This is a genomic window from Streptomyces sp. NPDC039430 (assembly GCF_055639435.1).
This window is the reverse complement of the sequence record NZ_JBVKAK010000001.1, coordinates 57,672-173,014: the sequence shown is the minus strand read 5'-3', so window position 1 is coordinate 173,014 and position 115,343 is coordinate 57,672. Positions and strand designations below refer to the sequence as shown.

Annotated in this window: 95 protein-coding genes, 1 tRNA gene and 2 pseudogenes (2 of these 98 cut by a window edge); 57 read left to right on the top strand and 41 right to left on the bottom strand. The window is 71.2% G+C overall.

Annotation, left to right across the window (positions count from 1 at the left end; all coding sequences use genetic code 11):
• A protein-coding gene (locus ACZ7LS_RS00715) for a DivIVA domain-containing protein (protein ID WP_382967957.1) crosses the window boundary here: on the top strand, positions 1–510 show its 3' portion. It extends 723 nt beyond the left edge of the window; the window shows 510 of its 1,233 coding nt (coding positions 724–1,233); its start codon lies off the left edge, out of view; the stop codon is at positions 508–510.
• Between the two features lie 762 nt (positions 511–1,272).
• Here ACZ7LS_RS00715 and ileS read toward each other — a convergent pair.
• Complete coding sequence (ileS, locus tag ACZ7LS_RS00710) at positions 1,273–4,422, bottom strand: isoleucine--tRNA ligase (protein WP_385132403.1); 3,150 nt, start codon at positions 4,420–4,422, stop codon at positions 1,273–1,275.
• A 582-nt stretch (positions 4,423–5,004) separates the two neighbouring features.
• Between ileS and ACZ7LS_RS00705 the strand changes: the two genes are divergently transcribed.
• The 5 genes from ACZ7LS_RS00705 (at position 5,005) to ACZ7LS_RS00685 (ending at position 9,693) form a co-directional block, all read left to right on the top strand.
• Positions 5,005–5,850: a TraR/DksA family transcriptional regulator gene (locus ACZ7LS_RS00705; protein ID WP_385132362.1), complete on the top strand. Its 846-nt coding sequence runs from the start codon at positions 5,005–5,007 to the stop codon at positions 5,848–5,850.
• A gap of 60 nt (positions 5,851–5,910) precedes the next feature.
• Positions 5,911–6,468, top strand: coding sequence for a signal peptidase II (gene lspA / locus ACZ7LS_RS00700; protein WP_382525531.1), 558 nt, complete (start codon positions 5,911–5,913; stop codon positions 6,466–6,468).
• A gap of 89 nt (positions 6,469–6,557) precedes the next feature.
• Entirely contained in the window at positions 6,558–7,499 is a 942-nt protein-coding gene (locus ACZ7LS_RS00695) for an RluA family pseudouridine synthase (protein ID WP_382525530.1), read from the top strand.
• The gene (locus tag ACZ7LS_RS00690) at positions 7,496–7,993 is read left to right on the top strand and encodes a GNAT family N-acetyltransferase (protein WP_382525528.1); all 498 of its coding nucleotides are present in this window, start codon (positions 7,496–7,498) and stop codon (positions 7,991–7,993) included. The genes ACZ7LS_RS00695 and ACZ7LS_RS00690 overlap by 4 nt, the downstream gene beginning before the upstream one ends.
• A gap of 113 nt (positions 7,994–8,106) precedes the next feature.
• On the top strand, positions 8,107–9,693 hold the full coding sequence (locus ACZ7LS_RS00685; RefSeq protein ID WP_382663889.1) for a Na+/H+ antiporter: 1,587 nt from the start codon (positions 8,107–8,109) through the stop codon (positions 9,691–9,693).
• Positions 9,694–9,707: 14 nt separating this feature from the next.
• Here ACZ7LS_RS00685 and ACZ7LS_RS00680 read toward each other — a convergent pair whose 3' ends face one another.
• The gene (locus ACZ7LS_RS00680; RefSeq protein WP_385132356.1) at positions 9,708–10,889 is read right to left on the bottom strand and encodes a mechanosensitive ion channel family protein; all 1,182 of its coding nucleotides are present in this window, start codon (positions 10,887–10,889) and stop codon (positions 9,708–9,710) included.
• A 43-nt stretch (positions 10,890–10,932) separates the two neighbouring features.
• Between ACZ7LS_RS00680 and ACZ7LS_RS00675 the strand changes: the two genes are divergently transcribed.
• A complete protein-coding gene (locus ACZ7LS_RS00675; RefSeq protein ID WP_382663885.1) occupies positions 10,933–11,502 on the top strand; it encodes a dienelactone hydrolase family protein in 570 nt (189 codons plus the stop codon).
• A gap of 89 nt (positions 11,503–11,591) precedes the next feature.
• On the opposite strand, the gene ACZ7LS_RS00670 is transcribed toward ACZ7LS_RS00675, so the two are convergent.
• The 4 genes from ACZ7LS_RS00670 to ACZ7LS_RS00655 form a co-directional block, all read right to left on the bottom strand.
• On the bottom strand, positions 11,592–13,247 hold the full coding sequence (locus ACZ7LS_RS00670) for an alkaline phosphatase D family protein (RefSeq protein WP_385132352.1): 1,656 nt from the start codon (positions 13,245–13,247) through the stop codon (positions 11,592–11,594).
• 132 nt (positions 13,248–13,379) lie between these two features.
• Entirely contained in the window at positions 13,380–14,195 is an 816-nt protein-coding gene (locus ACZ7LS_RS00665) for a DsbA family protein (protein ID WP_382525518.1), read from the bottom strand.
• A 51-nt stretch (positions 14,196–14,246) separates the two neighbouring features.
• Positions 14,247–14,930, bottom strand: coding sequence for a hypothetical protein (locus ACZ7LS_RS00660; protein ID WP_385132349.1), 684 nt, complete (start codon positions 14,928–14,930; stop codon positions 14,247–14,249).
• A 74-nt stretch (positions 14,931–15,004) separates the two neighbouring features.
• Positions 15,005–16,345 carry a DUF2252 domain-containing protein gene (locus ACZ7LS_RS00655; protein ID WP_382879253.1) on the bottom strand — a complete coding sequence of 447 codons (1,341 nt, stop codon included), beginning with the start codon at positions 16,343–16,345 and terminating at the stop codon, positions 15,005–15,007.
• Between the two features lie 232 nt (positions 16,346–16,577).
• Between ACZ7LS_RS00655 and dnaE the strand changes: the two genes are divergently transcribed.
• Positions 16,578–20,117, top strand: a complete 3,540-nt coding sequence (gene dnaE, locus ACZ7LS_RS00650; protein ID WP_382525512.1) for a DNA polymerase III subunit alpha — start codon at positions 16,578–16,580, stop codon at positions 20,115–20,117.
• 87 nt (positions 20,118–20,204) lie between these two features.
• On the opposite strand, the gene ACZ7LS_RS00645 is transcribed toward dnaE, so the two are convergent.
• A complete protein-coding gene (locus ACZ7LS_RS00645) occupies positions 20,205–20,384 on the bottom strand; it encodes a hypothetical protein (RefSeq protein WP_129766830.1) in 180 nt (59 codons plus the stop codon).
• A 244-nt stretch (positions 20,385–20,628) separates the two neighbouring features.
• Here ACZ7LS_RS00645 and ACZ7LS_RS00640 point away from each other — a divergent pair, with 244 nt between their 5' ends.
• From ACZ7LS_RS00640 to ACZ7LS_RS00625, 4 genes are all read left to right on the top strand, one after another.
• Entirely contained in the window at positions 20,629–21,933 is a 1,305-nt protein-coding gene (locus tag ACZ7LS_RS00640; protein ID WP_382880870.1) for an NYN domain-containing protein, read from the top strand.
• Positions 21,934–22,123: 190 nt separating this feature from the next.
• A complete protein-coding gene (locus tag ACZ7LS_RS00635) occupies positions 22,124–23,095 on the top strand; it encodes an ABC transporter ATP-binding protein (RefSeq protein WP_382664480.1) in 972 nt (323 codons plus the stop codon).
• 100 nt (positions 23,096–23,195) lie between these two features.
• Positions 23,196–24,026: an ABC transporter permease gene (locus ACZ7LS_RS00630; RefSeq protein WP_382525511.1), complete on the top strand. Its 831-nt coding sequence runs from the start codon at positions 23,196–23,198 to the stop codon at positions 24,024–24,026.
• A gap of 46 nt (positions 24,027–24,072) precedes the next feature.
• Positions 24,073–24,738, top strand: a complete 666-nt coding sequence (locus ACZ7LS_RS00625; RefSeq protein WP_382525562.1) for a DUF2567 domain-containing protein — start codon at positions 24,073–24,075, stop codon at positions 24,736–24,738.
• Between the two features lie 7 nt (positions 24,739–24,745).
• Here ACZ7LS_RS00625 and ybaK read toward each other — a convergent pair whose 3' ends face one another.
• The 4 genes from ybaK to ACZ7LS_RS00605 form a co-directional block, all read right to left on the bottom strand.
• Complete coding sequence (ybaK, locus tag ACZ7LS_RS00620; protein WP_382525509.1) at positions 24,746–25,246, bottom strand: Cys-tRNA(Pro) deacylase; 501 nt, start codon at positions 25,244–25,246, stop codon at positions 24,746–24,748.
• Between the two features lie 31 nt (positions 25,247–25,277).
• Positions 25,278–26,015: an LON peptidase substrate-binding domain-containing protein gene (locus ACZ7LS_RS00615; RefSeq protein ID WP_385132342.1), complete on the bottom strand. Its 738-nt coding sequence runs from the start codon at positions 26,013–26,015 to the stop codon at positions 25,278–25,280.
• Positions 26,016–26,020: 5 nt separating this feature from the next.
• A complete protein-coding gene (locus ACZ7LS_RS00610) occupies positions 26,021–27,049 on the bottom strand; it encodes a hypothetical protein (protein WP_382525505.1) in 1,029 nt (342 codons plus the stop codon).
• Between the two features lie 222 nt (positions 27,050–27,271).
• The gene (locus ACZ7LS_RS00605) at positions 27,272–28,873 is read right to left on the bottom strand and encodes an oxidoreductase (protein WP_382525503.1); all 1,602 of its coding nucleotides are present in this window, start codon (positions 28,871–28,873) and stop codon (positions 27,272–27,274) included.
• 207 nt (positions 28,874–29,080) lie between these two features.
• Here ACZ7LS_RS00605 and hisD point away from each other — a divergent pair, with 207 nt between their 5' ends.
• The 10 genes and pseudogenes from hisD to ACZ7LS_RS00555 form a co-directional block, all read left to right on the top strand.
• Complete coding sequence (hisD, locus tag ACZ7LS_RS00600; protein WP_385132339.1) at positions 29,081–30,430, top strand: histidinol dehydrogenase; 1,350 nt, start codon at positions 29,081–29,083, stop codon at positions 30,428–30,430.
• A complete protein-coding gene (locus tag ACZ7LS_RS00595; RefSeq protein ID WP_382525499.1) occupies positions 30,427–31,545 on the top strand; it encodes a histidinol-phosphate transaminase in 1,119 nt (372 codons plus the stop codon). The genes hisD and ACZ7LS_RS00595 overlap by 4 nt, the downstream gene beginning before the upstream one ends.
• Positions 31,542–32,135, top strand: coding sequence for an imidazoleglycerol-phosphate dehydratase HisB (gene hisB / locus ACZ7LS_RS00590; RefSeq protein WP_030353542.1), 594 nt, complete (start codon positions 31,542–31,544; stop codon positions 32,133–32,135). Before ACZ7LS_RS00595 ends, hisB begins: the two co-directional genes overlap by 4 nt.
• Positions 32,132–32,299: a hypothetical protein gene (locus ACZ7LS_RS00585; RefSeq protein ID WP_382525495.1), complete on the top strand. Its 168-nt coding sequence runs from the start codon at positions 32,132–32,134 to the stop codon at positions 32,297–32,299. Before hisB ends, ACZ7LS_RS00585 begins: the two co-directional genes overlap by 4 nt.
• Entirely contained in the window at positions 32,296–32,940 is a 645-nt protein-coding gene (gene hisH, locus ACZ7LS_RS00580; RefSeq protein WP_385132336.1) for an imidazole glycerol phosphate synthase subunit HisH, read from the top strand. The genes ACZ7LS_RS00585 and hisH overlap by 4 nt, the downstream gene beginning before the upstream one ends.
• Before the next feature lie 26 nt (positions 32,941–32,966).
• A complete protein-coding gene (gene priA / locus ACZ7LS_RS00575) occupies positions 32,967–33,692 on the top strand; it encodes a bifunctional 1-(5-phosphoribosyl)-5-((5-phosphoribosylamino)methylideneamino)imidazole-4-carboxamide isomerase/phosphoribosylanthranilate isomerase PriA (protein WP_382664478.1) in 726 nt (241 codons plus the stop codon).
• Positions 33,689–34,114: a RidA family protein gene (locus tag ACZ7LS_RS00570; RefSeq protein ID WP_382525491.1), complete on the top strand. Its 426-nt coding sequence runs from the start codon at positions 33,689–33,691 to the stop codon at positions 34,112–34,114. Before priA ends, ACZ7LS_RS00570 begins: the two co-directional genes overlap by 4 nt.
• The gene (gene hisF / locus ACZ7LS_RS00565) at positions 34,111–34,866 is read left to right on the top strand and encodes an imidazole glycerol phosphate synthase subunit HisF (protein ID WP_382663860.1); all 756 of its coding nucleotides are present in this window, start codon (positions 34,111–34,113) and stop codon (positions 34,864–34,866) included. Before ACZ7LS_RS00570 ends, hisF begins: the two co-directional genes overlap by 4 nt.
• A gap of 384 nt (positions 34,867–35,250) precedes the next feature.
• Positions 35,251–36,129 (top strand): annotated as a pseudogene (locus ACZ7LS_RS00560) (alpha/beta hydrolase family protein); the annotation flags it as partial.
• A gap of 65 nt (positions 36,130–36,194) precedes the next feature.
• Positions 36,195–36,785, top strand: a pseudogene (locus tag ACZ7LS_RS00555) (MFS transporter); the annotation flags it as partial.
• A gap of 83 nt (positions 36,786–36,868) precedes the next feature.
• Here the strand turns inward: ACZ7LS_RS00555 and ACZ7LS_RS00550 are convergent.
• Positions 36,869–37,501, bottom strand: a complete 633-nt coding sequence (locus tag ACZ7LS_RS00550) for a TIGR03085 family metal-binding protein (protein WP_382525485.1) — start codon at positions 37,499–37,501, stop codon at positions 36,869–36,871.
• 83 nt (positions 37,502–37,584) lie between these two features.
• Here ACZ7LS_RS00550 and hisI point away from each other — a divergent pair, with 83 nt between their 5' ends.
• The 11 genes from hisI (at position 37,585) to lgt (ending at position 46,763) form a co-directional block, all read left to right on the top strand.
• A complete protein-coding gene (gene hisI, locus ACZ7LS_RS00545; RefSeq protein ID WP_382525483.1) occupies positions 37,585–37,962 on the top strand; it encodes a phosphoribosyl-AMP cyclohydrolase in 378 nt (125 codons plus the stop codon).
• 144 nt (positions 37,963–38,106) lie between these two features.
• Positions 38,107–39,594: an anthranilate synthase component I gene (locus tag ACZ7LS_RS00540; protein ID WP_385132331.1), complete on the top strand. Its 1,488-nt coding sequence runs from the start codon at positions 38,107–38,109 to the stop codon at positions 39,592–39,594.
• A 37-nt stretch (positions 39,595–39,631) separates the two neighbouring features.
• Positions 39,632–40,336 carry a TIGR02234 family membrane protein gene (locus ACZ7LS_RS00535; protein ID WP_382525479.1) on the top strand — a complete coding sequence of 235 codons (705 nt, stop codon included), beginning with the start codon at positions 39,632–39,634 and terminating at the stop codon, positions 40,334–40,336.
• 118 nt (positions 40,337–40,454) lie between these two features.
• Complete coding sequence (locus ACZ7LS_RS00530; RefSeq protein ID WP_382664476.1) at positions 40,455–40,760, top strand: HGxxPAAW family protein; 306 nt, start codon at positions 40,455–40,457, stop codon at positions 40,758–40,760.
• Between the two features lie 159 nt (positions 40,761–40,919).
• Positions 40,920–41,414, top strand: coding sequence for a DUF2752 domain-containing protein (locus ACZ7LS_RS00525; protein ID WP_385132327.1), 495 nt, complete (start codon positions 40,920–40,922; stop codon positions 41,412–41,414).
• Positions 41,415–41,560: 146 nt separating this feature from the next.
• Entirely contained in the window at positions 41,561–42,370 is an 810-nt protein-coding gene (gene trpC / locus ACZ7LS_RS00520; protein ID WP_030353557.1) for an indole-3-glycerol phosphate synthase TrpC, read from the top strand.
• A gap of 7 nt (positions 42,371–42,377) precedes the next feature.
• A complete protein-coding gene (gene trpM, locus ACZ7LS_RS00515; protein WP_382525475.1) occupies positions 42,378–42,551 on the top strand; it encodes a tryptophan biosynthesis modulator TrpM in 174 nt (57 codons plus the stop codon).
• 195 nt (positions 42,552–42,746) lie between these two features.
• Positions 42,747–43,982, top strand: coding sequence for a tryptophan synthase subunit beta (gene trpB / locus ACZ7LS_RS00510; protein WP_382525473.1), 1,236 nt, complete (start codon positions 42,747–42,749; stop codon positions 43,980–43,982).
• A complete protein-coding gene (trpA, locus tag ACZ7LS_RS00505; protein ID WP_382876071.1) occupies positions 43,979–44,791 on the top strand; it encodes a tryptophan synthase subunit alpha in 813 nt (270 codons plus the stop codon). The genes trpB and trpA overlap by 4 nt, the downstream gene beginning before the upstream one ends.
• A gap of 76 nt (positions 44,792–44,867) precedes the next feature.
• Positions 44,868–45,734, top strand: a complete 867-nt coding sequence (locus ACZ7LS_RS00500) for a DsbA family protein (protein ID WP_382663836.1) — start codon at positions 44,868–44,870, stop codon at positions 45,732–45,734.
• A 69-nt stretch (positions 45,735–45,803) separates the two neighbouring features.
• Positions 45,804–46,763, top strand: a complete 960-nt coding sequence (lgt, locus tag ACZ7LS_RS00495; protein WP_382525467.1) for a prolipoprotein diacylglyceryl transferase — start codon at positions 45,804–45,806, stop codon at positions 46,761–46,763.
• 48 nt (positions 46,764–46,811) lie between these two features.
• Here lgt and ACZ7LS_RS00490 read toward each other — a convergent pair whose 3' ends face one another.
• From ACZ7LS_RS00490 to ACZ7LS_RS00460, 7 genes are read right to left on the bottom strand one after another with little or no spacing between them, the layout of a single operon-like run.
• Positions 46,812–47,621, bottom strand: a complete 810-nt coding sequence (locus tag ACZ7LS_RS00490; protein ID WP_382663832.1) for an HpcH/HpaI aldolase/citrate lyase family protein — start codon at positions 47,619–47,621, stop codon at positions 46,812–46,814.
• The gene (locus ACZ7LS_RS00485) at positions 47,618–48,904 is read right to left on the bottom strand and encodes a CaiB/BaiF CoA transferase family protein (RefSeq protein ID WP_382525463.1); all 1,287 of its coding nucleotides are present in this window, start codon (positions 48,902–48,904) and stop codon (positions 47,618–47,620) included. Before ACZ7LS_RS00485 ends, ACZ7LS_RS00490 begins: the two co-directional genes overlap by 4 nt.
• The gene (gene rbsK, locus ACZ7LS_RS00480; RefSeq protein WP_382525461.1) at positions 48,901–49,785 is read right to left on the bottom strand and encodes a ribokinase; all 885 of its coding nucleotides are present in this window, start codon (positions 49,783–49,785) and stop codon (positions 48,901–48,903) included. Before rbsK ends, ACZ7LS_RS00485 begins: the two co-directional genes overlap by 4 nt.
• Positions 49,782–51,185 carry an ADP-ribosylglycohydrolase family protein gene (locus tag ACZ7LS_RS00475; protein WP_385132318.1) on the bottom strand — a complete coding sequence of 468 codons (1,404 nt, stop codon included), beginning with the start codon at positions 51,183–51,185 and terminating at the stop codon, positions 49,782–49,784. The genes rbsK and ACZ7LS_RS00475 overlap by 4 nt, the downstream gene beginning before the upstream one ends.
• Positions 51,182–52,408: an ADP-ribosylglycohydrolase family protein gene (locus tag ACZ7LS_RS00470; protein WP_385132315.1), complete on the bottom strand. Its 1,227-nt coding sequence runs from the start codon at positions 52,406–52,408 to the stop codon at positions 51,182–51,184. Before ACZ7LS_RS00470 ends, ACZ7LS_RS00475 begins: the two co-directional genes overlap by 4 nt.
• Positions 52,317–53,915 (bottom strand): ADP-ribosylglycohydrolase family protein, encoded by a 1,599-nt coding sequence (locus ACZ7LS_RS00465; protein WP_385132312.1) that lies wholly within the window; start codon positions 53,913–53,915, stop codon positions 52,317–52,319. Before ACZ7LS_RS00465 ends, ACZ7LS_RS00470 begins: the two co-directional genes overlap by 92 nt.
• Positions 53,912–55,012 (bottom strand): ADP-ribosylglycohydrolase family protein, encoded by a 1,101-nt coding sequence (locus tag ACZ7LS_RS00460; RefSeq protein ID WP_385132309.1) that lies wholly within the window; start codon positions 55,010–55,012, stop codon positions 53,912–53,914. The genes ACZ7LS_RS00465 and ACZ7LS_RS00460 overlap by 4 nt, the downstream gene beginning before the upstream one ends.
• 300 nt (positions 55,013–55,312) lie before the next feature.
• On the opposite strand from ACZ7LS_RS00460, the gene ACZ7LS_RS00455 reads away from it, so the two are divergent.
• From ACZ7LS_RS00455 to ACZ7LS_RS00440, 4 genes are all read left to right on the top strand, one after another.
• Positions 55,313–56,041 carry a VIT1/CCC1 transporter family protein gene (locus tag ACZ7LS_RS00455; RefSeq protein ID WP_382525451.1) on the top strand — a complete coding sequence of 243 codons (729 nt, stop codon included), beginning with the start codon at positions 55,313–55,315 and terminating at the stop codon, positions 56,039–56,041.
• Positions 56,042–56,479: 438 nt separating this feature from the next.
• Positions 56,480–61,039: a glutamate synthase large subunit gene (gene gltB, locus ACZ7LS_RS00450; protein WP_382525449.1), complete on the top strand. Its 4,560-nt coding sequence runs from the start codon at positions 56,480–56,482 to the stop codon at positions 61,037–61,039.
• Positions 61,032–62,492: a glutamate synthase subunit beta gene (locus tag ACZ7LS_RS00445; protein ID WP_382525447.1), complete on the top strand. Its 1,461-nt coding sequence runs from the start codon at positions 61,032–61,034 to the stop codon at positions 62,490–62,492. The genes gltB and ACZ7LS_RS00445 overlap by 8 nt, the downstream gene beginning before the upstream one ends.
• Before the next feature lie 210 nt (positions 62,493–62,702).
• Positions 62,703–63,446, top strand: coding sequence for a vWA domain-containing protein (locus ACZ7LS_RS00440; RefSeq protein WP_385132304.1), 744 nt, complete (start codon positions 62,703–62,705; stop codon positions 63,444–63,446).
• A 35-nt stretch (positions 63,447–63,481) separates the two neighbouring features.
• Here ACZ7LS_RS00440 and ACZ7LS_RS00435 read toward each other — a convergent pair whose 3' ends face one another.
• Positions 63,482–64,213 (bottom strand): TetR/AcrR family transcriptional regulator, encoded by a 732-nt coding sequence (locus ACZ7LS_RS00435; RefSeq protein ID WP_385132301.1) that lies wholly within the window; start codon positions 64,211–64,213, stop codon positions 63,482–63,484.
• Between the two features lie 108 nt (positions 64,214–64,321).
• On the opposite strand from ACZ7LS_RS00435, the gene ACZ7LS_RS00430 reads away from it, so the two are divergent.
• Complete coding sequence (locus ACZ7LS_RS00430) at positions 64,322–65,257, top strand: SDR family NAD(P)-dependent oxidoreductase (RefSeq protein WP_382525442.1); 936 nt, start codon at positions 64,322–64,324, stop codon at positions 65,255–65,257.
• A gap of 687 nt (positions 65,258–65,944) precedes the next feature.
• Here the strand turns inward: ACZ7LS_RS00430 and ACZ7LS_RS00425 are convergent.
• Both ACZ7LS_RS00425 and ACZ7LS_RS00420 read right to left on the bottom strand, forming a co-directional pair.
• On the bottom strand, positions 65,945–66,166 hold the full coding sequence (locus ACZ7LS_RS00425; protein WP_382525440.1) for a DUF397 domain-containing protein: 222 nt from the start codon (positions 66,164–66,166) through the stop codon (positions 65,945–65,947).
• The gene (locus tag ACZ7LS_RS00420; RefSeq protein WP_382525438.1) at positions 66,144–66,983 is read right to left on the bottom strand and encodes a DUF5753 domain-containing protein; all 840 of its coding nucleotides are present in this window, start codon (positions 66,981–66,983) and stop codon (positions 66,144–66,146) included. Before ACZ7LS_RS00420 ends, ACZ7LS_RS00425 begins: the two co-directional genes overlap by 23 nt.
• A gap of 204 nt (positions 66,984–67,187) precedes the next feature.
• On the opposite strand from ACZ7LS_RS00420, the gene ACZ7LS_RS00415 reads away from it, so the two are divergent.
• The gene (locus ACZ7LS_RS00415) at positions 67,188–67,634 is read left to right on the top strand and encodes an ATP-binding protein (protein WP_382525436.1); all 447 of its coding nucleotides are present in this window, start codon (positions 67,188–67,190) and stop codon (positions 67,632–67,634) included.
• 17 nt (positions 67,635–67,651) lie between these two features.
• On the opposite strand, the gene ACZ7LS_RS00410 is transcribed toward ACZ7LS_RS00415, so the two are convergent.
• The 3 genes from ACZ7LS_RS00410 to ACZ7LS_RS00400 all read right to left on the bottom strand — a co-directional run bounded on the left by ACZ7LS_RS00410 (position 67,652) and on the right by ACZ7LS_RS00400 (position 71,158).
• Positions 67,652–68,305 carry a response regulator gene (locus ACZ7LS_RS00410; RefSeq protein ID WP_385132295.1) on the bottom strand — a complete coding sequence of 218 codons (654 nt, stop codon included), beginning with the start codon at positions 68,303–68,305 and terminating at the stop codon, positions 67,652–67,654.
• Between the two features lie 4 nt (positions 68,306–68,309).
• Positions 68,310–69,788, bottom strand: a complete 1,479-nt coding sequence (locus ACZ7LS_RS00405; RefSeq protein WP_385132292.1) for a sensor histidine kinase — start codon at positions 69,786–69,788, stop codon at positions 68,310–68,312.
• Positions 69,789–69,874: 86 nt separating this feature from the next.
• Positions 69,875–71,158 carry a hypothetical protein gene (locus ACZ7LS_RS00400; protein ID WP_385132289.1) on the bottom strand — a complete coding sequence of 428 codons (1,284 nt, stop codon included), beginning with the start codon at positions 71,156–71,158 and terminating at the stop codon, positions 69,875–69,877.
• Positions 71,159–71,373: 215 nt separating this feature from the next.
• Here ACZ7LS_RS00400 and ACZ7LS_RS00395 point away from each other — a divergent pair, with 215 nt between their 5' ends.
• Together ACZ7LS_RS00395 and ACZ7LS_RS00390 are read left to right on the top strand one after the other, a co-directional pair.
• Positions 71,374–71,817, top strand: a complete 444-nt coding sequence (locus ACZ7LS_RS00395) for a helix-turn-helix domain-containing protein (RefSeq protein ID WP_385132286.1) — start codon at positions 71,374–71,376, stop codon at positions 71,815–71,817.
• Positions 71,818–71,881: 64 nt separating this feature from the next.
• A complete protein-coding gene (locus tag ACZ7LS_RS00390) occupies positions 71,882–72,283 on the top strand; it encodes a DUF4180 domain-containing protein (RefSeq protein WP_382525427.1) in 402 nt (133 codons plus the stop codon).
• Between the two features lie 54 nt (positions 72,284–72,337).
• Here the strand turns inward: ACZ7LS_RS00390 and ACZ7LS_RS00385 are convergent, their stop codons facing one another.
• The gene (locus tag ACZ7LS_RS00385; RefSeq protein ID WP_385132283.1) at positions 72,338–73,000 is read right to left on the bottom strand and encodes a DUF1707 SHOCT-like domain-containing protein; all 663 of its coding nucleotides are present in this window, start codon (positions 72,998–73,000) and stop codon (positions 72,338–72,340) included.
• A gap of 290 nt (positions 73,001–73,290) precedes the next feature.
• Here ACZ7LS_RS00385 and ACZ7LS_RS00380 point away from each other — a divergent pair, with 290 nt between their 5' ends.
• From ACZ7LS_RS00380 to ACZ7LS_RS00360, 5 genes are all read left to right on the top strand, one after another.
• Entirely contained in the window at positions 73,291–73,794 is a 504-nt protein-coding gene (locus tag ACZ7LS_RS00380) for a pyridoxamine 5'-phosphate oxidase family protein (RefSeq protein WP_382525423.1), read from the top strand.
• A 208-nt stretch (positions 73,795–74,002) separates the two neighbouring features.
• A complete protein-coding gene (locus ACZ7LS_RS00375) occupies positions 74,003–74,206 on the top strand; it encodes a cold-shock protein (RefSeq protein ID WP_015607926.1) in 204 nt (67 codons plus the stop codon).
• Positions 74,207–74,299: 93 nt separating this feature from the next.
• Positions 74,300–75,898, top strand: coding sequence for a DEAD/DEAH box helicase (locus ACZ7LS_RS00370; RefSeq protein ID WP_385132280.1), 1,599 nt, complete (start codon positions 74,300–74,302; stop codon positions 75,896–75,898).
• 226 nt (positions 75,899–76,124) lie between these two features.
• Complete coding sequence (locus ACZ7LS_RS00365; protein ID WP_382525419.1) at positions 76,125–76,514, top strand: guanyl-specific ribonuclease; 390 nt, start codon at positions 76,125–76,127, stop codon at positions 76,512–76,514.
• 38 nt (positions 76,515–76,552) lie between these two features.
• Complete coding sequence (locus ACZ7LS_RS00360; RefSeq protein WP_385132277.1) at positions 76,553–76,939, top strand: barstar family protein; 387 nt, start codon at positions 76,553–76,555, stop codon at positions 76,937–76,939.
• A 96-nt stretch (positions 76,940–77,035) separates the two neighbouring features.
• On the opposite strand, the gene ACZ7LS_RS00355 is transcribed toward ACZ7LS_RS00360, so the two are convergent.
• The gene (locus ACZ7LS_RS00355) at positions 77,036–78,565 is read right to left on the bottom strand and encodes an ankyrin repeat domain-containing protein (protein WP_385132274.1); all 1,530 of its coding nucleotides are present in this window, start codon (positions 78,563–78,565) and stop codon (positions 77,036–77,038) included.
• Between the two features lie 110 nt (positions 78,566–78,675).
• Complete coding sequence (locus ACZ7LS_RS00350) at positions 78,676–79,578, bottom strand: hypothetical protein (protein ID WP_385132271.1); 903 nt, start codon at positions 79,576–79,578, stop codon at positions 78,676–78,678.
• A gap of 380 nt (positions 79,579–79,958) precedes the next feature.
• Between ACZ7LS_RS00350 and ACZ7LS_RS00345 the strand changes: the two genes are divergently transcribed.
• Together ACZ7LS_RS00345 and ACZ7LS_RS00340 are read left to right on the top strand one after the other, a co-directional pair.
• The gene (locus ACZ7LS_RS00345) at positions 79,959–80,786 is read left to right on the top strand and encodes a S1 family peptidase (RefSeq protein WP_382525412.1); all 828 of its coding nucleotides are present in this window, start codon (positions 79,959–79,961) and stop codon (positions 80,784–80,786) included.
• A 160-nt stretch (positions 80,787–80,946) separates the two neighbouring features.
• Positions 80,947–84,072 (top strand): endo-alpha-N-acetylgalactosaminidase family protein, encoded by a 3,126-nt coding sequence (locus ACZ7LS_RS00340; RefSeq protein WP_385132268.1) that lies wholly within the window; start codon positions 80,947–80,949, stop codon positions 84,070–84,072.
• 138 nt (positions 84,073–84,210) lie between these two features.
• Here ACZ7LS_RS00340 and ACZ7LS_RS00335 read toward each other — a convergent pair whose 3' ends face one another.
• Complete coding sequence (locus tag ACZ7LS_RS00335) at positions 84,211–85,983, bottom strand: glycoside hydrolase family 35 protein (RefSeq protein ID WP_385132398.1); 1,773 nt, start codon at positions 85,981–85,983, stop codon at positions 84,211–84,213.
• Between the two features lie 247 nt (positions 85,984–86,230).
• On the opposite strand from ACZ7LS_RS00335, the gene ACZ7LS_RS00330 reads away from it, so the two are divergent.
• From ACZ7LS_RS00330 to ACZ7LS_RS00315, 4 genes are all read left to right on the top strand, one after another.
• A complete protein-coding gene (locus ACZ7LS_RS00330) occupies positions 86,231–87,142 on the top strand; it encodes a helix-turn-helix transcriptional regulator (protein WP_382525408.1) in 912 nt (303 codons plus the stop codon).
• Positions 87,129–87,566: a chorismate mutase gene (locus tag ACZ7LS_RS00325; RefSeq protein ID WP_385132264.1), complete on the top strand. Its 438-nt coding sequence runs from the start codon at positions 87,129–87,131 to the stop codon at positions 87,564–87,566. The genes ACZ7LS_RS00330 and ACZ7LS_RS00325 overlap by 14 nt, the downstream gene beginning before the upstream one ends.
• A gap of 78 nt (positions 87,567–87,644) precedes the next feature.
• Entirely contained in the window at positions 87,645–90,137 is a 2,493-nt protein-coding gene (gene pepN / locus ACZ7LS_RS00320; protein ID WP_385132261.1) for an aminopeptidase N, read from the top strand.
• 304 nt (positions 90,138–90,441) lie between these two features.
• A complete protein-coding gene (locus ACZ7LS_RS00315) occupies positions 90,442–91,851 on the top strand; it encodes a lysine N(6)-hydroxylase/L-ornithine N(5)-oxygenase family protein (protein ID WP_385132258.1) in 1,410 nt (469 codons plus the stop codon).
• Between the two features lie 22 nt (positions 91,852–91,873).
• On the opposite strand, the gene ACZ7LS_RS00310 is transcribed toward ACZ7LS_RS00315, so the two are convergent.
• Positions 91,874–93,685 (bottom strand): 5'-nucleotidase C-terminal domain-containing protein, encoded by a 1,812-nt coding sequence (locus ACZ7LS_RS00310; RefSeq protein ID WP_382525401.1) that lies wholly within the window; start codon positions 93,683–93,685, stop codon positions 91,874–91,876.
• 249 nt (positions 93,686–93,934) lie between these two features.
• Between ACZ7LS_RS00310 and ACZ7LS_RS00305 the strand changes: the two genes are divergently transcribed.
• Entirely contained in the window at positions 93,935–94,663 is a 729-nt protein-coding gene (locus ACZ7LS_RS00305) for an SIMPL domain-containing protein (RefSeq protein WP_382525399.1), read from the top strand.
• Positions 94,664–94,791: 128 nt separating this feature from the next.
• Positions 94,792–96,225, top strand: a complete 1,434-nt coding sequence (gene pyk, locus ACZ7LS_RS00300; protein WP_382525397.1) for a pyruvate kinase — start codon at positions 94,792–94,794, stop codon at positions 96,223–96,225.
• Between the two features lie 14 nt (positions 96,226–96,239).
• Here pyk and ACZ7LS_RS00295 read toward each other — a convergent pair whose 3' ends face one another.
• Together ACZ7LS_RS00295 and ACZ7LS_RS00290 are read right to left on the bottom strand one after the other, a co-directional pair.
• Positions 96,240–96,881, bottom strand: a complete 642-nt coding sequence (locus ACZ7LS_RS00295; RefSeq protein ID WP_382875576.1) for a helix-turn-helix domain-containing protein — start codon at positions 96,879–96,881, stop codon at positions 96,240–96,242.
• Between the two features lie 161 nt (positions 96,882–97,042).
• A tRNA-Leu gene (locus ACZ7LS_RS00290) sits at positions 97,043–97,117 on the bottom strand.
• 100 nt (positions 97,118–97,217) lie between these two features.
• On the opposite strand from ACZ7LS_RS00290, the gene ACZ7LS_RS00285 reads away from it, so the two are divergent.
• On the top strand, positions 97,218–97,874 hold the full coding sequence (locus ACZ7LS_RS00285) for an ANTAR domain-containing response regulator (RefSeq protein ID WP_365907036.1): 657 nt from the start codon (positions 97,218–97,220) through the stop codon (positions 97,872–97,874).
• 112 nt (positions 97,875–97,986) lie between these two features.
• Here the strand turns inward: ACZ7LS_RS00285 and ACZ7LS_RS00280 are convergent, their stop codons facing one another.
• The 8 genes from ACZ7LS_RS00280 to ACZ7LS_RS00245 form a co-directional block, all read right to left on the bottom strand.
• The gene (locus ACZ7LS_RS00280; protein ID WP_129769507.1) at positions 97,987–98,703 is read right to left on the bottom strand and encodes an ABC transporter ATP-binding protein; all 717 of its coding nucleotides are present in this window, start codon (positions 98,701–98,703) and stop codon (positions 97,987–97,989) included.
• Positions 98,700–99,584, bottom strand: a complete 885-nt coding sequence (locus ACZ7LS_RS00275) for an ABC transporter ATP-binding protein (protein ID WP_382525554.1) — start codon at positions 99,582–99,584, stop codon at positions 98,700–98,702. Before ACZ7LS_RS00275 ends, ACZ7LS_RS00280 begins: the two co-directional genes overlap by 4 nt.
• Before the next feature lie 5 nt (positions 99,585–99,589).
• Positions 99,590–101,290, bottom strand: a complete 1,701-nt coding sequence (locus tag ACZ7LS_RS00270; RefSeq protein WP_382525393.1) for a branched-chain amino acid ABC transporter permease — start codon at positions 101,288–101,290, stop codon at positions 99,590–99,592.
• A gap of 5 nt (positions 101,291–101,295) precedes the next feature.
• Positions 101,296–102,228 carry a branched-chain amino acid ABC transporter permease gene (locus ACZ7LS_RS00265; RefSeq protein WP_129769511.1) on the bottom strand — a complete coding sequence of 311 codons (933 nt, stop codon included), beginning with the start codon at positions 102,226–102,228 and terminating at the stop codon, positions 101,296–101,298.
• A gap of 99 nt (positions 102,229–102,327) precedes the next feature.
• On the bottom strand, positions 102,328–103,557 hold the full coding sequence (locus tag ACZ7LS_RS00260) for a branched-chain amino acid ABC transporter substrate-binding protein (protein ID WP_382525390.1): 1,230 nt from the start codon (positions 103,555–103,557) through the stop codon (positions 102,328–102,330).
• Positions 103,558–103,946: 389 nt separating this feature from the next.
• Positions 103,947–104,429, bottom strand: coding sequence for a hypothetical protein (locus tag ACZ7LS_RS00255; RefSeq protein WP_382663761.1), 483 nt, complete (start codon positions 104,427–104,429; stop codon positions 103,947–103,949).
• A gap of 144 nt (positions 104,430–104,573) precedes the next feature.
• Entirely contained in the window at positions 104,574–105,077 is a 504-nt protein-coding gene (locus tag ACZ7LS_RS00250) for a PaaI family thioesterase (protein WP_385132252.1), read from the bottom strand.
• 236 nt (positions 105,078–105,313) lie between these two features.
• On the bottom strand, positions 105,314–107,578 hold the full coding sequence (locus tag ACZ7LS_RS00245) for an FdhF/YdeP family oxidoreductase (protein ID WP_382967900.1): 2,265 nt from the start codon (positions 107,576–107,578) through the stop codon (positions 105,314–105,316).
• Between the two features lie 295 nt (positions 107,579–107,873).
• On the opposite strand from ACZ7LS_RS00245, the gene polA reads away from it, so the two are divergent.
• The gene (gene polA, locus ACZ7LS_RS00240) at positions 107,874–110,582 is read left to right on the top strand and encodes a DNA polymerase I (protein ID WP_382525382.1); all 2,709 of its coding nucleotides are present in this window, start codon (positions 107,874–107,876) and stop codon (positions 110,580–110,582) included.
• Between the two features lie 265 nt (positions 110,583–110,847).
• Positions 110,848–112,569: a lytic transglycosylase domain-containing protein gene (locus ACZ7LS_RS00235; protein WP_385132248.1), complete on the top strand. Its 1,722-nt coding sequence runs from the start codon at positions 110,848–110,850 to the stop codon at positions 112,567–112,569.
• A 90-nt stretch (positions 112,570–112,659) separates the two neighbouring features.
• Here the strand turns inward: ACZ7LS_RS00235 and ACZ7LS_RS00230 are convergent, their stop codons facing one another.
• On the bottom strand, positions 112,660–115,343 hold the 3' portion of the coding sequence (locus ACZ7LS_RS00230; protein WP_385132245.1) for an ATP-dependent RNA helicase. The gene runs 70 nt beyond the window's last position; 2,684 of the gene's 2,754 nt are visible here — the last part of the coding sequence; its start codon lies beyond the right edge, outside the window; it ends in the stop codon at positions 112,660–112,662.

Sequence of the window (115,343 nt, the reverse complement as noted above, 5' to 3'; positions counted from 1 at the left end):
CGTGACGCGCGCGCCAAGGCGGACGCGCTGGAGCGGGACGCGCAGGAGAAGCACCGCGTGGCGATGGGCTCCCTGGAGTCCGCGCGCGCGACGCTGGAGCGCAAGGTCGAGGACCTGCGCGGCTTCGAGCGCGAGTACCGCACGCGGCTGAAGTCCTACCTGGAGAGCCAGCTGCGTCAGCTGGAGACCCAGGCCGACGACTCGCTGGCCCCGCCGCGGACCCCGGCGACCGCTTCGCTGCCGCCGTCGCCGTCCATGGCTCCGGCCGGTGCGGGCGCGATGGGACACAGCATGGGCGGCAACCCGTCCATGGGCGGTTCCATGGGCGGATCCATGGGTGGATCCATGGGTGGCCACACGCCTTCGCCGGGACCGTCGTACGGCGGTCAGCAGCAGATGTCGCCGGCGATGACGCAGCCGATGGCACCGGTGCGGCCGCAGGCGCCGCAGCCGATGCAGCAGGCGCCGTCGCCGATGCGGGGCTTCCTGATCGACGAGGACGACAACTGAGGGGCGGCGTGCGCGTGAGCAGCGCGTAGCCGTCGGCAGGCTGAGGGGCTGGGCCCGGGGTTTTCACCTCGGGCCCAGCCCCTTTTTGTGGGCGGGTGCGGGTGCGGGTGCGGTGGCGGGTGTGGGTGTGGGCCGCTGCGCGGGGCTCTCCCCTGACCCGCCCCTTCCCGAAACCGGGGCGAGCCCCGGACCCCGGCCTCCACCGTTCCGGTGGGGTACGGGCGGGGCGGGGGCCCCGGGCCCCAGGCGCCGGCTTCGCGGCGCTGGGCTCTTGTGCCCAGGAGCACACCGCTCGGGGGCGGGCACCGCGCCGCCGCCCCAGGGCGCCGGCTTCGTGGCGCTTGCCGGGGCGGCACCGTTCCGGGGTGCAGCTCCGCGCCCCCGGCGCCGGCTTCGCGGCGCTGGTGTGCCGCACGGCACCGTTCCGGGGCGCGTGGCTTCGCGCCCGGGGGCGCGGGCTCGCGGTACTGGGCTCCTGTGGCCGGGGCACGCCGCTCAGGGGCGCGTATGCGCCGCTGCCCCGGGGCGCCGGCTTCGTGGCGCTTGCTGGGGCGGCACCGTTCCGGGGTGCAGCTCCGGGCCCGGGTGTGCGGGTTCGTGCCAGGGCCGGGCACCGCGTTGCTGTGCGGGGTGTGGCGGGTTCGTGGCGCCGTTCCGTGTTCCCGCGGCGGCTTCGGGGCGTCTGGGCCGTGGTGTGGCGGGGCGTACCCCGGGCTACGCCAGAACGGCGCGGCCCGGAGTACGGACGGCCCGGACCGGGGGTCAGATCTTGCGGAGGCGGAACGTGAGCGACAGGCCCTCGTCCGTGAAGGGGGCGCCGTAGGCGTCGTCCGCTTCGCCCGTGGCGAAGTCCGTCGCGAGGACCTCCTCCGAGATCAGCGGGGCGTGGGCCGTCAGGGCTTCCGTGGTGGACGGGGACGACGCCGTCCAGCGGACCGCGATGCGGTCCGCCACGTCGAGGCCGCTGTTCTTGCGGGCCTCCTGGATGAGGCGGATCGCGTCGCGGGCCAGGCCCGCCAGGCGCAGTTCCGGGGTGATCTCCAGGTCCAGGGCGACCGTCGCGCCGGAGTCCGAGGCGACCGACCAGCCCTCGCGCGGGGTCTCCGTGATGATCACCTCGTCGGCGGCGAGGGAGATCGCCTCGCCGTCCACGGTCACCGTGGCCGTACCGTCGCGCAGGGCGGCGGACAGGGCCGCCGCGTCCGCTTCCGCGACCGCCTTGGCCACCGCCTGGACGCCCTTGCCGAAGCGCTTGCCCAGCGCGCGGAAGTTCGCCTTGGCCGTGGTGTCGACCAGCGAGCCGCCCACCTCGGCGAGCGTCGCCAGCGAGGAGACGTTCAGTTCCTCGGTGATCTGGGCGCGCAGTTCGGGGGAGAGGTCCTCGAAGCCCGTCGCCGCGATCAGCGCGCGGGACAGCGGCTGGCGGGTCTTCACGCCCGACTCGGCGCGCGTCGCGCGGCCCAGCTCGACCAGCCTGCGTACCAGCGTCATATGGCGCGAGAGCGCCGGATCGATCGCAGTGAGGTCGGCCTCCGGCCAGCCGGTCAGATGGACCGACTCCTCCGCCCCGGCCGTCACGGGCACGATCATGTCCTGCCAGACCCGCTCGGTGATGAACGGGGTCAGCGGGGCCATCAGCCGCGTGACCGTCTCGACCACCTCGTGCAGCGTGCGCAGCGCCGCCTTGTCGCCGCCCCAGAACCGGCGGCGCGAGCGGCGTACGTACCAGTTGGAGAGATCGTCGACGAAGGCCGAGAGCAGCTTGCCGGTGCGCTGGGTGTCGTACGCCTCCATGGCCTGCGTGGTCTGGTCGACCAGCGCGTGCAGCTCGCTCAGCAGCCAGCGGTCGAGCAGCGGGCGGTCGGCCGGCGCCGGATCGGCCTCGCTGGGCGCCCAGTTGGAGGTGCGCGCGTACAGGGCCTGGAAGGCGACGGTGTTCCAGTACGTGAGCAGTGTCTTGCGGACGACCTCCTGGATCGTGCCGTTGCCGACCCGGCGGGCCGCCCACGGGGAGCCGCCGGCCGCCATGAACCAGCGGACCGCGTCCGCGCCGTGCTGGTCCATCAGCGGGATCGGCTGGAGGATATTGCCCAGGTGCTTGGACATCTTGCGGCCGTCCTCGGCGAGGATATGGCCGAGGCAGACCACGTTCTCGTACGACGACTTGTCGAAGACGAGCGTGCCGACGGCCATCAGCGTGTAGAACCAGCCGCGCGTCTGGTCGATCGCCTCCGAGATGAACTGCGCCGGGTAGCGCTTCTCGAAGAGGTCCTTGTTCTTGTACGGGTAGCCCCACTGCGCGAACGGCATCGAACCCGAGTCGTACCAGGCGTCGATGACCTCCGGGACCCGGACGGCCTCCAGTGAACAGCCCTCGGTGGGGCAGCCGAACGTGACCTCGTCGATGAACGGGCGGTGCGGGTCCAGCGCCGACTGGTCGGTGCCCGTCAGCTCGCTCAGCTCCGCGCGCGAGCCCACGCATGTCAGATGGCCGTCCTCGCAGCGCCAGATGGGCAGCGGGGTGCCCCAGTAGCGGTTGCGGGACAGCGCCCAGTCGACGTTGTTGTTCAGCCAGTCCCCGTACCGGCCGTGCTTGACCGAGTCCGGGAACCAGTTGGTCTTCTCGTTCTCCTCCAGCAGCCGGTCCTTGATGGCCGTCGTGCGGATGTACCAGGACGGCTGCGCGTAGTAGAGGAGCGCGGTGTGGCAGCGCCAGCAGTGCGGATAGCTGTGCTCGTAGGGCACGTGGCGCAGCAGCAGCCCGCGCTCGCGCAGGTCTTCGGTGAGCGCTTCGTCCGCCTTCTTGAAGAAGACCCCGCCGACCAGCGGGACGCTCTCCTCGAACGTGCCGTCGGGGCGGACCGGGTTCACGACCGGAAGGCCGTACGAGCGGCAGACCTTGAGGTCGTCCTCGCCGAACGCCGGGGACTGGTGGACCAGTCCCGTACCGTCCTCGGTCGTGACGTACTCGGCGTTGACGACGTAGTGCGCCTCGGTCCCGTCCGGGAAGTCGATCAGCGTGAAGGGGCGGTCGTACGTCCAGCGCTCCATCTCGCGGCCGGTGAACGTCTCGCCGGTGGGCTCCCACCCCTCACCCAGCGCCTTCTCCAGCAGCGGCCGGGCGACGACGAGCTTCTCCTCGCCGTTCGTCGCGACGACGTACGTCACGTCGGGGTGCGCGGCGACGGCGGTGTTCGAGACCAGCGTCCAGGGGGTGGTCGTCCAGACCAGCAGCGCCGCCTCGCCCGCGAGCGGTCCCGAGGTGAGCGGGAAGCGGACGAAGACCGAGGGGTCGACGATCGTCTCGTACCCCTGTGCCAGCTCGTGGTCGGACAGGCCCGTCTGGTCGCGCGGACACCAGGGCGCGACGCGGTAGTCCTGGACCAGCAGGCCCTTGTTGAAGATCTCCTTCAGCGACCACCAGACGGACTCGACGTACTCCGGGTCCATCGTGCGGTACGCGTCGTCCAGATCGACCCAGTACCCCATGCGGGTCGTCAGCTCGGCGAAGGCGTCGGTGTGCCGGGTCACGGACTCACGGCACTTGGCGTTGAACTCGGCGATGCCGTACGCCTCGATGTCCTTCTTGCCGGTGAAGCCCAGCTCCTTCTCGACGGCCAGCTCCACGGGCAGGCCGTGGCAGTCCCAGCCGGCCTTGCGGGCGACGTGGTAGCCGCGCATGGTGCGGAAGCGCGGGAAGACGTCCTTGAAGACACGGGCCTCGATGTGGTGCGCGCCCGGCATGCCGTTGGCGGTGGGCGGGCCCTCGTAGAAGACCCACTCGGGGCGGCCCTCGGACTGTTCGAGGGTCTTGTCGAAGACCTTGCTCTCGCGCCAGAAGTCGAGCACGGCGTGTTCCAGCGCGGGCAGGTCGACCTGGGCGGGCACCTGGCGGTACTGGGGCGGGGTCACTGGTGTCATGGGGCGCTTCCTCCGGCGGAACTGCGGCATCTCCGTCGGAGGGACGAGAGCAGTGCTCCCGCGGTACCACCCTCCTTGGCCCCGGGCGTGCGTCGCCCGTGGCCCCCTCATTGGGGTCGCGCTGCCGGTTCTACTCGCTCCGGTGGGACCGGGGCTTTCTTCCGGCGGCTCCGGGGTGATGCTTCACGCCGCGCTCTGCCCCCGGGCTCTCACCGTCCCCGGGTCGCTCATGGCCGCGTACGACGCTACTCGTCCCCATCCACGCCTCTCGCTCGGCTCAGTGTACGGGGCCGGGCGCGGCGCGGCCGACCGGTTTTCGCCGGGAGCGCCGTACGGTCGAACGTATGACCCGAATGGTTATACCGGCCCTGGTGGGCTCGGCGGTGGCCCCGGCGGCGGCCCGTCGGCGGATTACCGGGCGGCGAGCTGGGCACAACGGAGGCAGGCTGGTCTTGTCGCCGACGTGGGGAGGGGTCGATCCGGCGGCGTGCCCCGTTGCCGCGGGGCTGGGGTCGATTTATCGTCCCAGCACGATTCGCGAGCAAGATCACCCTATGTGAAGGGGCCGCGGCCATGGTGGCGAAGAAGTCCGCCGCGAAGAAGACGACCGCGGCGAAACCGGCGACCGAGAGCACGGCCAGGACCACGGCGAAGAAGGCACTGGCCAAGAAAGCACCGGCGAAAAAGACACAGGCCAAGAAGTCACCGGCCAGGAAAGCACCGGCGAAGAAGTCCGCGGCGAAGAAGACGACCAAGAAGGCACCGACCAAGAAGGCACCGGCCGAGAAGACGGCCGCGAGGAAGTCCGCGGCGAAGAACGCGGCGCCCGGCCGGGCGGCCGCCGATGAGACCGCGAAGAAGGCCGCGTCCGCGGCCGAGGGGGCGGCCCAGGCCGCGGAAGAGACGGGAGCCAGCACGGTGGGAGCGAAGAAGACCGCGGGCGGCGGGGGTACGGCGGCCGGCCCGCGTGGAACGGGGGCCGCGACGGCGGTCCCGACCGCGCGCGCCACGGCCACACCCCCGGAGGAGCTGGCCGTACGGCCGGGCGAGGATCCCTGGACGCCGGAGGAGGTCGCGGAGGCCCGCGCCGTCCTGGAGAGCGAGGCGGCCAGACTGGGCGCCGAGATCACCTCGTCCGAGACCGCGCTGGCCGGGCTGATGCGGGACTCCGGCGACGGCGCGGGTGACGACGACGCGGACACCGGCACGAAGAACATCACGCGCGAGCACGAGATGTCGCTCGCGGCCAACGCCCGGGAGATGCTGGAGCAGACCGAGCGGGCGCTCCAGCGGCTCGACGCCGGTACGTACGGGCTCTGCGAGATCTGCGGAAAGCCGATCGGCAAGGCCAGGATGCAGGCGTTTCCACGGGCCACACTCTGTGTGGAGGACAAGCAGAAGCAGGAACGTCGAGGCTGAACGCGTACGCGTGTGCCGTACGCTCGTCCTCAGTCAGGTACCTAGGGTTGAGGGACTCACGTGGCAGAGGCGGAGCGCATCAGTACGCCGGAGGTTGACGACGAGGCTGCGGCTGCCGCCGGACAGCCCAGAGGGAAGCGCAGGATCGCCGCGCTCTTCGCCGTCGCCGTGGTGGCTTATCTGCTGGACCTCAGCAGCAAGATGCTCGTGGTGGCCAAGCTGGAGCACCACGAGCCGATCGAGGTGATCGGTGATCTGCTGAAGTTCGAGGCGATCAGGAACCCGGGCGCCGCGTTCGGTATCGGCGAGGCGTTCACGGTGATCTTCACGTGTATCGCGGCCGCCGTGATCGTGGTGATCGCCAGGCTGGCCCGCAAGCTCTACAGCCTGCCCTGGGCGATCGCGCTGGGGCTGCTGCTCGGTGGCGCGCTGGGCAATCTCACCGACCGGATCTTCCGTTCGCCCGGCGTCTTCCAGGGCGCGGTGGTCGACTTCATCGCGCCCGCGCACTTCGCGGTCTTCAACCTCGCCGACTCCGCGATCGTCTGCGGCGGCATCCTCATCGTGCTGCTGTCGTTCCGGGGCCTCGACCCCGACGGGACCGTCCACAAGGACTGAACCGTCCGCAAGGACTGAATCGTCCGCCAGGACCGAGGGGCCGAGGACGCGCGGTCCGGCGCCCTGTGGCCACAAGGCATACTCGACGGGTGAGCTTTCCCGAGATCAGAACGCTGCCCGTGCCCGATGGCCTGGAGGGTGAGCGCGTCGACGCCGCCATCGCCCGTATGTTCGGGTTTTCCCGTACGAAGGCGGCCGAGCTGGCCGCCTCCGGGAAGGTCCAGGTCGACGGCGCCGTCGTCGGGAAGTCCGAGCGTGTGAACGGCGGGGCCTGGCTGGAGGTCGAGATGCCGCCGGCCGCCGTCCCCGTACAGATCGTGGCCGAGCCCGTCGAGGGCATGGAGATCGTGCACGACGACGACGACATCGTGGTGATCGTCAAGCCGGTCGGCGTCGCCGCGCACCCCAGCCCGGGCTGGAGCGGTACGACCGTCATCGGCGGCCTGGCCGCCGCCGGCTACCGCATCTCCACCTCCGGGGCGGCCGAGCGGCAGGGCATCGTGCACCGGCTGGACGTCGGGACCTCCGGGCTGATGGTGGTGGCCAAGTCGGAGCGCGCGTACACCCTGCTCAAGGCGCAGTTCAAGGAGCGGGTCGTCGACAAGCGGTACCACGCGCTGGTGCAGGGCCACCCGGACCCGATGAGCGGGACCATCGACGCCCCCATCGGCCGCCATCCGAACCACGACTACAAGTGGGCGGTCACCGCCGAGGGCAAGCCGTCGGTGACGCACTACGACCTGATCGAGGCGTTCCGGTCGGCCTCGCTGCTGGACATCAAGCTGGAGACGGGCCGTACGCACCAGATCCGGGTGCACATGTCCGCCCACCGCCATCCCTGCGTGGGCGACCTGACCTACGGAGCCGATCCGACGCTGGCCAAGCGGCTGGGGCTGACGCGGCAGTGGCTGCACGCCGTACGGCTCGGCTTCGAGCACCCGTCGGACGGGCGGTGGGTGGAGTACTCCAGCGGCTACCCCGACGATCTCCAGGCCGCGCTGGACAAGGTCAGGGCGGAGAGCAACGGATGACCGCGCGAGCGGACGGCGCCGGCTCCGAGCCCGGCTTCCTGGTGCGGATCGCGGCGGGACCGGCGGACACCGAGGCGTGCTTCGCGGTCCGCAAGGAGGTCTTCGTCGTCGAACAGCGGGTCTCCGAGGACATCGAGTACGACGGCCGTGACGCGTGGGCGCTGCAACTGCTCGCGATCCGTGAGGACGGGGTGCCGCTGGGCACCGCCCGGCTGCTGTACGGGCCCGAGGCCGCCGACAGGACCGGCGGGGACCCGTCCGTCGGTTCGCTGGGACGGCTGGCGGTCGTCGCGGCGGCCCGTGGCCGCGGTATCGGCGTGGCGCTGGTACGGGCCGTCGAGGAGGTGGCCCGCGAGCGCGGTCTCACGGTGGTGGACCTGCACGCGCAGTCGCACGCGCTGGGCTTCTACGAGCGGCTGGGATACGCCGCGTACGGCCCCGAGTTCGAGGACGCGGGCATCGCGCACCGGTCGATGCGGCGGACGCTTCCTTAGCCCACCGGCGGTCCGACCTGCCCCCTGGGCAGGTTCCGGCAGCGTGCGTGACAGGCTGGAGCCCCTGATCACCGACGTCTGCCGCAAGGCTTTCGATCACCGGAGGGCCCACCGTGGACCAGTTGGCGCTGCTGCTCGTGCTGTTGCTCGGCGCGGTGGTCACGGTGCCGCTCGGGGAGCGGCTCGGGCTGCCCTCGCCGGTGCTGATGACCCTGGTGGGGATCGTCCTGGCGCTGCTGCCGTTCGTACCGAACGTGCAGGTGCCGCCGGACTTCATCCTTCCGCTTCTGCTGCCGCCCCTGCTGTACGCCGCCGTGCAGCGCACCTCCTGGCGGCAGTTCACGGCGAATGTGCGTCCCATCCTGCTGCTCGCGGTCGCGCTGGTCTTCGTGACGACGGCGGCCGTGGCGGCGGTGGCCAACTCCATCGTGCCCGGACTGCCGATCGCCGCCGCGGTCGCGCTCGGCGCGCTGGTCGCCCCGCCCGATCCGGTGGCCGCTACCGCCGTCGCGGGCTCCCTCGGACTGCCCCGGCGGCTGGTCTCGATCCTGGAGGGCGAGGGGCTCTTCAACGATGTCACCGCGATCGTGCTCTACCACGTGGCGATCGCCGCGGTGGTCAGCGGAACGTTCTCCTGGCCGAGCGCGGCCGGTTCGCTCGTCCTGTCCGCGGTGGTCGCCGTGGCGGTGGGGCTCGCGCTCGGCTGGATCTCCAACAAGGTGATGTCGCTGCTCGGTGACGCGACACTGCAGATCGGGCTCTCGCTGCTGGTGCCGTTCGTCAGCTATGTGCTGGCGGAGGAGCTGCACGGCTCGGGCGTGCTCGCCGTCCTGACCACCGCGCTCTTCCTGGCCACGCACACGGCGGACGCCGACGACGTGATGGGACGGCTGGCCGGCAACTCCTTCTGGCAGATCGTCGACACGCTGGTGACCGGCGTCGCCTTCGGTCTGATCGGGCTGGAGCTGCACAACGCCTTCGGCGCGGCGGGCGGCCACACGTCCGAGATGCTCGGCTGGGGCGCGGCGGTCATCGGGGTCGTCGTGTTCGTACGGCTGCTGTGGCTGCTGCCCGCCACCTGGCTGGCCAAGCGGATGCACAAGCTCCGCGACTACGACGAGGAGATCCCGACCAGCTGGCGCGAGACCGTGGTCATGTGGTGGGCCGGGATGCGCGGGGTGGCCTCGGTCGCCCTGGCGCTGGCGATCCCGCTGAAGACCGACAGCGGCGAGCCGTTCCCCGGCCGCGAGGAGATCATCTTCATCGCGTTCGCGGTCATCATGGCCACCCTGGTCATCCAGGGCCTGACCCTGCCCTGGCTGGTGCGGAAGCTCGGCGTACGGGCGGACACGGACGCGGAACGGGAGCTGGAGCACTCGCTCGCCATCCGCGCCGCCAAGGCGGCCAAGCGCCGGCTCAGGGAGATCGAGGAGGTCGAGGATCTGCCGGAGGAGATCAGCGAGCGGCTCCAGCGCGGCGCGGGCGACATCGGGGTGCGGATCAGCCCCGATCTGATCGACGACGAGCGGCGTGAGTGGTTCACCAAGCGGGTGGAGCGCGTCAAGACCGTCCAGCGCATCCAGCGCGAGATGATGTCGGCGGCCCGCCACGAGGTGCTCTCGGCCCGCAACGAGCCGGGCTCAAACCCCGAGATCGTGGACCGTGTCCTGCGCCATCTCGATGTACGCAGCATGCGCTGAGGGCGTGCGCGGCCTCAGCCGCGGCCCGTGCGGGGCCGGTCGGTGTCCTCGTGGCGCTCCTGCCGCTCGTGGTCCTCGCCGCGGCCGGGCGCCTCGTCCGTGGCGCGCTCGTCGCGTTCCGTCCGCTCGGCGGCCAGCGGGCTCCGGCCGCGCGGGAGAAGCCCGTGGGCGAGATCCGTCGAGATCCTCGGCAGCGCGTACGGATGGTTCTCCACCAGCCAGCCGATCAGCTGCTCCCGTACCGCGCAGCGCACCGTCCAGATGTCGTCCGCGTCCTTGGCCGTGACCACGGCGCGCACCTCCATCGTGGTGGTGGCGGTGTCGGTCACCGCCAGATTCCAGGCCCTGCCGTCCCAGGCCGGGCAGGCCAGCAGGATCTCGTGGAGCTTCTCGCGCATCGGCCCCATCGGCGCCGAGTGATCCAGCTGGAAGAAGACGGTGCCGGTCATCTGGACCCCGCCGCGCGACCAGTTCTCGAAGGGCTTGCTGGTGAAGTACGACACCGGCATCGTGATGCGCCGCTCGTCCCAGGTCCGTACGGCGAGGAAGGTGAGCGTGACCTCCTCGACCACGCCCCACTCGCCGTCCACGACCACCGTGTCACCGATCCGCACCATGTCGCCGAACGCGATCTGGAAGCCCGCGAAGAGATTGCCGAGCGTGGACTGCGCCGCGACACCGGCGACGATGCCGATGATGCCGGCGGAGGCCAGGATCGAGGTGCCGACGGCCCGCATGTCGGGGAAGGTGAGCAGGATCGCCGCCGCCGCGACCACCGCGACGACGGCCGTGACGATCCGCATGATCAGCGTCACCTGCGTACGGACCCTCCGCAGGCGGGCCGCGTCCCGGGTCGAGGCCGCGTACCGCGCGTACGTGGACTCCACCGCCGCCGAGACGACCCCCACCACCAGCCAGGCACCGGCGCCGATGAGCACCAGCGTGAGCGCCCGGCCGATCCCCTCGTGGTGGCTCTCGATGATCCGCCACCGGGTCTCCCGGAACGAACCGCGCAGCAGGGCCGCGAGCAGGACCACCTGGAGCGGCACCCGGCAGCGCCGCAGCAGCCCCCACAGCGGGGTCTCCGGGTGCCGTACGTCGGCGCGGCGCAGCACCAGGTCGACGACCCAGCCGAGCGCGAGCGTCAGCAGCACAGAGCCGCCGAGCACGAGTAGTGGGCGCAGTACGTTCTCCATGGCTCCCTCGTCGGGTTCCGATACGGGCTGGCAGGATGGCCGGATGGACATCATGCTCTTCCATTCCGTCCACGGTCTGCGCCCGGCCGTGCACACCGCGGCGGACCGGCTGCGTGCCGCCGGACACCAGGTGCGCGTGCCCGACCTCTTCGAGGGCCAAACCGCGACCTCTGTGGAGGAGGGTATGGCCTTGAAGGACAAGATCGGCAAGGACGAACTGCTGCGCCGCGCGGTGCTGGCCGCCGCGCCGTACTCGGAACGCGGTCTGGTGTACGCGGGCTTCTCGCTCGGCGGCTCGATCGCGCAGAACCTGGCGCTCGGCGACAGCAAGGCGCGCGGGCTGCTGCTGTTGCACGGTACGTCCGACATCGCGGAGGGCGCGTCCGTGGACGACCTGCCCGTACAGCTGCATGTCGCGGACCCGGACCCGTTCGAGACGCATGACTGGCTGACCGCCTGGTACCTGAAGATGCGGCAGGCCGGGGCCGATGTGGAGATCTACCGCTATCCGGGGGCAGGGCATCTCTACACCGACCCCGGTCTGCCGGACTACGACGAGGCTGCCGCCGAGGAGACCTGGCGGACCGGACTCGCCTTCATCGACTCGCTCTGAGGCGTGCCGGGCCGAGGTGGCGCCGGGCCGATGCGGCGCCGGGCCGATGCGGTGGCGGGGGTGTTCGGCGCACGGGCCGCCCGGGTGGTTCAGCGCACGGGCCGCTCGGCCCGCTCCACCCGCTGTGAGCCCGACGCGGTGCTGTAGGAGCGGGCCCAGGACGAGGTCGCGGCCGGATCGGTCCGGTCGGAGACCGTGTAGTAGTCCATCTGCGTCCGCTCGGCGGTGACATCGAGCACGCCGTAGCCGTGGTGGTCCATGTCCACCCACTTCACATGGCGGTTGGCGGCCCTGACCGCGGCGGACGCGACCACCGAGAGCGTCCCGGCCGGCACGTGCAGCAGGTCGTCGAGGTTGTCGGAGGTGACCGAGGTGACCACGAACTCCGTGGCGGCGGAGGGGGAGAGCGGATACGTGGCCGCTGTGACCGGCACCTCGTTGGCCCAGGCCATATGGATGTCACCGGTCAGGAACACCGTGTTCCGGATCCCCCGCCCCGTCAGATGCGCGAGCAGTTCCCTGCGGTCGTCCGTATAGCCGTCCCACTGGTCGACGTTGACGGCGAGGCCCTCCTTGGGCAGACCGAGCAACTCGGCTATCGGGCCCAGCAGATGGGCGGGCAGCGAGCCGAAGGCGACCGGCGAGATCATCACCGACGTGCCGACCAGCTTCCAGGCGGCGTCCGATCCCGCCAGGCCCGCCTTCAGCCAGTCGAGCTGGGCGCGGCCGGTGATCGTACGGTCCGGATCGTCCACCGCGCCGTCGCCGATCGACGTCTGCCGGGAGCGGAAGGACCGCAGATCCAGCAGATGGAGGTCGGCGAGCGCGCCGAAACGCAGCCTGCGGTAGACGGTGCCCTCGGTGGAGGCGCGGACGGGCATCCACTCGAAGTACGCCTGCCTGGCGGCCGCCGCCCGGTCGGCCCAGGTGCCCTCCGTACCGGGCGTGTGGTTCTCCGCGCCGCCCGACCAGGCGTCGTTGGCGAACTCGTGGTCGTCCCAGATGGCGATCACGGGATGGGCGGCGTGCAGCGCCCGCAGATCGTCGTCCGTCTTGTAACGGCCGTGGCGCGCCCGGTAGTCGGCGAGGCTGATGATCTCGTGCGTCGGTGCGTGCTGCCGTACGACACCGTCCGTCCCCGGGAAGCCGCCGGTCGCGTACTCGTAGAGGTAGTCGCCGAGATGGAGGACGGCGTCGAGGTCGGCGCGGGCGGCCAGATGCCGGTACGCGGAGAAGTAGCCGGCCTCCCAGTTGGCGCAGGAGACCACGCCGAAGCGCACCCCGGGGGTGGCGGCGCCGGGCGCGGGCGCCGTACGCGTACGGCCGACGGGGGAGACCGTGCCGCCCGCGGTGAACCGGAAGTAGTGGACGGCCGCCGAGCGCAGCCCCCTGACATCGGCCTTGACCGTATGGTCCGAGGCGGCCCGCGCGGTGGTGGTGCCCCGGGCGACGACGGACGCGAACCGCTGGTCCTCGGCGACCTCCCAGAACACCTCGGTGTCCGCGCCCTTGCCCGAGCCGGGCACGGCGTCGGCGGAGGGGGTGACGCGGGTCCACAACAGGACGCCGTCGGGGAGCGGATCGCCGGAGGCGACGCCGTGGAGGAAGGCGGGTGCCTCGGCGGCGGAGGCGGTGGCGGAGCCGCCGAGCACGACCGGGGCGGCGAGAGCGGTGGCGGCGGCGGTGGCGGCAGCGGCCTTGACGACCGTGCGGCGACGCGGCGAAGGAGCCGGGAGACTGGTCACGGACGATCAGGCTACTGACCGGTATGGCGACGGGGCAGGCGAACCGGGAATATTCGCCTGCCCGTCGGACACCGGTTGTCCGGCGGTCATGGCCCGGAGGGTTCCCGCTTCCGGACCGGGTGATTCTCCTCGTCAGCCCTTGAGGGCCTTGGTGACCGCCGCGTTGAACTCCGCCACCGTCATGGGCGGGTTCTCGGTGCCCTCGGCGGTGAGCTGCTTGCCGTCCAGCTTCAGTGTCGGAGTGCCCTTCACCCCGCTCTTGTCGAAGGCGGCGGACATCTTCATCGCCCAGGCGTCGTACGTACCGTCCGTGACGTCCTTCTGGAACGCCTTGTTGCCCTTGAGCGCGCTCACCGAGTCCGCCACCTCGATCAGATAACTGTCCTTGGCGAACGTGTCGCTGGTCTCCTCGGGGTGGAACTTCGCCGAGTAGAGCGCGGTCTTGTACTGGAGGAACGCCTCGGGGCTCACATTGAGCGCCGCGCCCAGCGCCGACAGGGCGTTCTTCGAGCCCGTGCCGTTGTCGGAGTTGTCGATGAAGGTCGCGCCGACGTACTTGATCTTGAACGTGCCGGAGTCGACGCCGTTCTGGACGGTCTCGCCGACCGTCTGCTCGAAGGTCGCGCAGACCGGGCAGCGGGAGTCCTCGTACAGTTCCAGCGTGTTCTTGGCGTCCGCCTTGCCGATGACGACGGTCGTACCGTCCGTGCCCTCGGTGTTCTTCGGGGCGACGACGGACGTCTCGTCCTTCATCGCCTCCCAGTGCGAGGGCTTGTTGGCCTGGACGACGGCGAAGCCCACGCCGCCGGCTATCGCGAGGACCACGACGGCCGAGCCGAGGACGACGAACTGGCGGCGGATCCTGTCCTTCTTCGCCTGCCGCTCGCGCTCCTCGCGCAGCCGCTCGCGGGCTGCCGCCTTGTTGGTCTTGTTGTTCCGTGCGCTCATGATGGTTTCACTCCGTGTGATGACGTAACTGCTGCGGGGACGGGGCTCGGCTCAGACAGCGCTGAGCGCGAGGCGCGGCGGTCCCCGCCGTCCTACGGAGTGCACGAGAAGGCGGGTACGGGACGGCCGCGGGCGGTCCGCCGGGCGCGGCCCGCGCCGTACGGCCCCGCGGACCGTGCCCACCGCCGTGACGGCGATCAGCAGCGGCCGGAAGGCGCGCGCGCCCGCGGCCCGGACCAGCCGGGACAGCGCGGACTCGCCGTGCCGCAGCCAGAACGCGGCGAGCAGCCCGATCGAGACGTGGGCGGCCAGCAGCAGCCAGGGAAGGGCCGGGTCGGGAGAGTTCAGCAGGGAGGCCGTGGCGGCCTCGGGAGAGGCCACACCGGGCAGCGGCGTACCGAAGGCGCCCCCGCACAGGACGTCGAGACCGAACGAGCGCAGCGGCCCCGCTATGGGGCCGCCGGCCGGGCCGTAACAGACGTTCTGACCGCTGGTGAAGACGGTGTCCGCGGCCAGTTCGAGCGGGACGAGCAGGGCCGCGATCCGCCAGAAGCCCCGCTCGCGGCCCGCCGCCGCGTAGGCGACCAGGAACACCACGCCGCTGATCGCGGCGACGACGGCCAGGGGCAGCGGGGCCCGGGACAGCAGCACATGCGAGCCCGCGGACAGTGTCACGACCAGTGCCGTGAACAGTGCTGCCCGCGCCGCCCTGAGCCGCGTCCCCGATATGTCCATCGTCGCCGAGTGTGCCATGCGTCCCTGTAAGCGGTCCTTAAGGATCCGCGGGGCGGCCGGCGGAGAGCCGGATCTCAGCCGAGGCGGCCGTTGCGGAACAGGTCGACGAATATCTGGTGGTCCGCCCTGGCACGCGCCCCGTACGCGTGTGCGAAGTCCACCAGCAGCGCGCCGAAGCCCTCCTCGTCGGCCGCGATCGCCGCGTCGATGGAGCGCTCCGTGGAGAACGGCACCAGCGAGTGGCCGCTCTCGTCGTCCGCCGCCGAGTGCATCGTGGCCGTCGCGCGGCCGAGGTCGGCGACGACCGCCGCGATCTCCTCGGGGTCGTCCAGATCCGACCAGTCCAGATCCACGGCGTACGGCGAGACCTCCGCCACCAGCTGGCCGATCCCCGCCAGCTCCGTCCAGCCGAGCCACGGGTCGGCGTGGGCCTGGAGGGCCCGCTGCGAGATCACCGTGCGATGGCCCTCGTGCTGGAAGTACTCCCGTACGGACCGGTCGGTGATGTGCCGCGAGACCGCCGGGGTCTGCGCCTGCTTCATGTAGATCACGACGTCGTTCTCCAGGGCGTCGCTGTTGCCCTCCAGCAGGATGTTGTACGAGGGCAGCCCCGCGGAGCCGATGCCGATGCCGCGCCGTCCGACGACGTCCTTCACGCGGTAGGAGTCGGGGCGGGTCAGGCTGGACTCGGGCAGGGTCTCCAGATAGCCGTCGAAGGCCGCGAGGATCTTGTAGCGGGTGGCGGCGTCCAGCTCTATGGAGCCGCCGCCCGGCGCGAAGCGGCGCTCGTACTCCCTGATCTCGGTCATCGAGTCGAGCAGCCCGAAGCGGGTCAGCGAGCGGGCCGAGCGCAGGGCGGCGAGCAGCGGGCCCTGCGCCGTGTCCAGGGTGAACGGCGGGACCTCGTCGTTCTTGGCGCCGGTGGCCAGCGCGTGGATCCGCTCCCGGTAGGCGCCCGCGTAGATCTCCACCAGTTCGGTGATCTGCTCGTCACTGAGCGCCTTCGTGTAGCCGATCAGGGCGAGGGAGGCGGCGAAGCGCTTCAGGTCCCAGGTGAAGGGGCCGACGTACGCCTCGTCGAAGTCGTTGACGTTGAAGATCAGCCGGCCGTTGGCGTCCATGTACGTGCCGAAGTTCTCGGCGTGCAGATCGCCGTGGATCCACACCCGTCCGGTGCGCTCGTCGAGGAAGGGGCCGGTGGCCGCGCTCGCCGTACGCTCCCGCTCCAGGTCGTGGTAGAAGAGGCACGCCGTGCCCCGGTAGAAGGCGAACGCGGAGGCCGCCATCTTCCGGAACTTCACCCGGAACGCGGCTGGATCGGCCGCCAGAAGCTCGCCGAAAGCGGTGTCGAAAACGGCGAGGATCTCCTCGCCGCGCTGCTCATCGGCTGCTTCAACGGGTCGCGGGACCGACATCGCGGGGTGCCTCCTGGTGCATGACAGTGGAGTGAGGGGCCTGCGCCCCTCGGAACGGGCAACGCGTGACGCTACTCGCGAGTGCCCGCCGCTGTCAGTCCCGAGACGTAGACTTCGAGGCTGTCCCCCCGGACTGTCCGCAGCGCCGTGGGGCCCCGGGTTGACCCCTGGAAACCATCAGATTCACCGCTGGAAAACACCCCGTGTCGTCCGCTCGCTGGAGGCCCCCGCCGTGACCAAGCCGCCGTTCACGCACCTGCACGTCCACACCCAGTACTCGCTGCTGGACGGTGCCGCGCGGCTGGGGGACATGTTCAACGCGTGCAAAGAGATGGGCATGTCCCATATCGCGATGACGGACCATGGCAATCTCCATGGCGCCTACGACTTCTTCCATCAGGCGAAGAAGGCGGGCGTGACGCCGATCATCGGGATCGAGGCGTATGTGGCGCCGGAGTCCCGGCGCAACAAGCGCAAGATCCAGTGGGGGCAGCCGCACCAGAAGCGGGACGACGTGTCCGGTTCCGGTGGTTACACGCACAAGACGATCTGGGCGGCGAACCAGACAGGTCTGCACAACCTCTTCCGGCTGTCCTCGGACGCGTACGCGGAGGGCTGGCTCCAGAAGTGGCCGCGCATGGACAAGGAGACCATCGCGAAGTGGTCGGAGGGGCTGATCGCCTCGACCGGCTGCCCCTCGGGGGAGCTCCAGACGCGGCTGCGCCTCGGCCAGTTCGACGAGGCGCTGAAAGCGGCCTCCGAGTACCAGGACATCTTCGGCAAGGACCGGTATTTCCTGGAGCTGATGGACCACGGCATCGAGATCGAGCGGCGCGTGCGGGACGGTCTGCTGGAGGTCGGCAAGAAGCTGGGGATCCCGCCGCTGGTCACGAACGACTCGCACTACACCTACGCGGGCGAGGCGACCGCGCACGACGCGCTGCTGTGCATCCAGACCGGCAAGAACCTCTCGGACCCGGACCGCTTCCGCTTCGACGGGACCGGCTACTACCTGAAGTCCACCGACGAGATGTACGCCGTGGACTCCTCGGACGCCTGGCAGGAGGGGTGCGCGAACACCCTGCTGGTCGCCCAGCAGATCGACACCGAGGGCTGGTTCCAGGAGCGGAACCTGATGCCCAAGTTCGATGTGCCCGAGGGCTTCACCGAAGTCACCTGGTTCCGTGAGGAGACGCTGCGCGGCATGGCCCGCCGCTACCCGAACGGCATTCCGGACGACCGGCTCAAGCAGGTCGAGTACGAGATGGGCATCATCATCGAGATGGGCTTCCCGGGGTACTTCCTCGTGGTCGCCGACTTCATCATGTGGGCCAAGAACAACGGCATCGCGGTCGGCCCCGGCCGTGGTTCCGCCGCCGGTTCGATCGTCGCGTACGCCATGGGCATCACCGACCTCGACCCGATCGAGCACGGCCTGATCTTCGAGCGGTTCCTCAACCCCGAGCGCATCTCCATGCCGGATGTCGACATCGACTTCGACGAGCGTCGGCGCGGTGAGGTGATCCGTTATGTGACGGAGAAGTACGGCGCCGACAAGGTCGCCATGATCGGCACGTACGGCAAGATCAAGGCGAAGAACGCGATCAAGGACTCGGCGCGGGTGCTGGGTTACCCGTACGCGATGGGCGACCGGCTCACGAAGGCGATGCCCGCCGATGTCCTCGGCAAGGGCATCGACCTCAACGGCATCACCGACCCCAAGCACCCCCGCTACGGCGAGGCGGGGGAGATCCGGGGGATGTACGAGAACGAGCCGGATGTGAAGAAGGTCATCGACACCGCGAAGGGTGTGGAGGGCCTGGTCCGGCAGATGGGCGTGCACGCGGCCGGCGTGATCATGTCGAGTGAGACGATCACCGATCATGTGCCGGTCTGGGTGCGGCACACCGACGGCGTCACGATCACGCAGTGGGACTATCCGAGCTGTGAGTCGCTCGGCCTGCTGAAGATGGACTTCCTGGGCCTGCGGAACCTCACCATCATGGACGACGCCGTCAAGATGGTGAAGGCCAACAAGGGCATCGACCTCGACCTGCTCGCCCTGCCGCTGGACGACCCGAAGACCTACGAACTGCTCTGCCGCGGTGACACGCTCGGTGTCTTCCAGTTCGACGGCGGGCCGATGCGCTCGCTGCTGCGCCTGATGAAGCCCGACAACTTCGAGGACATCTCCGCCGTCTCGGCCCTGTACCGGCCGGGCCCGATGGGCATGAACTCGCATACGAACTACGCGCTGCGCAAGAACGGCCAGCAGGAGATCACACCGATCCACCCGGAGCTGGAGGAGCCTCTCAAGGAGGTCCTCGGCCTGACGCACGGCCTGATCGTGTACCAGGAGCAGGTGCAGAAGGCCGCCCAGATCATCGCCGGCTACTCGCTGGGCGAGGCCGACATCCTGCGCCGCGTGATGGGCAAGAAGAAGGCCGACGAACTGGCCAAGAACTTCGTCCTGTTCCAGGCCGGAGCCAAGAAGAACGGCTACTCGGACGAGGCGATCCAGGCCCTGTGGGACGTGCTGGTCCCGTTCGCCGGATACGCGTTCAACAAGGCGCACTCCTCCGCGTACGGCCTGGTCACGTACTGGACCGCGTATCTCAAGGCGAACCACCCCGCCGAGTACATGGCGGCCCTGCTCACCTCGGTGAAGGACGACAAGGACAAGTCGGCGGTCTACCTCAATGAGTGCCGGCGCATGGGCATCAAGGTGCTGCCGCCCAATGTGAACGAGTCGCAGTCGAACTTCGCCGCACAGGGTGACGATGTGATCCTGTTCGGTCTGACGGCGATCAGGAACGTCGGACAGAACGTGGTGGACTCGATCATCCGGTGCCGTAAGGCGAAGGGGAAGTACGCGACGTTCCCCGACTTCCTCGACAAGGTCGAGGCCGTCGTCTGCAACAAGCGGACCGTCGAGTCGCTGATCAAGGCCGGGGCCTTCGACGAGATGGGCCATACCCGCAAGGGGCTGGTCGCCCATCACGAGCCGATGATCGACAACGTGGTGCAGGTCAAGCGCAAGGAGGCCGAGGGGCAGTTCGACCTCTTCGGCGGGATGGGCGAGGAGGAGACCAGCGAGCCCGGCTTCGGACTCGACGTCGAGTTCTCGGACATCGAGTGGGACAAGTCGTATCTGCTCGCCCAGGAGCGGGAGATGCTCGGTCTGTACGTCTCCGACCATCCGCTCTTCGGCATCGAGCACGTCCTGTCCGACAAGTCCGACGCCGCGATCTCCCAGCTCACCGGCGGTGAGCACGCGGACGGTGCGGTGGTCACCATCGGCGGCATCATCTCCGGTCTCCAGCGGAAGATGACCAAACAGGGCAACGCGTGGGCGATCGCGACGGTCGAGGACCTCGCCGGCTCCATCGAGTGCATGTTCTTCCCCGCCACGTATCAGCTGGTCTCCACACAACTCGTCGAGGACACCGTCGTCTTCGTCAAGGGCCGGCTCGACAAGCGCGAGGACGTGCCCCGCCTCGTCGCCATGGAACTCCAGGTCCCGGACGTGTCGTCGGCGGGCACCGACGCCCCCGTCACCATCACCATCCCGACGGTGAAGCTCACCCCGCCGATGGTCAGCAGGCTCGGTGAGATCCTCAGCCACCACCGGGGCAACTCCGAGGTCAGGATCAAGCTCCAGGGCGCCAGGAAGACCACCGTGCTCCGGCTCGACCGGCACCGGGTCCAGCCCGACCCGGCGCTCTTCGGCGACCTGAAGGTGCTGCTGGGCCCGTCCTGCCTGGCCGGATAGCCATGCCTCGGTGAGGCGAACGCGTATGAGGGGCATCCCGGCACGGGGGATGCCCCTCATACGGTTGACGGACGGCGGGTGGTGGGGTCAGTTGTGGCCGAAACGCTTCTGCTTGCCCTTGTGGGCCGCATCCGTCGGCGTGATCCTCGACTGCACCTGCTCGGACCGGTCCTCCATCGATGAGGACTGCGACTCCTCGGTGCCACGCTCGGCGTCCGAGCGGGCGTGCTGCTTGTTGCTGCGATCCCGGTTCTTGTTCTTGGCCATGATGCTGCCTCCTGCCGGGGATGTGGATGCCAGGCCGCGTTAAGCCTCACATAAGCCGCCAATTGGCGCATTTTGGATCATTGCCGTGTGTAGTGGTCCCTCGTCAGCGCCCCGACCGGCTCCGTAGCACCGATACGCCACGCCGATGATCGAGTTCCGGACGTTAAGCCTCTTGCCGTCGGGCAGACTCGAAGGAAACCCGCAGTAACTCCCGATCTCACGATCCCGAGGTTCCCGAAAGAGGGTGGAACACGTGGACCGCTGCGTCGTCCTGGTGGACGCCGGCTATCTGCTGGGCGCCGCCGCGAGTCTCCTCGCCGGAGAACCGGCCCGTTCCCGCATCACCGTCGACCACACCGCCCTCATCCAGGGCCTGCGAGAACGGGCCGAGGCCGATACGGAACAGCCGCTGCTCCGTATCTACTGGTTCGACGGCGCCCCCGACCGGGTACCGCAGCCCGAGCACCGGCGGCTACGGGTCATGCCACGCGTCACCGTCCGGCTCGGTGCCCTCACCCGCAGCGACGGGCGCTGGGCGCAGAAGGGCGTGGACGCGGCCATGCACGCGGAGCTGACCGAGCTGGCCAGAAATCGCGCCTGCTCCGATGTCGTGCTGGTGACAGGGGACGGGGATCTGCTGCCCGGCCTGATGTCCGCGAAGGAGCACGGCGTCGCCGTCCATCTGTGGGCCGTGCAGGCCGCCGACGGCGACTACAACCAGTCCGAGGACCTGGTCGCCGAGGCCGACGAGCGGCGGGTGCTCGACCGGGCCTGGATCACCAAGGCCGTACGGGCCAAGGATCTGGGCGGCGTCTGCGCCCCGCCGCCGGCGCCCCGGCCCGAGATCGCGGCGATCCTCTCGGCGCCGCTGCCCGAATCGGCGCTGGCCGCCTCGGCGGAACGGGCGGCGGAGGCGGAGGCGGCGGCGGGCCGCGAGGGTGCCACCACCGGCGCCGGGCGGAACGGCTCGTCGCCGGCACCCGCCTCCGCGGCCCCCGGCGCGGAACCCCATCCGGCCGGCACGGGCGGCAAGGGCGTGCCGACCCCCAAGGACCTGGCGGGCCTGCGCGGCCCCGGCGCCCCGACGCCTGGCCCGTCCGGACAGCAGTCCGGGCAGCATCCGGCGGGGGCGACGCTGCGGTGGTCCTCCGACAAGGGATGGGTCGAGCGGCCGGGCAGCGGTACGGCGGGCGAGCCGCCGGAGACGGCCTCGCTGCCGACCCTGGCGCAGCTGACCAGCGCGGAGCAGCGCTGGGCCGACCGGGAGGAGGACATCACCACGGTGGGCGGCGATCCGTTCGAGGTGGGGCAGGTGTTCGCGCGGCGGTGGATGGAACGGCTGCCGGAGGCGGGGCATGTGCAGAGGCTGTCCGTGATGTATCCGCGGGTACCGCACCGTATCGACGGCGAACTGCTGCGGTACGCGGCGCGGTTCGGTCTGCTGGCGCACAAGGACGACCAGATCGATGAGCACGACCGGTACGCGATTCGGGCGGGGTTCTGGCGGGAGATCGATGTGCGGGCCGCGGCGGATACGGCTTCGTCGTAGTCCGTAGTCCGTAGTCCGTAGTCCGCGGTCCGCGGGTTCGTGGCTGTACGGGTGCGCGGGTCGCGGGTGGTCGCCGTGGCCGCGTACGGAGGCCCCGGCACCCGGCGCCGCCGCGAACCCGTACGCGGAAACCGCCCCCGCCGGAAACGTGCCGGGCCGCCACAACGTAAGGTCCATCCTCGTGAGTACGGTGTGTGTGGTGCGCGATCTGGTCAAGACGTACCCCGCCGCGCGCGGCAGACGCGGCGTCCCCGGGACCCCCGCGGTGCGGGCCACCGACGGGGTCTCCCTCGACGTGCGGCGCGGTGAGATCTTCGGTCTGCTCGGGCCCAACGGCGCGGGCAAGTCCACTCTCGTACGCCAGCTCACCGGTCTGATGCGGCCCGACTCCGGTGACGTCGAGGTCCTCGGGCACGATCTGGTACGGCACCCCGAGCGTGCCTCCCGGCTCATCGGGTATCTCGGCCAGGAGTCGACCGCGCTGGACGAACTGACCGTCGCGCTCGCCGCCGAGACCACCGGCCGGCTGCGCGGGCTGTCGCTGCGGGTCGCGCGGGCCGAGCGGGACGATGTGCTGGCCGAGTTGGGGCTGACCGAGATCGCCGGGCGGCCCCTGAAGAAGCTGTCGGGGGGCCAGCGGCGGCTGGCCTGTTTCGCCGCCGCGCTGGTGGGGGCGCGGCCCGTACTCGTTCTCGACGAGCCGACCACCGGTATGGACCCGGTCGCGCGGCGCGCGGTGTGGGCCGCCGTGGACCGGCGGCGCGCCGAGCACGGGGTGACCGTGCTGCTCGTCACCCACAACGTCATCGAGGCCGAGACCGTACTCGACCGGGTCGCCGTGCTGGAGCGGGGCAAGGTCATCGCCTGCGACACCCCGGCCGGACTCAAGGAGGAAGTCGCCGGCGAGGTACGCGTGGAGCTGGTGTGGCGCGAGCGCGCGCCGCTCGACGTTCCCGAGGTCGCGGCGCTGCGCGATTCGGCGCAGGAGTCGGGGCGCCGGTGGGTGCTGCGGCTCGCGCCGGACGAGGCGCGCGCGGCGGTCGCCGCGGTGACCGGCGGCGCGGCCTTCTCGGCGCTGGACGATTTCACCTTGGCGACGCCGAGTCTGGAAGATGTCTATCTGGCGCTCGGCGGCCGGGCGAAGGGGCTGGTCAAGGCGTGAGCAGCCCCTTCATGAGCAGCCATTTCGCGAGCAGCCCCTTCATGAGCAGCCGTTTCGCGAGCGACGCACGTACGCCCGTACCGAACAGGAGCAGCACCAGGTGAGCATCGTGCCTGCCGAGGCCGTGTCCGGGAGAGTCAGGACCGCGGCCGTGACCGAGCCGGCGGACGGCGTGCCCGCGCCGCTCGCGCCCCGGGCGCGGCTGCTGCCCTCGCTCGCCGCCGTGTACCGCGCGCAGCTGTCCCGGGCCCGGGTCGCGCGGATCCCGCTGCTTTTCGTGGCGACGTTCCAGTCGGTCGGGATCATGATCCTGATGCGGGGCGTGGTGGACGGGGGCGACGAGGCGCGGGCGGTGGTCGCCGGGTCGAGTGTGCTCGTCGTCGCGTTCGTGGCGCTCAATCTGCTCGCCCAGTACTTCGGTCAGCTGCGCGCGAGCGGCGGGCTCGACCACTACGCCACCCTGCCGGTGCCGCCCGCGGCGGTGGTGCTGGGCGCGGCCGGCGCGTATGCCTCGTTCACGGTGCCGGGCACCGCGGTCACGGCCGTCACCGGCAGTGTGCTGTTCCAGCTGCCGCTCACACATCTCTGGGTGCTGGTCGCGGTGATTCCGCTGTCGGGCGCGGCGCTCGCCGGTCTGGGGGCGGCGCTCGGTCTGCTCGCGCCCCGTCAGGAGCTGGCGACGCTGCTGGGCCAGCTGGGCATGTCGGCGGCGCTGCTGCTGGGGGTGCTGCCCGCGGACCGGCTGCCGGGGCCGGTCGGGTACGCGCGTGACCTGCTGCCGTCCACGTACGGCGTGGAGGCTCTCGCCCGTACGTTCGATGCCCGTCCCGACTGGCCGGCGGTCGCCTTCGATCTCGCGGTGTGCGCGGCCGTCGGTGTGTGCTCGCTGGCCGTGGCGACCTGGGCGTACCGGCGGGCGGCGGTCCGATGAGGCAGCCCCTGGCCAGGACTGGCACGATGGCACTGTGACCGCACCTTTGACGCCGCCCCACCAACCGCCGCACGACGATCCCTGGCAGACACCGCCGGCCGGGGAATCGCCCTTTTACGGGGCCGAAGCGGGGGAGGGGCCCGATATGAAGACCGAAGTGCGCCAGGCCGTCGTGGTGATGGTGGCGCTCGCGGCCCTCGGTCTGGCGCTCGGGGTGCTGTGGCTCTGGCTCGCGCCGCGCACTCCATTGATCTCGGACGAGACGGCGGTCTTCCTCAAGGACACCGAGGGCGAGGAGGCGATCGCGGCGGACGGTACGTTCCTGCTGCTGGCGCTCGGCTTCGGGGTGGTCAGCGCGGTGCTGGTGTTCCTCTTCCGCAGGCGCGGCGGTATCGCGCTGGTGGCGGGCCTGGCGCTGGGCGGGCTGCTGGGCGCGGTGGTCGCCTGGCGGGTGGGCGTCTGGTTCGGCCCCGAGTCCGACGTGGTGGCGCACGCCAGGGCGGTCGGCAAGGGCGTCACGTTCGACGCGCCGCTGCAACTGAACGCGAAGGGCGCGCTGCTGGCGTGGCCGATCGCGGCGATGGTGGTCCATCTGGCCCTGACGGCGCTGTTCGGTCCGCGCGATCCGGAGCCTCGGTGGGACGACTGGGGCCCGTCGCCGTACGGCCCGGCGCCCGAGGACGCGACGCCGGGCGGCCCGCCCAGGGCCTAGGCGTTTCTCAGCTCCGGCCGATGGGTGCCATGACGGCCGAGGTGAGCGCCGCCAGATCCGCCGGGGACAGCTCGACCTCCAGGCCCCGGCGGCCCGCCGAGACACAGATCGTCGCGTGGGCCCCGGCCGAGGCGTCCACTACGGTGCGTAGCCGCTTGCGCTGTCCCAGGGGCGAGATCCCACCGCGTACATAACCTGTCGTACGTTCCGCGGTCGCCGGGTCCGCCATCGCGGCGCGTTTGCCGCCGACGGCCGCCGCGAGCGCCTTCAGATCGAGCGAACCGGCGACCGGCACCACGGCCACGGTCAGTTCGCCGTCGACGTCCGCGACCAGGGTCTTGAAGACCCGGTCGGGAGAGACCCCGAGAGCCTCGGCCGCCTCCTCGCCGTACGAGGGCGACGCCGGGTCGTGCTCGTACGCGTGCAGGGTGTACGGCGTGCCCGCGGCCGTCAGGGCGACCGTCGCCGGGGTGCCTCCGGACTGCTGCTTCTTGGACTTCTTCGCCAAGGCGGTTCTTCCCTGGGTGAGTTGAGGCGTGTCAGTTGGGGCTCAGCGGTGTGTGCGTCAGCGTCACGGCGGGCAGCGAGGGGAGATGGCGGATCACCGCCGTCTCGGCCCGCAGGAGCTTCAGCTCCTCGCGCAGCCGGGCCGCGATGTCCGGGGCCTCCAGCAGCCGCTGCTTGGCCGGGGTGTCGAGCACGGCCGCCGCGGCGACCAGATAGGACACCACCGAGGGGTCGTCGGGCAGTTCGTCGCCGGAGAGCGAGCGCTCACGCGCCCCGGCCAGCCGTTTCTGGTAGTTCCGGAACGCGCGCAGCACGCCCTCGGCGAGCGTGCCCGCGCCGTCGCCGGTCCGCTCGGGGATCTCTTCGAGCTCGGCCGTCAGATACGGGCCGCTCGCGTCGACGGAGAGCAGCCGGACCCGGGTGGTGCCGGTGGCCACCACCTCGAAACTGCCGTCGGGGCGCTCGCGGATCGTCGCCGCGTCCGCGACACAGCCCACCGGGTGGAAGGATTTCAGGGGTTCTGGGCCGAAGCCGGCGTCGGGCCCGCGGTCGGTGAGGGCGGTTCCGTCCGGCATCCCGGGCGCTGTCGGCGCGACTTCGTGTCCGTCGCGGATGGCGACCACGGCGAAGCGGCGCGGCTCGGACTCATCGGTCTTGAGCAACTCGCGCATCATCGCGCGGTAGCGCTCCTCGAAGACGTTCAGAGGCAGGACGAGGCCCGGGAACAGCACCGCGTTCAGCGGGAAGAGAGGGAGGCGTGCGGTGGTCACAACGGTCAAGCGTAGTGGCCGCGGGGCCCTCTCCGTTCTGTCCTGCTCCGCAAAGGCATCGCGGAGGCCACTTGGATCCTCACGGCGTGCCGCGATTCGAGGAAATGCCCCAGCGGATCGTCGGTGAACGAGGTCCACGGGAAGGAGGTCGCGTACGAGCCGATCAGCCGGAACTGTTCCAGCGCCTCCTCCCAGCGCCCCCGCTCCACCAGCACGTACGCCAGCAGATTGCGTACCTCGGCCGGCCACGGGTCGCCCGCCTCGTACTGGGCGGACACCGCGATCGCGAGATCGGCCGCCGCGTCGATCCGGTCCGCCTGTACGGAGGTGGGCTCGCCGCTCAGCAGCAGCGTGAAGGCGGCGCGCACGGGCAGCGCGCGGACGAGGGAGCCGGGCAGGGCGTCGTGCGCCGCCTGTTCGGCGAAGTCGAAGCACTCGCGGTGCGAGCCGTACCACTCGGCCGAGAGGTACTGGAGGGCCGCGACATGGCAGCCGTAGTGGTGCGAGGCGCGGCGCACGGCCTGCTCCCACAGCGACTCGAACGCGGTGTGGGTGGCGTGCGTACCGCGCGCGTGGTCCAGCGCGACCCGCCAGGGCACCGGATCGCGTGGATCGCCGTCGGCCGCCGCGTCGATCATCGGGCCCGTCTCCCGGAGCCGCTCGCCGCGGGCCGGGGACTCCCAGGCCCTGCGGATGGCCAGCTCCGCCCGGACGAGCAGCGCGTCGGGGTCCCGGGGCGCGGCGCGCAGCCAGGCCGTGAGCCAGCCGTCCCGGCCGTACGCGAACGCGGCCAGCCGCACCACATAGCGGTCGCGGTTCTCCCATTCGGCGGCCTCGCGGGTCGTCGCGAGGAGCTTCGCCGCGGGCTCGTACTCGCCGAGCGCGGCGGCGACGAGCGCGGGAGCGAGCCGCTCGTCGGGGGCGTCGAGCAGCACCGCGTCGTCCGGCGGCAGCCCGGCGGCGAGCTGCGGGGTGTGCCGGACCATACGCGCGGTGCTGATCAGGGCGCGGAGCAATGACATGGTGCGGACCATTGAAAACCGCAGGTCGCGGACGCGCCAGGGGGCAGCTGTGAAGCTTTCGTATCGGGCGAAAAGGTTGTAGCGCCCAAAGTCAAGGCGAGGTAAAGAAAGCCCGGGATGCCGGTACATCCCGGGTCCGCCGTGCCTCGGTGCCGTCCGTCCGGCGGCGAACCCGGCACCCGGCACTCGGCACCCGGCACTCGGCACCCGGCACTCGGCACTCGGCACCCGGGACTAGCCCCGCCGCAGGAGTCGCGACGCTCCCGCCGCCACCGTCGTCGCCAGGATCCAGCCCAGCATGATCAGCACCGCCGCCGCCCACTGCCAGCCGCCCTTCAGCAGCCAGTAGCCGTCCTGACCGAGGTTGATCACCGGGATCAGCAGATCCAGGGTGAACAGCGCGGGGTTCCACACCGGGTGTCCCTCGCCCTTGATCGCCTCCGGGGCGTGGCGGGCGAAGGCGACCGTACTCGCCCCCCACAGCACCGCCATCCACAGCGCCGCCCGGCCCGGCCGGTAGCCGTACGCCACCGTCCAGTCCTGGAGGTAGCCCCAGAGCTTCGCCGCGAGCGGCAGCGTCTCGCGGCGGCGGCGCTGCTTGGCGAGGAGCACCTCACGCGCGTCCGCGTCCTCGCCGGTGTTGCGCAGGACCTGGGCCAGTCGTTCGTATGGCTCAGGGGAGTACTCCGGGGTCGCCGCCGCCACCCACTCCAGTCGTCTGATCAGCGGGAAGTGGCCGAACGGGACGAGATTCTCGTAGACGAAACCGCCCATGGCGAGCCCGCCGGGGCCCGGCCAGCTGGTCGACATGTCGACCAGTGTGACGATCTTCGCGCCGTTCAGGACGACTCTGCCGTCCTCCAGCCGCTCGCATTTGAAGCGCAGCTCCGGGGTGCTGATCCGGCGCAGCGACAACTCCTCCGTGGGGGCGAGATAGAACCGCGCCTGGTCCATGTCGACCGCGTCGCCGAAACGGCCGTCGTCGAGCCGGACCCCGCCCCGGCACTCGAAGCGCTGCAACCGCGTGCCCAGGAGCGGTGTGGCGACGCTGCCGACGCCGTGCGGGGGTGTCATGCCGGGATCGCCGGTCTCCGTGCTCACCCACGCGCCCGTCATGTACAGCGACCGCTCCACCGTCAGCTGCGGGGCGTTGAGCGCCCGCAGCTCCTCCGCGGCCCGCAGCCGGCTGCCGCGCAGGCTCAGCGACACGCCGATCTTGGCGCCGCGCAGACTGACCTCGCCATATGTCTCGATCTGATCGGCCTGGAGGTCCTGCGCGACGGACATTCCGTCCGCCGTGATCGCCCGGCCGAGCCGGTCGGGACGTACATCGATCTGGCTGATCAGCAGATCCGTGCCGATCTGCGCGTCGGTCAGCCTGATGCCCCGCTCCACCCGGCAGCGCGGCAGATGGAGATCTCCCTCGGTCTGCAGACGGGCGGCCTCCAGCCGGGGGATGGCACAGCCCACCATCCGCAGCGTGGTGAAACGCGACTCGGGCAACACCACCTCGTTCTCGAAACGGCATTGATTCAGCTCCACGTACGGGGCGATCGTGCCGCCCGCGAGGTTGAGCGTGCCGGTGATCTGCACCCCGCGGAGCTTGAGCGCGGCGACCCGGCCCGGCAGCGCGGCGGGGCCGTTGAGCAGCAGCAACGCGATGACCCTGGCGCGGACACTGCGGTCCGTACCCCAGGGACGCGGCGCGAAGGGATCGTTCAGTAGTGCGTCCGACGTGCTCAGGTCGTAGGTGCTGCCGTTGCGGAACGACTGCCACATGCCGAGTTCCGCCGCGCTGAGCCAGTCGGGAGATTCGTCGTTCTGCGGCTCGGTCACTGCCGCGCCTCCGCTTCCCCTGTGCGTACAGATGGTCCGTACAAGTGATGACGGACGGTCCGTGCGACTGATGAAAGGTGGTCGTACATGCGTTGTTCCCGCTGAGTGACGTGCTGAACGCTAATGGTGACCCGGAGTGAACATGGCGTGTATCAGCCAGTGATACGCGCGACCGGCGGCCTGATCCGGTCTGCGAGAATTGACCCCGTGATCTCACGAATCGATCTGCGCGGCGACACCCTCCCCGAGGGTGGAGACCTGCGTGACCTGCTGCCCCGAGCCGAGTTCGACGTGGAAGCCGCCCTGGAGAAGGTGCGGCCGCTCTGCGAGGACGTGCGCCATAGGGGTACGGCGGCGCTGATCGATGCCGCGGAGAAGTTCGACGGAGTGACGCTGGAGCGGGTCCGGGTGCCCGCGAAGGCCCTTGCCGACGCCCTGGAAGCGCTCGATCCGGCCGTACGGGCCGCGCTGGAGGAGTCGATCCGGCGCGCCAGGCTGGTCCACCGCGCGCAGCGGCGCTCCTCGCACACCACTCAGGTCGTGCCCGGCGGCACGGTCACCGAGAAGTGGGTCCCGGTCGGGCGGGTGGGCCTCTACGCGCCCGGCGGCCGCTCCGTCTACCCGTCGTCGGTGATCATGAACGTGGTGCCGGCCCAGGAGGCGGGCGTCGAGTCGATCGCCCTCGCCTCACCCGCGCAGAAGCCCCGTTATCCGGGAGACGCTGCCGGCGGTCTGCCGCACCCGACCATCCTGGCCGCGTGCGCGCTGCTCGGGATCGACGAGGTGTACGCGGCCGGTGGCGCCTCGGCCGTCGCGATGTTCGCGTACGGCACCCCGGGCCCCGACGGCTGCGCGCCCGCCAACATGGTCACGGGCCCCGGCAATATCTGGGTCGCCGCCGCCAAGCGCTACTTCACCGGCCGCATCGGCATCGACGCCGAGGCGGGCCCGACCGAGATCGCGGTCCTCGCGGACGCGACCGCCGACCCGGTCCATGTCGCGGCCGACCTGATCAGCCAGGCCGAGCACGACCCGCTGGCCGCCGCGGTCCTGGTCACCGACTCCGCCGAACTGGCCGACGCGGTCGAGAAGGAGCTGGAGCCGCAGATCGCGGCGACCAAGCACATCGAGGACCGGGTGGTCCCCGCGCTCTCCGGCCGGCAGTCCGCGATCGTGCTCGTCGACTCCGTCGAGGACGGCCTGCGGGTCGTCGACGCGTACGGCGCCGAGCACCTGGAGATCCAGACCGCCGACGCCGCCGCGGTGGCCGCGCGGGTCCGCAACGCGGGCGCGATCTTCGTCGGCCCGTACGCCCCTGTCTCGCTCGGCGACTACTGCGCGGGCTCCAACCACGTACTGCCGACCGGCGGTTGCGCCTGCCACTCCTCGGGGCTCTCCGTCCAGTCCTTCCTGCGCGGTATCCACATCGTGTACTACACCGAGGAGGCGCTCGCCGAGGTCGCCCACCACGTGGTGACCCTCGCCGAGGCCGAGGACCTGCCCGCGCACGGCGCGGCGCTGAAGGCGAGGTTCGCGTGGAAGGTACCGGGAAAGTGACGTTCGGCAGTCGTGAGTTCGACGAGCTGCCCGTACGGGACGAGCTGCGCGGCAAGTCCCCGTACGGCGCACCCCAGCTGGACGTCCCCGTACAGCTGAACACCAACGAGAACCCGTACCCGCTGCCCGAGCCGCTGGTCGAGCGGATCACCGAGCGCGTCCGCGAGGCCGCCCGGGGCCTCAACCGCTACCCCGACCGGGACGCGGTCGAGCTGCGCACCGAGCTGGCCCGGTATCTGACCCGCACCGGAAAGCACCCGCTGACCGCCGCGAACGTCTGGGCCGCCAACGGCTCCAACGAGGTCATCCAGCAGCTGCTCCAGACCTTCGGCGGCCCCGGCCGTACGGCGATGGGCTTCGAGCCCTCGTACTCGATGCACGGCCTGATCGCCCGCGGCACCGGCACCGGCTGGCTCCCGGGACCGCGCGGCGAGGACTTCACCATCGATGTGGGGGCGGCGGAGAAGGCCGTCGCCGAGCACCGCCCCGATGTCGTCTTCATCACCTCGCCCAACAACCCCACGGGCACGGCGGTCGACGCCGGGACCGTCCTCGCGCTCTACGAGGCCGCCCAGGCCGCCAGGCCCTCCCTGGTCGTGGTCGACGAGGCGTACGTCGAGTTCAGCCACCGCGACTCCCTGCTGCCCCTGATCGAGGGCCGGCCGCGGCTCGTCGTGTCCCGCACGATGTCCAAGGCGTTCGGGGCGGCCGGGCTGCGCCTCGGCTATCTCGCCGCGCACCCCGCCGTGGTCGACGCCGTCCAGCTGGTGCGCCTGCCGTACCACCTCTCCGCCGTCACACAGGCCACCGCGCTCGCCGCGCTGGAGCACACCGATACGCTGCTCGGGTACGTCGAGACGCTCAAGGCCGAGCGGGACCGGCTGGTGGGGGAGTTGCGGGCGATCGGTTACGAGGTCACCGAGTCGGACGCGAACTTCGTCCAGTTCGGCCGCTTCGAGGACTCCCACACGGCCTGGCAGCGGATCCTCGACCGGGGTGTCCTCATCCGTGACAACGGCGTACCGGGCTGGCTGCGGGTCACCGCGGGCACCCCGTCCGAGAACGACGCGTTCCTCGACGCGGTACGTGATCTCAAGAAGGAGCAGCGCGCATGAGCCGCATCGGCCGCGTGGAACGCAGTACGAAGGAGACCTCCGTCGTCGTCGAGATCGATCTCGACGGCAGCGGCAAGGTCGACGTGTCGACCGGGGTCGGCTTCTACGACCACATGCTCGACCAGCTGGGCCGGCACGGCCTGTTCGACCTCACGGTGAAGACCGAGGGCGATCTGCACATCGACTCGCACCACACCATCGAGGACACCGCGCTGGCCCTCGGCGCCGCCTTCAAGCAGGCCCTCGGCGACAAGGTGGGGATCTACCGGTTCGGGAACTGCACGGTACCGCTGGACGAGTCGCTGGCCCAGGTGACGGTGGACCTGTCGGGGCGGCCGTATCTCGTGCACACCGAGCCGGAGAACATGGCGCCGATGATCGGCGAGTACGACACGACCATGACCCGGCACATCCTGGAGTCGTTCGTCGCCCAGGCGCAGATCGCGCTGCACGTACACGTCCCGTACGGGCGCAACGCGCACCACATCGTGGAGTGCCAGTTCAAGGCTCTGGCCCGCGCTCTGCGGTACGCCTCCGAGCGCGACCCGCGGGCGGTGGGCATTCTTCCTTCGACCAAGGGCGCGCTGTGACCGGTTTGTCGACCATTCTGATCGTCGTGGGGCTGTTCCTCGCCGGCGGTGTGTACTCGTTCCACAAGCAGAAGCTGCCCAAAGGCGTGATCGTGCTGCTGGGCAGCGGCTCCGTGCTGTGCCTGATCGCCGGAGTCCTGCGCATCCAGGGGATCTGGGAATGAGCAAGAGCGGTAAGAGTGTCGTCGTCTTCGACTACGGATTCGGCAATGTCCGGTCCGCGGAGCGCGCCCTGGCCAGGGCCGGCGCGGCGGTCGAGATCACCCGCGACTTCGACCGCGCCATGAACGCCGACGGGCTGCTCGTCCCCGGCGTCGGCGCGTTCTCCGCGTGCATGAAGGGGCTCACCGCCGCCCGCGGCGAGTGGATCATCGGCCGCAGGCTCGCCGGCGGCCGGCCCGTCATGGGGATCTGCGTCGGGATGCAGATCCTCTTCGAGCGCGGTATCGAGCACGGCGTGGAGACCGAGGGCCTCGACGAGTGGCCCGGTACGGTCGCGCCGCTCAAGGCCCCGGTCGTCCCGCACATGGGGTGGAACACCGTCGAGGCACCGGAGGGCAGCAGGCTGTTCGCCGGGCTCGACCCGGAGGCCCGCTTCTACTTCGTGCACTCGTACGCCGTGCACGAGTGGGCCCTTGAGGTCACCAACCCCAAGATCCGCGCCCCCCAGGTCACCTGGGCCACCCACGGCGAGCCGTTCGTCGCGGCCGTGGAGAACGGCGCCCTGTGGGCCACCCAGTTCCACCCCGAGAAGTCCGGCGACGCCGGCGCCCAGCTGCTGACCAACTGGATCGGAACCCTCTGATGTCATCTGTGCCCCCGGGGCCCTCTGTGCCGAAGCTCGAACTCCTGCCCGCCGTCGACGTCCGCGACGGCCAGGCCGTCCGGCTGGTCCACGGCGAGTCCGGTACGGAGACGTCGTACGGCTCCCCGCTCGAAGCCGCCCTCGCCTGGCAGCGTTCGGGCGCCGAGTGGCTGCATCTGGTCGACCTCGACGCGGCGTTCGGCACCGGTGACAACCGCTCGCTGATCGCCGAGGTCACCGAAGCCATGGACATCAAGGTCGAACTGTCCGGCGGAATCCGCGACGACGCCTCGCTCGCCGCGGCCCTCGCCACCGGCTGCACCCGCGTCAACCTCGGTACGGCCGCGCTGGAGACCCCCGAGTGGGTCGCCAAGATCATCGCCGAGCACGGCGACCGGATCGCGGTCGGCCTCGACGTACGCGGCACGACGCTGCGCGGGCGCGGCTGGACCCGTGACGGCGGTGATCTCTACGAGACGCTCGCCCGGCTGGACTCCGAGGGCTGCGCGCGCTACGTCGTCACCGACATCGCCAAGGACGGCACGCTCCAGGGGCCCAACCTGGAGCTGCTCAAGAACGTCTGCGCCGTCACCGACAAGCCGGTCGTCGCCTCCGGCGGGGTCTCCTCGCTGGACGATCTGCGTGCGATCGCCACGCTGGTGCCCGAGGGAGTCGAGGGCGCGATCGTCGGCAAGGCGCTGTACGCGAAGGCGTTCACCCTGGAAGAGGCGCTGGCGGCGGTGTCCGGATGAGCGACGACGTACGCGACGGCGCACGCGCCGGAGAGGTACGGAAGATCTCGTCCGGCGGTCCGTGGGAGGAGTCCATCGGCTACTCCCGCGCGGTGGAACTCCCCAACGGCCTTGTCCTGGTGGCCGGATGCACGGCGATGGTCGACGGCAGGATCTCGGCGGGCGGCCCGTACGAGCAGGCCAGGGCCGCCTTCGGGGTCGCCGTCAAGGCGCTGGAGGAGCTGGGGCTCGGCGCGGAGCATGTGGTGCGCACACGTATGTACATCACCCATGTACGGGACGCCGACGACGTGGGCCGCGCTCACAAGGAGCTGTTCGACGCCGTGCGCCCCGCCGCGTCGATGATCGTCGTGTCCGGCTTCATCGACCCGAGTCTGGTCGTGGAGGTCGAGATCGAGGCGTACCGGGGCGGTGCCCGATGACTCTCGCCGTACGGGTCATTCCCTGCCTGGACGTGGACAACGGCCGGGTGGTGAAGGGCGTCAATTTCCAGAACCTGCGGGACGCGGGCGACCCGGTCGAGATGGCCAGGCTGTACGACGCCGAGGGCGCCGACGAGCTGACGTTCCTGGACATCACCGCCTCCTCGGGCGACCGCGAGACGACGTACGACGTGGTGCGCCGCACCGCCGAGCAGGTCTTCATCCCGCTCACGGTCGGCGGCGGCGTACGCACCCCCGAGGACGTCGACAAGCTGCTGCGGGCGGGCGCGGACAAGGTCGGCGTCAACACCGCGGCCATCGCGCGCCCCGACCTCATACGGGAGATCGCCGAACGCTTCGGGCGGCAGGTGCTGGTGCTGTCGGTCGACGCGCGGCGCACCCCGTCCGGGTCCTTCGAGGTGACGACGCACGGCGGACGCAAGGGCACCGGCATCGACGCCGTCGAATGGGCGCACCGCGCGGCCGAGTTGGGCGCGGGGGAGATCCTGCTCAACTCGATGGACGCGGACGGCACGAAGGACGGCTACGACACGGAGATGATCGCGGCCGTACGCGAGCATGTCACCGTGCCCGTCATCGCGTCCGGGGGCGCGGGCAGGCTCGCGGACTTCGCGCCGGCCGTCGAGGCGGGCGCGGACGCCGTGCTGGCCGCCTCGGTCTTCCACTTCGGAGATCTGCGGATCTCGGAGGTCAAGGGCGCGCTGCGCGAGGCGGGTCACCCGGTGCGCTGACCCGGCGCTGCCCCCGTACGGATTCGGCCGGTCCGCCTCCGTTCGTGAAGATCGGGCAGGTTCGGTGAGAACCGGTGAGAACCGGCGGGAACTGGTGAAGACCGGTGAACTCGCCGGTGCTTATCCGCCGGTTGCGCCGCGACAGTGGAACCGCCAGTCATCATCGCGGTTCCACTCCGGTGCGCCCGGCGGCATCCGACGGTTTGCGGCGGCTTCAGGCGGCTTCCGGTGTGGCCCCGTCACGACCGAGAGGCACCCGCCGTGCATCCGTACTCCCCACCACCCCCCGCCGCGTCCGACTCCCCGGCCGCACGCTCCCAGGTTTCCGACTCCCAGGCTTCCGACTGCCCGGCCTCCGACTGCCCGGCCTCACGCTCCCCGCGCTTATGTGCGGGCGCGCTCGCGACCGCCGCTCTGGTGGCCGCGCTGGTTCCCGGCGCGTCCGGCGCCCACGCGACCGGCCTCGCCGGGGCCGCGGACAATCCGTACGAGCGCGGACCCGCCCCGACCGTGGCGTCCATCGAGGCCGGCCGCGGCCCGTACGCCGTCTCGCAGATCCCGGTCCCCCGGGCCGCCGTCAGCGGGTTCGGCGGCGGCACGATCTACTACCCGACCGCCACCGCGGACGGCACCTTCGGCGCCGTGGCCGTCGTGCCCGGCTTCACCGGCACGCAGTCGAGCCTCGCGTGGCTCGGCCCCCGGATCGCCTCCCAGGGCTTCGTCGTCTTCACCATCGACACCGTCACCGTCCTCGACCAGCCCGCGAGCCGGGGCGGCCAACTCCTCGCCGCGCTCGACCATCTGACGGGGAGTTCGGCCGTCAGCGGCCGGATCGACCGCGCGCGGCTGGGCGTCATGGGCCACTCGATGGGCGGAGGCGGCGCGCTGGAGGCCGCCAAGAGGCGTACCTCACTGAAGGCGGCCGTCCCGCTGACCGCCTGGAACCTGGACCAGACCTGGCCCGAAGTGCGGACCCCCACTCTGCTGGTGGGGGCGGACGGCGACACCGTCGCGCCCGTCGCCTCCCACTCCGAGCCGTTCTACACCTCGCTGCCGGGCTCGCTCGACAAGGCGTATCTGGAACTGAAGGGAGCCACCCACAACGCGCCGAACACCGCGAACACCACCATCGCGAAGTACAGCGTCTCCTGGCTGAAGCGGTTCATCGACAACGACACCCGCTACGAGCAGTTCCTCTGCCCGCTGCCCGAGCCGGGCCCGGCCATCGCGGAGTACCGGGGGAACTGCCCGCACCGCGGCTGACTCCCCAGGTCCACCAGCACCTCGGGCTCCACCGGCACCTCGGGCTCCACCAGCACCTCGGGCGGGACGGGCTGCGCCACATCCGCCGCCATCGCGTGCTCGCCCCGCTGATGCTGGTCATCGCCATCGGTGAACTGGGCTTCGTCGGCCCGCTCAACATCGGACTCACCCTGCTCGTCCGGGAGCGCGGCTGGGGCGCCGACGGCATGGGATGGATCGTCGCGGCCTTCGGCGCGGGCGCGGGCGCCAGTTCACTGCTGCTCACGGTGCGCGGACGGATACCGCGCGCCGGACTCACGCTGTCCGTCGTCCTGTGCGGCGGAGCCGTCGCCGTCGCGGCACTCGCGTACGCGCCCTCGCTCGCCCTGGCCGTCCTCGCGGGCGTCTGCATCGGACTGCTGGCGGGGCTGAGCGGCGCGCTGACCGGAGCCCTGCTCCAGACGACGGCCGACCCGGCCTACATGGGCCGGGTCACATCTGTGGCGACACTCTTCACACTCGGCGTCGCGCCGCTCTGCTACCCGGTCACCGGCGTGGCGACCGGCCTGTGGGGCACCGGCCCCGTCTTCGTCGTCAGCGCGGCGGTGTGCGGCACGGGGGGCCTGCTCGGCCTCTGCTTCACGGCACTCCGCCGCGCCGAACTGCCCGCGTCCTGAGGCGCGTGGCGCTGTACCGGGAGGGGCCCTGTACCGGACGGGACCTGGTGCGGACAGGGCCCGTCCGGATACCGGGGCGCGCCCTAGATACCGAGGCTCGCCTGCTGGACCCGTCCGATCGCGTCCTTGTCGCCGTCCAGCTCCACGTTCGCCGCCGCCTGCCGGCCGAACGTGAAGAGCAGCAGCTCGCCCGGCTCGCCGGTGACCGTCACCACCGGGGTGCCGCGGTGGGCCACGGCCGTCTGGCCGTCCGGGCGGCGCAGCACCAGGCCGACCGGGGACTTCCGCCCCATCATCCGGCCGGCCTTCTCCAGCCGTGACCACAGCGTGTTCGCGAAGACGCTGTCCAGCTCCCGGGGCGCCCAGTCGGGCTGCGCCCGCCGTACGTCCTCCGCGTGGACATAGAACTCGATGGTGTTCGCGGCCTCGTCGATCTGTTTGACGCCGAACGGGGACATCCGGGGCGGGCCGGTACGGATCAGCTGGATCAGTTCCTCGTACGGCTTGGCGAGGTACTCCGCCTGCACCCGTTCGAGCCGGTTCCTGAGCACAGGCAGCAGCGTCCCGCCCGCCGCGTCGGGGCGGCGCTCGCGGACCACGACATGGGCCGCCAGATCGCGGGTCAGCCAGCCTTCGCAGAGCGTCGGCGCATCGGGGCCCGCCGCCTCCAACAGGTCGGCGAGCAGAAGTCGTTCACGCTTCGCATGGGTCGACATGCCGGTAAGCCTACGGCGGTACGGTCCCGTCCGCCCAGTGGACGTCCCGGCCGCCCGCCGCGCGGGCGCGGCACAATGGCCGTATGACCAGCTCGCCCCCACCCGCGGACCCGGCCGGCGGACTCGACCCCGCCATCGCCGACCGGCTCAAGCGCAGCGCCGACGGCCTCGTCCCGGCCATCGCCCAGCAGTACGACACCGGCGAGGTGCTGATGCTCGGCTGGATGGACGACGAGGCGCTGCACCGCACCCTGACCACCGGCCGCTGCACCTACTGGTCGCGCAGCCGGCGGGAGTACTGGGTCAAGGGCGACACCTCGGGCCATGTCCAGCACGTGAAGTCCGTCGCCCTCGACTGCGACGCCGACACCGTCCTGGTCCAGGTCGACCAGGTGGGCGCCGCCTGCCACACCGGCGCGCGGACCTGCTTCGACGCCGGCGTACTGCCGCTCGGCCGCTGATCTCCCGGCCGTGACCGCCGTCGTACCGTACGGAAACGATCGCCGGCCCCCGTACGGAAGGCTCCGTACGGGGGTCACCGTACGGAGCGGACGTTCCACCGTCCGCACCCAATGCCTCCCGTCCAACGAGTAGGGTCAGCCGCCATGGACCTTGAGACCTTCCGCAAGCTGGCGGTGGACCGCCGCGTCATCCCCGTCAGCCGGCGCCTCCTCGCGGACGGCGACACTCCGGTCGGCCTGTACCGCAAGCTCGCCGCCGAGCGCCCCGGCACGTTCCTGCTGGAGTCCGCGGAGAACGGCCGCTCCTGGTCCCGCTACTCCTTCATCGGTGTACGGTCGGCCGCCACGCTCACCGAGCGCGACGGCGAAACCCACTGGCTCGGCACCCCGCCCGTCGGGGTCCCCCTCGACGGCGACCCGCTGACGGCCCTGCGCGCCACCGTGGAGACCCTGCACACCCCCCGCGACCTCTCCTCCGGCATGCCGCCCTTCACCGGCGGCATGGTCGGCTACCTCGGCTACGACATGGTCAGGCGGCTGGAGCGGATCGGCGAGCACGCCCGCGACGATCTGCGCATCCCCGAGCTGACCATGCTGCTCACCTCGGACCTCGCCGTGCTCGACCACTGGGACGGCACCGTCCTGCTGATCGCCAACGCCATCAACCACAACGACCGCGACACCGGAGTGGACGAGGCGTACGCGGACGCCGTCGCCCGGCTCGACGCCATGGCCGCCGATCTCGCCGAGCCGGTACGGTCCGCGCCCACCGCGCTGCCCGCCTCGGAACTGCCCGAGTACACCGCGCTCTGGGGCGGCCCCGACTACCAGGCCGTGGTCGAGGACATCAAGGAGCGCATCAGGGCGGGCGAGGCCTTCCAGGTCGTCCCCTCCCAGCGCTTCGAGACCCCCGTCACCGCGAGCGCGCTGGATGTCTACCGGGTCCTCAGGGCCACCAACCCGTCGCCGTACATGTACCTGTTCCGCTTCGACGGCTTCGACGTCGTGGGCTCCAGCCCGGAGGCGCTCGTCAAGGTCGAGGACGGCCGGGCGATGGTCCACCCCATCGCGGGCACCCGGCCGCGCGGCGCCACGCCGAAGGAGGACCAGGCGCTCGCCGACGAACTGCTCGCCGACCCCAAGGAGCGCGCCGAGCATCTGATGCTCGTGGACCTCGGCCGCAACGACCTCGGCCGGGTCTGCGAGCCCGGCACCGTCGAGGTGGTCGACTTCATGTCCGTCGAGCGCTACTCGCACGTCATGCACATCGTGTCGACGGTGACCGGACGGGTCGCCGAGGGGCGCGGCGCCTTCGACGTACTGACCGCCTGCTTCCCCGCGGGCACCCTCTCCGGGGCCCCCAAGCCGCGCGCCATGCAGATCATCGACGAGGTGGAACCCACCCGGCGCGGACTGTACGGCGGCTGTGTGGGCTATCTCGACTTCGCGGGCGACTCCGACACCGCCATCGCCATCCGTACCGCCCTGCTGCGCGACGGCACGGCCTATGTGCAGGCGGGGGCGGGTGTCGTCGCCGACTCGGACCCGGTCTCGGAGGACACGGAGTGCCGTAACAAGGCCGCCGCGGTGCTCCGCGCCGTCCACACGGCGAACCGGCTGAACGCCGGGTAACCCCCGGGCGGCCGGGCGGTTGGAGCCGTAGGGGATAGTGGGGTGCGTGAGTGCCGTACCCGTACCCCAGCCCCGTACCGCAGGACCCGCGGCCACCGCCAGGAGCGGCGGCGGGGGCCGTCGGGCGCTCGCCGCGGCCCTGCTGCTCGGCGCCGCCGGCGCCGCCGTCGCGCTGATCGCCTCCGGCCAGATCTGGGCCGAGGGGATCGCCGCCGTCGGCGGTGGTTCCGTGCCGCTCGACGCCGACGGCCGGGATGTCACCGGCGTTCCGGCCGCCCTCGGCATCGTCGGCCTCGCGGCGCTCGTCGCCGTCTTCGCCGTACGCGGCGCGGGGCGTCTCCTCGTCGCGGCGCTGCTCGCGCTGAGCGGCGCGGGCGCGGCCGTCGCCGCGTTCCTCGGCGCGTCGGACAGCACGGCCCTCGACGAGAAGGCCGCCAGGACCACCGGCGACAGCGCCGCCACCGTCGACGCCCTGACCCATACCGTGTGGCCGTACGTGACGACCGCCGGCGGCCTGCTGATCCTGCTCGCCGGGGCGCTGGCCCTCGTGTACGGGCGGCGCTGGCCGGGGATGTCGGGCCGCTACGAGCGGCCGGGCGCGCCCACCGGCACGGCCGGGCCCGGCGGAGGTCCCGGCGGGCGCGGGCGTACGGCACGCACGGCGCCCGCGGTGGACCCGGACCGCCCCGAGGACCTGTGGAAGGCCCTCGACCGGGGCGAGGACCCCACGCGCGAGAGCTGACTCACAGGCGAGAGCTGACTCACACCGACGGACCCCACGGGCCGGTACGGGTCCCGCATGCGGGACAATGTGCGTGAGCGTCCGACTCACACAGCGCACCAGCAACGAGGAGCAACTCATGGCGGGCACCAGCCACGGACACACCCCGGCCGCCTGGACCGGCGTCACCATCTCCATCATCGGCTTCTGCATCGCGGGAGCCTTCATGGTGGGGGCGAACCAGCCCGGGTTCTGGGCCGGTATCGGCGTGGTCCTGCTCGGTGGTGTCGTCGGCCTGGCGATGAGGGCCGCGGGCCTGGGCAAGCCGAAGGAGTCGGCCGCGCTGGCGGAGGCCAGGGCCGCCGCGGTGCGGCAGCAGCTGGAGAACGCCGCCGGGACGCAGCAGGTCCGCCCCGAGGCCGCGGCCCAGACGCAGACCGTCTGACGCAGCGCGCTCCTTCCCGCGCGCACTGGTTCCGCGCACCGATCGGTACCCACCGGTTCCGTACGCACCGGTCCGGTACACACCGGTTCCGTACGCACCGAGACGCAGTCCGGCGAGGCCGGGCTGCGTCTTTCCGTACGAGCGGGGGACAATCAGCGGGTGGATGACGCCCTGCCTGTGCCCGCGCCCGACCAGCCGGCCCGTCCGGCGATCCCTCCACCGGCCCCCGTGTCCCCGCCGGTGGCCGCCCGGCCGCCGGCGACGGCGCGTCGGCTGCTGGCGCCGCTCGCCACCCTGGCCGGAGTGGCCGCCGCGTTCACCTACGTCGGGCTCGTCGACCCGAACGAGACCGGCCACTACCCGGTCTGCCCGCTGTACGCCCTGACCGGCCTCCTCTGCTTCGGCTGCGGCGGGCTGCGCAGCGCCCACGCCGTCGCACACGGCGACTGGCTCACGGCCCTCGGCGACAACGCCCTCGCCACCGTCGGCTACCCGCTCTTCGCCGTCCTGTGGGTGGTGTGGCTCGTACGTGCCAGGAAGGGGCTCCCCGTCGCCCTCACCGTGCGGCCCGTCTGGTGGTGGGTCCTCGGCGGGGTGATCCTGGCCTTCAGCGTCATCAGAAACGTGCCCTTCGGCTCGTCGCTCGCGCCATGATGGTCGGGCGGTGTCATGCTCGGCCCACCGGATGCGGGTCGTCCGGCGAGTTCCGGATAGCATCGATATGGCTGATCCTGATCCCATTGCCGATCTGATCGGCGACCGAGCTTGATTCGAACCAGTCCCGGAAGGGGGCCGCTCGCGTGAGTGTGCTCGACGAGATCATCGAAGGCGTACGCGCCGACCTCGCAGAGCGGCAGGCGCGCGTGGGCCTTGACGAGCTCAAGGAGCGCGCGGCGAAGGCGCCCCAGGCCAAGGACGGCGTCGCCGCGCTGCGCGGCGAGGGCGTCCATGTGATCTGCGAGGTCAAGCGCTCCAGCCCGTCGAAGGGCGCGCTCGCCGCGATCGCCGACCCCGCGGCCCTCGCCGCCGACTACGAGGCGGGCGGCGCCGCCGTCATCTCCGTACTGACCGAGCAGCGGCGCTTCGGCGGCTCGCTGGCCGATCTGGAGGCCGTACGCGCCAGGGTCGACATCCCGGTCCTGCGCAAGGACTTCATCGTCACCTCGTACCAGCTGTGGGAGGCGCGGGCGTACGGCGCCGACCTGGTGCTGCTGATCGTCTCCGCGCTGGAGCAGCCGGCCCTGGTCTCGCTGATCGAGCGTGCCGAGTCGATCGGGCTCACTCCGCTCGTCGAGGTGCACGACGAGGACGAGGTCGAGCGGGCCGTGGACGCCGGGGCGAAGATCATCGGTGTCAACGCGCGCGATCTGAAGACGCTGAAGGTCGACCGGAGCACGTTCGAGCGGGTCGCTCCCGAGATCCCGGCCGGCATCGTGAAGATCGCCGAGTCGGGGGTGCGCGGGCCGCACGACCTGATCGCGTACGCGAACGCCGGGGCCGACGCGGTGCTTGTCGGCGAGTCGCTGGTGACCGGCCGGGACCCGAAGTCGGCGGTGGCCGATCTGGTGGCCGCGGGCGCGCATCCGGCGCTGCGGCACGGGAGGGACTGACCTCGCCGTGTCCGTGACTTTCGCTGCCGTGCGTGTGCCGCACGCGCCGCTGGCGCGTGGGTGCCGGCCGCGTGGCTGCCGTGCGCCGGCGCGGCGGGTGCACGGGCGGCGGGTGCGGTACGTGATCGGCGATGAGCCGGGTCAGGTCAACGGGATGCGATGGCGCGGGGCCGCGCGTTAGGCGTGGCCGGGCCGAGGGTGCGGTGACTGTGCGTCGCGCGGTGCCGTGCCCGGGGTGCGGTGACTGTGCGCTGTGCGTACGGTGCCGTGCCTCCGTGGCCCGTCCCCTCGCGTCCGTTGCCGGGTGCGGGGGCGTCCCGCCTTGGCGCGACACGGTGCTCCCCCTCCGTCTCCGTTGTTTCCGAGGAGTTCTCGCGTGTCCGAGTTTTTCGTTCCTGACCCCGACGGTCATGTCCCGAGCGCCGAAGGGTACTTCGGTGCCTTCGGCGGCATGTTCATTCCCGAGGCCCTCGTCGCCGCCGTCGACGAGGTCGCCGTCGAGTACGAGAAGGCCAAGGGCGATCCCGCCTTCGCCGCCGAACTCGAAGACCTCCTGGTCCACTACACCGGCCGGCCCAGCGCGCTGACCGAGGTCCCGCGGTTCGCCGGGCACGCAGGTGGCGCCCGTGTGTTCCTCAAGCGGGAAGATCTGAACCACACCGGCTCCCACAAGATCAACAATGTGCTGGGGCAGGCGTTGCTGACGAAGCGGATGGGCAAGACCCGCGTCATCGCCGAGACCGGCGCCGGGCAGCACGGGGTCGCGACCGCGACCGCCTGTGCGCTGTTCGGGCTCGAATGCACCATCTACATGGGCGAGATCGACACCGAGCGCCAGGCCCTGAACGTGGCCCGGATGCGGATGCTCGGTGCCGAGGTCGTGCCCGTGAAGTCCGGGAGCCGGACGCTGAAGGACGCCATCAACGAGGCGTTCCGCGACTGGGTCGCCAATGTGGACCGTACGCACTATCTGTTCGGGACGGTCGCGGGACCGCACCCCTTCCCCGCGATGGTCCGGGACTTCCACCGGGTCATCGGCGTCGAGGCGCGGCGGCAGATCCTGGAGCGGGCCGGGCGGCTCCCCGACGCCGCTGTGGCGTGTGTGGGGGGCGGGTCCAACGCGATCGGGCTCTTCCACGCGTTCATCCCCGACGCGGGCGTGCGGCTGGTGGGCTGTGAGCCGGCCGGGCACGGGATCGAGACCGGGGAGCACGCCGCCACCCTGACCGCCGGCGAGCCCGGCATCCTGCACGGGTCGCGGTCGTACGTCCTCCAGGACGAGGAGGGCCAGATCACCGAGCCGTACTCGATCTCGGCCGGTCTCGACTATCCGGGCATCGGGCCCGAGCACGCGTATCTCAAGGACAGCGGGCGCGGGGAGTACCGGGCGGTGACCGACGACGACGCGATGCGGGCGCTGCTGCTGCTGTCGCGTACGGAGGGCATCATCCCGGCGATCGAGAGCGCGCACGCGCTGGCCGGCGCGCTGGAGGTCGGACGGGAGCTGGGCGAGGACGGGCTGATCATCGTCAACCTGTCCGGGCGCGGCGACAAGGACATGGACACGGCCGCCCGCTACTTCGGGCTGTACGACGGGGAGGGCACCAAGTGAGCGGGAACATCCAGCTGCTGAGTGACACGCTCGCGGCGGCGAAGGCCGAGGACCGCGCCGCGCTGATCGCGTATCTTCCCGCCGGGTTCCCGACCGTGGACGGCGGGATCGAGGCCGTGAAGGCCGTCCTCGACGGGGGCGCGGACGTGGTGGAAGTGGGGCTGCCGCACAGCGACCCCGTGCTCGACGGGCCCGTCATCCAGACCGCCGACGACATCGCGCTGCGGGGCGGTGTGAAGATCGCGGATGTGATGCGGACGGTCCGCGAGGCGTACGAGGCGACCGGTAAGCCGGTGCTCGTGATGACCTACTGGAACCCGATCGACCGGTACGGGGTCGAGCGGTTCACCGCCGAGCTGGCCGAGGCGGGCGGCGCCGGGTGCATTCTCCCTGACCTGCCCGTGCAGGAGTCCGCGCTGTGGCGTGAGCACGCCGAGAAGCACGGGCTGGCGACCGTGTTCGTGGTGGCTCCGAGCAGCAAGGACGAGCGGCTGGCGAAGATCACGGCGGCGGGCAGTGGCTTCGTGTACGCCGCGTCGCTGATGGGCGTCACCGGTACGCGTGCCTCGGTGGGCCTGGAGGCCAGGAACCTGGTGGGCCGTACGCGCGCCACGACCGGGCTGCCGGTCTGTGTCGGGCTCGGGGTGTCCGACGCGGAGCAGGCGGCCGAGGTCGCCGGATTCGCGGACGGTGTGATCGTCGGGTCCGCGTTCGTGAAGCGGATGCTGGACGCGGAGGACGAGGTGGCGGGACTGGCCGCCGTCCGCGCGCTCGCCGGTGAGCTGGCCGAGGGCGTTCGCAAGCGCTGACGGGTGATCTCACCCGTACGGGTGGACCTGGGACCGGGGAGGTGCGTAGGCGCCTCCCCGGTTCGTTGCTGTGGGCGTGAGCGAGAAGAACCGTGAGGAAAAACGGAGCGCGAGAGAGCGGCTCCAGCAGGAACGTGCGGCGGACAGGACGCGGGAGAAGCGCCGGCGCACCCTGGTCGTCTCCGCGGCGGTGGTCGGGGTCCTCGGCCTCGTCGCGGTGGTCGGGCTGGTCGTCGCGAACGCCGGCAAGGACAAGGCGGACAGCGCGGGGGGCCCGGTCAGCGCTCCGTCGGGGCTGACGGGCAAGGACGATCTGGCGATCCCCGTGGGAGCGACGGACGCGCCGTCCACGCTCACGGTGTGGGAGGACTTCCGCTGCCCGGCCTGCGCCCAGTTCGAGAACGGCTTCAGGAGCACGATCCAGGAGCTGGAGAAGGCGGGGGAACTCAAGGTCGAATACCACCTCGCCACGATCATCGACGGCAACATGGGCGGTACGGGCTCGCTGCGCGCGGCCAACGCGGCGGCGTGCGCGCAGGACGCCGGCGAGTTCGCCCCGTACCACGACGTGCTCTACCAGAACCAGCCGGCGGAGACGGACGACGCCTTCGCCAAGAACAGCCATCTGCTGGAGCTGGCGGGCAAGGTCGACGGGCTGGAGTCCGCGCCCGGTTTCCGGGCGTGCGTGGACGACGGCAAGCACGACGACTGGGTGAACAAGTCCGCGGAGGCGTTCCGCACGGGCGGATTCTCCGGGACGCCGACGGTGCTGCTCAACGGTCAGTCGGTCTTCCCGAAGAAGGGCGCCGAGAACATCACCCCCGACAACCTGAAGAAATGGGTCAGGGAGGCCAACAAGGGCAAGAAGGCGGGGACGACCACGCCGTCCGCGCCCTCGTCGATCCCGGTCGAATCGACGCCCGCGGGGACCCCGCCGGCCTGAGCTCGTTATGCAGAAGTTGCCGGACGGGTTGCCGCGGGTCCCGTCCGGCACTGTAGCGTCGGTCCTGCCATGGACCTTGCATACATTCCCAGCCCGTCGACCGGAGTAATCCACCTCGGACCGCTCCCGCTGCGCGGCTATGCCTTCGCCATTCTCGTCGGCCTGTTCGTCGCCCTCTGGATCGTCAACCGGCGTTGGGTCGCCCGTGGCGGCAAGCCGGGAACGACCACGGACATCGCCGTCTGGGCCGTACCGTTCGGTCTGCTCGGCGGCCGGCTGTACCACGTCATCACCGACTACGAGCTGTACTTCGGTGAGGGGCGCGACTGGGTCGACGCCTTCAAGATCTGGGAAGGCGGCCTCGGCATCTGGGGCGCGGTGATGCTGGGCGCGGTGGGCGCGTGGATCGGCTGCCGCCGCCGGGGGATCGCGCTTCCGCCGTTCGCCGACGCGCTGGCCCCGGCCCTCGCCGTCGCCCAGGCCTTCGGCCGCTGGGGAAACTGGTTCAACCAGGAGCTGTACGGCAGGCCGACCGATCTCCCGTGGGCGCTGAAGATCAGTGAGGGCCCCAACCGGGAGGCCGGCCTCTACCACCCGACGTTCCTGTACGAGTCCCTGTGGTGCCTCGGGGTCGCCGCGCTGGTCATCTGGGCCGAGCGTCGCTTCAAGCTCGGACACGGCCGGGTCTTCGCGCTCTATGTCGCGGCGTACTGCACGGGCCGTGCCTGGATCGAGTACATGCGGGTCGACGAGGCGCACCACATCCTGGGCCTCCGGCTCAATGTGTGGACCGCGATGATCCTCTTCGTCCTCGCTGTCGTCTATCTGGTGGTCTCCAGCAAGGTCAGGCCCGGCCGCGAGGAGATCGTGGAACCGGACAAGGACGCCGTCGCCGCGAAGAAGGACGGCGGCACCGCGGAGTCCGCGGGGACCGGCTCCGGTGAGGACGCCGTGACCGCCGAGGCGCCCGGAGCCGCCGGGAAGGCGGAGGATCCGGTGTCCGGAGCGGCCTCGGACGGACGCGGCTGAGGTCTTCGGGCCTCCGGGGCGCGTCGCGGAAGCAGCGCCGCCCGCGTGTCAGCGGCGGGCGGCGAGCGACAGGGTTCTGCGCGCCGCCGCCACGATCGCCGCGTCCACGAAACGGCCGTCGGGCAGCGCGCGGGCCCCCGCGTCGGCCGCCGCCTCGATGATCTCCTCGGCCTCGACGACTTCCCGGGCCGTGGGCAGATACGCCCGCTCGATGACCGGCAGCTGGCGCGGATGGATCGCCGCCCTGCCGACCAGCCCCAGCGCCCTGCCGTGGCGGCAGGACGCCGCGAGACCGTCCAGGTCCCGCACGTCGGGGTAGACCGACTGCGCGGGCGGTGCCAGACCCGCCGCGCGGGCCGCGACCACGACCCGGCCGCGCGACCAGTCCAGGCCCGCGTCGTCCCGTACCCCCAGATCCGCGCGGAGATCGGCCTCGCCCAGGGCGATGCCACGGACCGCCGGGTGGGCGGTGGCGATGGTGTGGGCGTGTTCCACGGCGAGAGCCGATTCGAGCAGCGCGTAGAGCGCGACCCCGGGCGCGCGCGAGGCGACGCGGTGGAGGTCCGAGGCGTGGCTGACCTTCGGAACGCGCAGCCCGGACAGTCCCGGGAGGCCGACCAGCGACGGCAGGTCGCGTTCGTCGGCGATCCTGACATGGACCGGGGTCTCGTGGGGGGCCGAGAGGAACTCGGCGGTGGCGGCGCGCGCGTACTCCTTGCGATCGGGCGCCACCGCGTCCTCCAGGTCGACGATCACGACTTCCGCGCCGCAGGACAGCGCCTTCGCCATCACCTCCGGCCGGTCCCCGGGCACATACAGCCAGGTGAGCGGGGCCGGGCAGGTGAGCGGCGCCGTCACAGCGCGCCCGCCGAGCGGAGCGCGGCGATCTCGGTTCCGGACAGGCCCAGCTCGGTCAGGACGCTGTCGGTGTCCGCGCCGTGCGGGCGGCCCGCCCAGCGGATGGCGCCGGGGGTCTCGGAGAGCCGGAAGAGGACGTTCTGCATCCTGAGGGGCCCCAGCTCCGGGTCGGGGACCTCGGTGATGGTGTCCAGGGCCTGGTACTGGGGGTCCGCCATGACGTCGCGGATGTCGTAGACGGGCGCGACCGCGGCCTCCGCCTTCTCGAACTCGGCCATGGCCTCCTCGCGGGTGTGCCGGGCCATCCAGTCGCCGACGGCGTCGTCCAGTACGCCGGCGTGGTCCGCGCGCCCGCTGCCGGTGGTGAACCACGGCTCGTCGATCAGCTCCGGGCGGCCCACCAGGCGCATCACACGCTCGGCGATGGACTGCGCGGAGGTGGAGACCGCCAGCCAGGAGCCGTCGGCCGTGCGGTAGGTGTTGCGCGGGGCGTTGTTGCGGGAGCGGTTGCCGGTGCGTGGCTGTACGTAGCCGAGCTGGTCGTACCAGAGGGGCCCCGGGCCGAGGACCGTGAGGATCGGCTCGATGATCGCCAGATCCACCACCTGGCCGCGGCCCGTGCCGGCCCGGCCGCTGAGCGCCGTCATCACCGCGTACGCCGTGGCCAGCGCGGCGATCGAGTCGGCGAGACCGAAGGGCGGCAGGGTGGGCGGCCCGTCCGGCTCGCCCGTGACGGCGGCGAACCCGCTCATGGCCTCGGCGAGTGTGCCGAAGCCGGGCCGGTGGGAGTACGGGCCGAACTGTCCGAAGCCCGTCACCCGCGCGAGTACGAGCCGGGGGTTGGCGGCGGACAGCTCCTCCCAGCCGAGGCCCCATCTCTCCAGGGTGCCCGGCCGGAAGTTCTCGATGATCACATCGGCCCCGGCGGCCAGCCTGAGCAGCAGATCACGGCCGCCCGGGGTGGAGAGGTCGAGGGTGATGGGGCGCTTGTTGCGGCCGAGGAGCTTCCACCACAGGCCCACGCCGTCCTTCGCGGGGCCGTGTCCGCGCGACGGATCGGGGCGGGTGGGGTGCTCGATCTTGATCACCTCGGCGCCGAAGTCACCGAGCATGGTGGCGGCGAGCGGGCCCGCGAAGAGCGTCGCGAGGTCGAGGACGCGCAGACCGGCGAGGGGCGGGGCGGGCCGGCCGGTGGCGGCCTCGGCGGGGTTCGGCTGTGCTGGGGCGGGCCGGCCGGATTCAGGCTGTCCGGGGGCGGGGCTGCTGGGGGCGTGCGCGGTCATCGGACCTCGATCTCGGTGCGGTACGGCATGGAGGTGGACGCCCCGGGGCGCTGCACGCAGAGCGCGGCGGCGGCCGACGCCCAGCGCATCGCCTCGGGCATGGGGAGGCCCTCGCAGAGCGCGACGGCGAGGGCGGCCACATAGGTGTCACCTGCGCCGGTGGTGTCCACGGCGGGCACCCGGGGCGCGGTCACCGTCACGGGCGCCGCGCCACGGGCCGCGTACAGACTCCCCGCCGCTCCCATGGTGATCACGACCTCGGGGACCTGCCGGAGCAGGGCCTCGGCCGCCGCGTGCGGGGCGGCGAACCCGGTGAGCGTGGCCGCCTCGTGCTCGTTGGGGACGAGCAGATCGACGGCGGCGAGGAGTTCCGGCGGCAGGGGCTGGGCGGGCGCGGGGGTGAGAACGGTCCGTACGGAGTGCCGGTGTGCCGCCTCCGCGCCTTCCAGTACGGCGTGCAGGGGCAGTTCGAGCTGGAGGAGCAGGGCGTCGGCGGCGGCGATCACGGTCTCGTCGCCGGGGCCGAGCCCGCTGAACGTACCGTTCGCCCCCGGGATGACGACGATCGCGTTGCCGCCCTCGTCGTCGACCACGATATGGGCGGTGCCCGAGGCCCCCTCGTCGGTGCGCAGGAGATCCGTGTCGACCCCGGAGGCTTCGAGGGTGTGCCGCAGCAGCTCCCCGTACTCGTCCGCGCCGACCGCGCCGATCATCGCGACCTGACCGCCGAGACGGGCGGCGGCGACGGCCTGGTTGGCGCCCTTGCCGCCGGGAATCGTACGGAACTCCCGGCCCGTCACGGTCTCCCCGTGCTTCGGGGCATGCGCGACATACACGACGAGGTCCATGTTGGCGCTGCCGAGCACCACGATGCCGCTCATGTGCGACGCGCCTCCCTCCGCGGCTCCCGCCCGGCCGGGCCATGGGCCACGGCACGGGTCAGCTCGGCGAGCGTGTCGAAACCGATGCCGTCGAACCCGGCGACGGAGGTGGCGAGCCGGTTCTTGAGCGGGGCGGTCCAGCGCTCGGGCAGCCTGGCCGGATGGCCGGCCAGCAGCCCGGCGACGGATCCTGCCGTCGCGCCGTTCGAGTCGGTGTCCCAGCCCCCGGACACCGCACGGCAGATGGAGCCGCTGAAGTCGCCGTCCGCGTGGGTCAGCGCGGCGGCCAGCAGCGCGGCGTTGGGCAGGACGTGGACCCAGTGGTAGTGGCCGTAGGCGGCGTGGAGCGTGTCGGCCACGGTCTCGAAGTCCCGGTGGGCGCGGGCGGATTCGATCCCGAAGGCGACCGCCCCGGCGAGGCGGGAGCGCGGCGGTACGACGGACAGCCCGGCCCTCAGACAGCCGTGCACCTCGTCGGTGCGGGCCGCCGCGGCGATGACGGCCGCGACGAACATCGCTCCGTACACCCCGTTCGCCGTATGGGTGAGTGTCGCCTCCCGGTGCGCCTGCGCGGCGGCGGCCGCCGGGTCGCCGGGGTTGGTCCAGCCGTGGACGTCCGCGCGGATGGCCGCCCCGATCCACTCCCGGAACGGATTGCGGTACCGGGCGGTCTCCGGCGGCTCGATCCCGCTGAGCAGATTGCGGTACGCGACGCGTTCGGCGGTGAACGTACGTCCGGCGGGCAGTTCGTCGAGCCAGAGCCGCGCGACGTCGGCGGTGGTGAAGCCGCGGCCGTGGCGCCGGAGCAGTTCCACCGTGAGCAGGGGGTAGTTGAGGTCGTCGTCCTCGGGCATCCCGTCGATGTTCTCGGCGAGCGAGACCGGCGCGGAGCGGCGGTTCCACGGGTACGCGGCGGCCAGCTCGTCCGGCACCCCCTCGGCCGTGAACCAGGTGCGCAGCGGCCAGTTGCCGGTGGCGCGGGCGAGGGCCCGGATGCCGGCGAGGGGGAGCTTCTCGACGGGTTTGCCCAGCAGACAGCCCACGGCCCGGCCGAGCCAGGCGGCGTGCAGCCGGGGGACGGAGAGGGCGGGCGACGGCTCACGCGGGGTGCCGGGCCAGGCGGGGCAGGCGGCCCGGATCGCGGGCAGATCCGTCGGTTCCGCGTCCGCGAGGGGCGCGGGCAGCAGGGCCAGTTCGTCCAGCAGCCCGGCCGCCAGCGACCGTAGCCGGGAGGTGGCGGGTACCGGGGAGGCGCCCGCGCGGTCCGGGGCGGGCAGGCCGCCCGCCGCGTGCCAGCGTGCGGCGATCCGGGCGGCGTCGCGGCCGTCCTCGGCGGCCTGGCGCAGTTCATGACCGATCAGGTCCTCGGGCTGCACCCAGGTGAGACGCAGGTCCGTCATCGCACGCCCGCCGGCTGTTGAGCCGCAGCGAGATGAGGGGCCGTCACCTGGGACGCCGTCAGCTCGACGAAGGCCGCCTCGTGCGCGCGGCGCCGTTCCGTATCGCGGGCGAACACCTCGTACGCCACCTTCGTCAGCGCCCGCGCGGGGGCGTGCAGATCGAGGCGGCTCGCCTCGGCCACGTCCCGCGCCCACTCGGCGGGGACGGCCGCCTCGCCGCCCAGCGCCCCGGCGAGCGCGCCGCTCATCGTGGCGATCGAGTCGCAGTCCCGGCCGTAGTTGACCGAGCCGAGGACCGTACGGCGGTAGTCGCCCGCGCCGATCAGCAACATGCCCAGCGCGATGGGGAGTTCCTCGATGGAGTGCAGCCGGGAGGGGCGGCGGGCGCCGAGCGACGGGGCCCGGTAGTGCGGGCCGACGGTGTCGAACGGCGCGACCGCCTCGCGCAGCCCGCGCTGCGCGGACTCCGTGTCGCGGTGCCGGGCGGCCACCGCGCAGACCGCCTCGATCGCCGCGCGCGTGCCGTCGTTCGCCAGGTCCAGACAGGCCGCCACCACCGAGGCGGGTGTGGCGTGCGGCAGACACGCGGCGGCCACGGCGGCGGCGAACACCCCGGCCGCCTCCCGCCCGTACGACGACTGGTGTGCGCCCGCGACCTCGATCGCCTCGGCGTAGGCGGCGGCCGGATGCGCCGCGTTGACCAGACCGATGGGTGCCATGTACATCGCCGCACCGCAGTTGACGATGTTTCCCGTGCCCGCCTCGCGTGGATCGACATGCCCGTAGTGCAATCGGGTGACCAGCCATTTCTCGGCGAGGAAGATCCGCTGGAGCGGCAGCGCCTCGGCCTCCAGCTCGGGGATCCAGCGGGGCGTGGAGATCAGGTCGGGCACGAGATGGCCGGCGACCGCGTACGCGTCGAGATGGTCGCGGACCTTCTCGTACACCCGGATCAGCGCGTGCGTCATGAGGGTGTCGTCGGTGATGTGCCCGTCGCCCTTGTGGTACGGGGCGAGCGGGCGGGCGGTGCGCCAGTCCTCGTTCCACGGTCCGACGATGCCGGTCACCCGGCCGCCGTGCCGTTCCACGATCTGCTCGGGGGAGTACCCCTCGACCGGGCCGCCGAGCGCGTCACCGACGGCCGCGCCGATCAGACAGCCGGTGATCCGGTCGGTGAGGGGAAGGGTCGGCGGGGGCGCGCTCGTCGCGCTCTTCGGTGTCATGCCCTGCTGGAATGTCGTACCGGACGGGGATGTCGTACCGGACTGTGGTGTCGTACCTGGCTGGGGTGTCGCACCGGACTGTGGCGTCATGTCGGAATTGTCCACCCGGAGTGGTCAGTTCCGTGGCTGCGAGCAGTCCGGCGAGTTCGACGAGATCGGTCCCGGCGAGCCGGGGGAGCGCACACCCCGGCAGGGTCCGGCAGGCGTCCCGCCAGGTGGCCGGTACGGCGTCGCCCCCGCCGAGCGCGCCGGTCAGCGCGCCGGCCAGGGCGGGGGCGGAGTCGGCGACCCTGGAGAGGCAGGCGGCGGCGGGCACCGCTCCGGCGACGCTGCCACCGGAGGCGAGGGCCAGGGCGAGGGCGACGGGCACGGTCTCGGCCGCGGCGATGCCGTAGCTGTAGACGTGGTCGACGATCTGATGCTCAAGAAGCGGTACGAGCGCGAAGGCACCGGCCGGTTCACCGGCGAAGTCACGGGCCAGCTTGACGGCGTGACGGGCGTTGCGGCCGATCTCCGTGGGCTCGGGCAGCTGGTCGAGAGCGGCTTCCACGGCGGCCTCGGTGTCCCCGCCGCCGAGCGCGGTCGCGACGGCCGCGGCCATGGCGCGGGCGCCGTGCACGCCGTCGCCGTCCTGGGTGTACCGGGCGTCGAACTCGGCGAGTTCGGCGGCGGCGGCCGGATCGCCGGGGTGGACGGCGGCGAGCACGACGGCCCGTACGCAGGCGGCGTCGTCGAAGTAGTGCGGGTTGTCATGGCCGGTGGCGGGCGGGCGCAGTCCGGTGGCGAGATTCCCGAGGCCCGCGCGTACGGAGATGCGTGCCCGCAGGGGCGGTACGGCCGACTCGACCTCGGGCGCGCGGGCCGCCGCGGCGGCGATCTCGCAGGCGAGGGCGTTCCACGCGAGATCGACGGCGGCGCGCATCCTGCGGTCGGCGCCGAGGTCCTGGAAGAGGTCACCGGCGGCGGTGAGCACGGACTCGGCGGCGAAGGCGGCCCACTCGGCGTCGTCGGAGGGGCCGAGTCTGAGCGGCTCGGGGGGCTGGTTGAGCGCGATGGGCACGGGGAGGGTGGTGGTCGCGTTCTGCTCGGCGAAGGTGTCCAGCTCGCGGGTGAGCCGGCGCGTCCACTCGGGCATCCGCGCGGCGCGGTGCCGGGCGGCGGGCCATCCGGCGGCGTCCCCGGCGGCGAGCCCGAGGAGCAGCCCCTCGATCCGGCGGAGGGGGACGGCGCCGGGGCCGACGGCGTCGGGAGGGGCGGCGTCGGGAGGGACGGCGTCGGGATCGGCGGCATGGGGAGGGGCGGCGTCGGGAGGGACGGTGTCGAGTGGCACGCCGTCGCGGGCGATGGCCTCGCGGGCGGCGGCATCCGGAGGCGCGGCGTCGGAAGGGGCGGCGTCGGGGGAGCGGCTCCCGGCCGCCGCGCACCGGCCGCCGGGGGGCTCCGGCGGGTGGGGTGCCTCGGCCCACGCCCGGTCCTCGCGGGTCCGGGTCCGCTCGTTCGCTGTCATGACGCCACCCTTTCGTCGTAGTCCGGCATGAGCAGGTCCGCGATGTCCAGTACGTGGTAGCCGCGCATCGAGGGCAGGCAGCTGCCCCGGACCGGGCCGATGGCCGAGGACCATTCCCCGGGGATCGCCGCCGCCCCCGACATCGCCCCCGCCAGGGCGCCCGCGACCGCCGCGGTGGTGTCGGCGTCGCGGCCCATGTTGACCGCCGTCAGGACCGACGTACGGAAGTCCCCGCGCGCCGCCGCGAACGCGCCGAAGGCCAGGCCCACCGCCTCGGGCGCCAGATCGGTCCAGGGGTAGCCGCCGATGACCACCGAGGAGCGGACGGCGCGCTCCATCGTGAGGGTGTCGGGGTACGCCCGCTGCGCGGCGACGACCCCGCGGCGCAGGGTGCGGGCCGTCCAGGAGTCCATCGGGACCACGGAGAGCGCGGCGGCGATCACCGAGGCCGGTCCGGCGCCGCCCATCGCGGCGGCGACCCCGGCCGCCACCGCCCGGCCGCCGTAGATGCCCTCGCCGTCGTGGCTGACCCGGCCGTCGACGGCGACCAGCCGCGCGGCCTCCTCGGGGCGGCCCGCGGCGAAGACGCCGAACGGCGCGGCGCGCATCGCGAGCCCGTCGCTCCAGGCGTGCCGGTGCTGGGCCGTGATGGGCGCCGCGAGCCCGCGCCGCAGGTTCTCCAGCGTGCCGCGCTCGCTGAAGCCGGCCCCGCGGAACGGGCCCTCGTCGTGGTCCGCCAGCCAGTGGTGCCAGGCGTTCTCCACATGCGCGACGGTCAGGGCCGAGCCGTGCCGGGCGAGCAGGAGCCCCGAGAAGATCGCGTACTCGGTGTCGTCGGTGCCCGCGGGACTGTCGGTCACGAACCCTTCGATACGGCCCCAGCGGCGGCGGATCTCGGAGGGCCGCATGTTCTCCGCCGGGGCGCCGATCGCGTCGCCGACGGCGAGCCCGAGCAGGGCACCGCGCGCCCGGTCCCGGAGCACCGCGACCGGATCGGTCACGTCGACCGTCTCGACCGCGTCGACCGTCTCGACCGCGTCGACCGTCTCGGGCGCGTCGGCCGACCCGGCCGCGGGATCGCGAGGGACTGACTCCATGGCGTGGCCCTTTCGCGCGAGCCTGTGACACCGCATCCGTGTCTCCGCATCTGTGCCACACGGAGGGCCGGGGGAGTCCGGGAAACCCCGCTGTCACCCGGGTGACATCCGCGCCGTGACCCGGCCCGACGCCGGTGAGCGACCCGGCCCGACGCCGGTGAGCGACCGCGCCCAACGCCGGTAAGTACGGCCTTCCTTGCTGGCGGGAGCCGTTTTTCGTGCGTACTTTCGAAGTGTTGAGAGGGGTGGCACCGGTCCTCGGCGGACCGGAACCCACCCCCGTGAAAAAAGGGGAGAGGCATGTCCATCATCGAAACCGAGGCAACGCTCCACGAGGCCCACCGTGACAACCACACGCATCGCGATGTGAACGGCGGCTGGCTGCGTCCCGCGGTGTTCGGCGCGATGGACGGACTGGTCTCCAACCTCGCGCTGATGACCGGTGTCGCGGGCGGCGCGGTCTCCCAGCAGACGATCGTGATCACCGGGCTCGCGGGCCTGGCGGCCGGTGCCTTCTCGATGGCCGCCGGGGAGTACACCTCGGTCGCCTCCCAGCGTGAGCTGGTCCAGGCCGAGCTGGACGTGGAGCGCGGGGAGCTGCGGAAGCACCCCGCCGACGAGATGGAGGAGCTGGCCGCGCTCTACGTGTCGCGCGGCGTGGAGCCGGAGCTGGCCCGTGAGGTGGCCCGGCAGCTCTCGAAGGACCCCGAGCAGGCGCTGGAGATACACGCGCGCGAGGAGCTGGGGATCGACCCGGACGATCTGCCGTCGCCGCTGGTCGCCGCCGTCTCGTCGTTCGGCTCGTTCGCCCTGGGCGCGCTGCTGCCCGTACTGCCGTATCTGCTCGGCGCCACCGCGCTGTGGCCGGCCGTGCTGCTCGCGCTGACCGGGCTCTTCGCCTGCGGCGCGCTGGTGGCGCGGGTCACGGCGCGCAGCTGGTGGTACAGCGGGCTGCGGCAGCTGTTCCTGGGCGGTACGGCCGCGGCGCTCACGTACGGGCTCGGGGCCCTGTTCGGCGCGGCGATCTGAGGGCTGTCCCGGGCGGGACTTTTCCCCCGCCCGGAGCCATCCCGAATCCGGGAGCGAGGCTCTAACCTGGAGAGGGCCCCCGAGGGCGGGCGGGCGGAAACGCCCGCCCTGTAACGTACGTCCCCGCGCGTTCCGGCCTCCGGGATGCGACACTTTGCCAGCGCCGTACCGTCGGCCCGTTACCCAGCGGTTTCGAGTTGGTAATCACCGGGCATGAGCCGTAGGCGCCGCGGGCAACGAAGCCTGCTCCGCTCCTGCCGACCGGACGACGATCTGTCCGTCTGCGCCCCCCTTCACCGCTACGCGCGGTGTCCACATGCTGGAATAAGCTATCCACTTTCCGAGAAGCTGCCCATCATGTAACCTGCACGAAATTTCTTGGAGGGCCAACGTCGTCCCTCGGTACTCGCATATGCCACGACGACGACGGGAGAGCCGATGCGTTCCGACGCCTGGTCGCCCATGGACGGTCGCCCCGCCCCGCAAGGGATGTACGACCCCCGTAACGAGCACGACGCCTGTGGCGTCGGGTTCGTGGCCACCCTCACCGGTGTTGCCAGCCATGCGCTGGTGGAGCAGGCGCTGACCGTACTGCGCAATCTCGAACACCGCGGCGCCACCGGCTCCGAGCCGGACTCCGGTGACGGCGCCGGAATCCTCCTCCAGATCCCGGACGCCTTCCTCCGCGAGGTCGCCGGGTTCGACCTGCCGGAGACCGGCTCGTACGCCGTCGGCATCGGCTTCCTGCCCGCCGACGACGCCACCGACGCCGTCTCACGCATCGAGACGATCGCCGCCGAGGAGGGCCTGGACGTCCTCGGCTGGCGCGAGGTCCCCGTCGCCCCCGAGCTGCTCGGCGCCGCCGCCCGCTCGACGATGCCGGCCTTCCGCCAGCTGTTCGTGGCGGACGGTACGAGCGCGGGCATCGCCCTGGACCGCAAGGCGTTCCTGCTGCGCAAGCGCGCCGAGCGCGAGGCCGGGGTCTACTTCCCGTCCCTGTCCGCCCGGACGATCGTCTACAAGGGCATGCTCACCACCGGGCAGCTGGAGCCGTTCTTCCCCGACCTCTCCGACCGCCGGTTCGCGACCGCGATCGCGCTGGTCCACTCGCGGTTCTCCACCAACACCTTCCCGAGCTGGCCGCTCGCCCACCCGTACCGCTTCGTCGCGCACAACGGCGAGATCAACACGGTCATGGGCAACCGCAACTGGATGCGGGCCCGCGAGTCGCAGCTGGCATCCGGACTCTTCGGTACCGAAGCGCTGGAGCGGATCTTCCCCGTCTGTACGCCCGACGCCTCCGACTCCGCGTCCTTCGACGAGGTCCTTGAGCTGATCCACCTCGGCGGCCGGTCGCTGCCGCACTCCGTGCTGATGATGGTCCCCGAGGCGTGGGAGAACCACGACTCCATGGACCCGGCCCGGCGCGCCTTCTACCAGTTCCACGCCACGATGATGGAGCCCTGGGACGGCCCCGCCTGTGTCACGTTCACCGACGGCACGCAGGTCGGCGCGGTCCTCGACCGCAACGGACTGCGTCCGGGCCGCTACTGGGTGACCGACGAAGGGCTCGTCGTCCTCTCCTCCGAGGTCGGCGTCCTCGACATCGACCCCGCCAAGGTCGTCCGCAAGGGCCGCCTCCAGCCCGGCCGGATGTTCCTCGTCGACACCGCCGAGCACCGCGTCATCGAGGACGACGAGATCAAGGCGTCCCTCGCCGCCGAGCAGCCGTACCAGGAGTGGCTGGAGTCCGGCGAGATCGAGCTGTCGGACCTGCCCGAGCGCGAGCACATCGTCCACACGCACGCCTCCGTCACCCGCCGCCAGCAGACCTTCGGCTACACCGAGGAGGAGCTGCGCGTCCTGCTCGCACCGATGGCACGGGCCGGCGCCGAGCCGATCGGCTCCATGGGCACGGACTCGCCGATCGCCGCGCTCTCCGCCCGGCCCCGGCTGCTCTTCGACTACTTCACCCAGCTCTTCGCGCAGGTCACCAACCCGCCGCTGGACGCCATCCGCGAGGAGCTGGTCACCTCGCTGCGCTCCACGCTCGGCCCGCAGGGCAATCTGCTGGAGCCGGCCGCCGCGTCCTGCCGAAGCGTCACGCTGCCCTTCCCGGTGATCGACAACGACGAGCTGGCCAAGCTCGTCCACATAAACGCGGACGGCGACATGCCGGGCATGAAGGCCGCCACGCTCTCCGGTCTCTACCGGGTCGGCGGCGGCGGTGACGCCCTCGCCACCCGTATCGACGAGATCTGCTCCGAGACCGACGCCGCGATCGAGAGCGGCGCCCGGATCATCGTGCTCTCCGACCGGCACTCCGACGCCGAGCACGCCCCGATCCCCTCGCTGCTGCTGACCGCCGCCGTGCACCACCACCTCATCCGCACCAAGCAGCGCGCCCAGGTCGGGCTGCTCGTCGAGGCCGGCGACGTCCGCGAGGTGCACCATGTCGCACTGCTCATCGGCTACGGCGCCGCCGCCGTCAACCCGTACCTCGCCATGGAGTCCGTCGAGGACCTGGTCCGCGCCGGTACGTTCATCGAGGGCCTGGCCCCCGAGCAGGCGATCAGGAACCTGATCCACGCGCTCGGCAAGGGCGTCCTGAAGGTGATGTCCAAGATGGGCATCTCCACCGTCGCCTCCTACCGGGGCGCGCAGGTCTTCGAGGCCGTCGGCCTGGACCAGTCCTTCGTCGACAAGTACTTCAACGGCACCGCCACCAAGATCGGCGGCGCCGGTCTCGAAGTCGTCGCCCAGGAGGTCGCCGCCCGGCACGCCAAGGGCTACCCGGCCTCCGGGATCTCCGCGAGCCACCGCAAGCTGGAGATCGGCGGCGAGTACCAGTGGCGCCGCGAGGGCGAGCCGCACCTCTTCGACCCGGAGACCGTCTTCCGGCTCCAGCACGCCACGCGCTCGCGCAGCTACGACATCTTCAAGCAGTACACGAGCCGGGTGAACGAGCAGTCCGAGCGGCTGATGACGCTGCGCGGCCTGTTCAACTTCACCGCCGGCCGTACGCCCGTCCCGCTGGACGAGGTCGAGCCCGCCTCCGAGATCGTCAAGCGCTTCTCCACCGGCGCCATGTCGTACGGCTCGATCTCCCGCGAGGCGCACGAGACCCTCGCCATCGCCATGAACCAGCTCGGCGGCAAGTCCAACACCGGCGAGGGCGGCGAGGACGCGGACCGGCTCTACGACCCGGCCCGCCGCTCCTCCATCAAGCAGGTCGCCTCCGGCCGCTTCGGTGTCACCAGCGAGTACCTGGTCAACGCCGACGACATCCAGATCAAGATGGCGCAGGGCGCCAAGCCCGGCGAGGGCGGCCAGCTGCCCGGCCACAAGGTCTACCCGTGGGTCGCCAAGACCCGGCACTCCACCCCGGGCGTCGGGCTGATCTCCCCGCCCCCGCACCACGACATCTACTCCATCGAGGATCTCGCCCAGCTGATCCACGACCTCAAGAACGCCAACCCGGGGGCCCGCATCCATGTGAAGCTGGTCTCCGAGGTCGGCGTCGGCACCGTCGCCGCGGGTGTCTCCAAGGCGCACGCCGATGTCGTCCTGATCTCGGGACACGACGGCGGTACGGGCGCCTCGCCGCTCACCTCGCTCAAGCACGCGGGCGGCCCCTGGGAGCTGGGCCTCGCCGAGACCCAGCAGACCCTGCTGCTCAACGGGTTGCGCGACCGCATCGTCGTCCAGACCGACGGCCAGCTGAAGACCGGCCGCGACGTCGTCATCGCCGCGCTGCTGGGCGCCGAGGAGTTCGGTTTCGCGACCGCGCCGCTCGTCGTCTCCGGCTGCGTCATGATGCGCGTCTGCCATCTGGACACCTGCCCGGTGGGCATCGCCACCCAGAACCCGGTGCTGCGCGAGCGGTTCTCCGGCAAGGCCGAGTACATCGTCAACTTCTTCCAGTTCATCGCCGAAGAGGTCCGCGAACTCCTCGCCGAGCTGGGTTTCCGTACGCTCGAAGAGGCCGTCGGCCACGCCGAACTGCTCGACACCGAGCGGGCCGTGAACCACTGGAAGGCGCAGGGCCTCGACCTGAAGCCGCTCTTCCACGTGCCCACGCTGCCCGAGAACGCCGTACGCCACCAGGTCATCGGCCAGGACCACGGCCTGGAGAAGGCGCTCGACAACGAGCTGATCAAGCTCGCCGCCGACGCCCTGGGCGCCGAGAGCGCCGAGGCCGCCCAGCCCGTACGCGCCCAGATCGGCATCCGGAACATCAACCGGACCGTCGGCACCATGCTCGGCAACCAGGTGACCAAGAAGTTCGGTGGCGCGGGCCTGCCCGACGACACCATCGACATCACCTTCACCGGCTCCGCGGGCCAGTCCTTCGGCGCGTTCCTGCCGAGCGGTGTCACGCTGCGCCTGGAGGGCGACGCCAACGACTACGTCGGCAAGGGCCTGTCCGGCGGCCGGGTCGTCGTACGGCCCGACCGCGGCGCCGACCACCTCGCGGAGTACTCCACCATCGCGGGCAACACCATCGCCTACGGCGCCACCGGCGGCGAACTCTTCCTGCGCGGCCGCACCGGCGAGCGCTTCTGCGTCCGCAACTCCGGTGCCACCGTCGTCTCCGAGGGCGTGGGCGACCACGGCTGCGAGTACATGACCGGTGGCCGGGCCGTCGTCCTCGGCGAGACGGGCCGCAACTTCGCGGCCGGGATGTCGGGCGGCGTCGCGTACGTCATCGACCTCGACGCCGACAACGTCAACGCCGGCAACCTGGGCGCCGTCGAACAGCTCGACGACACCGACAAGCAGTGGCTGCACGATGTGGTGCGCCGCCACCAGGAGGAGACGGGCTCCACCGTCGCGGAGAAGCTGCTCGCCGAGTGGGACACCGCGGTGGACCGCTTCAGCAAGATCATCCCGACCACGTACAAGGCAGTGCTCGCCGCCAAGGACGCCGCCGAGCTGGCCGGTCTCTCCGAGACCGAGACCACCGAGAAGATGATGGAGGCGGCGACCAATGGCTGACCCGAAGGGCTTTCTCACCACCGGCCGCGAGGTCGCCAGGACCCGCCCCGCCGAGGAGCGCGTCAAGGACTGGAACGAGGTCTACGTTCCGGGCTCGCTGCTCCCGATCATCAGCAAGCAGGCCGGACGCTGCATGGACTGCGGCATCCCGTTCTGTCATAACGGCTGTCCGCTGGGGAATCTGATCCCCGAGTGGAACGACTACGCGTACCGCGAGGACTGGACGGCCGCGAGCGAGCGGCTGCACGCCACCAACAACTTCCCGGAGTTCACCGGGCGGCTCTGCCCGGCCCCCTGCGAGTCGGCGTGTGTCCTCGCGATCAACCAGCCCGCCGTCACCATCAAGAACGTCGAAGTCTCGATCATCGACAAGGCGTGGGACAGCGGTGATGTCACCCCGCAGCCGCCGGAGCGGCTCTCCGGCAAGACCGTCGCCGTCATCGGCTCGGGCCCGGCCGGGCTGGCCGCCGCCCAGCAGCTGACCCGGGCCGGCCACACCGTCGCGGTGTACGAGCGCGCCGACCGGATCGGCGGACTGCTGCGGTACGGCATCCCCGAGTTCAAGATGGAGAAGTCGCACATCAACCGCCGTATCGAGCAGATGCGCGCGGAGGGCACCAAGTTCCGTACCGAGATCGAGATCGGCCGGGACATCGACGCGGCGAAGCTGCGCAAGCGGTACGACGCCGTCGTGATCGCCGCGGGCGCCACCGTCTCGCGCGATCTGCCCGTCCCGGGCCGTGAGCTGAACGGCATCCACGTCGCGATGGAGTACCTGCCCCTCTCCAACAAGGTGCAGGAGGGCGACCTGACGGTCTCCCCGATCTCCGCCGAGGGCAAGCACGTCGTGGTCATCGGCGGCGGCGACACCGGCGCGGACTGCGTCGGTACGGCGCACCGCCAGGGCGCCGCCTCCGTCACCCAGCTGGAGATCATGCCGAGGCCGGGCGAGGAGCGCGCCGCGCACCAGCCGTGGCCGACCTTCCCGATGCTCTACAAGGTCACCTCCGCGCACGAGGAGGGCGGCGAGCGGGTCTACTCCGTCTCCACCACCCACTTCGAGGGCGACGAGGACGGCAACGTCCAGTTCCTGCACCTGGTCGAGGTGGAGTTCACGGGCGGCAAGCTGGAGCAGAAGCCGGGCACGGAGCGGAAGATCCCGGCCCAGCTGGTCACGCTCGCCATGGGCTTCACCGGCACCGACCAGGAGAACGGCCTGGTCGAGCAGTTCGGCCTGGAGCTGGACGAGCGCGGCAACATCGCGCGTGACGCGGACTTCGCGACCAACGTGCCCGGCGTGTATGTCGCCGGGGACGCGGGCCGCGGCCAGTCCCTGATCGTGTGGGCGATCGCCGAGGGCCGCTCGGCGGCGCGCGGTGTGGACCGTATGCTGACCGGCGCGAGCGATCTGCCGGCCCCGATCCGTCCGACGGACCGCGCGCTGACGGCCTGACACCTCACCGGTTTCCGTCACGGTCTCCGGTTTCACCCAAGACTCCCGTACAACGGCGTACGGGCGGTGCCGGCCCGGGGAGCGTCTCCCGGGCCGTCCCGCAAGACGCGGCGCCTGCTCAGTCCCCGACCGGACCATGGCAGGCGCCGTGGTGCGTGACGGCTGGCATAATCGCGAGACTCGCCGCCCGTCGACCACAGAGGACCACGCATGGTCACCGCCCCCGCCCCGTCCGGATCCGCCATCAGCCTCCGGAAGGTGGAGGAGACGGCCCCGGCGCTGGTCAGCCTCTACAAGAGCGCGGCGGTCTCGCTGACGAAGCACGGGCTGAGCGGACAGCGGGCGGCCGTCTATCTGGTCCTCGACCACTCGGGCTCGATGCGCCCGTACTACAAGGACGGCAGCGTGCAGGCCCTGGCGGACCGGGTGCTGGGGCTCTCCGCGCATCTGGACGACGACGGCGTCGTGCCCGTCGTCCTCTTCTCCACCGACATCGACGCGGAGTCGGACATCTCGCTGGCCGACCACCACGGCCGGATCGACGCGATCGTCGCCGGGCTCGGTCATATGGGCAGGACCAGCTACCACGTGGCCATGGACGCCGTCATCGACCACTACCTGGACAGCGGTTCGACCGCCCCGGCGCTGGTGGTCTTCCAGACGGACGGCGGCCCGGTCAGCAAGCCGGCCGCCGAGCGGTATCTCTGCAAGGCGGCCGAACTGCCGCTGTTCTGGCAGTTCATCGGCTTCGGCGATCCGGACAGCAGGCAGTTCGACTTCCTCCGCGCGCTCGACGAACTCGCCGTCCCGGCGAAACGGCGCGTCGACAACGCCGGCTTCTTCCACGCGGGCGAGGACCCGCGCCGGGTCGAGGACGCCGTACTGTACGACCGGCTGGTGGGCGAGTTCCCGCACTGGCTGAGCCGGGCGCGCGAACTGGGCATCGCCACCTGAGGCCGTGGGGCCCCTGGGGTCGTGAGGTCCTTGCGCTAGGTGTCGCTGTGGGGCGTGGCGAGCAGTCCGTCGATGAGAACCCGTATCTTCCACGCGGCCCGGGTCGCCCCGTCACCGCCGGTCAGCAGCGGGGTCAGCGCGCGGATCGTGGGGTAGCGCTCTGCGGGCAGTGACCGGTAGAGGGCGTCGAGCCGGGCGGCGAACGCCTCCTCGGCCTTCTCCTCTTTATCGGTGGTCTCTTCGGGGGGCGAGCCGTCCGACCGCTCCTGGCTCCGCCGGGCGCGGGACCACATCGCCTCCTCCAGGGCGGACGAGGCGATGTACTGGCCGATCAGGTCCGCCGCCCAGGCGCAGGCGGCGTCGCTGATCCCGCCGGTCCGCAGCAGCCGCAGCAGCTCCTCGGTGATACGCAGGATGTGCGGGCCCGGCAGGGTGCCCGTCATCCCGACGGTCGCGATGTCGTTGTGGGCGGCCAGCGCGGCCACCGCGCGGTCCACGAGCAGTTCGAGCCGGGCGCGCCAGTCCCCGTCCGCGTCGGTGGGCAGCCGGACGTCCGCCACGGCCAGGTCGTGGGCGAGGGCCATCAGCGCGCCCCGGTCGGGCACGTACACGTACAGGGAGGCGGGTCCCGTCTGTACGGCCTGGGAGACCCGCCGCATGCTCACCGCCTCACATCCCAGCTCGTCCACCAGGGCCAGGGTGGCGGCCACGATCGCGTCGAGGCTCAGTGTCGTTTTCGCGGACCGGGTCCGGGGGCGGGCGGGCATGGCCCCCATCCTAGCTTGACGAACATCGTTCGTTAAGGGCAGTCTGTCGTTGACGAACACTGTTCGTCACGTCTGACCCTCACCCGCTCCGTCCGAAGGAGACCCGTCATGACCTGGGACGTACACCGCCTGCCGCGCGCCGAGGGCAAGACCTTCCTGGTCACCGGCGGGAACGCGGGGATCGGCTACTTCGTCGCCGAACAGCTCGCCACGACCGGCGCCACCGTCGTCGTCGCCGGCCGCAGCGCGCCGAGAGGCGAAGCCGCGACAGCCTCGATCCGTTCGCGTGTGCCGGGCGCGCTCGTGCGCCACATACCGCTGGACCTCGCCGATCCCGCCTCGATCGAGAAGAGCGTGTACGCGCTCGGCGTGGAAGCCCTCGACGCGGTGGTCCTGAACGCCGGAGTGCTGCTGGACGATCCGCCGCGCCGCGAGACCGCCACCGGCCACGAGCTGATGTTCGCCACCAACCACCTGGGGCACTTCGCCCTGACCGCGCGCCTGGCCCCACTGCTCCACGCCGCGCCCGCCGCGCGGGTCGTCACCACGGGCAGTTTCGCCGCCAGAAGCGAACGGCTCGACCTCGACGACCTCCAGAGCACACGCGACTACCGGCCCAAACGCACCTACGGACGCTCGAAGCTGGCCCAGACGCTGTTCGGCCTCGACCTCGACCGCCGGCTGCGCGCGGCACACAGCACGACCATCAGCGTGGTGTGCCACCCCGGCGGCGCACTGGACGCCCTGACACCGTCCCGCCCCCCGCTGCATGTACGCACCACGGCCCAGCGGCTGCGCGGTCTGCCGCTGGGCCTCCTGGTTCAGGGCAAGGAAGCGGGCGCGTGGCCGGCGGTCCGGGCCGTCCTCGACCCGGCCGTGCGCGGGGGCCAGTTGATCGGCCCCCGGGTGTTCGGTCTGCGCGGGCGACCACGGTCCGAGCCGGTACGCGAGCGATTCGCGGACCTCGACACCGCGCGACGCCTGTGGACGGCGAGCGCCGCCCTGACCGGTACGGACCCCGACCCCGCCTCAGGAGCGGGCTGAGCGGCCCGCCACTTGAGCGGTTCGGCGGCGGGTCTTCTCGCCGCTGTCGTGCGAGAAGCCGGCCCGGCCCGTACCGCCATGGCCGCCCCTGCCCTCGTCGAGCCGGCGATCAGTTCCGACAGCGACGAGGCGGCCCGAACCCGGGCACTCCGGCGCTTGGAGTGCGCCGCCGACCTGCCGGTCCGCGCCGTCGCCGTACGTTCGCGGCTTCCGCTTGACCAGGTCGCCACCCTGCTCCGCCCGGCTCGCACGGTCGAAGCGGCACCGCTCGCCGAGGCCGGCGTCATCCTGGCGTCCACCGTGGCCCAGACCCGGTTGTCGGCGGGCGTCCGCGCGCGCATCGGCGCCGCCGAAAGTCCTGAGCTGTCCTGGCACCAGGCCCGGACAGCTCTCCGCTTCACCACCCCACGCCGCACGGCAGTCCTCTGCGCCGGACTCGGGGCGTTGGCACTGCTCGCGCAGGTTCCCCAGGACAGCTCGCGCGCCCCCCGGCGTGGCCGCGTCCGCGTTCGCCCGTATCGCCGACAGCCCGCAGGATCTGGATCTGGAGATTCTGGACGCCTACTGCGTCACCGGCTCCCTTCGCCGGGCCGCCGACCTCCTCTCTGCGGAGGACACATTTCGGAGCGAGACCGGAAACGGTAGCCAACACCGGCTGAACGGCCGGATGGACCACACCCGGTGGGGTCAGGCGGGGAGTTCGTCCTGCTTGACGGCGGTGACGAAGGTGGACCAGTGGTGGGTGGGGAAGAGAATGGCGGGGCCGTGGGGGTTCTTGCTGTCGCGGACGGGGACGGCGGCGGGGTGGCCGTCGGATACCTCAAGGCACGCGCCGTCTCCGTTGTTGCTGTAGCTCGACTTGCGCCATGCGATCAGTGCGGACGCGTCAGGAATCGTCTTCATCTTCATACTCTCTCAGGTATCTGCGGATCAGGTTGAGGGACTTGTCCTCTGGAAGGGCCAGAGATCGGGCGACATCGAAACACTGTGTCAGCTCGATTATTCTCTTCGGCAACTCTACTGTTTCACCGGTCTTGAAGCTCTCGACGAAGGCCATCATCCCGCCGTCGTGCAGCGTGAGCAGGGTCAGGCAACCGCCAAGCATGGGGTGCGCCCCCTCGCTGAACGGGAGCACTTGAATCGTGGAGTGGACGCGTTCGGCTGCTTTCAGCAGGTGATTGAGCTGCCTCGACATCAGCGTCGCGCTCTTCATGGGGCGTCTCAGGGCCGCTTCGTCCAGGATCGCCCAATAGAGGAGCGGCTCCGCGCGGTCGAAGATGGCCTTCCGGCGCATACGAATGGCTACGAGGTCATTCACCCTTCCCTCGGAGGCGCCTGGAAGAGACGTGCGGAACAGTTCGCGCGCGTACTCTTCGGTTTGCAGAAGCCCTGGAATGAGGCTGCTCGTGAAAACTTGGATCCGTTCGGCCTCGACCTCCTTGCTCACAACCACCCTCCCGTAGTCGGGAATTGGACTGTCGTGAGCCAGTTCCAACAGATCGGCCAACACTCCATCGGCGTCAAAGAACGCGTCCAGCGAGTTCACCAACGCCTCGGATGGTAGCTGATCCCCCAGTTCCACTCGGCCGAGATAGCTGTGCGAGTAGCCACCCACCTGTTCGGACAGCTGACGGATCGACAGCCCTCTCCCTTCTCGCAGGCGACGGACCCGCCTTCCCAGTCTCAACCGTGCTGTGAGCTTGCCTGATTCGTTGTTGAACTCCACCTCGATCGAACCTTCTTTCGCCCAACCCGCCGTCCACCGACGATTTTTGGTGACGGCTCGGATATGTCTCCAGTGTGCCCGATAGGGGATCGTAATGGCCACCCCTTCCCGACATTCAGACCGCCGAAGCGTGGCTATTCCGTTGGGAATTCAATTGACGCCATGGGGTCTATTCCGCATGGCCGAAACGGAAAGGTGCTCAGCATGGTGATGGAAGGCCGGCCGGACATCAGCCATCCCAACTCCCCCTACTACGGCTCCGTCGTACTGCGGTGGAGCCGTCATCCGAGTTGTGTCGGGCTCGCGCGGCTTGAGTTGCGTAAAGCGCTTGCCGGATGGGGGCTTTCCGCGCTGGAGGATTCGGCCGTGCTGATTCTTTCCGAGCTGCTCACCAATGCCGCCCGGCACGCTCGTGTATCTCCCGGGCGCGAGATCGAGACCCGCTACGTACCGCGTCCCGACGGGCTCCGGATCGAGGTGCATGACGCGTCGTACGAGCAGCCGAGGCCACGGGTGCCCGCGCCCGACGCCTGTGACGGGCGGGGGCTCGTCCTCGTGGAGGCGTTGGCCGATGTCTGGGGGGTCAGCGAGCGGAACGGGCCCGGGAAGATGGTCTGGGCGCATCTGTCGCTCCCGCCGGGGGCCTCGTAGACCCTCCCCGGTCCGGCTCAGCGGTCGGTGAGCAGCTCCGCGTCGTGCGCCAGGACCGCCGCCTGAACGCGGTTGGCGCAGCCCGTGCTCGTCAGGATCCGGCTGATGTGCGCCTTGACCGTACCGGCGCTCAGATAGAGCTGATCGGCGATCTCCGCGTTCGACAGGCCCGTCCCGACCAGCCGCAGGACTTCCCGCTCGGCGACGGTCAGTTTCTCCGTTCGGCGCCGGGCGTCCTGGGTGTCCTGCGTGGACCGTACGTGCTGTTCCATCAGCTGCCGGGTGATCCGGGGCGCCAGGACCGGTTCGCCGGTCGCCGCGCGCCGTACCGAGTGGATCAGTTCGGTGGGGCCGGTGTCCTTGAGCAGGAAGCCGTTCGCGCCGACCCGCAGGGAGCGCGTCACGCTCTGTTCCTCGCCGAAGGCCGTGAGCATCACCACGTGCGTGGCGGGCGAGATACGGGCGATCTCCTCCGCCGCGGCGATTCCGTCCCTGCCCGGCATCTGGATGTCGAGCAGCGCCACGTCGATGGTCCGCTCGCGACAGGCCGCGACGGCCTCGCGGCCGTCGGACGCTTCCGCCACCACCTCGATGTCGTCCGCGTTCTCCAGGATCAGCCGGATGCCGGCGCGCATCAACGTCTCGTCGTCGGCAATCAGGACTCGAATCACCTGTTCATCTTAGGACGGCCATGGTCAGGAGAAATATCAGGAACGCGGCCGTCGGCAGTACGACGAACGCCGCCGCGCAGCCCGCGCCCAACACCCTCGGCCAGGTCAGGACTTCCGACGACAGGGGAGGGCGGGTTCCCGCGCGGAGCGCTCCCCGCCCCGTTGTCCCCGGCCCGCTCGTCGCGGGCGGGGGGACGGCGGTCTGGGGCATGCCGTTCGGACGGGACGGCAGCAGGGCGGCCACCCGGAATCCGCCGCCCCACAGCGGTCCCGCCGTGAACGACCCCCCGAGCAGGGCGATCCGTTCCTCCAGACCCACCAGCCCGCTGCGGTTGCCGGGCTGCGGGTGGCGGCCCTCGCGCGGCGCCTCGTTGGTGACGGCGACCTCAATCCCGCCGTCCCTGTTCCCGATCTCCACGCGCGTGGGCGCCCCGGACGCGTGCTTCAGTACGTTCGTCAGCCCCTCGCGGACCACGCGGTGTATCGACTGGCGTGTGCGCGGGCTCGGATCAGCGGTGTCGGGGACCGACCAGTCCAGTTCCACCGTGACACCCGCCCGCCGGGACTCGGCCACCAGGGCGCTGATGTCCTCGCGCGTCCCCCGGTCCCTGTCGGACTGCGACGCCGCGTCCTCGCGCCGCAACAGGCCCAGGATGTCGCGGAGTTCCTCCATCGCCGTACCGGCCGTCGTACGCAACAGCTCGGCCTGGCCCGCCAGCGGCGGTGCCTGGCGCGCGGCAGCCATTTCCAGCGCCCCGGCGTGCACCGAGATCAGGCTGAGCCGGTGGCCGAGGAGGTCGTGCATCTCACCGGCGATACGGGTACGTTCCTCCATCCGCGCCGCCGCCGCCGTCAGTGAACGGGCCTGCTCCAGATAGGCGTTGCGTTCCCGCAGCAGGCTGACCAGGGGGCGGCGCCGCCCGAGCAGTGTCCCGGCGAGCGCGGGGAGCACGACGAGGAGAACGGCCGAGGCGGCGTTCCCCGCCAGATGCTCCACCCAGGCGCCGGGCACGATCAGGCTTCCGGTGACCGTCAGTACGACGCACACCGCGCAGGCGATGCCCGCCGCGCGCCAGGCCCGGGGCGGCGCGATGCGGCGGGTGGCGGACAGCACGATCAGCGGTACCACCGCCAGCACCCAGACATTGGGGCCCACCAGCAACGGCCCTGTCCCCAGCACCGCCTGTACCGGACGGTGTCGCCGCAGCGGCATCAGGCACGCCGCGTAGAGCGCCTCCAGTACGGCCAGTACCGGCCGGTCGGGCCGCAACAGCAGCAGGGGGACCAGTCCGAGGGCGCCTGTCAGTACGACGGTCAGCGTCTCGGCGACGACGGTACGGCGCGGGGCCCGGCGCACGGCGGACCACGCTCCCGCCGCCTCGCGCCGTACCGACCGTACGACGTGCGCCGTCCCGGACCTCGCGCGCGCCCGGGCCGCCGGCGCCGAGGCCGCCCGCGCGGGTGTCGGTGTCGGCCGCGTCATGTCCATCCCTGCTCTCGCCCCTCGTTCAGACGTGGGTCCTGAGGACCTCCGGGCCCCGCAACGGTAGCCCCGGCCGGGACCGCCTCTCACACGCGCAGTCGCGGAGCCAGATCCGCCTTCAGCGCGGTCGGGTCCACACCGTGCGCGCGCAGCAGCCGGGGGACCGAGTCCGCGTCGTCGTCCGCCGCGTCGTCGAGGAGCGCGGCCAGGAGGTGCACCGTGCCGGCCGAGGGGGCCTGGTGCTCGGCCGCGATGAGCCGGGCCGAGGCGAGGGTCCGCTCGGCGGCGGCGGAGGGCCGCACCTCATCGGGTACGGGAGAGGGGTCGGCGGCGAGGGCGGACAGGGCCAGCTCCTCCAGCCGTACTCCATGTGTACGGAGCAGAGCGGCGGCCCCGTTGACGGCCGCGACCTCCGGCGCAAGCGACCGTCCCGCGACGGACAGCGCCCGGTCCAGGGCCAGGACGGCGAGCAGCAGATGCACCGGCTCCGCCGCATTCCGTCCGCACCGTACGGCCTGGCGACTCGCCTCGACGGTCACCGCGAACAGCATGGACGTGCCGTCGCCGGGGTGCTGGGTCGTCCATGCCATCACCTTGCGCGCCAGCCAGTTGCTCCGGTCCTCCAGCAGCCCGGCCCGGCGCAGGACGGTGGCGGCGTGGGAGAGCGGGCGGTCGGTCGCGGGCGGGGCGGATGACTCCCGCGAGGAGCGTGCGTCCAGCGCGTCCAGCGCGGCGTACGCGGCGGTCCGGTCCAGCCGCCGCAGCGCGTACGCTTCCCGCGCCCTGCTGTGGGGGAGGTCCAGCAGGGCACGGGCCACATGCCGGGCGTACACACCGGGGGACGCCTCCAGACGGGCGAGCCCGAGGGCGAGGAACAGGCAGGCGCGCAGGGCGCCGGACGGCTCGGGCCACTCCTGGTCGCCGGGGGAGCGCGTCTCTGCCCGCTCCCGCGGCTCTACCGCCTCTGCCGCTTCTGCCGCCTCTTTCGTCTCCGCCGCCTTCGCCGACTCGGGGGCCTTCGCCGTCTTCCGGGCGCGCAACGCGGTCTGCCACTGCGCGACGCGCCACGCGGCGGCGACCTCGTGCTCATCGGCGGGTTCGCCCGACGTCTCGTCGTCGTGGTCGTCGCTCGCCCAGCCGTTCCCCGCCCGGCCCCGGATCAGTCCGCTCAGCGAGCCGGAGTCGCGCATGCCGGGGGCGATCGCTTCGCCGGCCGCCGAATCGCCCATGACCAGGGCGGCGAGCAGGTCCTCCGTGCCCACGGTCCGCGACTCGCACTTCACCGCGCGCTGAAGCGTCTCCACGAGAAGTTCGCTGACATCGGTCTCGAACTCCGTGCTCAGGAAGGTGAGTTGCGGGTGATTCTCCATCGGGCGATTCCCTTCGGGGTCCCGGGTGCCGGGGGTGGTGGCTGATCCGAGAACGACGCTAGGTGTCCGGCCCGTACCGGCGCATCGGCCGACCGGCCACGCTCACGGTCCGACCGGCCACAGTCGGCGTCCGACCGGCAACCCTCCCTAAACTTCCCTAAGAGTGTCAGTGAAGTGTTAGTTTAAGTGCCGATAGGGAAGAGAGGCTGGCGGCGTTGGCACAGCGGTACTACTCGGTGGACCAGGTGGCGGAGCTGCTGGACCTGCACGTACGAACGGTGCGCGGCTACGTACGGGACGGCCGGCTGAAGGCGGCCCGGATCGGCAAGCAGTACCGGATCGCGCGCGAGGACCTGGAGGCGTTCACCGGCCATCCGGCGCCCGCTTCCGCGCCCTCGGCCGGCCGGGGCGGGCGGCATGCCGAGGCATCCGTCGTCGTACGGATCGACGAGATCGGACCCGAGGCGACCATCCGTCTGACGAACACGGTCATGGCCGCCATCGCGCACGGGGGCGGCCAGGACGGCGGGGAACGTCTGCGCGTCGAGACCGTCTACGACGAGGAACGGGCCGTGCTGAAGGTCATCATCCTGGGCGGCCTGGACAGCACGGCCGAACTGCTCAAGATCGTCAACGCCCTGACCGAGCAACCGGAATGAGCCGGAAATGAACCGGAGTGAACCGGAGTGAACCGGAGTGAAACAGAATGAACAGGAAGCCGGAATGATCGAAGAACCGGACAGAAGCGACCCCGCCGAAGCCCCCCAGGCCCTCCGTCACCTTCACGGCGTACCCGTCTTCCTCTGTGCTCCCGACGGTGATCCGGTGCGCGGCGAGCGCGAGGCGCTCGACCTCATCGGTGACGCGTTCCACCTCGGCGCCACCTGGGTCGTCATCCCGGCCGGCCGGTTCGAGGACGCCTTCTTCGAGCTGCGCACCCGCGTCGCCGGTGACATCGTCCAGAAGTTCGCCAACTACCGGCTGCGCCTCGCCGTCGTCGGCGATATCGCGCGGCACACGGCCGACAGCGCCGCGCTGCGGGACTTCGTCCGGGAGAGCAACCGTGGCACACAGCTCTGGTTCGTCCCCGACATGGAGACCCTGAGCGCCCGCCTCGGCCCGTAACGCCCTCCTCGGCCCCCCCGCCCCGTACCACCCGCCTCGATCCGTCAGCGCCGCTCAGACGGCGTGACCCCCGCCCGGCGCGGACGGTGGTCTGCGCAGCAGCCACTGCCCGAACGTCCGGCGTGGGGGCCGCACCACGACCCGGCCGAAGCTCTTGTCGCCGACCAGCTCCACCCGCAGCGTGACCGGCGTACCAGGGGCCCGGGTCTGCCGGATCCTGATCCTGCTGTGCTCCAGCCGCAGGGCATCGGCGTCGACCACGATGCCCGGCGTCGTCACCAGCGTCAGGTTCTTGCCCCGCATGGCCACGTCGATCCGCACGGTGTCCTGCGTGATCACCGCCTGAGTGAAGTCGAGCGTCACGTCGCACCACTCCGCCGCGAGCTCCAGCCGTCGTGGCACCACCCACTGCCCGGCGCGTTCGACCGCGCTGAACCGCTGCTCGATCCGGAGTACGTCCTTGACCTCCGCCACGGCCGCGCCGGTCGAGGCCGATACGGACGGCAGATCGGTGGTGAGCGCGGCGAGTTCGCCCAGGGTCCGCGCCGACAGGGCGGCCTCCAGGCGCTCGTCCAGCTCGTCCGAGGTCAGCCGGCCGTCTCCCGCCGCGATGCGCAGCACGTCCACCACGCGGTCCCGGTCCGCGTGCGAGGCGCGCAGCTCGGGCGGCGAGCCGGGGCCGGAGCCCTTCCCGGTGGGCGAGATCTCCTGCGACATGCTTCCGTCCTGGTCCGTCGAAAGGTCTTCGCGTGCGGGGCTTCGCGTGCGGGGCTTCGTCTGTGGGGCTTCGTCTGTGGGGGCGGCTTCGCGTGATGCGGCCGGCGGCGCGGCCGGAGCACTAACGCTATATCGCGACATGGGTCGCGGCCAACCCCTGTCGAGGCCGTGGCCTCCGGCCGCGGCACTCGGTCGCTCGTGCCGCGTTGCCCGTGGCGCCCGGCCGCGAAAGGCGTCGCGGGCCGTAAAAGACGACAGAAGATGTCCGGTATCCCGTGTTGGCTGGACGCATGACATTCACCTGGGCCGATTTCGTCTCGGCGGAGCCGCGCTTCGCCGAGACCGTTCAGCGCCGATTCGAGACACACGTCCACCATGTCCTCGCCACCCTCCGCAAGGACGGCTCCCCGCGTGTGACGGGGCTCGAAGTAACCTTCAGATTCGGGGAGTTGTGGCTCGGCATGATGCCGAATTCGCTCAAGGCGCTCGATCTGGCGCGCGACCCGCGCTTCGCCCTGCACGCGAATCCGGGCGAGGGCAGCGAGATGGCGGACGGCGACGCGAAAATCGCCGGACGGGCGGTCGAGATCACGGACGAGGAGACGCTCGTCCGGTTCGCGGCGGAGGTGGAACCTCCACTTCCGTTCCATCTCTTCCGGGTGGATCTCGGTGAGGTGGTGTGGACCGGGCTCGACGGTGACGACCTGGTCATGCGGATCTGGCGGCCGGACCGGCCGCTGCGCACCGTACGGCGCGGGGGCGGCGAGGGTCCGCCCCGCGAGGATCAGGGGTGATCGCAAGGGTGATCGTCGCGCGGGCGCCGGGGCGTGCTAGGCTGACAGCGTTGCAGTTTTGGTACCCATGAACTTTATGTGCGCCTGACGGGAATGTTCCTCAGGCGCATTATTGTTTTTGCCGGCTTCTCCGGATGGGGCTCAATGCGGCGACGAGGAATCCGTAAAGTGCGGATTTCCGGCTCTGCACCTGTTTTAGGAGAATGACATGGCTACTGGCACCGTGAAGTGGTTCAACTCGGAAAAGGGCTTCGGCTTCATTGAGCAGGACGGCGGCGGCGCCGACGTCTTCGCCCACTACTCGAACATCGCCACCCAGGGCTTCCGTGAGCTCCAGGAGGGCCAGAAGGTCTCGTTCGACGTCACGCAGGGCCAGAAGGGCCCGCAGGCGGAGAACATCGTCCCGGCCTAATTTCCGGACGTGTACCTCGCAGCCGGGGCCCGCACCGTGCAGGTGCGGGTCCCGGCTCGCGCTGTTCTCAGGCCCAGGAAGGCTTTTTCCCGAATGACTCGATCCGAACGCCCGGCTCGCGCTGCCCGCCCCGCCGGCAAGCGCCCGGTGAACTCCCGCGCGAAGGCGCCCGCGAAGGGCTCGGCGAGGCCCGCCGCCCGCCGCCCCGCCGCGCGCCCGCAGGAGTTCACGCTGCCGGAGACCCTGACCCCCGCGCTGCCCGCCGTCGAGGCGTTCGACGAGCTGGACATGCCCGCAGGGCTGCTCAAGACGCTCACCGCCCAGGGCGTGACCACCCCGTTCCCCATCCAGGGAGCGACGCTTCCCAACTCCCTCGCGGGCCGCGACATTCTGGGCCGCGGCCGTACCGGCTCCGGCAAGACCCTCGCCTTCGGGCTGGCGCTGCTCGCCCGTACGGCCGGCCGGCGTGCCGAACCGCGCGCCCCGCTCGCGCTGGTGCTCGTTCCCACGCGTGAGCTGGCGCAGCAGGTGACCGACGCGCTGACCCCGTACGCCACCGCCGTCAATCTGAAGCTGACGACGGTCGTCGGCGGGCTCTCGATCAGCAAGCAGGCGGGGTCGCTGCGGCGTGGCGCCGAGGTGCTCGTCGCGACCCCGGGCCGGCTGAAGGACCTGATCGAGCGCGGCGACTGCCGGCTCGACCAGGTGTCGATCACCGTGCTCGACGAGGCCGACCAGATGGCCGACATGGGCTTCATGCCGCAGGTCACCGCGCTGCTCAAGCAGGTCGAGCCGGACGGGCAGCGGATGCTGTTCTCGGCGACGCTGGACAAGAACATCGACCGGCTCGTACGGCAGTACCTGACGGACCCGGTCGTGCACTCCGTCGACCCGTCGCAGGGCGCGGTCACGACGATGGAGCACCATGTGCTCTACGTCCTGGACGAGACGGACAAGAAGGAGGTCACCACGCGGATCGCGGCGCGTGACGGCCGTGTGCTGCTCTTCCTGGACACCAAGCGGTCGGTTGACCGGCTGGTCAAGCGGCTTCTGGCGAGCGGCGTACGGGCCTCGGGGCTGCACGGCGGCCGTTCGCAGCCGCAGCGCAACCGGACGCTGGAACAGTTCAAGAACGGACTGGTCACCTGCCTCGTCGCGACGAACGTCGCGGCCCGCGGCATCCACGTCGACGATCTCGACCTGGTCGTGAACGTGGACCCGCCGGTCGACCACAAGGACTATCTGCACCGCGGCGGACGCACCGCGAGGGCGGGTGAGTCCGGCAGTGTCGTGACGCTCGTACTGCCCGAGCAGCGGCGCGAGATGACCCGGCTGATGTCGGACGCGGGGATCGCTCCCCGGTCCGCGCGGATCAAGTCCACGGACGAGGAACTGGCGACGCTCACCGGCGCGCGGGTGCCCTCCGGGGTGGCCGTCACCATCGAGGTGCCGCAGCAGCCGGCCCAGGCCAAGCCGAAGACGCGCGCGTCCCGTCCGGCCAGGAAGAACACCGGCGGGGGCGCGGGCGGCGGCACGGCCGCCGGCTCGGGCGCCGGGGGCGGCTCGGCCCGCTCGGGCGCCGGGGGCGGTGCGGCCCGTCTCGGCGGTGCCACGCGTGGCAGCCGTGGCAGCCGGGGGCGGCGCGGCCGTCCCGACCGCGGCGCCGAGGGTGGCCGCCGCACCGCCGCCTGACCTGACGCGGAGGCACGCGGGACGCTCGGCGGGCCCGCTTACGACGAGGTCCACGTACGAAGAACGGAAGCCCGGTACCGCGCTCGGCGCGCCGCCGGGCTTCCGCGCGTCCGGGCCCGTGCGGGGTGTACGGAGTGCTACGGAGACGGGTTGGTTGGTTAACTTCCCGGAAACTCCACACAGTTGGCATTGACGTGTACGCGTCTACGCGCGTCATCATGGGGCCATGCGAATTCCCCCACGGATCGCCACCCTCGGTGGCATCGCCGCTCTGGTCTCGACCCTCCTCGTCGGCGGAGTCACCGCCACCGCCACCGCGGCCCCCTCCGCGGTCGGCAGCATCTGCTACTCCAGGCTGCCTGTTCAGGCCCACGACACCCTCAACCTCATCGACCGGGGCGGGCCGTACCCGTACCCGCAGGACGGTGGCGTCTTCCAGAACCGGGAAGGCATCCTGCCGAGCCAGTCGAACGGCTACTACCACGAGTACACCGTCAAGACGCCCGGCTCCTCGACCCGCGGCGCGCGCCGCATCGTCACGGGCAACCGGAACAACGAGGACTACTACACCGCCGACCACTACGCGTCGTTCTCCCTCGTCAACTACAGCTGCTGACCGGCCGTCGACCGGAACCGGAAGGTAACCTCCGTCCCATGACGGTGACATATGTGATCGACGGGGCGGAGGTCACCGGCCTCGAACGCTTCTGGCAGGTGATCGGCGCGGCCGTGAACGGGCCGGGCGGGTACTTCGGGAGCAATCTCGACGCGCTCGCCGACTGCCTGCACGGCGGGTACGGAACGCCGGACGACGGCGACTTCGTCATCGAATGGCGCCGGCACGAACTCTCGCGCCGCGCACTCGGCCAGGAGGAGACCGTGCGTACGCTCCAGCGGCGGCTGGAGCGTACGCACCCCGACAACAGGGCAGCCGTCCAGGCGCGGCTGGACACTGTACGGGCGGGCGGCGGCCCGACCGTCTTCGATGAACTGGTGCGACTGATCGAGGAAGAGGCGCCCGGGGTGCTCCGGCTCCTCTGACGCCGGCTTCTCCGGCTCCGGGCCGTCCGGCCGCGATTCATCTCGCTCCGGGCCGTCCGGCTCCGGTCCTTCCGACTCCGGCTTCCCCGGTCGTTCTCAGCGGCGGCGCGGGAGCGTCCGCTCCAGACGCCGTCGCTCCGGGCCGTGCGGTACGTACCGCACGGCCTCCACCGCTGTCCTGCGCGCGTATCCCTCCGGGTCCCCGTCGCCGAGGATCCGGGCCAGCGCCCCGACCGCGCGCGGATCGCGGCGGACCGCCAGCGCCTTGGCCGACTCGGCCGCCGTGTGCGCGTCCGGGTCGTCCAGCCGGGCCGCCAGCGCCTCGCGCAGCTCGGGCGTGTCCGCGTCCAGGCCCGCCAGCGCCACGACCGCGCGGTGTCTGACCGACGCGTCCGCGTCCCTGCTCAGCAGCGTCAGCGCCCATGCCGCGTCGTGGTCGTCGCCCGGTACGAGCCCGGTCAGCGCGAGAGCCGCCCGGCGCCGTACCCCGGCGTCCTGATGGCCGGTGTGGCGCAGGATCTCGGGGAGCGCGGCCGGGTCGCCGTACTGGCCGAGCGCCACCACGACCGCGCGGACCAGCTCGGGCTCCTCGGCCCGCCGGGACAGGTCGCGCAGCAGGGGCACCGCGCGGGCGGCGAACGGACTCTCTCCGTCCGCCGCGCCCAGCCGCGCCAGCACATCGGCGGCGAAGGCCCGCCGCAGCGGCTCGTCGGCCGCGCACCACGCGGCGGCGGCCTGGAACGTCTCCTCGTCACCGCGCCGCCACAGCGCGGACACCGACTCCGTCCAGTCGTCCCTGCCGGGGTCCCCGCGGCGCAGCGCCCGCGCCGCCAGCTCTTCGTACGGCGTCGGAATGCCCAGCTCCGCTTCGAGTATCGTCGCGACGGCCGCGTGCCCTGTCTGCTGCTCGCGGCCGGCCACCGGCTCGCCGTCCCTGAGCAGTTCGACGACGACGGTCTCCGAGCCGTCCTCCGCGATCCGGCGCACCACCGTCTCGTAACCGCCGCCGTACGCGCTCAGCAGCCCGGTCCGCAGCTCCTGTTCCACATCGCGGGTGAGCCAGCGCCGCGCCTCGGCGAGCGCCGCGTCGCGCGTCCGCGCGTACACGCCGTCGGGCGCGCCCGCGCCGTAGCGCAGCAGGACCCGTACGGCGGGCGCGGAACCTCGGCGGGCGGCGAGCAGCAGCGGCGGCTCGCCGCCGGGGCCCGGCAGATCGGGGTCGGCGCCGTACTCCAGCAGCGCTTCGACCGTGTCCGCGAAGCCCTGCACGACCGCCCAGGCGATCGCGGTGAAGCCGAAATCCTCGCGGCCGTCGGGCGGGGCACCGGCGGCGAGCAGCGCGCGGACGACCTCGGTGTGCCCGCCGCAGGCCGCCCCGCACAGCGGCAGGTCCCCGCCGTCCCGGCCGCCGGCCCTGCGGGGGTCGGCGCCCGCCGTGAGCAGCAGGCGTACGAGCCCCGGTTCGTCGCTGACCGCCGCGCGGTAGAGGATCGTTTCGCCGTCCCCGTCGGTCGACTCGGCGGAGACACCGGCGCGGAGCAGCCGTACCACCGAGTCGTCGGCGCCACCGCCCACCGCCGCGAACAGTTCGTCGACGCCCGTGCCCGCTGTCGGCTCATTCGTCATGCTTCGACCCTACGTTCGCGCGGGATCCGCCGTCGCCCGGGATACCCGGCGGCCCGGAACCGGGGCCCGGGATCCGGTGGCAGGGGGGCGCGGAGACGGCGCCCGTCCGCTCAGGTGTCGCAGTCCAGCACGCTCGCGCACAGTCCGCACCGCGCCCGCACCCGGCCGCGGACCGGCACCCGGACGCGTTGCAGGCACGTGGGGCAGGGGAACGAGACACGCAGCCCGTCCGCCAGATGCTCGAAGGCGTACGGCGCGTACGGCGCGACGGGGGCGGCCGCGGCGCCCGGGTTGTCCAGCGCGTAGCGGCGGTCCTTGGCGTAGCGGTGCCGGCCCGACCAGCCGGCGGTGGTCAGCGGCGGCTGCTGCTCGTCACGCAGCGACTGCGCCCGGCCTTTCGTATACGACGTGTAGCCCTGCGGGCTGGTGAACCAGATCCGCGGGTCCTCGTCGAAGACGAGCGCGCGCTTGGCCAGGACGTAACCGAACTCCTCGGGGGTGAGATAGCCGAGTTTCTGGCTGGAATCGCGGTCTTCGCGGTAGGCGTCCAGAAGGAGCCAGCCCGCGCCCAGGTAGGTCGTCGCGGTGTCGGTGAGGATCTCGTTGTCGTGGGTGCCGGGGAAGGTGAGACCGAGGCGATGCAGCAGGACATGGGTGATCTCGTGGGCGAGCGCGGCGCCGATGTCCCTGCGGTGGGTACGGAAGCGGTTGTTCAGCTCGATGAAGTACTCAGGACCCGCGGTCAGCTCGACATTCGCCGCCTGCTCCATGTCGCGGAAGCTCACGATCACGCGCGCGTCCGGCAGCCGCAGCTGCTGGACCAGGGCGTGGGCCACGCGCTGGGTGCCCAGATAGAGATCGTCCACGTCGGAGAAGGCCACATCGGCCGGGGCGACGCTGGCGGCGTACGCGCGGATTCCGGCGGCCGAGAGCCGCCGGTAGAGCGCCGTGATGGCCGCGCGCGCCGTGTCGAGGTGCGGATAGCCGTGCTGGACCTCGCCGCCGTTCGTCACGTCCGTACCCCCTGCGTCCCGCGGTCCCGCGTCCGAGTCCTCCGGCGCGGGACGGCCGAGCCCGCTCGCGTCAACTCTACGTGGACACGCCGGGCGCCGGAGGGGCGCGCCCGGCGGGTGCGTCCGATCAGCGGACGGCGCGTCTGACGGGCGGACGGCGCGTCTGATCGGTGGACGGCGCGTCCGGTCAGGGAACGCGCCGTCCGGTCGGCAGACAGTGGCCGATGTGTGACCCTGTCGCGTGGCTGAAAGCAGGTTCTTGTGGCGTGGCTTATCCCCTCCGCATAATCCGGATCACGCCTTCTTGTCGGGCCCATGTCAGCGCCTCGCAACGCGCGTTGATCCAAGCCCGCCTTGAGCGCGAATCCCTCAAGCCCCCCATGAAAGGCAGACCGTTGAGCATTCTGGGTGTCCTCAAGAGAACCGCCGCCGCCGGCGCGGTCGTGCTCGCCGCCATCAGCCTCCAGCCGTCCTCCGCTTCCGCCGCGCCCGCGCCGGTCGCGCCCAAGACCCAGGCCGCGGCGCCGCTCGCACCTCCCGTCGTCGGCGGCACCCGCGCCGCCCAGGGCGAATTCCCCTTCATGGTCCGGCTCTCCATGGGCTGTGGTGGCGCGCTGTACTCGCCGACCGTCGTGCTGACCGCCGCGCACTGTGTGAGCGGATCCGGCAACAACACCAGCATCACCGCCACCGCCGGTGTCGTCGACCTCCAGAGCGCCAGCGCCATCAAGGTCAAGTCCACCAAGGTGCTCCAGGCCCCCGGCTACAACGGCGCGGGCAAGGACTGGGCGCTGATCAAGCTCGCCGCGCCCATCAACCTGCCGACCCTGAAGATCGCCACCACCACGCAGTACAACACCGGCAACTTCACCGTCGCCGGCTGGGGTGCGGCCACCGAGGGCGGCGCCCAGCAGCGCTACCTCCTCAAGGCCACCGTCCCGTTCGTCTCCGACGCCAGCTGCAACTCGTCGTACGGCGGCGAGATCATAACGGGCGAGGAGATCTGCGCCGGGTTCCCCCAGGGCGGCACGGACACCTGCCAGGGCGACTCGGGCGGTCCGATGTTCCGCAAGGACAACGCCGGAGCCTTCATCCAGGTCGGCATCGTGAGCTGGGGCAACGGCTGCGCCCGGCCCAACTACCCCGGTGTCTACACCGAGGTCTCGACCTTCGCCTCCCAGATCGCCTCGGCCGCGTCGACTCTCTGACGTGACGTCGTAGGACCTCGGGGCGGGGCGGATCGCCGGACGCGTTAGTCCAACATCTGCCCCGCCTTTGTCCATGGGCGCGCTCGCACCTCCCGACGGAGATTGACGTGCACGGATCCCCGCATCCGTATGTCGAATCCGTGAACGAAGAGGAGCGAGCGTGTACGTCAACGCAGCAGACCGAGGCCCCCGCCGCAGAACCGTCGTCGCCGCCACCGCACTCGCGGGCGCCGGCGTCGCTCTCGGCGCCTCCCCCAGCCTGGCTTCCGGCCCGTCGTCCGCCGGCGGGGCGCGGGAGACCGTGCTGCGCTCCCGGGAACTGGAGGTACGGGTCGACAGCGGCTTCCCGCGCGTCGTCTCGTACACCGACCGGGCGACCGGCGCCCTGCTGTACGGGCAGCGCGACGCGGTCACCTCCGTACGGATCGACGGTACGGACCACACCCCGGCGGTCCGCACCCGGAACGGGCGCAAGGGGAGCGGCCGGATCGCGTACACCCTCGCCTTCGACGGCGGCACCGAGATCGACGTCGAGATCGCGGTCTCCGGATGGCGCGTCGACTGGCGGGTCACCCGGATCGCCGACACCCCGGCCCTGCGCGTCGGCACCCTCGAACTGCCCGGACTGGCGCTGCTGTCCGTACGCTCCGACCAGCCCGGCGCCGTACTGCTCACCGCGCGTATCGAACTGGACAAGGCCACGAGCGGCGACACACTGACCGCGATCACCGCCGGCACCCCGGAACGCGCCCCGGCGGGCTGTGCCTACGCCGTCGTCGTGCACGACCGGCTCGGCGGCGCCGTCGAGACCAACACCGTCTACGACCGGCCCGCCGACACGCCGGGCGCCGCCTGGGACAACGGCCGGCTGTGGCATCGCGTCGTCCGCGCCGACGACGGCGTGACGGAAGGACGGCTGCGGTGCGGGCAGTGGACCCACCGCGCGGCGAACTCCCCGGTGGAGGCCACGGAACCGCTGCCGTACGCCACGGTCATCGTCACCGGGACACGTGACGACGCGGGCGCGGGCGCGGCCGGCCGCGCCGTCGACTGGCAGGACGCGGCCGCCGCCTTCCGCGACATCATGGTCAGCCCGCTCGGCGCCGAGCGGCAGCATCTGCGGGTCGTCCCGCACATCCCGTTCAACTTCGCCAGCCAGGCCACCAACCCGTTCCTCGCCACCCTCGACCAGGTCAAGCGGATCTCGCTGGCCACGGCCGGGCTGCGGCAGTACACCCTGCTCAAGGGCTATCAGTCGGAGGGCCACGACTCGGCGCACCCCGACTACGCGGGCAACTACAACCGGCGCGCCGGCGGCCTCGACGACCTCAACACCCTGGTCAGGGAGGGCAGGAAGTGGCAGTGCGACTTCGGGGTGCACGTCAACGCCACCGAGTCCTACCCCGTCGCCCACGCCTTCTCCGAGACGCTCGTCGACAAGAACGACGCGCAGTGGGACTGGCTCGACCAGAGCTACCGCATCGACGCCCGCCGCGATCTCGTCTCCGGTGACATCATCAAGCGCTTCCAGGACCTGCGCGACCAGGCCGACCCCGCGCTGAACACCCTCTACATCGACGTCTTCAAGGAGTCCGGCTGGAACTCCGACCGGCTCCAGCGCGCGCTGCGCGAACAGGGCTGGCAGATCACCACCGAATACGGCCACGGCCTGGAGCGCTCGTCGCTCTGGACGCACTGGGCGACCGAGACCGACTACGGCTCCGCCGACACCTCGCGGGGCATCAACTCCCAGCTGATCCGGTTCATCCGCAACCACCAGAAGGACGTCTTCGCCGACAAGTGGCCCACGCTGCTCGGCATCCCGCGGATGGGCGGCTTCGAAGGCTGGGTCGGAAAGACCGACTGGACGGCCTTCTACCGGCTGATCTGGACCCACTCCCTCGCCGCGAAGTACCTCCAGGCGTATCCGATCGCGCGCTGGACCGAGCACGAGATCCGTCTCTCGGGACCGACGCGGACGGTCGTGTCCGACGCGGACGGCACCCGCCGCATCACGACCGACGGGCGGGTCGTGTACGAGGGCGGACGCTATCTGCTGCCCTGGGAACCGCGCCGGGCGACCGACCCGGACAAGCTCTACCACTACAACCCGGAGGGCGGCGGCAGCGATTGGCGGCTGCCGCGCGGCTGGGCGGGGCTGTCGGAAGTGGCCCTCTACCGGCTCACCGACCAGGGCCGGGTCCATGTGCGCGACGTGCCGGTACGCGGCGGCCGGGTCACGCTCGACGCCGAGGCGGGACAGCCGTACGTGCTGTACCGGAGCCGGGCCGGGCGCAAACCCGCGGACCCGGACTGGGGCCAGGCCACCCCGCTGCACGACCCGGGCTTCCACTCCGGCTCACTGGACGGCTGGACGGTCAGCGGCCCGGCGACCGTGGAACGCAGCGCCCTCGGCGACTACGAACTGGTGATCGGCGCGGGCGCGCGGGCGGCGGTCGGCCAGCGGCTTGAGCGGCTCGCGCCCGGCACGTACGCGGCGTCCGTGCAGGTCGAGGTCGGTGAGACGGCCGGGCTCCGGCGCCGGGCCGCCCTGGAGGTCCGTACCGCCGACGGCGTCACGGCCGCGAACTGGACCGACGCCTCCACCGCGGCGAACTACGTCGCCGCCGACCGCAAGCACGGCACCCGCTTCCAGCGGATGTTCACCCACTTCACCGTGCCGGAGGGCGGCGGCCAGGTCCGGCTCACGCTGCGGGCGGCGGCGGGCGACGCGCGGGTGCGGTTCGACAACGTACGGATCGTCCGCGCGCGGCCGACCGTCAAGCCGGGCACGCTGGCCTTCGAGGACTTCCAGAACGTGCCGCAGGGCTGGGGCGTCTTCGTGAAGGGCGACGCGGGCGCCGTCACCGACCCGCGTACGCATATCGCCCAGCGGCACGCGCCGTTCACCCAGCGGGGCTGGAACGGCAAGGCGATCGACGACGTCATCGACGGCACCGAATCGCTCAAGTCGCGCGGCGAGAACGGGGGAGTGGTCTACCGGACCGTCCAGCACACCGTCCGCTTCGAGCCGGGGCGGCGCTACCGGGTCTCGTTCCGGTACGAGAACGAGAAAGCGGGCCAGTACGCCTGGGTCACGGCCGTGGACGAGCCGGCGGCGCGGGAGCTGACGCGCGAGGAACTGCCCGTCGCGACCGAACCGACCGTGCTGAGCTACGAGTTCACCGCGCCGCAGCGGGGCGAGGCGTGGGTGGGGCTGCGCAAGACGGGCGACGACAGGAAGGCGGAGTTCGTACTCGACGCGTTCGAGGTGCGGGAGGCGTAGGGAGCGCGGAAGGGGCCGGTCCCGGACAGTCTCGCCGGGACCGGCCCCTCGCCGTCTCGTGCGCGTCGCCGTCTCGTACGCCTCGCCGTCTCGTGCGCGTCGTACGTGGCTTGTACGCGTCTCGTATCTCGTACGCGGCTAGTACGCCGCGAGCTGTACGTACGGGGCGCCCGCGGCCTCCAGCTCCAGCACCCACACCTCGTTGCCGCCCTCGCGCAGCACCGGGCCCGGCACATACAGCGACTCCTGCGGGCCCCGCGACCAGTAGCGGCCCAGGCAGTGGCCGTTCACCCAGACGAAGCCACGGGTCCAGGAGGGGAGCGTGAGCCGGGCGTCGCCCGCGCCCGCGACCTCGAAGGCGGCGCGGTAGAGCCCACGCCCCGCGTCGGGCCCCCGTCCCGCCTCGCCGCCGGGTGCGCGGAACGGGACCGTCGCCACCGCCCGCGGGTCGTCGAAGGCGTCGAGACGCAGCCCCCGGGCCCGTACCCCGTGCAGATACTGCCGTTCGTGCAGCACCCCGCCCGTGATGCCCTTGGACTCGCCGAGCCGCCGCCCGTAGTTGACCCGGCCCAGCGACTCGACCCAGATCTCGACGGACGCGGGCCCGGCCACCGGCTTCGCCAGCGCCGAGGTCTCGCCGTCGAGCACCTCCGCGCGCACCCCGTCCACGTACACCACGGCCAGATCGCGCAGCCCGGCCAGGGTGAGCGTCCGGGGCGTCCGGGGGCCCGGGACCTCCAGCCGGTAGCGCACCAGACCCCGGTCCACCCCCAGCTCCTCGAAGGTGGGCGGCAGCGCCGTCTCCGACTCCGGTCCGCCGAGGCGCTCCACGACCTCGTCCAGCGGCGCCCACGCGGTGAACTCCGCGCGGACGGGACCGGCCAGGGCGGGCGGCGGCTGCGGCGGTTCGGGCAGCGGGCCGCTCCCGTACTCCGCCAGCACCTCGCGGAACCGCCAGAACTTCTCCGTCGGCCGGCCCGCCTCGTCGACCGGCGCGTCGTAGTCGTACGAGGTGACGTCCGGGGAGAGCGCGCCGTCGGCCAGCTCGCCGGTCCGGTTGGCGCCCGCCCAGCCCGCGATGTTCGTACCGCCGTGCGCCATGTACACATTGACCGAGGCGCCGGACTCCAGGATCTCGCGCAGCGCGCCCGCCGCGTCCGCCGGATCGCGTACGACATGCTCACCGCCCCAGTGGTCGAACCAGCCGCACCAGAACTCCATGCACATCAGCGGCCCTTCGGGGCGGTGCCCGCGCAGGGTCTCGAAGGCGGCGCGGGCACCCGAGCCGAAGTTGACCGTCGCCGCCAGCCCGGGGACCGAACCGCCGGTGAGCATATGGTCCTCGGGGCCGTCCGAGGTGACCAGCGGTACGGAGATCCCGCAGGCGCGGGTCAGCTCGGTCAGCCGGGCCAGATACACCTGGTCGGAGCCGTAACTCCCGTACTCGTTCTCGACCTGCACCATGATCACAGGACCGCCCCGGCCGAGCTGGCGCTCGGCGACCTGGGGGAGCAGCTCGCGGTACCACCGCTCCACACGCGCCAGATACGCGGCGTCCCTGGTCCGCACCCGCGCGCCCAGCGGACCGGTCAGCCAGTGCGGCAGCCCGCCGTTGTCCCACTCGGCGCAGATGTACGGGCCCGGCCGCACGATCGCCCACAGCCCCGCCTCGCGCACGGCGTCCAGGAACCGGCCGAGCGCGGCCACGTCGTGGTAGCGGCCGGGCTCCGGCTCGTGCAGATTCCACGGGACGTACGTCTCGACGCAGTTGAGGCCCATCGCGCGCAGCATCCCGAGCCGGTGGTCCCACAGCTCCTCATGGACCCGGAAGTAGTGCAGCGCCCCGGAAAGCAGCCGCACCGGCCGTCCGTCCAGCAGAAAGTCCTCGTCCCCCACCATGAACTCAGCCACCGACTCAGTCACCGTCCCCGCTCTCCCGTCCCGCGTTCGTCGTGTCTTCTTCGTGTGTTCTTCGTCCGGTTTCCGGACCGCGATCCACCCTCTCCCTCTGGCGGCGGCACGGTCCATGGACAAAGATCACCTCTGGTTGGACGCATGGGACGCCCGCCCGGGGCGCCACCGGACGACCGCACGACCGCACGACCGCACGACCGCACGACCGGGCGAACGGACCGACGGACTGGTGAGGTGGGAGCGGATGTATCACACCTGGATGCGGTACTTCACCCCTGGCCCGGTCCACCACCGGCTCGGGCTCGTCTGCCTCGGCGTCGGGCTCCAGCACGGCCGCCTGCCGACGGTCGGACCACGCACCCTCGACCACCATGTGGCCGTGGTGATCAGCGCGGGCAGCGGCTGGTTCCGCGCGGCCGACGGGCGGCGCACCCCCGTCACCGCGCCCGCGCTGCTCTGGCTGACCCCCGGCACCGCCCACCACTACGGGTCCGACGAGGAGCACGGCTGGGACGAGAGCTTCGTCGACTTCACCGGTCCCGCCACCGCCACGTACACGGAGCTGGGCTATATCGAGCCGGCCCGGCCCGTCGTACCTCTCTCCGACGTGACGGGCGCGCGGGCGGCCATCGCGCGTATCGCCCGCGCCGCCCGCCGGGGCAATCCACTGCTCGAAGTGGAGACCGGCGCCGCCGTCCACGAACTGCTCGTCGCGCTGCGCCGCGCCCGCGCCGACACCGACGCCGAGGGCGACCCGGTCCTCAAGGCCCTGGCCCGCGACGCCTGCCGGACGCTCTCGGTCGCCGAGCACGCGGCCCGTCACGGCATGACCCCCGCCGAACTGCGCACGGCCGTACGCAGGGCCGCCGGGTGCAGCCCCAAGGACTATCTGCTGGGCATCCGCCTCGGCCGCGCCAAAGAACTGCTCGCCGGGACGGAACTGCCCATCGGGGCGGTCGCCCGGCGCGTCGGGTACGACGACCCGGCCTATTTCTCCCGGCTGTTCACCCGCCGTGTCGGTATCCCGCCCATCCGCTTCCGCGAGCGGCAGGGGCGCGCCGTACCCGGCGGCTGGAGCAACGAGATCCCGCATCCTGATCACCCGCCGACCATCGCGCCGCGCTCCTCTACGCTGCTGGACCATGACCACGAGTGACCCCGGTACCGACCACACCGAGACGGACCACACCGGCACGGACCACACCGGCACGGACCACACCGGCACGGCCGGCCCAGGAACCGACGGAACCGACGGAACCGGCCGGCCCGGCATCGACGAGGAGGTGCGGGCCGAGCTGAACCGCCTCCGCGAGTCCATCGACAACATCGACGCGGCCGTCGTCCATATGCTCGCCGAGCGCTTCAAATGCACCCAGCAGGTCGGCGTACTCAAAGCCCGGCACCGGCTGCCGGCCGCCGACCCGGCCCGCGAGGCCCGCCAGATCACCCGGCTCAGGGAACTCGCCGAGAGCGCCAGACTGGACCCGACCTTCGCCGAGAAGCTCCTCAACTTCATCATCGCCGAAGTGATCAGACACCACGAGACGATCGCGGGCGAGGCGCGCGGCGACACCGGCTGACGGCCCCCGCCGCACGTGCGCTCAGAGCGCAATGAACCGTGATGCGCCGCTCGCGGCACATCGGGCAGCATGGCCCCCATGTCCGTACTGACGCGCGACGAAGCGCAGACCCGAGCCCAGTTCCTCGACGTCCACCGGTACACGATCGCACTCGATCTGACCACCGGCGAGGACACCTTCGACTCCCGCACCGTCCTCACCTTCACGGCGCGGGCCGCCGGAGACACGTTCGTCGAACTCAAGCCCGCCACCCTGCGCTCCGTCACTCTCGACGGCCGGCCCCTGGACCCCGCCGCGCTCGTCGAGAACCGGCTCCCGCTCACCGGCCTGACCGCCGGGAAGCACGAGCTGCGCGTCGACGCCGCGATGCGGTACTCCCGTACCGGCGAGGGCATGCACCGGTTCACCGACCCCGCCGACGGCGAGACCTACGTCTACACCCAGCTGTTCATGAACGACGTCCAGCGGGTCTTCGCGGCCTTCGACCAGCCCGACCTCAAAGCCGTCTTCGAGCTGACCGTCACCGCGCCCGACGACTGGACCGTCCTCGGCAACGGCGTCGCCACCCGGACCGAAGGACGCCACTGGACGGTCGCCGCCACCCCGCTGATCTCCACCTATCTCGTCGCGGTCGCCGCCGGGCCCTGGCACTCCGTACGCACCGAACACGCCGGACTGCCCTTCGGCATCCACTGCCGGCGCTCCCTCGCGCCCCACCTCGACGCCGACGCCGACGAGATCCTCGACGTCACCCGCGCCTGCTACGACCGGTACCACGAGAAGTTCACCGAGCCGTACCCCTTCGACTCGTACGACCAGGCGTTCGTCCCCGAGTTCAACGCGGGCGCCATGGAGAACCCCGGACTCGTCACCTTCCGCGACGAGTTCGTCTACCGCTCCGCCGTCACCGACACCGAACGCCAGACCCGCGCCATGGTCATCGCCCACGAGATGGCCCACATGTGGTTCGGCGACCTCGTCACCCTCGCCTGGTGGGACGACATCTGGCTGAACGAGTCCTTCGCCGAGTACATGGGCTACCAGACCCTCACCGAAACCGACCGCTTCACCGACACCTGGGTCGACTTCGGCATCAGCCGCAAATCCTGGGGATACGACGCCGACCAGCGGCCCTCCACCCACCCCGTCGCCCCCGACCCCGACGCCGTCCCCGACACCGCCTCAGCGCTGCTCAACTTCGACGGCATCTCCTACGCCAAGGGCGCCTCCGCACTGCGCCAGCTCGTCGCCTGGCTCGGCGAGAAGGACTTCCTCGCCGGCATCAACACCCACTTCGCCCGGCACAGATTCGCCAACGCCACCCTCGCCGACTTCATCGACTCCCTCGCCCACACCACCGACCGCGACGTACACGCCTGGGCCGAGCGGTGGCTGCGCACCACCGGCGTCGACACGCTCACCCCCCGGATCTCCGGCACCGACACCGGCTGGACCCTCGATGTCGTACGCGACGGGAGCCGCCCGCACCACATCACCGCCGGCGCGTACGACCTCGATCCCGCCGACCCGGCCCGGCTGACCCGGCGCGACCTCCTCGCACTCGACCTGCCGCTGACCGCGCCCGTCACCGCGCCCGGCCGCCGCCCCGCCCTCGTCGTCCTCAACGACGGCGACCTGACCTACGCCAAGGTCCGGCTCGACGCCGCGTCCTGGGACACCGCCCTGCGCGCCCTGTCCGGCATCCCCGACCCGCTGACCCGCGCCGTCATCTGGAACGCCGCCCGCGACATGGTCCGCGACGGCGACCTCGCCGCCACCGCCTACCTGGACGCCGCCCGCGCCCAGCTGCCGCGCGAGACGGACCTCGCACTCGTCCAGGGCGTCCTGGCCTTCGCCGCCGCCCAGATCACCGACCGCTATCTGGCCGCCACGGACCGCCCGGCCGCGCTCGCCACCCTCACCGCGATCTCCCGCGACCTGATCCGCCGCACGGAGGACGGCGAGAACCCCGGGCTGCGCCTCACCGCCGTACGCCACTTCATCGACGCCGCCACCCAGCCCGACGCCCTCCAGGAGTGGCTGGAATCCGGCGGTGTCCCCGGCGGTCCCGAGCTCGACCCCGAACTCCGCTGGCGCGTCCTCACCCGGCTCGCCGTCCTCGGCGCCGTCGACCCCGCAGCCATCGACGCCGAACTGGCCCGCGACCCCAGCGCCACCGGCCAGGAAGGCGCGGCCCGCTGCCACGCCGCGCTGCCCGACCCCGGTGCCAAGGCCCGCGCCTGGGCCCGTCTCTTCGAGTCGGACGACCTCTCCAACTACCTCTTCACCGCCACCGCCCAGGGTTTCTGGCAGCCCGAACAGGCCACGCTGGTACGGGAGTACGTACCCCGCTACTACACCGACGCCGTCGCACTCGCCGACCGGCGAGGGCCCGCCATCGCCGAAGCGGCGGGCCGCTACGCCTTCCCGCTGTACGCGGTCGACGAGGAGTCGCTGCGCCTCGGCCGGAAGTGCCTGGACGGCGCGGAGATGATCCCGGCGCTGCGCCGCAAACTCGTCGACCAGCTCGACGACCTGCACCGGGCGCTGCGGGTCCGTACCGCCTCCTGACCCTCCGGCTCCACCCGGCCGGCCACCCGGCCGGCCACCCGGCCGGCCACCCGGCCGGCCACCCGGTCGGCCACCCGGCCGCCGGCGCCGGGCCAGGACCGGTGCTGAATCCGCCCGTGATCCGGCGTACGCCTACACGCTCACACGCGTCGCGCACGCCGGATCCACGAGCGTTTTCAGCCGACTTCGCGCGTCCTTCGCCGGGCGCCAATACCCCTCGCGGGCGGGCTCGTTGTGCTCCGTAGGCACCACCTCCGACCCCCGGACCTCCGGGTGCCCGACTCGTGGAAGGCAGCACCCGCCGATGATCGCCCAGCCAACCGACCTCAACCAGCCCTGCGACCTGGTGGGTGTCGGCATCGGCCCGTTCAATCTCTCCCTGGCCGCCCTCGCCGACGGAATCCGCGGCGGACTCGCCACCACCTTCTTCGACCAGAACCCGTTCTTCCGCTGGCACCCCGGCCTGCTCATCGACGGCGCCAGCCTCCAGGTCCCGTTCCTCGCCGACCTGGTCACCCTCGCCAACCCCGCCAGCCCCTGGTCCTTCCTCAGCTACCTCCGGGCCCGCGACCGGCTCTTCCCCTTCTACTTCGCCGAGCGCTTCCACATCCAGCGCGCCGAGTACGACGCGTACTGCCGCTGGGTCAGCGAGCAGCTCCCCGGACTCCACTTCGGCCATCAGGTCGACGCCGTCCGCTGGAACCCCGAACGCGACCTGTTCGAGATCGACTTCACCCAGCTCGACCAGGACGGCGAGGCCGAAGCACTCGGCCGCGCCCACGCCCGCCACATCGCCCTCGGCATCGGCACCGAGCCGTACATCCCCGAGCCGCTCAAACCGCTCGTCGAGACCCCCGCCGCGCCGGTCATCCACTCGGCCGACTATCTCGACCACCGCGACCGGCTGCTCGCCGCGGGACACGTCACCGTCATCGGATCAGGACAGTCCGGCGCGGAGATCTTCCTCGACCTGCTGCGCGCCAGGCCCACCGGAGCCGAGAAGATCCACTGGCTGGCCCGGACCGAGGCCTTCGCGCCCATGGAGTACTCCAAGCTCGGCCTGGAGCACTTCACCCCCGACTACACCCGCTACTTCCACGCCCTGCCCGAGCACGTACGCGACGACCTGATCCCCCGGCAGTGGCAGCTCCACAAGGGCATCGACGCCGCCACCATCGCCGCCATCCACGACGAGCTGTACCGGCGCACCCTGCACGGCGGCTGGCCCGACGCCGTCCTCACCCCCGGCGTCTCCGTCCGCACAGCGGGGCGCGTCGCCACGACGAAGATCGAACTCCATCTGGAACACGCCCAGCAGGCATCCAGGTCCCGGCTCACCACCGACGCCGTCGTCCTCGCCACCGGCTACCGGGAGCGCCCCCTCGACCGGATCCTCGCCGGACTCGACCCGTACATGCGCCGGGACAGCTCGGGGCGCCCCCGGATCGACCAGTACCACCGGATCACCCTGGACCCCGGAGTCACCGGCTCCGTCTACGTCCAGAACGGCGAACGGCACACCCACGGCGTCGGCGCGCCCGACCTCGGGCTCGCGGCCTGGCGCAGTGCCACCATCCTCAACCACCTCACCGGCAAGGAGTCCTACCACCTCCCCCGGCGCACCGCGTTCACCAGCTTCGGACTCGACGGACGGGACCGGACCCGCACGGTGCCCGCACCGAGGGGTCTGGTCCCGCTCACCGAAGTACGCTGACGGAAGCCGCCGCCGCGCGCGGTCAGAAGACCGGCGTGCCGTCCCGCGTCAGCTTCCAGTCCACCGAGGCGAACGCCGCCGGGTCGACCGTGCCCGTCGACTGCACCCACCCGATGATCGTGTTGCGGATCTCGTCCGAATTGGCCCACAGCTGCTGCGCGGCGGCCACATGCGGGAAGTTCCCGCCGCCGCTCGCCCGGTAGTTGTTGACCGCCAGCACGAACTTCGCCGCCGGGTCCAGATCCTTGCCCTCGAACCTGAGGTTCACGATCCGCGACCCGGCCGGCTTCGCTATGTCGATCTCGTACGTCAGACCGGACACCACGTCGTAGTTGTAGTCCGGCGTGTTGCCGGCGTTCGTCAGCTTCGACGTGTCCACCGGCGCACCCGCCGCCGTCTGCACGTAGTACCGCGCCGAGAACTCCAGATACGCCTTGAGCTGCGCGCCGGTCAGCAGCCGCGCCTCCATCGTGTTCTCGAACGGGTACAGCCCCGCAGCGTCCTTGATGGTCACATCGCCGGCCGGGATGGCCGCCGTACGCGAGAAGCACGACGCCTGCGACAGCACCGGCAGCGCCGCCCACTCGCCGCCCGCCAGCGCCGCCTTCACCGTCACCGTCTGGACGTGATTGATCAGATCGATGATCGGCTCGTCCTTCCACGGCGCGTCGACCGTGGACATGGCGGCCGTGGACGTACCGATCACCTGGTTGACATACGACACGACCTTGCGGTGCTCATCGGAGAGCAGCCGGGTGATCTTCTTGTCCTCGGGGACCGTATTGGAGTTGAGGACCCGCGAGCCGACCTTCTCGACCGTCCAGGAGCCCCGCTCCCACACCAGGTCGAAATCGAAGAGCGTCAGCCGCTGGCCCCACTTGAGCGGCTCGGACAGGACGACGTCCTTGCCCGTCTTCTTGTTGACCACCCGGCGCTCCGGGATCTCGGCGTGCGCGTGGCCGACCAGGATCGCGTCGATCCCCGGCACCTGCTCGGCCACCAGCGTCGCGGCGTTCTCCACGTACGGCACCTGATCGCCGTACGACGACGTCCCGCTCGTACCGGAGTGCGCGGAGACGATGACGACATCCGCGCCCATCGAACGCAGCTTCGGCACCCACTTCGCGGCCTGCTCCTCCAGACCCGGGAACGTCATCTTGCCCTGCACGTTCGCCTTGTCCCAGATCGCGATGCCAGGGTTCGTCAGCCCGAGGATCGCCACCCGTACATCACGGCCGTGCGGCGTCCGCAGCTTCTTGATCACATACGGCGCGAAAGCCGGCTTCAGCGTCTTCGCGTCCAGTGCGTTGGCACCGAGCAGCGGGAAATCACACTGCTCCTCGAACTTACGCAGCACGGGAATGCCGTAATTGAACTCATGGTTGCCGAGCGCCGCCGCGTCATAGCCGATCGCGTTCATCGCCTGCGCCATCGGATGCACCGGACCGCGCTTCGCGGTGATCGGGTCGATCTTGGCGTAGTAGTACGACAACTGGGTGCCCTGAATGGTGTCACCCGCGTCGATCAGCAGTGTGTTGTGGCGGCCCTTCTCCTCGCGGATCCGGTCGACCAGCGTGGAGATCTTCGCCAGCCCGACGTCATTGTGCGCGGAGTCGTCGAACTCCTTGTCGGTGAAGTAGTCCCAGTTGAAGACATTGCCATGCAGATCGGTGGTCCCCAGCACGGTGAACGAGTACCGCTTGCGCGGACGTCCAGCGACGGGACCATGAGCGTGGCCGGTGGCCTCCGCCGGGACCGTCGCCCCGCCCACCAGCGCCACACCCGCGCCGGCGACAGCCGAACTGCCCAGGAACGTCCTACGGTTCAGCGGCATTTCCTTCTCTTCTCCCTCGAACTGTTTCTCTCTGGCACGTTGCAACAACGCGCGTAGATTCTGGCCCAAACGAGACGTCGGCAACACCCCCACAGGGTTTCGATCAGATGACCGCCGGTTGTCGTACGGCGTTACAGCACCCGGCTGTCGTACCCGGATGCGAGAGTGGAGACGTGGCCGTGCGGCCGCAGTCGCAGTCGTAGCCGCGGTCGCAGCCGCGGTCGCAGCCGTCCAACGAGGGAGCCGCCCGTGACCACCGCCGACGCACCGACCCCCGCCGCGCCCTACGGCACGCCCGAGACACCGAGGGTCGCCGTCCGCGGCGAAGCACGGCTGGAGGTCGACCCGGAGATCGCCAGAATCGGCATCGCGGTCAGCGCGCGCGGCACCGACCGGCGTACCGCCCTCGACGACCTCACCCGCCGCAACGGAGACGTCCTCGCACTCGTCAAGTCCTACGGCGACGCCGTCGAGAAGCTGGAGACCGGAGCGTTCTCCATCAGCCCCGAACTCACCAAGCACGGCCGCGCCGAACGCATCCGCGCGTACCACGGCCGGGTCCATCTCACCGCCGAACTGTCCGACTTCACCGCTCTGGGTGAACTCACCACGCGCCTCGCCGACCTCGAACTGACCCAGGTAAGCGGCCCCTGGTGGGCCCTGCGCCCCGACTCGCCGGCCCACGGCGACGCCCGGCGCCAGGCCGTACGGGAAGCCGTCCAGCGCGCCCGCGAATACGCCGAGGCCCTCGGCGCCCGGCTCGCCGCCCTGGTCGAGCTGGCGGACCTCGGCGCGGAGAACACCGCCGCGTACGGAGTACCGCCCGCGCCCGGCGGCCTGCGCAGCCGCAGCGGCTACGGGGGCGCGGAATCCGCCGAGGCGGCGCCCGTCCTCGACCTCGAACCACAGCGCCAGACCGTCTACGCGCAGGTGAACGCGCGCTTCACGATGACCCCGCCCGATCTGGCGCCAAATTAAGCCGATGTAATGCTCATAGGAGCGGCACCCCGCCCATTCAACACTTGTCAATAACCTTTCACGCAAAGGTTGTTGGGTAGTCATGCATCACCAATTCCCTACCGGTCGGTAAGCCCTAGGCTCGATATATGCGCAGAGCAAAGATCGTCTGTACCCTGGGGCCCGCCACCGACTCGTACGACCAGATCAAGGCGCTGGTCGAAGCCGGAATGGACGTCGCCCGACTCAACCTCAGCCACGGCACCTACGCCGAGCACGAGGAGCGCTACCAGCGCGTACGGGAAGCCGCGGAAGAAGTCGGCCGCAGCGTCGGAATCCTCGCCGACCTTCAAGGCCCGAAGATCCGCCTCGGCCGGTTCCGCGAAGGCCCGGTACTCCTTGAACGCGGCGACGAATTCACCATCACCGTCGAACCCCTCGAAGGCGACCGGCACACCTGCGGCACCACCTACGAAGGACTCGCCGCCGACGTCACCACCGGGGAGCGCATCCTCGTGGACGACGGCAAAGTCACCCTTGAGGTCACCTCCGTCGAAGGACCCCGCGTCCACACCCTCGTCATCGAGGGCGGCATGGTCTCCGACAACAAGGGCCTCAACCTCCCCGGCGTGGCCGTCTCCGTCCCCGCGCTCTCGGACAAGGACGTCGAGGACCTGCGCTGGGCGCTGCGCGTCGGCGCCGACGCCATCGCGCTCTCCTTCGTACGCAGCGGGGACGACATCAACGACGTCCACCGCGTCATGGACGAGGAGCGCCGCCGGATCCCCGTCATCGCCAAGGTGGAGAAGCCGCAGGCCGTCGAGAACATCGACAGCATCGTCGCCGCCTTCGACGGCATCATGGTCGCGCGCGGCGACCTCGGCGTCGAAATGCCCCTGGAACAGGTGCCGATCGTCCAGAAGCGCGCCATCAAACTGGCCAGACGCAACGCCAAGCCGGTCATCGTCGCCACCCAGATGCTTGACTCGATGATCGACAACTCCCGCCCCACCCGCGCCGAGGCCTCCGACGTCGCCAACGCGGTGATCGACGGCACGGACGCGGTGATGCTCTCGGGCGAGACCAGCGTCGGCAAATACCCCATCGAGACGGTCAAGACCATGGGCCGCATCGTCGAGGCCGCCGAGGAAGACCTCCTCGCCAAGGGCCTCCCCCCGATCACGGAGAGCAGCAAGCCCCGCACCCAGGGCGGCGCGGTGGCCCGCGCGGCGGCCGAGATGGGCGACTTCCTGGGCGCGAAGTTCCTGGTCGCCTTCACCCAGTCCGGCGACACGGTCAAGCGCCTCTCCCGCTACCGCTCCCCGATCCCGCTGCTCGCCTTCACCCCGGACCCGGCCACGCGCGCCCAGCTGAACCTCACCTGGGGCGTGGAAGCCTTCCTCGGCCCGCACGTCGACTCGACGGACGCGATGGTCGCCCAGGTGGACGACCAGCTCCTGAAGATCGGCCGCTGCGACAAGGGCGACATCGTCGTCATCACGGCGGGCTCGCCGCCGGGGGTCGCCGGTTCCACGAACCTGGTGCGCGTCCACCACATCGGCGAGGACGACAGCCCGAAGTAGCCGGAGCCCGGGGCTCAGTACGTGGGTCCGATGCGCGCGTCCATGAGGGCGACGGACGCGCGCTTGGCGATGGAGATGTTCTGGACGCTACGGCGCTGGTTGGCCGGCTTCCATTCGACGCCGACCGCGTCGAGGGTGTCGGTGAAGAGCCGCAGGATGTCGGCGGAGGCATTGGAGAAGAAGTAGCGCGGGTACTCGTACCGCTTGCGTTCGCCGCCGATGATCTTCTCGGTCCAGTTGGTGATGCGGCAGCCGTCGGAGTGGATCAGGCCGCGTATGAACTCCCATGGGTGTGCGTCGACGATGTCCTGCTGCCAGGCCACGAGTTCGATCTTCCGCTCGTGCTTCTTGCCAGGGCCGTGCTGGGGGAACAGGCAGGGAAGGTGCTTGAAGTAGACCTTGATGTTCTGGCGGCCTTCGCGCCGCTGACGGCAGATGGCGTTGTCCGGGAACACAGCCTTCAGGGCTGCTTCTGCCGTGTCCTGTAATCCCGGCCATGCGTCGTCCATGGTGACCAGCAGGCTGGGGACCCTGTGCTTCGCGTAGTGGCTGATGTGGCCGTCGCCGAGGTACAGCCCCAGCAGGTACGAATAAGCGACTCTGTCGAGCGGGCGGTCATCGCAGATCGGGCAGAGCAGGGAACGGCGTGGCGCCACGGGCTCCTGGCGCTTCCTACGGTCTTCGTGGCGCCACCAACCGCGGTTTCATGGCGAGAGTTTCGCCGGATCTCGGCCCTCCGTGCGGGGGCTCAGGACGCGTTCACCATGAAGAGTGAAGATCGACAGTCCGGTGATCCACCTTGGAATCAAAGGAAAAGTGCCCCGGGTGGGACTCGAACCCACACTGAATGCTGTTTGAGAGCATTGCCTGCTGCCGATTGGGCTACCGGGGCTCACGGAATCAAAGGTTTTGCCAGACCCGCTGCACGACCACAATACCGTAGCTCGGTAGGCTCGTGGGGAGCAGCACCCTGTCTGGAACGAGGAGCCCCCGTGACCGCCCCCGAGTCGCCCCAGCCCGTCGACGATGACGACAAGTCGCATGTTCCGCCGCTGACGACGCGTGTCGTCATCGCCGAGGACGAGGCCCTGATCCGTCTCGATCTCAAGGAGATGCTTGAGGAAGAGGGATATTCGGTCGTCGGCGAGGCCGGTGACGGCGAGCGAGCCGTGGAGCTCGCGCGCGAGCATCGGCCGGATCTGGTGATCCTGGATGTGAAGATGCCCGTCCTGGACGGAATCTCCGCGGCCGAGCGGATCGCGGAGGAGTCCATCGCGCCGGTGCTGATGCTGACCGCGTTCTCGCAGCGCGATCTGGTGGAGCGGGCGCGGGACGCGGGGGCGATGGCGTATCTCGTGAAGCCGTTCAGCAAGAGCGATGTGGTGCCGGCCATCGAGATGGCGGTGTCGCGGTTCACGGAGCTGAAGACGCTGGAGCAGGAGGTCGCGGACCTCACGCTGCGGCTGGAGACGCGGAAGCTGGTGGACCGGGCGAAGTCGGTGCTGCAGACGCAGTACGGGCTGACGGAACCGGCGGCGTTCCGGTGGATCCAGAAGACGTCGATGGACCGCCGGATGTCGATGCAGCAGGTCGCGGAGGCGGTCATCGAGGACGCGGCGGAGAAGAAGGCGGCCAAGGGCGGCCAGTAGGCCGCGTAGCCGGGCCCCCGCGGCTCGTACGGTACGTACATCAGGACGTCAGGAAGCCCGCCCCGAGCGAATCGGGGCGGGCTTCCCGCTCGTGTACGTCCGGTGCCCGGGGTCAGTCCTCGCCCAGGTAGGCCTTGCGTACGGACTCGTCGTGCAGCAGGTCCTGTCCGGTGCCGGAGAGGACGATCTTGCCGATCTCCATGACATGGCCCTGGTCGGCGAGGGAGAGCGCCGCCTGGGCGTTCTGTTCGACGAGCAGGATCGTCGTGCCCTGCTGGCGCAGCTCGACGATGGTCTCCATGATCTTCTGCATCATGATCGGGGAGAGCCCCATGGAGGGCTCGTCGAGCATGAGCAGCTTGGGCTGGGACATCAGGGCGCGTCCCATGGCGAGCATCTGCTGTTCGCCGCCGGAGAGGGTGCCCGCGGCCTGCTTCCGTCGTTCGCCCAGGATGGGGAAGAGGTCGTAGGCGCGCTGGATGTCCTTCTCGATACCGGCTTTGTCGGTCCTGAGGAACGCTCCGAGCTGGAGGTTCTCCGTGATGGTGAGCCGGGGGAAGATGTGCCGGCCTTCGGGGGAGTGGGCGAGGCCCAGCGCGACGATCTTGTGCGCGGGGATTCCCGAGAGGGGCTTCCCGTCGAAGGTGATGCGCCCGCCGGACGGCTTGAGGAGCCCGGAGAGGGTGCGCAGGGTGGTGGTCTTGCCCGCACCGTTGGTGCCGATGAGGGTGACGACCTGGCCGGCCTCGACGCTGAAGGAGATCCCCTTGACCGCCTCGATCTTGCCGTAGGCGACTTTGAGGTCCTCGACCTCCAGGAGTGCGGTCACTTCGCGTCCCCTTCCGAACCGGTGGTGCTGGTGTCGCGGTGCGCGTCCGCTTCGGCCGCCTCGACCGCGGCGACCTCCTCGGCGCCGGGGGCGCCTTCGAAGGGGGTGCCGAGGTAGGCGGCGATGACGCGTTCGTCGCCCTGGACGACTTCCGCGGTGCCTTCGACGAGCTTCTCGCCCTGGACGAGACAGGCGACGCGGTCGCAGAGGTTGAAGATGAAGCGCATGTCGTGCTCGATGACGAGTACGGCGATGCCCTGGTCGCGGATGGCGAAGACGAGGTCTTCGGTGACGCGGGTTTCCTGCGGGTTCATTCCGGCGGTGGGCTCGTCGAGGAGCAGCAGGCCGGGGTCGCTGGCGAGGGCGCGCGCGATTTCGAGCTTGCGCTGTTCGCCGTAGGGGAGGTTGCGGGCGAGGTGGTCGGCCTTGTGCTGGAGGCCGATGAATTCGAGGAGCTCCATCGCGCGCTCGTGTGAGGCGGCTTCGGCCTTCTTGAAGCCGGGGCCGCGCAGGAGTGCGGACCAGAGGCCTTCCTTGGTCCTGGTGTGGCGTCCGACGAGGACGTTCTCCAGGACGGTCATGTTGGAGAAGAGCCTGATGTTCTGGAAGGTGCGCGCGATGCCCGCCTGGGTGACCAGGTGGGGTTTGGGCGGCAGGACGGTGCCCTTGTAGCTGACCTTGCCCTCGGTGGGTACGTAGAGCCCGGTCAGGCAGTTGAAGAAGGTGGTCTTGCCGGCGCCGTTGGGGCCGATGAGACCGACGATCTCGCCGCTGCTGACCTGGAGGTCGACGGAGCGTACGGCGGTGAGACCGCCGAAGCGCATGGTGACGCCGCTGGCGTCGAGCACGGTGGTCCGGGTGCTCGTGGTCGTGGTGGTCATGTCGTTCACGCCCCCGCCTTGGCGGTGCTGACGCCCGCGCCGGGTTTGTCGTCGGGTACGTCGAGCTGGTCGGTCTCGTGGAATTCGAGCTGTGCGCGCCGGTTGGCGATGAGCCCTTCGGGGCGGAAGCGCATGAGAAGGATCAGCGCGATTCCGAAGCCGAGGAGCTGGTAGTCCTGGAGGAACTGGAGCTTCGCCGGGATGAGGTAGAGCAGCGAGGCGCCGATGAGGGGACCGCTGATGGTGCCCATACCGCCGAGGATGACGGCGGCGAGCAGGAAGGCGGAGTTGGGCGGCACGGGTCCGGCGAAGACGTACATCTCGGGGACCACGGTGTGCTGGACGTGCGCCTGTACGGTGCCGGCGAGGCCGGCGAGGGTGGCGCCGAGGGCGAAGGCGATGAGTTTGACGCGGAAGCCGTTGATGCCCATGGCGGTGGCGGCGGTCTCGTCCTCGCGGATGGCGACCCAGGCGCGGCCGATGCGGGAGTTGCCCGCCCGGCTGAAGACGATCACCACGAGGACCATGGCGAGCAGCATCAGCAGGTAGTAGTTGGCGTAGGAGCCGAGTTCGATGCCGAGAACGGTGTGGGATTCGCCGAAGTTGTACCCGAAGAAGTTGAGGTCGGGGATGTTCGGGACACCGTTGGGGCCGTTGGTGATGCGCGGGCCGGAGACTCCGTCGAGGTTGCCGACGGCGATACGGAAGATCTCTCCGAAGCCGAGGGTGACGATGGCGAGGTAGTCGCCGCGCAGTCGCAGGGTGGGCGCGCCGATGACGACGCCGAAGACCAGCGAGACGACGGCGCCGGTGAGGACGGCGGCCCAGAAGGGGAAGTGCACGTCGAAGACGGACGCGGTGGTTCCGGAGACGAGGGCGGCGGTGTACGCGCCGACGCCGAGGAACGCGACGTATCCGAGGTCGAGCAGGCCCGCGAGGCCGACGACGATGTTCAGTCCGAGGGCGACGGTCGCGAAGATGAGGATGTTGACCGCGATCAGGGTGAACTGGTCGGTGCTCTGGGTGAAGGGGAAGGCCGCGGCGGCGACGAACGCGGCCGAGACGGCGATGAGCCGGTACTTGGTGGTGAGCCCGTTGAGGCGGGCGATGAGACCGGCCTTGAAGAGCGCGGTGGCGGCGAATCCGACGGTGAGGAGGTAGCCGGTGAAGAGTTCGGCGTACTCGGTGTCGATGCCGTAGGTGAAGACGAAGAGCCCGATGGCGAACGCGGCGACGATGATCAGGATCTCTGCCCAGGAGGGGAGTTCCCTGGGCCGCGTGGCCTTGCGGGTGTCGTCGGGCAGCAGGAAGGCCGCGACGGCGGGGATGACGGTGACGACCGCCGCGACGAACCCGCCGGGTTCGAGGTTGACGACTCCGCCGAGTTCGACCGCGATCGCGATGACCGTGAACCAGGTGGTGGCCAGGCCGCCGAGTGCGAGCAGCTGGAGGGCCTTGGTGGAGCCGGCGGGGGTGAGCCAGCGCAGGCCCTTGACGCCGAGTGCGGAGAGCGCGAAGAGCGCGGTGAGCAGTCCGGCGGTGAGGGTGAGGACCTGGAGACCGCCCGGGTAGCCGTAGACGGTGAGGTCGCCGGGGAACTCGGTGGTGTAGGTCCAGGAGAGGAAGGTGCTGGCCACGGTGGCGATGCCGCCGGCGAGGGCGAGCACGCGCAGCCGCGTGGTGCGGGAGGAGGCTGTGTCGGTCATAGTTCTCACGCCCGATCCGCGACGCGCTCACCGAGCAGGCCCTGTGGCCTGACGAGAAGCACGACGATGAGAAGTACGAACGCCCAGACGTTGGCCCAGGCGCCGCCGCCGAGCTGCTGCATGCCGGGGATTTCCTCGATGTAGGCGATCGACATGGCCTCGGCGAGGCCGAGGACGATGCCGCCGACCATCGCTCCGTAGATGTTGCCGATGCCTCCGAGGACGGCGGCGGTGAACGCCTTGAGTCCGAGGAGGAAGCCCATCTCGAAGTTGATCTGGCCCTTGTCGAGTCCGTAGGCGACCGCGGCGACCGCGGCGAAGGCGGCGCCGATGGCGAAGGCCATCACGATGATGCGGTCGGTGTTGATGCCCATGAGCTTGGCGGTGTCCCGGTCCTGGGACGTGGCCTGCATGGCGCGTCCGCTGCGGCTCTTGGAGACGAACAGGCCGAGGGCGAGCATGCACAGGGGGGCGAGGACGAAGATGAACGCGTCGGCCCGCTGGATGTAGAGGTTGTCTGTCAGCTGGAAGGACTCACCCTTGAACTCGGGGAAGCTGACGGCCTTCTTGGCGTCGGGGTAGAAGGCCCAGATGAGCTGCTGCAGTGTGATGGACAGGCCGATCGCGGTGATCAGCGGCGCGAGCCTGGGTGCTCCGCGCAGGGGGCGGTAGGCGAAGCGTTCGGCGGCGGTGGCCACGGCCACCGCGGCTATGGCGCCGCCTACGATCATGAGCGGGATCGCCACCAGCAGGGAGGTTCCGCCGGGGAGCAAGGTGTAGGTGGTGAGGGCACCGAAGCCCCCGATCATGAAGATCTCGCCATGGGCGAAGTTGATGAGCTGGACGATGCCGTAGACCATGGTGTACCCGATGGCGATCAAGCCGTAAAGGGCACCGAGGGCAAGGCCGTTGGCCAGCTGTTGCGGCAGTTCGTTCACCGCAGGGCCTCCGATGAGCGTGTCGGATATGACACCGCGCGAGGGCGCTGTTGCGCCCTCGCGCGGTCCGGTCGTGGTGTGGGGCTGTGTCCGGGTGGGTCAGTCCTCGAACGTGGCGCTCTTGACGTCCTTCCAGGTGCCGCCTTCGACCTTGTACACGGTGAGCTGCTTGTTGGTCGTGTCGCCGTACTCGTCGAAGGAGACCTTGCCGGTCACTCCGTCGAAGCTGACCTTGCTGGTGGCCTCGACGACCTTTTCGCGGGCGTCGTCGGGGAGCTTGCCGTCGTTGGCGGCGACGACGGCCTTGACGGCCTGGATGATCGTCCAGCCGGCGTCGTACGAGTAGCCGCCGTAGGCCGCGTACGGGTCCTTGTAGTTCTCGGCCGCGTAGTCGGCGATGAACTTCTTGGCGGTGTCGAGCTTCTCCACGGGGTAGCCGATGGAGGTGGCGAAGTCACCGTCGTTGGACTCACCGGAGGCCGAGATGAAGTTCGGGTCGTAGATGCCGTCGCCACCCATGGTGGGGACCTTGGCGCCCGTCTTCTTGATCTGGTCGGAGAGCAGTCCGCCCTCGGGGTACTGGCCGCCGAAGTAGACGGAGTCGGCGCCCGCGGCCTTGACCTTGTCGGCGGTGGAGGAGAAGTCGGTCTCCTTGACCGTGACGTGGTCGGTGCCGACGACGGTGCCGCCGAGGCGCTTGAACTCTTCGGAGAAGATCGCGGCGAGGCCGGCGCCGTAGGTCTGCTTGTCGTCGACGACGAAGACCTTCCGCTTCTTGGCGTCGTTGTAGTAGTACTGCGCGGCGAATTTGCCCTGGACGACGTCCGTGGCGGCCGTGCGGAAGTACGACGCGAAGGGGCGCTTGAGGTCGCCCTTGGCCCAGTTGTCGCCCTGGCTCAGCGCCGGGTTGGTGTTGGCGGGGGAGACCTGGACGAGCTTGGCCGTGTTGAACACGCCCTGCATCGACTGCGCGACGCCGGAGTTGAGCGGGCCGACGACGCCGAGGACGTCCTTGTTGCCGACGAGCTTGGTGGCGTTCGCCTGGCCGGAGGCCGGGACGGCCTGGTCGTCGAGGGCCTCGATCTTGAACTCGACGCCCGGGACCTCGTTGGTCTTGTTCGCGGTCTTGGCAGCGAGGTCGACGGAGTTCTTGATGCCCTGGCCGAGCGCGGAGAGCGATCCGGTGAGCGGCGCGTCGACACCGATGACGACGGTTATCTTGTCGCTATCCCCGGTGCTCTTGCCTTCGTCGCGAGAACCACAAGCGGTGAGTGTCAGTGCTCCCGTGGTGATCACGGTGGTGAGGATGAGCAAGGAACGGTGTCGCACGATGAATCCTTTCCCTGGCGCGGCCTCCTCTGCTGAGGTGCCGTTCGCGTTTCGCCGGGCCGCTCTGGCGGGTAGGTGGAGCGAGCCGAGTGTGTGTCCGGCGGCGCGGTGACTGGCCGTGACTCTAAGCGCAGGTAAGGGGGTCGTGGAGTGGTGCGCGAAGGATGTGACTGTCTTGTTATGCCGGGGCCAACGCTTGGCGGTCACAGTCTGGGCGAATAGGGCGTTTCCTGGCCTTCTCGAAATGACCACATGGTGAGAACGTGCAGTTCCGCTAAGGTACTTGGGCCCATTTTGGTGCTGACTGCCCAATCGGGCACGAGTGGACGGGAAAGCGGGCGGCGGGGGTGCGCGTGCGGGCAGTGGAAGCGCCCTCGTTCACCCGGTTGTTACACAGCGTGATGTCGGACGGGGGTTCCGGGGGCGGTGTCCCGTCGCTGCCCCGCCGTTGTCCAGTCCGGTTCGCGCCAGTTTTCCGAACTGCCGGTGGCGCCGTTCGCGGCGGCGCACCGTTCCGCGGTCCTGCGGTCGATCAGAGCCTCCGCCGCCGCGCGGCCGTGCTCCGCCCGCTCGGCGCGCGCCGCGGCCACGACCTCTTCGTGGATGGCGTACTGCTCGTTGGACAGCCCCTTCTGTTCCCAGTCGAGCCCTGCCCACTCGGAGCCCTTGAGGGCTTCCTTCGCCCAGTACGAGACGAGCGCGGTGCAGAGCTCGGCGGGGGTGGTGCGGTGTGCCTCGGGGGTGGCGCCCGGATCGGGCGCGGCGGACCCGCCACCGCCGCAACCGGTCAGCGCGCCGCCGAGGAGGGCGGTGCAGAGCGCGAGCGCGCATCGGGCGGCCGGGCGGAACCCGCGCTGTCCGGCCGTCGTCATGGGCGAAGGGTAGGTGGTGCTCCGGGCACCCACAAGGGCGCGTACGGGCATCCCGTACGCGCCCTTGTGGGTGCTCATGGTCTCGGTGAAGGGGCGGGTGGGTGGAGCGCCGCGGCCGCCACGTCGGCGCGGCGACTCCATGGACTACATGGACGCGGTGTCCGTGCCGGTGCCGGTGTCGGTTCCGGTGTCGGTTCCGGCGTCGCGCAGCAGGCAGGTCAGCCGGGCGCTGCAGACCCGCATGTCCCGCTCGTCGGTGATGGCGATCTCGTAGGTCGCGGTGGAGCGGCCGCGGTGGACGGGGGTGGCGACGCCCGTGACCAGTCCGCTCCGTACGCCCCGGTGGTGGGTGCAGTTGAGGTCCACGCCCACGGCGACCTTGCCCGCGCCGCCGTGCAGCATGGCGCCGACCGAGCCGAGGGTCTCGGCGAGTACGGCGGAGGCGCCGCCGTGCAGCAGCCCGTACGGCTGGGTATTGCCCTCCACCGGCATGGTGCCGACGACGCGTTCCGCGGAGGCCTCGACGATCCGTACCTCCATGCGCGTGCCGAGATGACCCGCGGAGAAGAGCGCGGGCAGGTCGACGCCGAGCACGGCGTATTCGTCGATGATCTCCTGCGGGAACTTCGTGGAGGGCTGCTCACCCATGGGCCCGGCTCCGATCGGCTGCGGTGGTGGCGTACGGGACTGCGTGGCGTACGTACGTGCGTGGTCCACGCGCGTACGTGCTCGGTGCACCGTCTTGCATATCAGACGACTGAGCAAACGCTTAGCCCCGCCCGTTCATTCCGCCGCCCGGAGCGCGGGACCGCCCGGAGCGCGGGACCGCCCGGAGCGCACGACTGGTCACAGCGCATGACCACACGACTGGTCACAGCGCATGACTATTCGAAGCGCACGACGACGGACTTGCTCGTCGGGGTGTTGCTCGTGTCGGCCGTGGCGTCGAGCGGCACCAGCACATTGGTCTCCGGGTAGTAGGCGGCCGCGCAGCCCCGGGCGGTCGGGTAGTACACCACCCGGAAGCCCGGGGCCCGGCGCTCCACACCGTCCTTCCACTCACTGACGATGTCGGTGAACGCGCCGTCGACGAGGCCGAGTTCGCGCGCGTCGTCGGGGTTGACCATGACGATGCGGCGGCCGCCCTTGATGCCGCGGTAGCGGTCGTCCAGCCCGTAGATGGTGGTGTTGTACTGGTCGTGCGAGCGCATCGTCTGCAGCAGCAGCCGGCCCTCGGGCAGCCTGGGGTACTCCACGGGCGCGGCAGTGAAGTTGGCCTTGCCCGTGGCGGTGGGGAAGCGGCGCTCGTCGCGCGGCGCGTGCGGCAGTTCGAAGCCGCCGGGACGGGCGACCCGCGCGTTGAAGTCCTCGAAGCCGGGGATGACGCGCGCGATCCGGTCGCGGATGTTCGCGTAGTCCTTCTCGAAGTCCTCCCAGGGCGTCACCGAGGAGGGGCCGAGGACGGCACGCGCCATGTTGGTGATGATGGCGGGCTCGGAGAGCAGATGGGGGCTTGCGGGCGGCAGGTTGCCCCGCGAGGCGTGCACCATGCCCATGGAGTCCTCGACGGTGACGATCTGCTTGACGCCGGCCTGGATGTCCTTGTCGGTGCGGCCGAGGGTGGGCAGGATCAGCGCGCGTACACCGGTGACGACATGCGAGCGGTTGAGCTTGGTGGACACGTGCACCGTCAGCCGGGTGTTGCGCATCGCGGCCTCGGTGACCTCGGTGTCGGGCGTCGCTCCGACGAAGTTGCCGCCCATGGCGAAGAAGACCTTGGCGTCTCCGTCGCGCATCGCCTCGATCGAGCGCACCACGTCGTAGCCGTGGTGGCGGGGCGAGGTGATGGAGAACTCCCGGTCCAGGGCGTCGAGGAAGGCCGGACTGGGCCGCTCGAAGATGCCCATCGTGCGGTCGCCCTGCACATTGGAGTGTCCGCGCACCGGGCAGACGCCGGCGCCGGGACGGCCGATGTTGCCCCGCAGCAGCAGGAAGTTGACGACCTCGCGGATGGTCGGCACGGAGTGCTTGTGCTGGGTCAGGCCCATCGCCCAGCAGACGATGGTCCGCTTCGAGGCGAGGGCCATCTCGGCGGCTTTCTCTATCTCGGCGCGCTGGAGGCCCGTGGCGACGAGGGTCTCGTCCCAGTCGGCGGCGAGCGCGGCGGCCCTGAACTCCTCGTACCCGTGGGTGTGTTCCTCGATGAACGCGTCGTCGACGGCGCCCGGGGTCTCCAGGACGAGTCTGTTGAGCAGCCGGAACAGCGCCTGGTCGCCGCCGATGCGGATCTGCAGGAAGAGATCGGTGAGGGCGGCGCCCCTGACCATGCCGAGCGGGGTCTGCGGGTTCTTGAACCGCTCCAGACCGGCCTCGGGCAGCGGGTTCACCGAGATGATCTTCGCGCCCGCGGCCTTGGCCTTTTCCAGCGCGGAGAGCATACGGGGGTGGTTCGTGCCCGGGTTCTGGCCGGCGACGATGATCAGGTCGGCCTTGTGCATGTCTTCGAGGGAGACGCTGCCCTTGCCGATGCCGATGGTCTCCGAGAGGGCGGAGCCGGAGGACTCGTGGCACATGTTCGAGCAGTCCGGCAGGTTGTTCGTGCCGAACTCGCGCGCGAAGAGCTGGAGGAGGAACGCGGCCTCGTTGCTGGTGCGCCCCGAGGTGTAGAAGCAGGCCTCGTCGGGTGATCCGAGGGCGTTGAGCTCCTCGGCGATGATCGCGAAGGCCCGCTCCCAGCTGATGGGTTCGTACTGGTCGGCGCCCTCGGGCAGATACATCGGGTGGGTGATCCGGCCCTGCTGGCCGAGCCAGTAGCCGCTTCGCTCGAAGAGGTCGGAGACCGGGTGCTCGGCGAAGAACTCCGGCGTGACCCTGCGTACGGTCGCCTCTTCCGCGACGGCCTTGGCGCCGTTCTCGCAGAACTCCGCGGTGTGCCGGTGGTCGCCCTCGGGCCAGGCGCAGCCGGGACAGTCGAAACCGTTCTTCTGGTTGACCTTCAGCAGCGTCCGCGCGGTCCGGCGGGTGCCCATCTGCTGGTGCGAGATGAGCAGGGAATGCGCGACCGCGGGGATTCCCGCAGCGGCGTGCTTGGGGGCCTTTACCTGCGGCGAATCCTGTACCGGATCACCTGCCGGCGGCTTGCTGGCCATCACGCTCTCCTTGAGCTCAGTGAGGCTGAATCCGATTGTCTACAGTAGACAATCCTCTCACGGGTCTGTGGCCACGATACGTCCGGCCCATGTCGGGCTCGTCACGCGTGGAGAACGGATGGGGAGGGGGCGAGGCGGGTATCGCGGCCGGGCCGGGACGGGTGCGCGGCCCGGCGGGACGGGTGCGCGGCGGCCGGGACGGGACAGGTGCGCGGCCGGGGCGGCGTGGGTACGCGGCCGGGGCGGGGCGTCCGGGCGGCCGGGATTGTCAGTGCGACGTGGCAGGATCGGGTGCGTGGCTGAGACAGCATCGAAGAAGACCGCAGACAACCGTCCACGCCTGCTCCTCATGGACGGGCACTCCCTGGCGTACCGGGCGTTCTTCGCGCTGCCCGCGGAGAATTTCACGACCGCGACCGGCCAGCCGACGAACGCCATCTACGGCTTCGCGTCGATGCTGGCGAACACGCTGCGTGACGAGTCGCCCACGCATTTCGCCGTCGCTTTCGACGTGTCCCGCAAGACCTGGCGCTCCGAGGAGTTCCCGGAGTACAAGGCCAACCGCTCCAAGACGCCCGACGAGTTCAAGGGGCAGGTCGAGCTGATCGGCGAGCTGCTGGACGCGATGCACGCGGACCGGTTCGCGATCGAGGGGTTCGAGGCGGACGACGTCATCGCGACGCTCGCCCGCCAGGCCGAGGCGGCGGGCTTCGAGGTGCTGATCGTCACCGGCGACCGGGACTCGTTCCAGCTGATCAGCGAGCACACGACGGTGCTGTACCCCACCAAGGGCGTCTCCGAGCTGACCCGCTTCACCCCGGAGAAGGTCCAGGAGAAGTACGGACTGACGCCGTCGCAGTACCCGGACTTCGCGGCCCTGCGCGGCGACCCGTCCGACAACCTCCCCGGAATCCCCGGCGTCGGCGAGAAGACCGCCGCGAAGTGGATCAACCAGTTCGGCTCGTTCGACGAACTGGTCGCGCGCGCCGACGAGGTGAAGGGCAAGGCCGGGCAGAACTTCCGGGACCATCTGGAGTCGGTCAAGCTCAACCGCAGGCTCACGGAGCTGTCGTGCGATGTCGAGCTGCCCAAGACCCCGCAGGAGCTGGAGCGCGCTCCGTACGACCGCACGGCCCTGATCGGGGTGCTGGAGGTCCTGGAGATCCGTAACCCCAGCCTGCGCGAGCGGCTGCTCGCGGTGGATCCCGGCGCCGCCGAGGACGAGGCCCCGGCGCCGGCCGCCGGGGTGGAGCTGGACGGCTCGGTGCTGGCCTCCGGCGAGCTGGCGCCCTGGCTCGCGGAGCACGGCGCGCAGCCGCTCGGGGTCGCCACGGCCGACACCTGGTCGCTCGGCACGGGCAGCGTCAGTGAGGTCGCGCTCGCCGCGGCCGGCGGCGCCGCGGCCTGGTTCGACCCGACGCAGCTGGACGAGGCGGACGAGCGGGCCTTCGCGGCCTGGCTCGCCGACGAGGCCCGGCCCAAGGTCATGCACAACGCGAAGGGCGCGATGCGCGTCGCCCCCGAGCACGGCTGGGGGGTCGGCGGCGTCAGGATGGACACCGCCCTGGCCGCCTATCTGGTCAAGCCGGGCCGCCGCTCCTTCGCGCTGGACGCCCTCGCCATCGAATACCTGGGCCGGGAGCTGGCCCCGGCCACCGCCGACGGACAGCTGGCCTTCGGGGCCGACGAACAGGCCGAGGCCGAGGCGCTGATGGCACAGGCCCGCGCCGTCCTCGACCTGGGCGACGCCTTCACCGAGCGGCTGGGCGAGGTCGGTGCCACCGGACTGCTCCTGGACGTGGAGCTGCCCACCTCCGAGCTGCTCGCCCGGCTGGAGCGGCACGGCATCGCCGCCGACCGCGCCCATCTGGAAGCCATGGAGCAGCAGTTCGCGGGCGCCGTGCAGCAGGCCGTGAAGGAGGCGCACGCCGCCGTCGGCCATGAGTTCAACCTCGGCTCGCCCAAGCAGCTCCAGGAAGTCCTCTTCGGCGAGCTGGGTCTGCCCAAGACGAAGAAGACCAAGACCGGTTATACGACGGACGCCGACGCGCTCGCCTGGCTGGCCGCCCAGACCGAGCACGAACTGCCGGTCATCATGCTGCGCCACCGCGAGCAGGCGAAGCTGCGGGTCACGGTCGAGGGGCTGATCAAGTCGATCGCGGCCGACGGCCGGATCCACACGACCTTCAACCAGACGGTGGCGGCGACCGGCCGGCTCTCCTCCACCGACCCCAATCTGCAGAACATCCCGGTCCGCACCGACGAGGGCCGGGCGATCCGCCGCGGCTTCGTCGTCGGTGAGGGCTATGAGTCGCTGATGACGGCCGACTACAGCCAGATCGAACTGCGCGTGATGGCGCACCTCTCCGAGGACGCCGGGCTGATCGAGGCGTTCACCTCGGGCGAGGACCTGCACACGACGGTCGCCTCCCAGGTGTTCGGGGTGAAGAAGTCCGCCGTCGACCCCGAGATGCGCCGCAAGATCAAGGCGATGTCGTACGGACTGGCCTACGGACTCTCGGCGTTCGGGCTCTCGCAGCAGCTGAACATCGAGGCGGCCGAGGCGCGCGCCCTGATGGACACGTTCTTCGAGCGCTTCGGGGGCGTGCGGGACTATCTGCAGCGCGCCGTCGTGGAGGCCAGGGCCACCGGCTATACGGAGACGATGCTCGGCCGCCGCCGCTACCTCCCGGACCTCAACAGCGACAACAGGCAGCGCAGGGAGATGGCCGAGCGGATGGCGCTCAACGCCCCCATCCAGGGCACCGCGGCCGACATCGTCAAGGTCGCCATGCTCAACGTCGACCGCGCGATGGCCGAGGCGGGTCTCACGTCCCGGATGCTGCTCCAGGTCCATGACGAAATCGTCCTGGAGATCGCGCCCGGCGAGCGCGAGCCGGTGGAGGAGCTGCTGCGCCGCGAGATGTCGACGGCCGTCGAACTGCGCGCGCCGCTGGATGTGTCGGTGGGTGTGGGCAGGGACTGGGAGTCGGCGGCCCACTGAGCGGCGGCGCACTGAGCGGCGGCGCACTGCGCGGTGGCGCTCCGGGCTGGAGGGCCGGCCGGGCTCGCGAGGTCCGAAGGAAGCTGACGGAAGATGTCCGAGGTGCCTCTGAGGGGAGGCACTTCGGACAACTGGCCGACTCACAGGTGGCGAACTGGTGAAAAGCGGTCACTGACCGGTGTGCTGGGGCGAGGAGTTGACATAGGGTCGCCTGAGTCCTCGCGCGGGGAGCGCGAACAGTCGTCCACCGGGAGGGGCCAGACATATGTCCGCGCTATTCGGCAGGCGCTTGCGCAGAGGAGCGACCACCACCGCGGTGGCCGCCGCCGCGATCGCGGCCCTCTCCGCTTCCCAGGCACCGGGCGCCATCCCGTCCGGCGCGGGCGGCGCCCAGGCGGCCGCCGACGCGAACCCGCCCGCCGAATCGTCGGCCACCGGTAACTCCCCGTACTACACCGAGCTTCCGCCGCTCACCACGCCCGACAAGCCCGGCGCCTCGGTCGACCTGCCGGCCATCGGCACCGGCCCGGCGGAAGCGGGCATACCGGCCTCGGTGCTGGCCGCGTACAAGCAGGCGGAGCAGGCGCTCGCCGAGACCAAGCCCGGCTGCAACCTGCCGTGGCAGCTGCTCGCCGCCATCGGGAAGGTCGAGTCCGGCCAGGCGCGCGGCGGCCGGGTGGACGCCAACGGCACCACGCTGTCGCCGATCCTCGGCCCGGTGCTCAACGGCATCGGCTTCGCGAACATCTCCGACACCGACGGCGGCGCGTACGACGGCGACTCCACGCACGACCGCGCGGTCGGCCCGATGCAGTTCATCCCCTCCACCTGGGCGACCTGGGGCCAGGACGCCAACGGCGACGGCCGCAAGGACCCCAACAACATCTACGACGCGGCGCTCGCGGCGGGGGAGTACCTCTGCCACGCGGACCGCGATCTGTCCGTCGACGCCGATCTCCGTCAGGCGATCCTCAGTTACAACCGCTCGCAGGAGTATCTGGACACCGTCCTGACCTGGTTCGAGTACTACAACAAGGGCACACACGAGGTCCCGGACGGCACGGGCGTGCTGCCCGCCGGCACCGGCCCCGTCGACCCGGGCCCCTCACCGAGCCCGACGCCGACGCCGACCCCGCCCCCGTCGTCGAAGCCCGGCCCCAAGCCCTCGAAGCCGGGCGACCCCAGCACCGAGCCGTCCCCTCCAGGGTCCGGCGGCCCGGAGGAGCCGTCCACCCCGGGCGGCGGAGGCTCGACACCTCCCTCCACGGGCGAACCCGGCACCCCCGCCCCGAAGCCCGTCGTCAAGCGGATCGAGAAGACCGGTACGGGCACGCACACGGCCATGGCGGGCAGCGAGTTCACCGAGCGGGCTTCGGTACGCGCCGTGGACGCGGCGGGCAAGCCCGTCGAGGACGTCACGGTGCGCTTCGAGATCGTCGGCGACACCGATGCCCGCTTCACCTCCGGCACGTCCGTGCTGACCCGCACCACGGGCGAGGACGGCACGGCGACCGCCCCGGCCGTCCAGGCGGGCGAGCAGACCGGCGAGTTCACGATCCGGGCCAGTGTGGACGTGAAGAATGTCGCGGGCGTCGAGTACACCGCGTCGGTCACGGCCCGCCAGGCGGACGGACTCACCGGGACCGGCGACAAGGAGCTGACGGCCGAGTCCGGCACGGAGTTCGCGGACCAGGTCTCGGTCAAGGCCACCTACAAGGGAGCGGTCGCGCCGGGTGTCGCGGCGACCGCCACCATGATCACGTCCGCGGACGGCTCCGCCCCGCGCACCGACGGGCCCTACTTCAAGGACGCGGACGGCAATCCGCTCCGTGAGCTGAAGGACCTGGAGACCGACGCCAACGGCGTTCTCCAGCTCCCGAAGATCTACGCGGACGACACGGCAGGCACGTTCCTGCTCCGTATCGAGACCGAGGGCGGCGCGACGCTGACCGTCGAACTGAAGGTCACCGCTCCGCCGTCGGCGTAACCCCGTCGGCCCTGCTGAACCAGAGGCCCTGAACGCCGCCGCCCTCCGCGTGCTCCGCCGGAGGGCGGCGGCGTGTCGGCGCGTCCGCGCTCAGCGCCTCTGGTTCAGACGCCGCGTGGGCACCGCCGTCGAGGGGTCCTCCGGCCACGGATGGCGCGGGTAGCGGCCCCTCAGCTCCGCCCGCACCGCGCGATAGCCCTCGCGCCAGAAAGACGCCAGGTCCGCCGTCACCGCCGCCGGCCTGCCCGCCGGGGACAGCAGATGCACCAGCACCGGCACCCCCGCGACCTTCGGGGTCTCGCGCAGACCGAACAACTCCTGGAGCTTCACGGCCAGTACGGGCTGCGGCCCGCCGTACTCCACCCGGACCCGTGACCCGCTCGGCACCTCGACGCGCTCCGGCGCCAGCTCGTCCAGCCGTGCCGCCTCGCCCGTCGTCCAGGGCAGCAGCCTGCGCAGTGCCTGTCCCGCGTCCAGCCGTCCGAGGTCCGACCGGCGCCGGGCCCTGGAGAGTTCCGGTTCCAGCCACTCGTCCGCGCGTGCCAGCAGAGCCACGTCCGAGACATCGGGCCAGCCGCCGCCCACCTCCCGGTGCAGGAAGTCCAGCCGGTCGCGCAGCCCCTGCGCGTCGCGTGTCCAGCGCAGCAGCCCGAGCCCCTCGCGGCGCAGCCCGTCCAGCAGCGCCGCGCGCACCAGCCGGCCGTCCGGCGCCCGCAGGGCACGTACGGACAGCTCGACCGCGCCGAGCCGCTCCACCTCCCGGGCGACGACATCGCCGTCCTCCCAGCGCACCTCCTCGCCCGCCACCAGCAGCCGGCCGGCCGCGGCCCGCGCGGTGTCCTCGTCGATCACCGCGGCGAGCCGTACCCGCGCGGAGGCGGCCGTGGCGGGACGGTCCGCGACCGCCACCGCCAGCCAGGGCGCACCGCGCAGCCGGGAGCCCTCGCCCAGCTCACCGCCCGTGCCCGACACCATGAGACAGGCGCCCTCACCGCGGGCCCGCGCCACGCGCTCGGGAAAGGCGAGCGCGGCGATCAGCCCGGCGACGGCGTCATCGGACCCGGACCCGGACATGGACCCGGACCCGGACCGGGGGCTGGAACCGGAAGTTTCCCCGGCACCGGACACGGCACCGGACACGGCACCGGACACGGCACCGGACACGGCACCGGACACGGCACCGGACACGGCACCGGACACGGCACCGGCACCGGCACTCACGGAACCCCGGCTTCCGGTGGACGAGCTCAGCTCCGGAGCCCGCTCCAGCCGCCGTACCTCCTGGCGCCAGCGCGCCGCGTAGCCGTCCTCGCCCCGGCGGGCCGTACGCCACGCCGCCGCGAGATCGTCCCCGTACGCCCTCGGCGGCTCCTCGCTCAGCAGGGCCACCACCTCGGCCGCCCGCCGCGTACCCACCTCGGGCCCGCCGTCCAGCAGGGCGCGGGCCAGCCGGGGGTGCAGCCCGAGCCTGGCCATCCGTACGCCCCGCTCGGTGACCCGCCCGCCCCCGCCCCCGTCCGTGTCCCCTTCTCCTTGCCCCGCTTCCACCGCTTCCACGGCGCCGATCGCGGCCAGCACGGACCGCGCCGCCGCCAGCGCCCCGGCCGGCGGCGGGTCCAGGAGCGCGAGGCCCGCCGCGGACGGGTCGCCCCAGCACGCGGCCTGGAGCGCGAACGCCGCCAGATCCGCGACCTTGATCTCGGGGGAGGGGAAGCGGGCCAGCCGGCTGTCCTCGGCCTCCGTCCAGCAGCGGTAGACCACGCCGGGCGCCTCCCGCCCGGCCCGTCCCGCCCGCTGCCGCGCGCCCGCCTGCGACACCCGTACGGTCGTGAGCGCGCTCAGCCCGCGCGCGTGGTCGGTACGAGGCTCGCGCGCCAGCCCCGCGTCCACGACGATCCGTACGCCCGGCACCGTCAGGCTCGACTCGGCCACCGCCGTGGCCAGGACGACGCGACGGCCGCCCGCCGATCCCGCCGGTCCTGGCGATCCCGCGGAGCCCGCCGAGCCCGCCAGGACCGCGTCCTGCACGGCCGCCGGCGCCCGGCCGTGCACCTGGAGGACCTCGGCCCCGGCAGCGTCCCCCAGCAGCCCCGCCACCCGGCCGATCTCCCCCACGCCCGGCAGGAAGCAGAGCACGTCGCCGTCCCGCTCCGCCAGCGCCCGCCGCACCACCGACGCCACATGCGCGAGCAGCGCCGGATCGACCCGCATCCCGTGCGGCGGCCGTACGGGCTTGACCGGCGGCGCCCAGACCACCTCCACCGGGTACGACACGCCCCGCGCCTCCACCACAGGCGCGTCCCCCAGCAGCCGCGCCCACCCGGCCGCGTCGGTCGTCGCCGACGCCGCGACGAGCCGCAGCCCGGGCCGTAGCGCGGCCCTTACGTCCAGCAGGAACGCCGCCACCGTGTCCGCGTCCAGATGCCGTTCGTGGCACTCGTCGAGGATCACCACATCGACCCCGGCCAGTTCCTGGTCGCGCTGGAGCCGCTGGAGCAGCACACCGGTGGTCACCACCTCCACCACCGTCGCGCGCCCCACCACGCGCTCCCCGCGCACCGTGAAACCGACGCGCTCCCCGACCCGCTCCCCGAGCAGCCAGGCCATCCGGCGCGCCGCCGCACGCGCGGCGATCCGGCGCGGCTCGGCGACGATCACCCGCCGTACCGGCCGTGCCACGGAGCCGTCCCCGAGCAGCCCTGCCAGCACCAGCGGCACCAGCGTCGTCTTGCCCGTCCCCGGCGGCGCGCACAACACCGCGCACCCGTGCGCGT

Bases quoted from the DNA above. Each gene is read 5' to 3' on its own strand.
- ACZ7LS_RS00345 (WP_382525412.1), top strand. From the start codon at position 79,959: ATGAAAGGCAGACCGTTGAGCATTCTGGGTGTCCTCAAGAGAACCGCC.
- ACZ7LS_RS00390 (WP_382525427.1), top strand. From the start codon at position 71,882: ATGATCGAAGAACCGGACAGAAGCGACCCCGCCGAAGCCCCCCAGGCC.
- ACZ7LS_RS00235 (WP_385132248.1), top strand. From the start codon at position 110,848: ATGTCCGCGCTATTCGGCAGGCGCTTGCGCAGAGGAGCGACCACCACC.
- ACZ7LS_RS00435 (WP_385132301.1), bottom strand. From the start codon at position 64,213: ATGCCCGCCCGCCCCCGGACCCGGTCCGCGAAAACGACACTGAGCCTC.
- ACZ7LS_RS00455 (WP_382525451.1), top strand. From the start codon at position 55,313: ATGTCCATCATCGAAACCGAGGCAACGCTCCACGAGGCCCACCGTGAC.
- ACZ7LS_RS00460 (WP_385132309.1), bottom strand. From the start codon at position 55,012: ATGGAGTCAGTCCCTCGCGATCCCGCGGCCGGGTCGGCCGACGCGCCC.
- ACZ7LS_RS00540 (WP_385132331.1), top strand. From the start codon at position 38,107: ATGGACCTTGAGACCTTCCGCAAGCTGGCGGTGGACCGCCGCGTCATC.
- ACZ7LS_RS00690 (WP_382525528.1), top strand. From the start codon at position 7,496: ATGACCGCGCGAGCGGACGGCGCCGGCTCCGAGCCCGGCTTCCTGGTG.
- ACZ7LS_RS00375 (WP_015607926.1), top strand. From the start codon at position 74,003: ATGGCTACTGGCACCGTGAAGTGGTTCAACTCGGAAAAGGGCTTCGGC.
- hisH (WP_385132336.1), top strand. From the start codon at position 32,296: ATGAGCAAGAGCGGTAAGAGTGTCGTCGTCTTCGACTACGGATTCGGC.
- ACZ7LS_RS00470 (WP_385132315.1), bottom strand. From the start codon at position 52,408: ATGACACCGAAGAGCGCGACGAGCGCGCCCCCGCCGACCCTTCCCCTC.
- rbsK (WP_382525461.1), bottom strand. From the start codon at position 49,785: ATGAGCGGCATCGTGGTGCTCGGCAGCGCCAACATGGACCTCGTCGTG.
- ACZ7LS_RS00315 (WP_385132258.1), top strand. From the start codon at position 90,442: ATGATCGCCCAGCCAACCGACCTCAACCAGCCCTGCGACCTGGTGGGT.
- ACZ7LS_RS00245 (WP_382967900.1), bottom strand. From the start codon at position 107,578: ATGGCCAGCAAGCCGCCGGCAGGTGATCCGGTACAGGATTCGCCGCAG.
- ACZ7LS_RS00680 (WP_385132356.1), bottom strand. From the start codon at position 10,889: ATGGAGAACGTACTGCGCCCACTACTCGTGCTCGGCGGCTCTGTGCTG.
- ACZ7LS_RS00370 (WP_385132280.1), top strand. From the start codon at position 74,300: ATGACTCGATCCGAACGCCCGGCTCGCGCTGCCCGCCCCGCCGGCAAG.
- ACZ7LS_RS00405 (WP_385132292.1), bottom strand. From the start codon at position 69,788: ATGACGCGGCCGACACCGACACCCGCGCGGGCGGCCTCGGCGCCGGCG.
- ACZ7LS_RS00385 (WP_385132283.1), bottom strand. From the start codon at position 73,000: ATGTCGCAGGAGATCTCGCCCACCGGGAAGGGCTCCGGCCCCGGCTCG.
- ACZ7LS_RS00440 (WP_385132304.1), top strand. From the start codon at position 62,703: ATGGTCACCGCCCCCGCCCCGTCCGGATCCGCCATCAGCCTCCGGAAG.
- lgt (WP_382525467.1), top strand. From the start codon at position 45,804: ATGGACCTTGCATACATTCCCAGCCCGTCGACCGGAGTAATCCACCTC.
- ACZ7LS_RS00425 (WP_382525440.1), bottom strand. From the start codon at position 66,166: ATGAAGATGAAGACGATTCCTGACGCGTCCGCACTGATCGCATGGCGC.
- ACZ7LS_RS00310 (WP_382525401.1), bottom strand. From the start codon at position 93,685: ATGCCGCTGAACCGTAGGACGTTCCTGGGCAGTTCGGCTGTCGCCGGC.
- ACZ7LS_RS00655 (WP_382879253.1), bottom strand. From the start codon at position 16,345: ATGTCGGTCCCGCGACCCGTTGAAGCAGCCGATGAGCAGCGCGGCGAG.
- ACZ7LS_RS00250 (WP_385132252.1), bottom strand. From the start codon at position 105,077: ATGGGTGAGCAGCCCTCCACGAAGTTCCCGCAGGAGATCATCGACGAA.
- ACZ7LS_RS00570 (WP_382525491.1), top strand. From the start codon at position 33,689: ATGAGCGACGACGTACGCGACGGCGCACGCGCCGGAGAGGTACGGAAG.
- hisF (WP_382663860.1), top strand. From the start codon at position 34,111: ATGACTCTCGCCGTACGGGTCATTCCCTGCCTGGACGTGGACAACGGC.
- ACZ7LS_RS00705 (WP_385132362.1), top strand. From the start codon at position 5,005: ATGGTGGCGAAGAAGTCCGCCGCGAAGAAGACGACCGCGGCGAAACCG.
- ACZ7LS_RS00645 (WP_129766830.1), bottom strand. From the start codon at position 20,384: ATGGCCAAGAACAAGAACCGGGATCGCAGCAACAAGCAGCACGCCCGC.
- ACZ7LS_RS00465 (WP_385132312.1), bottom strand. From the start codon at position 53,915: ATGACAGCGAACGAGCGGACCCGGACCCGCGAGGACCGGGCGTGGGCC.
- ACZ7LS_RS00475 (WP_385132318.1), bottom strand. From the start codon at position 51,185: ATGACGGACCTGCGTCTCACCTGGGTGCAGCCCGAGGACCTGATCGGT.
- ACZ7LS_RS00665 (WP_382525518.1), bottom strand. From the start codon at position 14,195: ATGAGCGCACGGAACAACAAGACCAACAAGGCGGCAGCCCGCGAGCGG.
- ACZ7LS_RS00430 (WP_382525442.1), top strand. From the start codon at position 64,322: ATGACCTGGGACGTACACCGCCTGCCGCGCGCCGAGGGCAAGACCTTC.
- ACZ7LS_RS00485 (WP_382525463.1), bottom strand. From the start codon at position 48,904: ATGACCGCGCACGCCCCCAGCAGCCCCGCCCCCGGACAGCCTGAATCC.
- ACZ7LS_RS00400 (WP_385132289.1), bottom strand. From the start codon at position 71,158: ATGGAGAATCACCCGCAACTCACCTTCCTGAGCACGGAGTTCGAGACC.
- ACZ7LS_RS00660 (WP_385132349.1), bottom strand. From the start codon at position 14,930: ATGGACATATCGGGGACGCGGCTCAGGGCGGCGCGGGCAGCACTGTTC.
- pepN (WP_385132261.1), top strand. From the start codon at position 87,645: ATGTCCGTACTGACGCGCGACGAAGCGCAGACCCGAGCCCAGTTCCTC.
- ACZ7LS_RS00550 (WP_382525485.1), bottom strand. From the start codon at position 37,501: ATGTCGACCCATGCGAAGCGTGAACGACTTCTGCTCGCCGACCTGTTG.
- ACZ7LS_RS00255 (WP_382663761.1), bottom strand. From the start codon at position 104,429: ATGACGACGGCCGGACAGCGCGGGTTCCGCCCGGCCGCCCGATGCGCG.
- ACZ7LS_RS00270 (WP_382525393.1), bottom strand. From the start codon at position 101,290: ATGACCGACACAGCCTCCTCCCGCACCACGCGGCTGCGCGTGCTCGCC.
- ACZ7LS_RS00355 (WP_385132274.1), bottom strand. From the start codon at position 78,565: ATGACGAATGAGCCGACAGCGGGCACGGGCGTCGACGAACTGTTCGCG.
- hisB (WP_030353542.1), top strand. From the start codon at position 31,542: ATGAGCCGCATCGGCCGCGTGGAACGCAGTACGAAGGAGACCTCCGTC.
- gltB (WP_382525449.1), top strand. From the start codon at position 56,480: ATGCGTTCCGACGCCTGGTCGCCCATGGACGGTCGCCCCGCCCCGCAA.
- ACZ7LS_RS00610 (WP_382525505.1), bottom strand. From the start codon at position 27,049: ATGGTCCGCACCATGTCATTGCTCCGCGCCCTGATCAGCACCGCGCGT.
- ACZ7LS_RS00365 (WP_382525419.1), top strand. From the start codon at position 76,125: ATGCGAATTCCCCCACGGATCGCCACCCTCGGTGGCATCGCCGCTCTG.
- ACZ7LS_RS00275 (WP_382525554.1), bottom strand. From the start codon at position 99,584: ATGACCACCACGACCACGAGCACCCGGACCACCGTGCTCGACGCCAGC.
- pyk (WP_382525397.1), top strand. From the start codon at position 94,792: ATGCGCAGAGCAAAGATCGTCTGTACCCTGGGGCCCGCCACCGACTCG.
- ACZ7LS_RS00415 (WP_382525436.1), top strand. From the start codon at position 67,188: ATGGTGATGGAAGGCCGGCCGGACATCAGCCATCCCAACTCCCCCTAC.
- ACZ7LS_RS00445 (WP_382525447.1), top strand. From the start codon at position 61,032: ATGGCTGACCCGAAGGGCTTTCTCACCACCGGCCGCGAGGTCGCCAGG.
- ACZ7LS_RS00325 (WP_385132264.1), top strand. From the start codon at position 87,129: ATGACCACGAGTGACCCCGGTACCGACCACACCGAGACGGACCACACC.
- ACZ7LS_RS00675 (WP_382663885.1), top strand. From the start codon at position 10,933: ATGGACATCATGCTCTTCCATTCCGTCCACGGTCTGCGCCCGGCCGTG.
- ACZ7LS_RS00360 (WP_385132277.1), top strand. From the start codon at position 76,553: ATGACGGTGACATATGTGATCGACGGGGCGGAGGTCACCGGCCTCGAA.
- ACZ7LS_RS00330 (WP_382525408.1), top strand. From the start codon at position 86,231: ATGTATCACACCTGGATGCGGTACTTCACCCCTGGCCCGGTCCACCAC.
- ACZ7LS_RS00380 (WP_382525423.1), top strand. From the start codon at position 73,291: ATGACATTCACCTGGGCCGATTTCGTCTCGGCGGAGCCGCGCTTCGCC.
- hisI (WP_382525483.1), top strand. From the start codon at position 37,585: ATGACCAGCTCGCCCCCACCCGCGGACCCGGCCGGCGGACTCGACCCC.
- ACZ7LS_RS00530 (WP_382664476.1), top strand. From the start codon at position 40,455: ATGGCGGGCACCAGCCACGGACACACCCCGGCCGCCTGGACCGGCGTC.